Source organism: Pseudomonas sp. Irchel 3E19 (assembly GCF_900187585.1).
GTDB classification, from domain to species: Bacteria; Pseudomonadota; Gammaproteobacteria; order Pseudomonadales; family Pseudomonadaceae; genus Aquipseudomonas; species Aquipseudomonas baetica.
In genome coordinates, this window is record NZ_FYDT01000010.1 from 1 (window position 1) to 115,343 (window position 115,343).

108 protein-coding genes and 2 pseudogenes (1 of these 110 running past the window's edge) are annotated in these 115,343 nt (G+C 59.7%); 50 read left to right on the plus strand and 60 right to left on the minus strand.

Translation table 11 applies throughout. The features are described 5' to 3' along the window. Positions 1–158: 158 nt before the first annotated feature. Together CKW18_RS08585 and CKW18_RS08590 are read right to left on the minus strand one after the other, a co-directional pair. Positions 159–938, minus strand: a complete 780-nt coding sequence (locus CKW18_RS08585) for a YdcF family protein (RefSeq protein ID WP_095188436.1) — start codon at positions 936–938, stop codon at positions 159–161. A gap of 105 nt (positions 939–1,043) precedes the next feature. Further along, a complete protein-coding gene (locus CKW18_RS08590) occupies positions 1,044–1,367 on the minus strand; it encodes a hypothetical protein (protein WP_095188437.1) in 324 nt (107 codons plus the stop codon). A 255-nt stretch (positions 1,368–1,622) separates the two neighbouring features. Here CKW18_RS08590 and leuS point away from each other — a divergent pair, with 255 nt between their 5' ends. From leuS to CKW18_RS08615, 5 genes are all read left to right on the plus strand, one after another. Next, positions 1,623–4,229, plus strand: a complete 2,607-nt coding sequence (gene leuS, locus CKW18_RS08595) for a leucine--tRNA ligase (protein ID WP_095188438.1) — start codon at positions 1,623–1,625, stop codon at positions 4,227–4,229. An 87-nt stretch (positions 4,230–4,316) separates the two neighbouring features. Then, positions 4,317–4,922, plus strand: a complete 606-nt coding sequence (gene lptE / locus CKW18_RS08600) for an LPS assembly lipoprotein LptE (RefSeq protein ID WP_095188439.1) — start codon at positions 4,317–4,319, stop codon at positions 4,920–4,922. Positions 4,923–4,961: 39 nt separating this feature from the next. Continuing rightward, positions 4,962–5,999: a DNA polymerase III subunit delta gene (gene holA, locus CKW18_RS08605; RefSeq protein WP_095188440.1), complete on the plus strand. Its 1,038-nt coding sequence runs from the start codon at positions 4,962–4,964 to the stop codon at positions 5,997–5,999. Positions 6,000–6,181: 182 nt separating this feature from the next. Then, positions 6,182–6,346, plus strand: a complete 165-nt coding sequence (arfA, locus tag CKW18_RS08610) for an alternative ribosome rescue factor ArfA (protein ID WP_095188441.1) — start codon at positions 6,182–6,184, stop codon at positions 6,344–6,346. Positions 6,347–6,407: 61 nt separating this feature from the next. Next, entirely contained in the window at positions 6,408–7,730 is a 1,323-nt protein-coding gene (locus CKW18_RS08615; protein ID WP_095188442.1) for a lytic murein transglycosylase, read from the plus strand. A gap of 132 nt (positions 7,731–7,862) precedes the next feature. Here the strand turns inward: CKW18_RS08615 and CKW18_RS08620 are convergent, their stop codons facing one another. The 13 genes from CKW18_RS08620 to CKW18_RS08680 all read right to left on the minus strand — a co-directional run bounded on the left by CKW18_RS08620 (position 7,863) and on the right by CKW18_RS08680 (position 20,441). After that, on the minus strand, positions 7,863–8,813 hold the full coding sequence (locus CKW18_RS08620; RefSeq protein ID WP_095188443.1) for an LD-carboxypeptidase: 951 nt from the start codon (positions 8,811–8,813) through the stop codon (positions 7,863–7,865). 175 nt (positions 8,814–8,988) lie between these two features. Next, entirely contained in the window at positions 8,989–9,987 is a 999-nt protein-coding gene (gene lipA / locus CKW18_RS08625; protein WP_167394918.1) for a lipoyl synthase, read from the minus strand. A 25-nt stretch (positions 9,988–10,012) separates the two neighbouring features. After that, positions 10,013–10,660, minus strand: a complete 648-nt coding sequence (gene lipB, locus CKW18_RS08630) for a lipoyl(octanoyl) transferase LipB (protein ID WP_095188444.1) — start codon at positions 10,658–10,660, stop codon at positions 10,013–10,015. Continuing rightward, positions 10,660–10,935, minus strand: a complete 276-nt coding sequence (locus CKW18_RS08635) for a DUF493 domain-containing protein (RefSeq protein WP_095188445.1) — start codon at positions 10,933–10,935, stop codon at positions 10,660–10,662. The genes lipB and CKW18_RS08635 overlap by 1 nt, the downstream gene beginning before the upstream one ends. 79 nt (positions 10,936–11,014) lie before the next feature. Beyond that, positions 11,015–12,172: a D-alanyl-D-alanine carboxypeptidase family protein gene (locus tag CKW18_RS08640; RefSeq protein ID WP_095188446.1), complete on the minus strand. Its 1,158-nt coding sequence runs from the start codon at positions 12,170–12,172 to the stop codon at positions 11,015–11,017. 183 nt (positions 12,173–12,355) lie between these two features. Next, the gene (locus tag CKW18_RS08645) at positions 12,356–13,366 is read right to left on the minus strand and encodes a septal ring lytic transglycosylase RlpA family protein (protein ID WP_095188447.1); all 1,011 of its coding nucleotides are present in this window, start codon (positions 13,364–13,366) and stop codon (positions 12,356–12,358) included. Continuing rightward, entirely contained in the window at positions 13,366–14,376 is a 1,011-nt protein-coding gene (gene mltB, locus CKW18_RS08650) for a lytic murein transglycosylase B (RefSeq protein ID WP_095188448.1), read from the minus strand. The genes CKW18_RS08645 and mltB overlap by 1 nt, the downstream gene beginning before the upstream one ends. A gap of 17 nt (positions 14,377–14,393) precedes the next feature. Continuing rightward, entirely contained in the window at positions 14,394–15,497 is a 1,104-nt protein-coding gene (rodA, locus tag CKW18_RS08655) for a rod shape-determining protein RodA (protein WP_170947232.1), read from the minus strand. A 31-nt stretch (positions 15,498–15,528) separates the two neighbouring features. Then, positions 15,529–17,424: a penicillin-binding protein 2 gene (gene mrdA, locus CKW18_RS08660; RefSeq protein ID WP_095188450.1), complete on the minus strand. Its 1,896-nt coding sequence runs from the start codon at positions 17,422–17,424 to the stop codon at positions 15,529–15,531. 10 nt (positions 17,425–17,434) lie between these two features. Next, positions 17,435–17,902 (minus strand): 23S rRNA (pseudouridine(1915)-N(3))-methyltransferase RlmH, encoded by a 468-nt coding sequence (gene rlmH / locus CKW18_RS08665; RefSeq protein ID WP_009051038.1) that lies wholly within the window; start codon positions 17,900–17,902, stop codon positions 17,435–17,437. Positions 17,903–17,911: 9 nt separating this feature from the next. Then, a complete protein-coding gene (gene rsfS / locus CKW18_RS08670) occupies positions 17,912–18,406 on the minus strand; it encodes a ribosome silencing factor (RefSeq protein ID WP_042561254.1) in 495 nt (164 codons plus the stop codon). A 72-nt stretch (positions 18,407–18,478) separates the two neighbouring features. After that, positions 18,479–19,201, minus strand: a complete 723-nt coding sequence (nadD, locus tag CKW18_RS08675; protein WP_095188451.1) for a nicotinate-nucleotide adenylyltransferase — start codon at positions 19,199–19,201, stop codon at positions 18,479–18,481. Beyond that, a complete protein-coding gene (locus tag CKW18_RS08680) occupies positions 19,170–20,441 on the minus strand; it encodes a glutamate-5-semialdehyde dehydrogenase (protein WP_095188452.1) in 1,272 nt (423 codons plus the stop codon). The genes nadD and CKW18_RS08680 overlap by 32 nt, the downstream gene beginning before the upstream one ends. 177 nt (positions 20,442–20,618) lie before the next feature. On the opposite strand from CKW18_RS08680, the gene CKW18_RS08685 reads away from it, so the two are divergent. From CKW18_RS08685 to CKW18_RS08695, 3 genes are all read left to right on the plus strand, one after another. Further along, positions 20,619–21,338 carry a DNA-3-methyladenine glycosylase gene (locus CKW18_RS08685; protein WP_095188453.1) on the plus strand — a complete coding sequence of 240 codons (720 nt, stop codon included), beginning with the start codon at positions 20,619–20,621 and terminating at the stop codon, positions 21,336–21,338. 133 nt (positions 21,339–21,471) lie between these two features. Then, positions 21,472–22,788, plus strand: coding sequence for a bifunctional DedA family/phosphatase PAP2 family protein (locus CKW18_RS08690; RefSeq protein WP_095188454.1), 1,317 nt, complete (start codon positions 21,472–21,474; stop codon positions 22,786–22,788). A gap of 274 nt (positions 22,789–23,062) precedes the next feature. After that, entirely contained in the window at positions 23,063–26,548 is a 3,486-nt protein-coding gene (locus CKW18_RS08695) for a calcium-binding protein (protein WP_218274343.1), read from the plus strand. Between the two features lie 109 nt (positions 26,549–26,657). On the opposite strand, the gene CKW18_RS08700 is transcribed toward CKW18_RS08695, so the two are convergent. From CKW18_RS08700 to CKW18_RS08710, 3 genes are read right to left on the minus strand one after another with little or no spacing between them, the layout of a single operon-like run. Next, entirely contained in the window at positions 26,658–27,248 is a 591-nt protein-coding gene (locus CKW18_RS08700; protein ID WP_095188456.1) for an LON peptidase substrate-binding domain-containing protein, read from the minus strand. A gap of 10 nt (positions 27,249–27,258) precedes the next feature. Continuing rightward, positions 27,259–27,975: an LrgB family protein gene (locus CKW18_RS08705; RefSeq protein WP_095188457.1), complete on the minus strand. Its 717-nt coding sequence runs from the start codon at positions 27,973–27,975 to the stop codon at positions 27,259–27,261. Then, positions 27,975–28,337, minus strand: coding sequence for a CidA/LrgA family protein (locus CKW18_RS08710; RefSeq protein ID WP_095188458.1), 363 nt, complete (start codon positions 28,335–28,337; stop codon positions 27,975–27,977). The genes CKW18_RS08705 and CKW18_RS08710 overlap by 1 nt, the downstream gene beginning before the upstream one ends. Before the next feature lie 193 nt (positions 28,338–28,530). On the opposite strand from CKW18_RS08710, the gene CKW18_RS08715 reads away from it, so the two are divergent. The 3 genes from CKW18_RS08715 (at position 28,531) to CKW18_RS08725 (ending at position 31,493) form a co-directional block, all read left to right on the plus strand. After that, positions 28,531–28,986, plus strand: coding sequence for a MaoC family dehydratase (locus tag CKW18_RS08715; RefSeq protein ID WP_095188459.1), 456 nt, complete (start codon positions 28,531–28,533; stop codon positions 28,984–28,986). A 110-nt stretch (positions 28,987–29,096) separates the two neighbouring features. Further along, positions 29,097–30,824: a C13 family peptidase gene (locus CKW18_RS08720; protein ID WP_095188460.1), complete on the plus strand. Its 1,728-nt coding sequence runs from the start codon at positions 29,097–29,099 to the stop codon at positions 30,822–30,824. Between the two features lie 27 nt (positions 30,825–30,851). Next, a complete protein-coding gene (locus CKW18_RS08725; protein WP_095188461.1) occupies positions 30,852–31,493 on the plus strand; it encodes an oxidoreductase in 642 nt (213 codons plus the stop codon). Positions 31,494–31,600: 107 nt separating this feature from the next. Here the strand turns inward: CKW18_RS08725 and CKW18_RS08730 are convergent, their stop codons facing one another. From CKW18_RS08730 to CKW18_RS08745, 4 genes are all read right to left on the minus strand, one after another. Beyond that, a complete protein-coding gene (locus CKW18_RS08730; RefSeq protein ID WP_095188462.1) occupies positions 31,601–31,885 on the minus strand; it encodes a YceK/YidQ family lipoprotein in 285 nt (94 codons plus the stop codon). Continuing rightward, entirely contained in the window at positions 31,878–32,525 is a 648-nt protein-coding gene (gene ubiX / locus CKW18_RS08735) for a flavin prenyltransferase UbiX (protein WP_095188463.1), read from the minus strand. The genes CKW18_RS08730 and ubiX overlap by 8 nt, the downstream gene beginning before the upstream one ends. Continuing rightward, a complete protein-coding gene (gene mpl, locus CKW18_RS08740) occupies positions 32,522–33,871 on the minus strand; it encodes a UDP-N-acetylmuramate:L-alanyl-gamma-D-glutamyl-meso-diaminopimelate ligase (RefSeq protein ID WP_095188464.1) in 1,350 nt (449 codons plus the stop codon). Before mpl ends, ubiX begins: the two co-directional genes overlap by 4 nt. 157 nt (positions 33,872–34,028) lie before the next feature. Next, positions 34,029–35,933, minus strand: coding sequence for a sigma-54-dependent Fis family transcriptional regulator (locus CKW18_RS08745; protein WP_095188465.1), 1,905 nt, complete (start codon positions 35,931–35,933; stop codon positions 34,029–34,031). A 302-nt stretch (positions 35,934–36,235) separates the two neighbouring features. Here CKW18_RS08745 and CKW18_RS08750 point away from each other — a divergent pair, with 302 nt between their 5' ends. The 10 genes from CKW18_RS08750 (at position 36,236) to CKW18_RS30535 (ending at position 47,339) form a co-directional block, all read left to right on the plus strand. After that, positions 36,236–37,756 carry an aldehyde dehydrogenase family protein gene (locus CKW18_RS08750; protein ID WP_095188466.1) on the plus strand — a complete coding sequence of 507 codons (1,521 nt, stop codon included), beginning with the start codon at positions 36,236–36,238 and terminating at the stop codon, positions 37,754–37,756. A 214-nt stretch (positions 37,757–37,970) separates the two neighbouring features. Then, on the plus strand, positions 37,971–39,422 hold the full coding sequence (gene eat / locus CKW18_RS08755) for an ethanolamine permease (RefSeq protein WP_095188467.1): 1,452 nt from the start codon (positions 37,971–37,973) through the stop codon (positions 39,420–39,422). 52 nt (positions 39,423–39,474) lie between these two features. Further along, the gene (locus tag CKW18_RS08760) at positions 39,475–40,869 is read left to right on the plus strand and encodes an ethanolamine ammonia-lyase subunit EutB (protein WP_095188468.1); all 1,395 of its coding nucleotides are present in this window, start codon (positions 39,475–39,477) and stop codon (positions 40,867–40,869) included. 5 nt (positions 40,870–40,874) lie between these two features. Continuing rightward, a complete protein-coding gene (gene eutC / locus CKW18_RS08765; RefSeq protein WP_095188469.1) occupies positions 40,875–41,699 on the plus strand; it encodes an ethanolamine ammonia-lyase subunit EutC in 825 nt (274 codons plus the stop codon). A 115-nt stretch (positions 41,700–41,814) separates the two neighbouring features. Then, positions 41,815–42,276, plus strand: coding sequence for an N-acetyltransferase (locus tag CKW18_RS08770; RefSeq protein WP_007910890.1), 462 nt, complete (start codon positions 41,815–41,817; stop codon positions 42,274–42,276). Positions 42,277–42,549: 273 nt separating this feature from the next. Continuing rightward, positions 42,550–43,200: a DedA family protein gene (locus CKW18_RS08775; protein WP_095188470.1), complete on the plus strand. Its 651-nt coding sequence runs from the start codon at positions 42,550–42,552 to the stop codon at positions 43,198–43,200. A 4-nt stretch (positions 43,201–43,204) separates the two neighbouring features. Further along, positions 43,205–44,017, plus strand: coding sequence for a zinc-dependent peptidase (locus CKW18_RS08780; RefSeq protein ID WP_095188471.1), 813 nt, complete (start codon positions 43,205–43,207; stop codon positions 44,015–44,017). A 112-nt stretch (positions 44,018–44,129) separates the two neighbouring features. Beyond that, entirely contained in the window at positions 44,130–44,657 is a 528-nt protein-coding gene (gene ppa, locus CKW18_RS08785; RefSeq protein ID WP_095188472.1) for an inorganic diphosphatase, read from the plus strand. A gap of 219 nt (positions 44,658–44,876) precedes the next feature. Beyond that, entirely contained in the window at positions 44,877–45,623 is a 747-nt protein-coding gene (locus CKW18_RS08790; RefSeq protein ID WP_095188473.1) for a S24 family peptidase, read from the plus strand. A 1,092-nt stretch (positions 45,624–46,715) separates the two neighbouring features. Continuing rightward, positions 46,716–47,339: a hypothetical protein gene (locus tag CKW18_RS30535; RefSeq protein WP_170947231.1), complete on the plus strand. Its 624-nt coding sequence runs from the start codon at positions 46,716–46,718 to the stop codon at positions 47,337–47,339. 343 nt (positions 47,340–47,682) lie between these two features. Here CKW18_RS30535 and CKW18_RS08805 read toward each other — a convergent pair whose 3' ends face one another. The 11 genes and pseudogenes from CKW18_RS08805 to CKW18_RS30985 all read right to left on the minus strand — a co-directional run. Beyond that, the gene (locus CKW18_RS08805; protein ID WP_095188474.1) at positions 47,683–48,357 is read right to left on the minus strand and encodes a M48 family metallopeptidase; all 675 of its coding nucleotides are present in this window, start codon (positions 48,355–48,357) and stop codon (positions 47,683–47,685) included. A gap of 1 nt (position 48,358) precedes the next feature. After that, complete coding sequence (locus CKW18_RS08810; RefSeq protein ID WP_218274344.1) at positions 48,359–51,511, minus strand: type I restriction endonuclease subunit R; 3,153 nt, start codon at positions 51,509–51,511, stop codon at positions 48,359–48,361. 15 nt (positions 51,512–51,526) lie between these two features. Next, complete coding sequence (locus CKW18_RS08815; RefSeq protein WP_095188475.1) at positions 51,527–52,717, minus strand: restriction endonuclease subunit S; 1,191 nt, start codon at positions 52,715–52,717, stop codon at positions 51,527–51,529. Further along, on the minus strand, positions 52,714–55,407 hold the full coding sequence (locus CKW18_RS08820) for a type I restriction-modification system subunit M (protein ID WP_095188476.1): 2,694 nt from the start codon (positions 55,405–55,407) through the stop codon (positions 52,714–52,716). Before CKW18_RS08820 ends, CKW18_RS08815 begins: the two co-directional genes overlap by 4 nt. 7 nt (positions 55,408–55,414) lie before the next feature. Further along, positions 55,415–55,564, minus strand: coding sequence for a helix-turn-helix domain-containing protein (locus CKW18_RS08825; RefSeq protein WP_371857620.1), 150 nt, complete (start codon positions 55,562–55,564; stop codon positions 55,415–55,417). A gap of 281 nt (positions 55,565–55,845) precedes the next feature. Continuing rightward, positions 55,846–57,372, minus strand: a complete 1,527-nt coding sequence (locus tag CKW18_RS08830) for an IS66 family transposase (RefSeq protein ID WP_095188477.1) — start codon at positions 57,370–57,372, stop codon at positions 55,846–55,848. A gap of 49 nt (positions 57,373–57,421) precedes the next feature. Further along, the gene (tnpB, locus tag CKW18_RS30970; RefSeq protein ID WP_157815118.1) at positions 57,422–57,757 is read right to left on the minus strand and encodes an IS66 family insertion sequence element accessory protein TnpB; all 336 of its coding nucleotides are present in this window, start codon (positions 57,755–57,757) and stop codon (positions 57,422–57,424) included. Further along, entirely contained in the window at positions 57,754–58,071 is a 318-nt protein-coding gene (locus tag CKW18_RS08840; protein ID WP_095188479.1) for a transposase, read from the minus strand. The genes tnpB and CKW18_RS08840 overlap by 4 nt, the downstream gene beginning before the upstream one ends. Before the next feature lie 300 nt (positions 58,072–58,371). Beyond that, on the minus strand, positions 58,372–58,974 hold the full coding sequence (locus tag CKW18_RS30975) for a hypothetical protein (protein ID WP_256586911.1): 603 nt from the start codon (positions 58,972–58,974) through the stop codon (positions 58,372–58,374). Beyond that, the gene (locus tag CKW18_RS30980; protein ID WP_256586912.1) at positions 58,971–59,342 is read right to left on the minus strand and encodes a hypothetical protein; all 372 of its coding nucleotides are present in this window, start codon (positions 59,340–59,342) and stop codon (positions 58,971–58,973) included. The genes CKW18_RS30975 and CKW18_RS30980 overlap by 4 nt, the downstream gene beginning before the upstream one ends. A gap of 43 nt (positions 59,343–59,385) precedes the next feature. Continuing rightward, a pseudogene (locus CKW18_RS30985) lies at positions 59,386–59,562 on the minus strand (AlpA family phage regulatory protein); the annotation flags it as partial. 249 nt (positions 59,563–59,811) lie between these two features. Between CKW18_RS30985 and CKW18_RS08860 the strand changes: the two are divergent. From CKW18_RS08860 to CKW18_RS08880, 5 genes and pseudogenes are all read left to right on the plus strand, one after another. After that, positions 59,812–60,342 (plus strand): annotated as a pseudogene (locus CKW18_RS08860) (DUF4433 domain-containing protein); the annotation flags it as partial. Beyond that, positions 60,339–61,424 (plus strand): macro domain-containing protein, encoded by a 1,086-nt coding sequence (locus CKW18_RS08865; protein ID WP_095188482.1) that lies wholly within the window; start codon positions 60,339–60,341, stop codon positions 61,422–61,424. The pseudogene CKW18_RS08860 and the gene CKW18_RS08865, both read left to right, overlap by 4 nt. A 206-nt stretch (positions 61,425–61,630) precedes the next feature. Further along, positions 61,631–62,806: a GGDEF domain-containing protein gene (locus tag CKW18_RS08870; RefSeq protein WP_095188483.1), complete on the plus strand. Its 1,176-nt coding sequence runs from the start codon at positions 61,631–61,633 to the stop codon at positions 62,804–62,806. Positions 62,807–62,897: 91 nt separating this feature from the next. Further along, a complete protein-coding gene (locus tag CKW18_RS08875; RefSeq protein ID WP_256586913.1) occupies positions 62,898–63,491 on the plus strand; it encodes a hypothetical protein in 594 nt (197 codons plus the stop codon). 62 nt (positions 63,492–63,553) lie between these two features. Next, on the plus strand, positions 63,554–63,988 hold the full coding sequence (locus tag CKW18_RS08880) for a hypothetical protein (protein ID WP_095188485.1): 435 nt from the start codon (positions 63,554–63,556) through the stop codon (positions 63,986–63,988). A gap of 24 nt (positions 63,989–64,012) precedes the next feature. Here the strand turns inward: CKW18_RS08880 and CKW18_RS08885 are convergent, their stop codons facing one another. Genes CKW18_RS08885 through CKW18_RS08910 form a run of 6 tightly spaced genes read right to left on the minus strand, consistent with a single transcriptional unit; the run spans position 64,013 to position 74,198 of the window. Beyond that, the gene (locus CKW18_RS08885; protein ID WP_095188486.1) at positions 64,013–64,825 is read right to left on the minus strand and encodes a YfaP family protein; all 813 of its coding nucleotides are present in this window, start codon (positions 64,823–64,825) and stop codon (positions 64,013–64,015) included. A 3-nt stretch (positions 64,826–64,828) separates the two neighbouring features. Further along, positions 64,829–66,448, minus strand: a complete 1,620-nt coding sequence (locus tag CKW18_RS08890; RefSeq protein ID WP_095188487.1) for a DUF2300 domain-containing protein — start codon at positions 66,446–66,448, stop codon at positions 64,829–64,831. A 1-nt stretch (position 66,449) separates the two neighbouring features. Beyond that, complete coding sequence (locus CKW18_RS08895) at positions 66,450–71,024, minus strand: alpha-2-macroglobulin (RefSeq protein ID WP_095188488.1); 4,575 nt, start codon at positions 71,022–71,024, stop codon at positions 66,450–66,452. Next, a complete protein-coding gene (locus tag CKW18_RS08900) occupies positions 71,021–71,671 on the minus strand; it encodes a DUF1175 domain-containing protein (RefSeq protein ID WP_095188489.1) in 651 nt (216 codons plus the stop codon). Before CKW18_RS08900 ends, CKW18_RS08895 begins: the two co-directional genes overlap by 4 nt. Beyond that, on the minus strand, positions 71,656–73,368 hold the full coding sequence (locus CKW18_RS08905; RefSeq protein ID WP_095188490.1) for a DUF2138 domain-containing protein: 1,713 nt from the start codon (positions 73,366–73,368) through the stop codon (positions 71,656–71,658). The genes CKW18_RS08900 and CKW18_RS08905 overlap by 16 nt, the downstream gene beginning before the upstream one ends. 38 nt (positions 73,369–73,406) lie before the next feature. Further along, entirely contained in the window at positions 73,407–74,198 is a 792-nt protein-coding gene (locus CKW18_RS08910; protein WP_095188491.1) for a YfaP family protein, read from the minus strand. Positions 74,199–74,475: 277 nt separating this feature from the next. On the opposite strand from CKW18_RS08910, the gene CKW18_RS08915 reads away from it, so the two are divergent. The 5 genes from CKW18_RS08915 to CKW18_RS08935 all read left to right on the plus strand — a co-directional run bounded on the left by CKW18_RS08915 (position 74,476) and on the right by CKW18_RS08935 (position 80,847). After that, positions 74,476–75,621, plus strand: coding sequence for a Fic family protein (locus tag CKW18_RS08915; protein ID WP_095188492.1), 1,146 nt, complete (start codon positions 74,476–74,478; stop codon positions 75,619–75,621). A gap of 86 nt (positions 75,622–75,707) precedes the next feature. Then, positions 75,708–75,950, plus strand: a complete 243-nt coding sequence (locus CKW18_RS08920; protein WP_003228627.1) for an exodeoxyribonuclease VII small subunit — start codon at positions 75,708–75,710, stop codon at positions 75,948–75,950. Further along, positions 75,947–76,834, plus strand: coding sequence for a (2E,6E)-farnesyl diphosphate synthase (ispA, locus tag CKW18_RS08925; protein ID WP_095188493.1), 888 nt, complete (start codon positions 75,947–75,949; stop codon positions 76,832–76,834). The genes CKW18_RS08920 and ispA overlap by 4 nt, the downstream gene beginning before the upstream one ends. Positions 76,835–76,925: 91 nt before the next feature. Next, positions 76,926–78,824 (plus strand): 1-deoxy-D-xylulose-5-phosphate synthase, encoded by a 1,899-nt coding sequence (gene dxs, locus CKW18_RS08930; RefSeq protein ID WP_095188494.1) that lies wholly within the window; start codon positions 76,926–76,928, stop codon positions 78,822–78,824. Between the two features lie 139 nt (positions 78,825–78,963). Then, positions 78,964–80,847, plus strand: coding sequence for a TonB-dependent receptor domain-containing protein (locus CKW18_RS08935; protein WP_095188495.1), 1,884 nt, complete (start codon positions 78,964–78,966; stop codon positions 80,845–80,847). Between the two features lie 111 nt (positions 80,848–80,958). On the opposite strand, the gene CKW18_RS08940 is transcribed toward CKW18_RS08935, so the two are convergent. From CKW18_RS08940 to nrdR, 12 genes are all read right to left on the minus strand, one after another. After that, complete coding sequence (locus CKW18_RS08940; protein ID WP_095188496.1) at positions 80,959–81,759, minus strand: cobalamin-binding protein; 801 nt, start codon at positions 81,757–81,759, stop codon at positions 80,959–80,961. Continuing rightward, complete coding sequence (locus tag CKW18_RS08945) at positions 81,759–82,178, minus strand: MFS transporter (RefSeq protein WP_095188497.1); 420 nt, start codon at positions 82,176–82,178, stop codon at positions 81,759–81,761. Before CKW18_RS08945 ends, CKW18_RS08940 begins: the two co-directional genes overlap by 1 nt. Further along, positions 82,175–82,792, minus strand: coding sequence for a GTP cyclohydrolase II (gene ribA, locus CKW18_RS08950; RefSeq protein ID WP_095188498.1), 618 nt, complete (start codon positions 82,790–82,792; stop codon positions 82,175–82,177). Before ribA ends, CKW18_RS08945 begins: the two co-directional genes overlap by 4 nt. Before the next feature lie 239 nt (positions 82,793–83,031). Further along, entirely contained in the window at positions 83,032–83,769 is a 738-nt protein-coding gene (locus CKW18_RS08955) for an ABC transporter substrate-binding protein (RefSeq protein ID WP_095188499.1), read from the minus strand. A 37-nt stretch (positions 83,770–83,806) separates the two neighbouring features. After that, positions 83,807–84,310 carry a phosphatidylglycerophosphatase A gene (locus CKW18_RS08960; RefSeq protein WP_011336134.1) on the minus strand — a complete coding sequence of 168 codons (504 nt, stop codon included), beginning with the start codon at positions 84,308–84,310 and terminating at the stop codon, positions 83,807–83,809. Further along, on the minus strand, positions 84,307–85,272 hold the full coding sequence (gene thiL, locus CKW18_RS08965; protein WP_095188500.1) for a thiamine-phosphate kinase: 966 nt from the start codon (positions 85,270–85,272) through the stop codon (positions 84,307–84,309). The genes CKW18_RS08960 and thiL overlap by 4 nt, the downstream gene beginning before the upstream one ends. Positions 85,273–85,290: 18 nt before the next feature. Beyond that, entirely contained in the window at positions 85,291–85,791 is a 501-nt protein-coding gene (nusB, locus tag CKW18_RS08970) for a transcription antitermination factor NusB (RefSeq protein ID WP_095188501.1), read from the minus strand. Next, entirely contained in the window at positions 85,788–86,264 is a 477-nt protein-coding gene (gene ribE / locus CKW18_RS08975; RefSeq protein ID WP_003228649.1) for a 6,7-dimethyl-8-ribityllumazine synthase, read from the minus strand. Before ribE ends, nusB begins: the two co-directional genes overlap by 4 nt. Before the next feature lie 91 nt (positions 86,265–86,355). After that, a complete protein-coding gene (ribBA, locus tag CKW18_RS08980; protein WP_095188502.1) occupies positions 86,356–87,447 on the minus strand; it encodes a bifunctional 3,4-dihydroxy-2-butanone-4-phosphate synthase/GTP cyclohydrolase II in 1,092 nt (363 codons plus the stop codon). Between the two features lie 16 nt (positions 87,448–87,463). Next, positions 87,464–88,129, minus strand: a complete 666-nt coding sequence (locus CKW18_RS08985) for a riboflavin synthase (RefSeq protein WP_095188503.1) — start codon at positions 88,127–88,129, stop codon at positions 87,464–87,466. A gap of 47 nt (positions 88,130–88,176) precedes the next feature. Further along, the gene (gene ribD, locus CKW18_RS08990) at positions 88,177–89,310 is read right to left on the minus strand and encodes a bifunctional diaminohydroxyphosphoribosylaminopyrimidine deaminase/5-amino-6-(5-phosphoribosylamino)uracil reductase RibD (RefSeq protein ID WP_095188504.1); all 1,134 of its coding nucleotides are present in this window, start codon (positions 89,308–89,310) and stop codon (positions 88,177–88,179) included. Further along, on the minus strand, positions 89,307–89,771 hold the full coding sequence (nrdR, locus tag CKW18_RS08995) for a transcriptional regulator NrdR (protein ID WP_007910946.1): 465 nt from the start codon (positions 89,769–89,771) through the stop codon (positions 89,307–89,309). The genes ribD and nrdR overlap by 4 nt, the downstream gene beginning before the upstream one ends. Before the next feature lie 128 nt (positions 89,772–89,899). On the opposite strand from nrdR, the gene CKW18_RS09000 reads away from it, so the two are divergent. The 3 genes from CKW18_RS09000 to trxA all read left to right on the plus strand — a co-directional run bounded on the left by CKW18_RS09000 (position 89,900) and on the right by trxA (position 92,069). Further along, positions 89,900–90,364: a YbaY family lipoprotein gene (locus CKW18_RS09000; RefSeq protein WP_095188545.1), complete on the plus strand. Its 465-nt coding sequence runs from the start codon at positions 89,900–89,902 to the stop codon at positions 90,362–90,364. Further along, complete coding sequence (locus tag CKW18_RS09005) at positions 90,361–91,014, plus strand: methyltransferase (protein WP_095188505.1); 654 nt, start codon at positions 90,361–90,363, stop codon at positions 91,012–91,014. The genes CKW18_RS09000 and CKW18_RS09005 overlap by 4 nt, the downstream gene beginning before the upstream one ends. A 182-nt stretch (positions 91,015–91,196) precedes the next feature. Beyond that, positions 91,197–92,069, plus strand: a complete 873-nt coding sequence (trxA, locus tag CKW18_RS09010) for a thioredoxin (RefSeq protein WP_095188506.1) — start codon at positions 91,197–91,199, stop codon at positions 92,067–92,069. A gap of 95 nt (positions 92,070–92,164) precedes the next feature. Here the strand turns inward: trxA and CKW18_RS09015 are convergent, their stop codons facing one another. Further along, the gene (locus tag CKW18_RS09015) at positions 92,165–92,521 is read right to left on the minus strand and encodes a hypothetical protein (protein WP_095188507.1); all 357 of its coding nucleotides are present in this window, start codon (positions 92,519–92,521) and stop codon (positions 92,165–92,167) included. Positions 92,522–92,656: 135 nt separating this feature from the next. On the opposite strand from CKW18_RS09015, the gene CKW18_RS09020 reads away from it, so the two are divergent. The 5 genes from CKW18_RS09020 to CKW18_RS09040 all read left to right on the plus strand — a co-directional run bounded on the left by CKW18_RS09020 (position 92,657) and on the right by CKW18_RS09040 (position 96,820). Then, positions 92,657–93,250, plus strand: a complete 594-nt coding sequence (locus CKW18_RS09020) for a DUF2796 domain-containing protein (protein WP_095188508.1) — start codon at positions 92,657–92,659, stop codon at positions 93,248–93,250. Between the two features lie 141 nt (positions 93,251–93,391). Further along, on the plus strand, positions 93,392–94,102 hold the full coding sequence (locus tag CKW18_RS09025) for an ABC transporter ATP-binding protein (RefSeq protein WP_095188509.1): 711 nt from the start codon (positions 93,392–93,394) through the stop codon (positions 94,100–94,102). A 1-nt stretch (position 94,103) separates the two neighbouring features. After that, positions 94,104–95,369: an ABC transporter permease gene (locus CKW18_RS09030; protein WP_095188510.1), complete on the plus strand. Its 1,266-nt coding sequence runs from the start codon at positions 94,104–94,106 to the stop codon at positions 95,367–95,369. An 11-nt stretch (positions 95,370–95,380) separates the two neighbouring features. After that, on the plus strand, positions 95,381–95,899 hold the full coding sequence (locus tag CKW18_RS09035; RefSeq protein ID WP_095188511.1) for a DUF3299 domain-containing protein: 519 nt from the start codon (positions 95,381–95,383) through the stop codon (positions 95,897–95,899). Between the two features lie 222 nt (positions 95,900–96,121). After that, entirely contained in the window at positions 96,122–96,820 is a 699-nt protein-coding gene (locus tag CKW18_RS09040) for an OmpW family protein (protein ID WP_095188512.1), read from the plus strand. A 178-nt stretch (positions 96,821–96,998) separates the two neighbouring features. On the opposite strand, the gene CKW18_RS09045 is transcribed toward CKW18_RS09040, so the two are convergent. The 3 genes from CKW18_RS09045 to CKW18_RS09055 form a co-directional block, all read right to left on the minus strand. Then, positions 96,999–97,928 (minus strand): NAD-dependent epimerase/dehydratase family protein, encoded by a 930-nt coding sequence (locus CKW18_RS09045; protein WP_095188513.1) that lies wholly within the window; start codon positions 97,926–97,928, stop codon positions 96,999–97,001. Next, complete coding sequence (locus CKW18_RS09050; RefSeq protein WP_095188514.1) at positions 97,921–98,805, minus strand: sugar nucleotide-binding protein; 885 nt, start codon at positions 98,803–98,805, stop codon at positions 97,921–97,923. Before CKW18_RS09050 ends, CKW18_RS09045 begins: the two co-directional genes overlap by 8 nt. Before the next feature lie 197 nt (positions 98,806–99,002). Next, a complete protein-coding gene (locus CKW18_RS09055; protein ID WP_095188515.1) occupies positions 99,003–101,111 on the minus strand; it encodes a mechanosensitive ion channel family protein in 2,109 nt (702 codons plus the stop codon). A gap of 361 nt (positions 101,112–101,472) precedes the next feature. Between CKW18_RS09055 and CKW18_RS09060 the strand changes: the two genes are divergently transcribed. The 4 genes from CKW18_RS09060 to CKW18_RS09075 are packed head-to-tail and all read left to right on the plus strand — an operon-like array spanning position 101,473 to position 105,447. Beyond that, a complete protein-coding gene (locus CKW18_RS09060) occupies positions 101,473–102,399 on the plus strand; it encodes a DUF72 domain-containing protein (protein ID WP_095188516.1) in 927 nt (308 codons plus the stop codon). Next, complete coding sequence (locus CKW18_RS09065) at positions 102,396–103,193, plus strand: endonuclease/exonuclease/phosphatase family protein (RefSeq protein WP_095188517.1); 798 nt, start codon at positions 102,396–102,398, stop codon at positions 103,191–103,193. Before CKW18_RS09060 ends, CKW18_RS09065 begins: the two co-directional genes overlap by 4 nt. Next, on the plus strand, positions 103,190–104,464 hold the full coding sequence (clsB, locus tag CKW18_RS09070; protein WP_095188518.1) for a cardiolipin synthase ClsB: 1,275 nt from the start codon (positions 103,190–103,192) through the stop codon (positions 104,462–104,464). Before CKW18_RS09065 ends, clsB begins: the two co-directional genes overlap by 4 nt. Continuing rightward, positions 104,461–105,447 (plus strand): lysylphosphatidylglycerol synthase domain-containing protein, encoded by a 987-nt coding sequence (locus CKW18_RS09075; RefSeq protein WP_095188519.1) that lies wholly within the window; start codon positions 104,461–104,463, stop codon positions 105,445–105,447. Before clsB ends, CKW18_RS09075 begins: the two co-directional genes overlap by 4 nt. 111 nt (positions 105,448–105,558) lie before the next feature. Here the strand turns inward: CKW18_RS09075 and CKW18_RS09080 are convergent, their stop codons facing one another. The 3 genes from CKW18_RS09080 to CKW18_RS09090 all read right to left on the minus strand — a co-directional run bounded on the left by CKW18_RS09080 (position 105,559) and on the right by CKW18_RS09090 (position 108,701). Further along, complete coding sequence (locus CKW18_RS09080; RefSeq protein WP_095188520.1) at positions 105,559–106,317, minus strand: S9 family peptidase; 759 nt, start codon at positions 106,315–106,317, stop codon at positions 105,559–105,561. Beyond that, a complete protein-coding gene (locus CKW18_RS09085) occupies positions 106,307–107,416 on the minus strand; it encodes a DUF3182 family protein (protein WP_095188521.1) in 1,110 nt (369 codons plus the stop codon). The genes CKW18_RS09080 and CKW18_RS09085 overlap by 11 nt, the downstream gene beginning before the upstream one ends. A gap of 283 nt (positions 107,417–107,699) precedes the next feature. Further along, entirely contained in the window at positions 107,700–108,701 is a 1,002-nt protein-coding gene (locus CKW18_RS09090; protein ID WP_095188522.1) for a GlxA family transcriptional regulator, read from the minus strand. Between the two features lie 101 nt (positions 108,702–108,802). Here CKW18_RS09090 and CKW18_RS09095 point away from each other — a divergent pair, with 101 nt between their 5' ends. From CKW18_RS09095 to CKW18_RS09125, 7 genes are all read left to right on the plus strand, one after another. Continuing rightward, positions 108,803–109,351, plus strand: coding sequence for a cysteine hydrolase family protein (locus tag CKW18_RS09095; RefSeq protein ID WP_095188523.1), 549 nt, complete (start codon positions 108,803–108,805; stop codon positions 109,349–109,351). Between the two features lie 238 nt (positions 109,352–109,589). Then, entirely contained in the window at positions 109,590–110,171 is a 582-nt protein-coding gene (locus CKW18_RS09100) for a YjfI family protein (protein WP_256214494.1), read from the plus strand. Between the two features lie 17 nt (positions 110,172–110,188). Continuing rightward, the gene (locus CKW18_RS09105) at positions 110,189–110,887 is read left to right on the plus strand and encodes a PspA/IM30 family protein (protein ID WP_095188525.1); all 699 of its coding nucleotides are present in this window, start codon (positions 110,189–110,191) and stop codon (positions 110,885–110,887) included. A gap of 210 nt (positions 110,888–111,097) precedes the next feature. Next, entirely contained in the window at positions 111,098–111,748 is a 651-nt protein-coding gene (locus CKW18_RS09110) for a DUF2491 family protein (protein ID WP_095188526.1), read from the plus strand. Between the two features lie 15 nt (positions 111,749–111,763). Then, positions 111,764–112,189 (plus strand): DUF350 domain-containing protein, encoded by a 426-nt coding sequence (locus tag CKW18_RS09115; protein WP_095188527.1) that lies wholly within the window; start codon positions 111,764–111,766, stop codon positions 112,187–112,189. Between the two features lie 17 nt (positions 112,190–112,206). Next, the gene (locus CKW18_RS09120; protein WP_095188528.1) at positions 112,207–112,896 is read left to right on the plus strand and encodes a DUF1190 domain-containing protein; all 690 of its coding nucleotides are present in this window, start codon (positions 112,207–112,209) and stop codon (positions 112,894–112,896) included. Positions 112,897–112,898: 2 nt separating this feature from the next. Beyond that, complete coding sequence (locus tag CKW18_RS09125; RefSeq protein WP_095188529.1) at positions 112,899–114,056, plus strand: glutathionylspermidine synthase family protein; 1,158 nt, start codon at positions 112,899–112,901, stop codon at positions 114,054–114,056. A 184-nt stretch (positions 114,057–114,240) separates the two neighbouring features. Here CKW18_RS09125 and CKW18_RS09130 read toward each other — a convergent pair whose 3' ends face one another. Both CKW18_RS09130 and CKW18_RS09135 read right to left on the minus strand, forming a co-directional pair. After that, on the minus strand, positions 114,241–114,765 hold the full coding sequence (locus tag CKW18_RS09130; protein ID WP_008081898.1) for a single-stranded DNA-binding protein: 525 nt from the start codon (positions 114,763–114,765) through the stop codon (positions 114,241–114,243). A 9-nt stretch (positions 114,766–114,774) separates the two neighbouring features. Continuing rightward, positions 114,775–115,343, minus strand: partial view of an MFS transporter gene (locus CKW18_RS09135; RefSeq protein WP_095188530.1) — the 3' end only. The gene runs 829 nt beyond the window's last position; the window shows 569 of its 1,398 coding nt (coding positions 830–1,398); its start codon lies off the right edge, out of view; the stop codon is at positions 114,775–114,777.

Here is a 115,343-nt window from a genome sequence, read left to right on the forward strand (position 1 = left end):
TGGAAAAACGCTATGAATCAGTTTGCGATTTTGTACGGAGATCGATTCATCAGGTCAAACTGGTGAAATGAAGGCCTGCCTAACGGCAGGCCATTACCAGCCCGCACACAAAAAATCTGACACTCTCTGCTCGCGAAGAGGCCATTGGCAACACTCAATCAATCGGCGACCGCTTCACTCCGGTAAAACAGTGAATACCCCACCTGCCCCACCGCCTCATTCAGCAACTGCCCGCTCTGCCAGATCGACTTGAATTCCGGCATCCAGCCACCCAGCGGCCTCGCGTTATCCGTACCCAAAAACCCGACCGGTGCCGGCACTACTTCAAATCCCGCCTTCTCGAAACTCCAGACCGATCTCGGCATGTGCCAGGCCTGAGTCACCACAACTACACGCTTGATCCCCTGCGGCAACAACATGTCGGCACTGAACTTGGCGTTCTCCCACGTGGTACGACTCTCGCCCTCTTGCCAACGCACCGTCACGCCAAAGTCATCCAGCAACGAGTCAGCCATCAATTTCGCCTCAGTCGGCGGCGTGCCGTAATGCAAGCCACCACTGGTCAGAATCGGCAGCCCCGACGCCTTGGCCAGGCGTGCCGCATAACGCTGACGTTCAAGCCCCACGCCGGTCGGCTGATCCTCGCCCCAGGCCAGATCACCGCGCTCACGACCGGAACCGAGCACCACAATCGCATCAGCACGTTGCGCCAAGGTCGCCCACTCTTCCCGGGCCAAGGGCGGCTCGCGCTCGAGGGCTTTGGCGCCCCATTGCACGACCACCGGCAAGCTCATCAGCCAGAACCCGCCAAAACCGATGGCAAAACACAACCCTGCGAGGCGCGGACGAGAGCGGCGTAGCCACCAGGCAGCCAGCAACAGCAGTAAAAGAATGCCGGGCGGCAATAGAAGTTGTTTGACGAAATAACGAAAAGGCATCGGGCATCTCCAAAGATGCCCGAAGCCTAAGTGGGTTGATCCAACGCGACAACCGATAGGGTCGGATCCTGTTGAAAAAGATCCGCTTCCTGACCTGCCATGCGCTTACTTGGCCTGCAAAGCCCGCACCTTGACGGTGTCTTTGCGGGGCGCCTTGTCTTTGAGCCAGATGACCTTGGCCGAATGTCCTGCATCGAGCTGCTTCACTGCTTGCGACAAGCATCCGTGCGCTTCACGTTCACTGCGATCCAGATAGGCCTTGACCAGTTTGAACTCGGCGGGGCTCAAGCCACGCAATTCCAATTCCAAGGGGCGCTCGTCGCGCAGCCGATCAGCGGTTTTTGCAGCGTCCAGGGCCATGCCCAGACGGTCCATCAACCGTTCGTACAACTCAGGTTTCGTGACGTTTCTTTGCTGTTGCTCCACCATCCCTCACCTCATTGATGATAAGACTCACTCCCCAGTTAGAGCTTAGCTTCGCTGCACAAACCGACTGCACGCCGCGACCAACGGCCCTCGCCACCGATTTACCCGGCCAAACAGCTGTAATCAGGGTTTCCCTAGGCCAAGCGCGGTCATGTATGCTACGGCGCTTCCTGTCATTCCACTTCCAGCTCGTCCGGGTCAACCCCGGAACCTGCGTTGAAGAGGATTAGGCCACCCATATCCAGTACAAAAGTAGCCATGCACGAACAATATCAGCCCCGTGAAATCGAAGCCGCCGCCCAGTCGTTCTGGGACGAGCAAAAGTCCTTTGAAGTCAGTGAACAGCCAGGCAAGGAGACTTTCTACTGCCTGTCGATGTTCCCTTACCCCAGCGGCAAGCTACACATGGGGCACGTGCGCAACTACACCATCGGCGACGTGATCTCCCGCTACCAGCGCATGCAAGGCAAGAACGTTCTGCAACCGATGGGTTGGGACGCCTTCGGCATGCCGGCAGAAAACGCCGCGATGAAAAACAACGTCGCGCCGGCCAAGTGGACCTACGAAAACATCGCCTACATGAAAACCCAGCTGCGTAGCCTGGGCCTGGCGGTGGACTGGTCGCGCGAAGTGACCACCTGCAAGCCGGATTACTACCGCTGGGAACAATGGCTGTTCACTCGCCTGTTCGAAAAAGGTGTGATCTACCGTAAAAACGGCACCGTGAACTGGGACCCGATCGATCAGACCGTTCTGGCCAACGAACAGGTGATCGACGGTCGCGGCTGGCGTTCCGGCGCGCTGATCGAAAAGCGCGAAATCCCGATGTACTACTTCAAGATCACCGCCTACGCGGATGAGCTGCTGGAGAGCCTCGACGAACTGACTGGCTGGCCGGAACAGGTCAAGACCATGCAGCGCAACTGGATCGGCAAATCCCGCGGCATGGAAGTGCAGTTTCCGTACAACGTCGACTCCATCGGCGCAGCCGGCACTCTGAAAGTCTTCACTACCCGTCCGGACACCCTGATGGGCGCGACCTACGTCGCCGTGGCCGCCGAACACCCGCTGGCCACTCAGGCGGCGCAGAACAACCCTGAGCTGCAAGCGTTCATCGCTGAATGCAAAGGCGGCAGCGTCGCTGAAGCCGACGTCGCCACCCAAGAGAAAAAAGGCCTGCCGACCGGCCTGTTCGTCGAACACCCGCTGAGCGGTGAAAAACTGCCAGTCTGGGTCGCCAACTATGTGTTGATGCACTACGGCGATGGCGCAGTAATGGCTGTGCCGGCGCACGACGAGCGCGATTTCGAATTCGCTCACAAGTACAACCTGCCGGTGAAATCGGTCGTGCGTACCAGCTCCGGCGACAGCAACCCGACCCCGTGGCAAGACGCCTACGGCGAGCACGGCACGCTGATCAACTCCGGCGAGTTCGACGGCCTCGACTTCGCCGGCGCGTTCGACGCCATCGAAGTCGCCCTGATCAAGAAACAACTGGGCGCCTCGCGCACCCAGTTCCGTCTGCGCGACTGGGGCATCAGCCGTCAGCGCTACTGGGGCTGTCCGATCCCGATCATCCACTGCGATGCCTGCGGTGACGTGCCGGTGCCGGAAGATCAACTGCCTGTCGTGCTGCCAGAAGACGTGGTGCCGGATGGCGCCGGTTCGCCGCTGGCGCGCATGCCCGAGTTCTACGAGTGCACCTGCCCTAAATGCGGCCAGCCTGCCAAACGTGAAACCGACACCATGGACACCTTCGTCGAGTCGTCGTGGTATTACGCACGTTACGCCTCGCCGCACTTTGAAGGCGGCCTGGTGGAAAAATCCGCGGCCGATCACTGGCTGCCGGTCGACCAATACATCGGCGGTATCGAACACGCGATCCTGCACCTGCTCTACGCGCGCTTCTTCCACAAGCTGATGCGTGACGAAGGCCTGGTGAGCTCCAACGAGCCGTTCAAGAACCTGCTGACTCAAGGCATGGTGATCGCCGAGACTTACTATCGTCGCGAAGCCAACGGTGCCTACACCTGGTTCAACCCGGCGGACGTCGAACTTGAACGTGACAGCAAAGCCAAAGTCATCAGCGCCAAGCTGATTGCCGACGGTCTGCCGGTGGAAATCGGCGGCACCGAGAAGATGGCCAAGTCGAAGAACAACGGCGTTGACCCACAGTCGATGATCGACCAGTTCGGTGCCGACACTTGCCGTCTGTTCATGATGTTCGCCTCGCCACCTGACATGAGCGCGGAATGGTCCGACTCCGGCGTTGAGGGTTCGCACCGTTTCCTCAAACGTGTCTGGCGTCTGGCTCAGGCCCACGTTACTCAGGGTCTGCCGGGCAAACTTGACGTTGCTGGCCTGAACGACGAGCAGAAAGCCGTGCGTCGCTCGATCCATCTGGCGATCAAGCAGGCAAGCCACGACGTTGGCCAGAACCACAAATTCAACACCGCCATCGCTCAGGTGATGACGCTGATGAACGTGCTGGAAAAAGCTGCGCAAGGCACCGAACAGGATCGCGCGTTGATTCAGGAAGGTCTGGAAGCCGTGACCTTGCTGCTGGCTCCGATCACTCCGCACATCAGCCATGAGTTGTGGAACCAACTGGGCCACGCCGATCCGGTGATCGACGCCGGTTGGCCAGCAGTGGACGAAACTGCGCTGGTGCAGGACAGCCTGACCCTGGTCATCCAGGTCAACGGCAAACTGCGTGGCCAGATCGAAATGCCGGCCAGCGCAACGCGTGAAGAAGTTGAAGCGGCAGCGCGCGCCAACGAAAACGTACTGCGTTTCGTCGACGGCCTGACTATTCGTAAAGTGATCGTAGTGCCCGGGAAACTGGTCAATATCGTCGCCAGCTAATTGGATCGGGCGCCGGGTTTGCCTGGCGCCAAGTAAAACCTTTCGGGCCGCACGAACGGCCCACATGGTTTCAAGGGGAGCAACACAATGATCAAACGCAATCTGCTGGTGATGGGCCTCGCCGTCCTGTTGAGCGCCTGCGGTTTCCAGCTGCGCGGCACTGGTACCACCGAACTGACCATCAAGGAACTCGACCTGAGTGCGCGTAACGCCTACGGCGAGACCGTCACCCAACTGCGTCAGGTGCTGGAGTCGAGCGGCGTCAAGATTTACAGCGGTGCGCCGTACAAGCTGTTCCTGGCTGACGAACAGGAAAGCCAGCGCATCCTCAGCTACGCCGGTGCCGGTCGTACAGGTGAGTATCAGGTTACTACCGTCCTCAACTACGACATCCGGGGCGACAAGAACCTTCCCCTGCTGAGCGACAAGCTTGAAGTGCAGAAAGTGTTTATCCACGACGGCAACAACCTCGTCGGCTCCGATCAGGAAGCCAACGATGCCCGTCGCGATATCCGTCGCGAGCTGGTTCAGCGCATGATGCTGCGCCTGCAACAGCTGACCCCGGGTCAACTGGAGCAACTGCAGCAAGCCGCCAACAACCGCGCCAAGGCTGAAGCCGACGCGCTCGAAGCGGCGCAAAAGGCTGAAGCGGAAACTCCGCGTCAGTCGCCGCTCGAAATCCCGCAGCAGTAAGACGTTCGGGGCGCTCAGGCGCCCCGTTCGATTGCTCTTATGAAGCTCGCTCCCGCCCAACTCGGCAAACACCTGCAAGGCGCCCTTGCGCCGGTCTACATCATCAGTGGCGATGACCCGCTACTGTGTCAGGAAGCCGCCGACGCCATTCGCAGTGCCGCCCGCCAGCAAGGATTCGACGAACGTCAGGTCTTCGCCGCCGATGCCAATTTCGATTGGGGCACGTTGTTGCAGGCCGGCGCCAGCATGTCGCTATTCGCTGAAAAGCGTCTGTTGGAGCTGCGTCTGCCTTCAGGCAAACCCGGCGACAAGGGCGCTGCCGCCTTCATCGAATACTGCTCTCGCCCCGCCGAAGACACCGTGCTGCTGATCAGCCTGCCTAAGCTCGATGGCAGTGCGCAGAAAACCAAGTGGGGCAAGGCGCTGGTTGAAGGCCAGCAGACCCAGTTCATCCAGATCTGGCCGGTGGATGCCAATCAGCTGCCGAGCTGGATTCGTCAGCGCTTGTCGCAAGCCGGATTGTCGGCCAGCCAGGACGCCGTCGAACTGATTGCCGCACGCGTCGAGGGCAACCTGCTCGCCGCGGCGCAAGAAATCGAAAAGCTCAAGCTGATGGCCGAAGGCGGCCAGATCACCGTCGAAACCGTGCAAGCCGCTGTCGCGGACAGTGCGCGCTTCGATGTGTTTGGCCTGACCGATGCCGTGCTCAACGGCGAACCGGCTCACGCGTTGCGCATGCTCGAAGGGCTGCGCGGTGAAGGTGTCGAACCGCCAGTGATTCTCTGGGCACTGGCGCGGGAGTTGCGCCTGCTGGCCAATATCTCGCTGCAATATAGCCAGGGCACACCGCTGGACAAATGCTTCAGCCAAGCCAAACCGCCCGTCTGGGACAAGCGCAAACCGTTGATGAGCAAAGCCCTGCAACGTTACTCGGCGCAACGCTGGGCGCAGTTGTTGCTCGAAGCTCAGCGCATCGATGCGCAGATCAAGGGCCAGGCGGCAGGGTCGCCGTGGATGAGTCTGAGCCGCTTGGCACTATTGATGGCTGGCCAACGTTTGACACTCCCCGCCGAATAACCTGTTTTACCGCATAACGGCCATTCGCGAACAGGCTCGCTCCCACATTGAAATGCATTCCAAATGTGGGAGCGAGCCTGCTCGCGAAAGCGTCAGAACATTCCTACACAACAGGCACTGGACAGACGCCCGACATCGGCAGATTATTTCCCCCGCAAAACCACTCACTCGAGAAAATCCCCATGCGCAAAAAGCCATCGAAACATGGCCCGAACAAGGCCAAATCCATCGTCGCCCAACCCCTGTTCCGCAGTCGCCAGGAACGACCAACCAAGGGTAAAGGCAGCTACCGCCGCGAAGCCTTCCAGTCTGACAGCTGGGAGGCTTCTTACTTTCTGGCTGCCTGAAGCGCAGTACCCCCCGGTCATGTTAAGGTCTGCACCTGATTCGTATCCTCTGGACCTGTGCATGCCCTTTTGTCTTTCCCATCGTTGGCCTGTTCGCCAATTGGTTGCTGCCACAAGTTTCATCCTGCTTGTTGCCTGTGCGGAAAAACCTACCGCCGCCGACGCGCAACCTCTTCAAGCAGCCCCTGTCGCCACAGCCCCAGCGATCATTCCGCCGGTAGTGCCGTCCGCCGACCCGCTCGATCTACAGCCGACCCAGACCTTCGCCGAATGGCAGGCAGGCTTTCGCAAGGACGCACTCGCCGCCGGGATTCGCGCCGATTTGTTTGATCGTGCATTTGCCAATGTCAGCTTCGATGCCAGCGTGATCCGCGCCGACCGCAGTCAGCCGGAATTCTCCCGCCCGGTGTGGGAATACCTCGATGGTGCGCTCTCGCCGCTGCGGGTGCGCAAAGGCCAGGCGCTGATCAACCAGTACGCCGACATTCTGCAAAGCATCGAACAGCGTTATGGCGTTGATCGTCAGGCACTGGTGTCGGTGTGGGGCATGGAAAGCAACTTCGGCCAGTTCCAGGGCAGCAAGTCGGTGATCAATTCGCTGGCGACCCTCGCCTATGAAGGACGGCGCCCGGGCTTTGCCCACGCACAATTGATCGCTGCCCTGCAAATTCTGCAACAGGGTGATATTACCCCGGAGAAAATGCTCGGTTCCTGGGCTGGCGCCATGGGGCAGACCCAGTTCATTCCAACCACCTACAACACCCACGCCGTGGATTTCGACGGTGACGGCCGCCGCGACATCTGGGGCAGCCCGGCCGACGCCCTGGCGTCGACTGCGCACTACCTGCAAAGCTCCGGCTGGCAGCGCGGCCAGCCGTGGGGTTTTGAAGTGCAACTGCCGAGCAGCTTCAACTACACGCTGGCAGATGGCGCGATTCGTAAAAGCGTTGCCGAATGGCGTCAGTTGGGTGTGACCCTGCCCAATGGCGGTCAAGTGCCCGCGGGCTCCGAACAGCTGTCTGCCGCCCTGCTGCTGCCGGCCGGTTATCGTGGCCCGGCGTTCCTGATCCTCGATAACTTCCGGGCGATCCTCAAGTACAACAACTCGTCGTCATATGCATTGGCTGTGAGCCTGCTGTCCGAGCGGTTCAACGGCGGCGGCTTGATCAACGGCACTTGGCCGAAGGATGACCTGCCGCTGAGTCGCACCGAACGTATCGAACTGCAAACCCTTCTGAGCGCGCGCAACTACGATGCGGGCACGGCTGACGGGATCATCGGCGCCAACACGCGCAAGGCGATTCGCAGCGCGCAGCAGTCGTTTGGCTGGCCGGCGGATGGCTATCCGACGCACAAGCTGCTTGAGAGCCTGCGTAGCCAATAGCAGTTTGTCGTATGGCTAATGCCGCTTTCGGGAGCAAGCCCCCTCCCACAGTTGACCGAGTTCCACCATGGGAATGCGATCAACTGTGGGAGGGGGCTTGCTCTCGAAGACTCAATCTCTGGCGATAAACCTCTACGGTCTGATCACCACATCCTGCTCCAGCATCAACTCCTTCTTCCCCGCATCCAGCCGTACCAGCGCACCCAGTGGCAACGTCAGGTTCGGATCACAATGCCCACTGCGCCAACCGGACAGCACCGGAATCCGCAACGGCGCAAAAGTCTGTTTGAGCAAGCGGTTCAGCGCCTCGACATCCACCCCCGCGACATCCCCGACCAACACGCCACGCAGCTTCGCCAACTTGCCGGCCAGACGCATCTGAGTCAGTAATCGGTCGATGCGATACAGCGGCTCGTTGATGTCCTCGATGAGCAGAATCACGCCTTCGACATCGATCTCGTATGGCGTGCCCAGGGTCGAAGCGATCATCGCCAGATTACCGCCGAGCAAGCGCCCATGGGCGACGCCGGGCTCGACCGTGGTCAACGGATAAGCCACCGGATGGCTCAGCACGCTGCCCGTTTTCAGTTGACCGCGCAGCATGGCGAAGAATGAGGTGACGGTCGGCGGCTCCTTGTCGCCCAGCAGGTCAGCATTGAGCAGCGGCCCGTGGAAGGTCACGAAGCCTGCGTAGCGACTGATGGCCAAGTGCAAAGCAGTGATATCGCTGTAGCCGATGAACGGCTTGGCGTGGCGGCTCAGCAGATCGAAGTCGATCCGGTCCAGCAGTCGCGGCGTACCGTAGCCACCGCGCAGACAGATGATCGCGTCCACCTCAGGGTCAGCGAACGCTGCATGCAGATCGTTGAGCCGCACGTCGTCGCTGCCGGCCAGATAGCCTTCCTTAGCGTAGACGCCGGGAAACACCTTCAGTGCATAGCCCCGGGCGCGCATCCATTGCACTGCCTTATCGGTGTCCAGTGCCCCGGGGCCGGCCGGCGCAATAACGCCGATCGTACCCTCCGAGGGTAACGCCGGTACGGCTCTGTGTGGACACAGTGTGTGAGTGGGTCGAACAGTCATCCATGGATCTCCGTGCGTAAAATCATGCTCACACAGTAGTCAGGAACGGGGACAAACAGAAGAGACTTCGTTGCCCCACAGGTTGCGGGAAAAGTAAGCGCTTGTCGTAGGACAGGCAAAAAAATGCCCGCGCAGACATAAAGCCTCGCGGGCATTTTTATGGCGCTGCGCGGGATCAGGAACCCAGCAGCTCAGCCTTGACCAGCTTGGCCTGTTCGTCAGCGTGGTACGAAGAACGCACCAACGGGCCCGACGCGACGTTCTTGAAGCCCATCTTGTAACCTTCCTCGGCGAACCAGGCGAAGGTGTCCGGGTGCACGAAACGCTGCACCGGCAAGTGGCTGCGCGACGGTTGCAGGTACTGACCCAGGGTCAGCATGTCGATGTCGTGTTCGCGCATGCGCTTCATGACTTCGATGACTTCTTCGTCGGTCTCGCCCAAGCCGAGCATGAGGCCGGACTTGGTCGGAATGTGCGGCATCATCTGCTTGAAGCGTTGCAGCAGGGTCAGCGACCACTGGTAGTCCGAACCCGGACGCGCAGCCTTGTACAGCCGCGGCACGGTTTCCAGGTTGTGGTTGAACACATCCGGCGGCTCGGCCGCAGTGATTTCCAGGGCGACGTCCATGCGGCCACGGTAGTCCGGAACCAGGGTTTCCAGCTGCACGTTCGGCGACAGTTTGCGGATCTCGCGAATGCAGTCGGCAAAGTGCTGGGCACCGCCGTCACGCAGGTCGTCACGGTCAACCGAAGTGATCACCACGTACTTGAGCTTGAGGTCGGCGATGGCGATGGCCAGGCTTTGCGGCTCGTTGACGTCCAGTGGCTTCGGACGACCGTGGCCAACGTCGCAGAACGGGCAGCGACGGGTGCAGATGTCACCCATGATCATGAACGTCGCGGTACCGCCAGAGAAGCACTCGCCCAGGTTCGGGCAGGACGCTTCTTCGCAAACGCTGTGCAGCTTGTGTTTGCGCAGCAGGCTCTTGATGCGGTCGACTTCCGGCGAAACCGGGATGCGTACACGAATCCAGTCAGGTTTCTTCGGCAGCTCGGTGGTCGGAATGATCTTTACCGGGATGCGTGCAACCTTCTCGGCGCCGCGCAGCTTGACGCCGGCTTCAACCTTGGGACGCGGGGCCGGGCGCTCGGTCACGTCGAGCGTCGGGATCATGGTTTGCACTGCATCAGTAGTCATATCAGTCGATTCCGCCCGTCAGGGTCGTCTGCTCAGCATAGTCGAGGTGTTTGACGAGCTGCGCACGCAGCCGGGCACTTACCTCGGCAAATTCAATCGATCCTGCGTGATCGCTCAGCTGGGTCATCGCCAGCCCGGCATAGCCGCAGGGATTAATCCGTCGAAACGGTTCCAGGTTCATATCCACGTTCAGGGCCAGGCCATGAAAGGAACAACCGTGGCGAATCCGCAAACCCAGAGAAGCGATTTTCGCTCCATCGACGTACACGCCGGGAGCATCTGGCTTGGCTGCGGCGGTCACGCCGTAGCTGGCCAGCAGTTCGATCAGGCAACGCTCCATGCGGCTGACCAGATCACGCACGCCAAAACCCAGTTTGCGTACATCCAGCAACAGGTAAGCCACCAGTTGGCCAGGGCCATGGTAGGTCACCTGCCCGCCGCGATCGACCTGCACCACCGGGATATCTCCCGGCAGCAACAAGTGTTCGGCCTTGCCGGCCTGGCCCTGAGTGAACACCGGCGGGTGCTCGACGAGCCAGATTTCGTCGGCGGCATCGCTGCCGCGTTCGTTGGTAAAACGTTGCATGGCATGCCAGACCGGCTCGTAAGCCATCTGGCCGAGCTCACGAAAGCCCAGCGTGCCTGGCATCACAACACCATGTGCACGAAGCCGGTCGCCCGCAGTTCGCTGTTGATGTTGTACAGCTGATCCTGGTCGGTCGCGACGATGTGCAACTGAATAGTGGTGTATTTGCCGTTGCTGCTCGAACGCTCATCGACCCGCTCATCGTTGATTTTCGCGAATTTCTTCACGATTTCGATGATCTTGTCTTTGTGGCCGACGCCCGTGTCGCTGATCACCTTAATCGGATAATCAGTCTGGGGAAATTCGATCTTTGGCGCCTTTACTTCGGTATCGGTCATGGCGTAACGGCCTCTTAAGCCGTGGTAACGCGCATGGCCCCGCTCCGAATCGGGGCGGGGCCATGCAGGTCAACACAAATCAGTTGAACAAGCCGTAGAAGAATAGACGGATGCTATCCCACATGCGGCGGAAGATACCACCCTCCTCGACAGCGTCCAGAGCGATCAGGTCGGCGCTGTGCACCACCTTGTCTTCCAGTTTCACTTCGACTTTACCGATCACGTCGCCCTTGGCGATTGGCGCGGTCAGTTGCGGGTTCATGGTCATGCTGGCAGCGAGCTTCTTCAGCTGGCCTTTTGGCAGGGTCATGGTCAGGTCTTGAGCCAGGCCGGCCTTGACTTGACTGGTGGTGCCTTTCCACACCGGGGCCTGAGCCAGTTCGGTGCCCTTCTGATAGAAGGTCTGGGTTTCGAAGAAGCGGAAGCCGTAAGTCAGCAGCTTCTGGGTTTCAGCGGCGCGAGCCACTTCGCTGTTGGTGCCGAACACCACGGCGATCAGGCGCTGGCCATCACGTACAGCCGAGGACACCATGCAGTAGCCGGCTTCATCGGTGTGACCGGTTTTCAGACCGTCAACGGTCTTGTCGCGCCACAGCAGCAGGTTGCGGTTAGGCTGTTTGATGCCGTTCCAGAAGAACTCTTTCTGCGAGTAGATCGCGTAGTGAGCCGGGTCTTCGTGGATGATCGCGCGGGCCAGGATCGCCATATCGTGCGCCGACGAGTAATGCTCAGGGTTCGGCAGACCGGTCGGGTTCATGAAGTGGGAATTGGTCATGCCCAGATCGGTAACCGTCTTGTTCATCAGGTCGGCGAAAGCGTCTTCGCTGCCGGCGATGTGCTCGGACAGCGCCACGCTGGCGTCGTTGCCGGACTGGATGATGATGCCGTGCAGCAGGTCGCTGACAGTCACCTGCGAACCGACTTTGATGAACATCCGCGAACCGCCGGTGCGCCAGGCGTTTTCGCTGACGGTCACCGGATCGTTTTCACCGATCTGGCCACGACGGATTTCCAGCGTAGCAATGTACGCGGTCATCAGTTTGGTCAGGCTGGCCGGTGGCAGACGCTGGTCACCGTTGTTCTCCACCAGCACGTTGCCGCTGCTGGCATCCATGAGTACGTAGGCCTTGGCGGCCAGTTGTGGTGGCGATGGCATCATCTCGGCCGCGAAGGCGGCTGGCGAGAGGAGCAGCGGGACTAGCAGACACAGGCGTTTGGCAAAGGTGGTGATGTTCATCCGTCTCTCGAAATCGCTAATGGAAACTGCCCTAAGGCAAAATTTAATCAGATGGCTTTCTGACGAGCCATCGCGTGTTCAGTTGCTCACTCCAGTCACCCTTGCCGGGCTTTTGTTCTTCGACGAGCCAACAACCTGATTCACCCCCCAATCGCTGGTGAATCGTCAATCAAGTCCTACGTATTACTCGGTGACCACACTTGGCGAACCAAGGTTGGCCAGGCGCACGCTGTTCTGCACCTGGGCAATTTCACCCGGCGAACCGATCGGCCCCAGACGTACCCGGTGCAGGGTCTGCTGATTGCGCACGATCGAGCTGATGAACACCGGAGCGCTCACCATCCCGCTGAGCTTGGACCTCAGCAGTTCTGCAGCGTCCGGGTTGGCGAAGGCGCCCACCTGCAGATACTGGCCAGACGCTGTTGCAGAAGCGTTTTTTTTTGCGTCGAGCTGAACCGGCACGACGGCCGCGGCGTGCTGCTGCGGCGGCGGGGTCCATTGCTCGACGGTGCCGGCCGAAGCCGTGATCACCGGCGCGCTATTCTGCGCGACTTGCGGCTCGTTGAGCATCAAAGGCGCCGGACGGCCCTTGGCGGCCCACCACTGCTGCGGATCGATGCCTTCGACCTTGACCCGCGCGGTGCCGCTCTCGGCGTAACCGAGCTTCTTGGCCGCCGCGTAAGACAAGTCGATGATGCGGTCGGAATAGAACGGGCCGCGGTCATTTACGCGCAGAATCACTGTGCGGTTGTTGTCCAGGTTGGTCACCCGAACGTAACTTGGCAGTGGCAATGTCTTGTGCGCCGCGCTCATGCCGTACAGGTCATAAACTTCGCCGTTGGCGGTGTTCTGGCCATGGAACTTGGTGCCGTACCAGGACGCCGTGCCTGAGGCGACGTAAGTCTTGGACTCCTGCAACGGGAAGTAGGTTTTGCCCAGCACCGTGTACGGGTTGGCCTTGTAGGGACCGGTGTGCAGGGTCGGTGTGGCATCGGGGATGCGCGACACATCGACATCCCACCACGGCGCGCCATCTTTATGCGCACGGTTGATGTCCAGACCCGGCTGCGCTCGCACAGCAGTAGAGGATGTCTTCTGAGTCGGGGAACGGCTGGTCGAACAACTGGCGACCAGTACCGCCAACGCAGCGAATGCCACCAGCTTCAGGGGTTTATTGATAGGCAATGCCCGCATTACTTGACGCCCCGTGCTTGTACCAGCTGTTCAGACAGTTGATGTACGGCCATGGCGTACATCACGCTGCGGTTATAACGCGTGATCGCGTAGAAATCCTTCAGGCCCATCCAGTATTCAGGGCCGTTGTCGCCTTCGAGGCGAAATGCGGTGACCGGCATGTCATCGCGCAGCGCATCATGACTCGACCAGCCCAGCGCTCGCAACTCCCCGACGGTTTTCGTCGGCTCGATGCCGGTGGTCAGGCCTTCATCGACCTGCTCGCCGCGCACATCGGCGCGGCTGACCACGGGTTCACCGGCAACCCAGCCGTGACGCTTGAAATAGCTCGCGACGCTGCCGATCGCATCATCCGGGTTGTTCCAGATATTGATATGGCCGTCACCGTCGAAATCCACCGCATAGGCGCGAAAGCTGCTCGGCATGAACTGTGGCAGCCCCATCGCCCCGGCGTAGGAGCCTTTGAGGGTCAGTGGATCGACCTGCTCTTCGCGCGCTAGCAGCAGGAACTCACGCAGTTCCTTGCGGAAAAATTCGGCACGGGGAGGATAGTCGAAACCCAGCGTCGACAAGGCATCGATTACGCGGAAATTGCCGGTATTACGTCCGAAAAAGGTTTCAACACCGATGATCGACACGATCACTTGTGCCGGTACGCCGTATTCCTGCTCGGCACGGGCCAGCGTGGCCTCGTGCTGGCGCCAGAAGTCCACACCTCGCGCAATACGCGCGTCAGTGAGGAACATCGGCCGGTATTCTTTCCACTGCTTGACCCGTTCGGCGGGTTTGGAGATGGCGTCAAGAATCGACTGCTTGCGCTGCGCCTCGCGAAACACACCCATCAGTTGTTCACCGGCGAAACCGTAGTCGCGGGTCATTTCACCGACGAATTCGGCCACCTGCGGCGAGCCTTCGTATTCGCCGGCCAGCGCTTGCTGCACGCTCCCGAGGAGGCCCATCAGGCCAACCAGCGGCGCGCATCGAGTCGCCCAGCCACGCATTACTTGCATTGAACTCTTCACCTTATTCAAACCTGTGCGATCCACTTGCGATGGGTATGGATCGACATCAAAACCCCAAACGCTGACAGCAGTGTCACCAGCGAAGTTCCTCCGTAGCTAATGAACGGCAACGGTACCCCTACGACCGGCAACAGGCCACTGACCATACCGATGTTGACGAAAACGTAAACAAAAAACGTCATGGTCAATGCTCCGGCGAGCAATTTTCCGAACAGCGTTTGCGCCTGAGCGGTAATCACCAGCCCCCGACCAATCAACAAAAGATAGATAAGCAACAACGCGCAAATGCCCACCAGCCCGAACTCTTCGCCCAGTACGGCAATGATGAAGTCGGTGTGGCTTTCTGGCAGGAAGTCCAGGTGCGACTGGGTACCGAGCAGCCAGCCTTTGCCGAATACGCCGCCGGAACCGATCGCCGCTTTCGACTGAATGATGTTCCAGCCAGTGCCCAACGGATCGCTTTCCGGGTCGAGGAAGGTCAGGATCCGTTGCTTCTGGTAGTCGTGCATGATGAAAAACCACATGGCGATCGCCACGGGTACAGCGGCGGCAAGCACGCTGAGGATCCAGCGCCAGCGCAAGCCGCCCATGAACAGCACGAACGCACCGCCAGCGAGAATCAGCAACGAAGTACCAAGGTCAGGCTGGCGCACGATCAGGATGAACGGCACACCGATCAGCATCAGGCTGATGCCGACATGCTTGAGCTGCGGGGGCAAAGTACGCTTGGACAGATACCAGGCAATGGTCGCCGGCATCAGGATCTTCATGAATTCCGAGGGCTGGAAGCGGATCACTCCGGGAATGTTGATCCAGCGCGTGGCGCCCATGGCGTTGTGGCCCATGATGTCCACCACCAACAGCAGCAGAACGCCGACCACATAACCGAGCGGTACCCAACGCGCCATAAATCTCGGTTCGAACTGGGCGATGACGATCATCGACACCAGGCCGATGCCGAACGACGTGGCTTGTTTGGCCAACAGATCCCAGCTCTTGCCACTGGCCGAATACAGCACGAACAGGCTGCCGGCGGCGAGGATCAGCAGCAGAATCAACAACGGGCCATCGATATGCAGCCTTTGCAGCAGCGTCGCGCGGCGACGCATCACATCCTCGCTGGAGAGCATGCGATCAAAATTATTCATCACGGGCCGTAGCCTCCGCACTGATTGGGCTGGCGTATTCGGCCTTCAAACGTCCGTTCTGATCGAGCAGCCAGGCATCCATGACCTGACGCACCACCGGCGCGGCGACGCCGGAGCCGGACTCACCGTTCTCGACCATTACCGAGACGACGATGCGCGGATCGTCAGCCGGGGCAAAACCGACGAACAAGGCATGGTCGCGATGGCGTTCCTGAACCTTGGAACGGTCGTATTTCTCGCCTTGCTTGATCGCGACGACCTGGGCCGTACCCGACTTGCCGGCAATCCGGTATTGCGCGCCGATGGCGGCTTTGCGCGCGGTGCCTCGGGCACCGTGCATCACCTGCTGCATGCCATGGTTGACCTTGGCCCAGTCCGACGGATCACGCAGGACAATGTCCGGTATCGGGTTTTCGTCCACCGGCTTCACCCCTTCGAGGGATCTGGCCAGGTGCGGGCGGTTCCACACGCCTTTGTTCGCCACCAGCGCCGTAGCCTGAGCCAACTGCAGCGGAGTCGATTGCATGTAGCCCTGGCCGATCCCGAGAATCAGCGTTTCGCCCGGGTACCACGCCTGTTTACGGGTCGCGCGCTTCCACTCGCGGGACGGCATCAGGCCGGGAGATTCTTCGAACATGTCCAGCGAGACCTTCTGGCCGATACCGAACTTGTTCATGTAGGCCGACAAGCGGTCAATGCCAAGCTTGTGGGCCAGGTCATAGAAGTAGGTGTCGTTGGACCGCATGATCGCCGTGTCGAGGTCGACAAAGCCGTCGCCCGTACGGTTCCAGTTACGGTATTTGTGATCGTAGTTGGGCAGCATGTAATAACCCGGGTCGAACACCCGGGTCGACGCTGTCACCACACCCGAATCGAGGCCGGCGATTGCCACTGCTGGCTTGATCGTCGAGCCCGGAGGATACAGGCCGCGCAGCACGCGGTTGAACAGTGGCCGGTCGATGGAATCGCGCAACTCGGCGTACGCCTTGAAGCCGATGCCGGTGACGAACAGGTTCGGGTCGAAGCTCGGCTGGCTGACCATCGCCAGCACTTCGCCGGTCTTCGGGTCGAGCGCAACCACCGCGCCACGACGACCGCCCAGCGCAAGTTCGGCGGCTTCCTGCAATTTGATGTCCAGGCTCAGGACGATGTCCTTGCCGGGAATCGGATCGGTACGCTTGAGCACGCGCAGAACGCGGCCCCGAGCGTTGGTCTCGACTTCTTCGTAACCCACCTGCCCGTGCAGTTCCGGCTCGTAGAAACGCTCGATGCCGGTCTTGCCGATGTGGTGGGTACCGCTGTAGTTGACTGGGTCGAGGGTTTTCAGCTCTTTCTCGTTGATTCGCCCCATGTAACCGACCGAGTGCGCAAAATGCGCGCCCTGCGGATAGTGACGAACCAGTTGCGCAACCACTTCAACGCCCGGCAGACGGAACTGGTTCACTGCAATCCGGGCGATCTGTTCTTCGGTCAGCTCGAACAGGATCGGCACCGGCTCGAACGGCCGACGGCCCTGACGCATGCGTTTTTCGAAGATCACCCGGTCTTCGGGCGTCATTTCCAGCACTTCGACGATGACGTCGAGCACTTGCTGCCAGTCGCCGGAACGCTCGCGGGTCATGCTCAGGCTGAAGCTGGGACGGTTGTCCGCCACCACCACGCCGTTGCGGTCGAAAATCAGCCCGCGAGTCGGCGGAATCGGCTGCACGTGGACGCGGTTGTTTTCCGACAGCGTCGAGTGGTACTCGTACTGGATCACCTGCAAGTAATACAGCCGCGCGATCAACACGCCGATCAACAGCATGATCGCAACGGCCCCGAACACGACGCGGCTGCGCACCAGACGTGCGTCCTTTTCGTGGTCCTTGATGCGGATCGGCTGAGACATGAGGGCAGGCTTACTTGTGGTAAGGGTGACCGGACAGCACGGTCCAGGCACGGTACAACTGTTCGCCGATCAGGATCCGCACCAACGGGTGCGGCAGCGTCAGCGGCGACAACGACCAGCGCTGATCCGCGCGGGCACAGACTTCCGGCGCCAGCCCTTCGGGACCACCGACCATGAAGTTGACCGTGCGCGAATCCAGCCGCCAGCGGTCGAGTTCGACCGCCAGTTGCTCGGTGCTCCAGGGTTTGCCGTGGACTTCCAGCGTGACAATCCGCTCGTTCTGCCCAACCTTGGCCAGCATGGCTTCGCCTTCCTGGCGGATGAAACGGGCCACGTCGGCATTCTTGCCACGGGTATTGAGCGGTATTTCCACCAGTTCCAGCGCCAGCTCGGACGGAAGACGCTTGGCATATTCGTGCCAGCCTTCTTCCACCCACTTGGGCATGCGTGAACCGACGGCGATCAGTCGCAGTCGCACAGCAATCCCTTACAGCTGGTCTTTGTTGAGCTTGGTGAAATGCTCGTGGGTGTTTTCCGGGCTGTGGTGCTTGGCGTCGGCCGCACGGCTTTGCTCGGCCCCCGCCCACAGGCGCTCCAGGTCGTAGAACTGACGTGCCGAGGCCGTCATCATGTGCACGATCACCAGGTCCAGGTCGAGCAGCACCCAGTCACTGTCGCCCTTGCCTTCTTCGCCCAGCGGCTTGGCGCCCTGCTTTTTAACTTCTTCGCGAACCTTGTCCAGCATCGCGTTGATCTGGCGATTGGAAGTACCGGTGGCGATGATCATGTAGTCAGTGATGCTCTGCTTGTCGCGAACATCGATGATCTGGATGTCTTGCGCCTTGACGTCTTCAAGAGCGGCAACAGCAAGCTTGACCAGTTCGTCGCCTTTGAGCGGCTCGTTGGTGTTGGCCACTTCCGGCAACGGCGCGCTTTTGAATGTGCCTTTACGTTTTACTTTAGGTAGGTCTTTGTCAGTCATATAAAACTCGTTTTGCTCATGTATTCGGCGGCTTGGCGACACGTGGATTCGTATCAGCGAAGCACGCCTTGTTCAGTTCGACGCACGGTACAGACCGTGCGCATCGATGTAGGCCAGGACCGCGTCGGGCACCAGGAAACGTACCGACTTACCGCTGGCCAGCAGTTGACGGATCTGGGTGGCGGAGACCGCGAGCGGTGTCTGCCAGACGAATGCAATCTGTCCGCTCGGCCCTTTCAGGGCCAGCGGGTCGCTCACCGAACGCGCTGCCAGCAGGTTGCGCAAGGCATCCGGCGGTTCGCTGTCGGCGTCCGGGCGCTGTAGCACCAGGATGTGGCAATGCTGGAGCAACTCTTCCCAGCGGTGCCAAGTGGGCAGGCCGCAAAATGCGTCCCAGCCCAAAAGCAGAAAAACCTGGGTTTCTGCGGGCATTTCAGCACGCATCAACTCCAGGGTATCAATGGTGTAAGACGGTTTGTCCCGCTGCAATTCGCGGGCGTCTACCACCAGCGGCGGCACTCCGGCCACCGCGCACTCAACCATCGCCAGCCGATCCTGCGCCGACACCTGCGGCGTATCACGGTGTGGCGGTCGCGCGCTGGGCGTCAGGCGCAGCTCATCCAGTGCCAACGCCTCGGCGACCTCCAGCCCACCGCGCAAATGGCCGATGTGCACCGGGTCGAACGTGCCGCCCAGGATGCCGATGCGCCGAGGTCGGGATTCGCTGCCGGTTTGCGGCGCTGTCAGGTCGAGGTCGGTCAACTCAGACCGTCGCCTGGCCGCGCAACTGGCCATCACCGACCACGACGTACTTCTCGCAGGTCAGTCCTTCGAGGCCCACCGGGCCGCGGGCGTGCAGCTTATCAGTAGAAATGCCGATCTCGGCACCCAATCCGTATTCAAATCCATCGGCGAAGCAGGTCGGGGTGTTGATCATCACCGACGCCGAGTCGACTTCGGCCACGAACCGCCGGGTGTCGGCGAGGTTTTCGCTGACGATCGAGTCGGTGTGGTGCGAGCCGTAATGATTGATGTGTTCGATCGCCTGGTCCAGCCCATCGACCACACGGATCGACAAGATGGGCGCCAGATACTCGGTGTTCCAGTCGTCTTCGCTGGCCGCCACGGCCTCGATGATCGCCAGGGTGCGCTCGCAACCACGCAGTTCGACGCCTTTTTCGCGGAACTGGGCAGCCATCGACGGCAGGAAATCCTTCGCTACGGTTTGATCGACCAGCAAGGTCTCCATCGCGCCACAGATGCCATAACGATAGGTCTTGGCGTTGAAGGCGATGCGCTGGGCTTTCGCCAGGTCGGCGTGCTCGCTGACATAGACGTGGCAGATGCCATCCAGATGCTTGATCACCGGCACCCGGGCATCGCGACTGATACGTTCGATCAGGCCCCGGCCACCGCGCGGCACAATCACGTCGACGTATTCGGGCATGGTGATCATCGCGCCAACGGCGGCGCGGTCGGTGGTCTCCACCACTTGCACCACCGCAGCTGGCAGTTCGGCCTCGGCCAGACCGCGCTGAATGCAGGCAGCAATGGCACGGTTGGAGTGAATCGCCTCGGAACCACCGCGCAAGATGGTTGCGTTGCCGGACTTCAGGCACAGACTGGCGGCATCGATAGTCACGTTGGGACGGGATTCGTAGATGATCCCGATCACACCGAGCGGCACGCGCATCTTGCCGACCTGAATGCCCGACGGGCGGAAGCTCATGTCACGGATGGCGCCGACCGGGTCCGGCAGCGCTGCGACCTGACGCAGGCCGACGATCATGCCGTCGATGCGTGCCGGGGTCAGTTCCAGACGTTCCAGCAGCGCAGGCTCCAGACCGTTGGCGCGACCGGCGGCCAGATCCTGTTCATTGGCTGCGGCCAGCTCCGCGCGAGCGGCGTCCAGAGCATTGGCAGCAGCCTGCAAGGCGCGGTTTTTCTGCGCGGTGCTGGCACGGCCGATGACCCGGGAGGCTTCGCGGGCGGCGCGACCCAATCGGGTCATGTAGTCAAGAACGGACTCAGTCATGGTCTGCTGGGGTCTTGGCAAAGAGGAAAGCGGCAGATTATAGCTGTCGCGTCCCGGGACTAACAGCGGTGACGGGCGGATGGTCGAAATGGACTACAAATTGCCAATCTTCAGCCGTAATTAAGCCTCGGATTGTTATCATTCCGACCTCTTCTGCCTGGATAAGCCTTGCCCGCCATGCCCAACCTGACCGTTCGCAACAGCGCCGAGCGCCTGCCACGGGGACTTGCGGACGCTTTTTTCGACCGCGACGCCCAAGTCCTCGCACAGGATCTGCTCGGCAAAGTCATCCGCCATCGGGTCGGCGATCTGTGGCTCAGCGCGCGGATCATCGAAACCGAAGCGTATTACTGCGCGGAAAAAGGCAGCCACGCCTCGCTTGGCTACACAGAAAAGCGTAAGGCTTTGTTTCTGGATGGCGGCCACATCTATATGTATTACGCCCGTGGCGGTGATTCGCTGAACTTCAGTGCGCAGGGCCCGGGCAATGCGGTACTGATCAAATCCGCCTATCCGTGGGTCGACGAGATCAGCGGACCGGCGAGTCTGGCGCAGATGTTGCTGAACAATCCTGATGCACAGGGTCGCCCGCGCCCGTCGCAAAAGCTCTGCGCCGGCCAGACGTTATTGTGCAAGGCACTGGGCTTGAAGGTGCCGGTGTGGGACGCCAAGCGTTTCGACCATGAAGTGTTGCTGGTGGAAGACACCGGGCCTGCGCCTGCGCACATTATTCAAACCACGCGCCTGGGCATTCCCCACGGCCGCGATGAACACCTGATGTACCGATTCGTTGACGCGACTTACGCCCAATGGTGTACGCGGAACCCGCTGCGCCGGGGTCAGGTCGAAGGCCAGGATTATTTTGTATTGCCCAGGCTAGAAACAGATTTGAAGTAGAAGAAATTCCCTGGGGGAGCGAGCCTGCTCGCGATAGCGCTGGGTCAGCCATCGTTGTTTCGCCTGACACACCCTCTTCGCGAGCAGGCTCGCTCCCACACGGGCCAATTGAAGATTTGATGGAGTTGTCTGTATGGGCCCATGGCTCGATAGTGTGACCGGGTGGCTGGCGACCAATCCACAGTGGCTGGCAATCGCGGTATTCATCGTGGCTTGCGTTGAATGCCTGGCGATTGCCGGGTTGATCGTGCCCGGCACGGTGCTCTTGTTCGCCATCGCGGTGCTGGCCGGCAGCGGTGCATTGTCGTTGAGTGAAACCCTGTTGCTGGGCTTTCTCGGCGGGATTCTCGGCGACGTGATCTCGTATTTCCTCGGGCGGCATTTCCACCAGAACATCCGGCGCCTGCCGGGCCTGCGCCATCACCCGGAATGGATGGCCGGCGCCGAAACCTACTTCCAGCGCTATGGGATCGCCAGCCTGTTGGTCGGACGCTTTATCGGCCCGCTGCGCCCTATGCTGCCGATGGTTGCCGGCATGTGCGACATGCCTTTCCCGCGCTTCGCCGCCGTCAGCCTGTTGGCCGCTGCAGGCTGGAGCCTGGCCTATCTGTTGCCGGGCTGGGCCACCGGCGCGGCCTTCCGGCTGCCTTTGCCAGAAGGTTTCTGGCTTGAAGCCGGTATCGTCGCCGGCAGTATCGCCGCCATGGTCGGCCTTAGCGTCAACAGCAGTTTGCGCCGCCACCGCCGTGCGACGATATGGATCAGCAGCATGAGCCTGTTGATTCTGATTGGCCTGTTCATCGGTTATCCCTACCTGACCGCCCTCGATCAGGGCGTGATGACGCTGGTGCAGGAACATCGGCAACCGATGCTGGATGAAATCGCCGTCACGTTTACCCTGATCGGCGAATTTCGCAACATGCTGCTGTTCAGCGCCCTGCTTACCGGTTTGTTGCTGCTCTGTCGGCAATGGCGCCAGGCAATCTTCACCGGCGGCACGCTGCTGGTCACGGCGCTGGCCAACACCGGAACCAAACTGTTCTTCGCCCGGGTCCGTCCGGAAGTACTGGCCGACCCGCTGACCAGCTACAGCATGCCCAGTGGCCACGCTTCCGGCTCGTTCGCCCTGTTTCTGACCCTCGCCGTTCTCGCCGGGCGCGGACAGCCGCCGCGCATGCGCCTGACCTGGCTGTTGCTCGCCTGCATTCCGGCGCTGGCGATCGCCTTGTCGCGGGTCTATCTGGGCGCTCACTGGCCGACCGATGTGCTGGCCGGTGCGATGTTGGCGACGTGCGTCTGCGCGGCCAGTCTGTGGCTCAGCCAGCGCCAGGCGCCGCTGGGTGCGATGCCGCAAAAGGTCTGGTGGCTGGTGCTGCCAGCGCTGGTCGCGCTGTTCGGATTTTTTGCCTTACGCCACCTGCCGAACGCCATGCTGCGTTACGCCTACTGACGAGGACTGTCGTCGTGCCCTTGCCTGAACCGCAACGGGCACGACAACCATAAAGCCTTGTTCTCGCAACAACCATGAAATCCATTTCAAATAACTCCAGGTTTTACACCTGAAAAAACTTGCGAACACAATAAACATTCAACAGCAACTTCCATACAAGACACGACAAAACAAACAGCAAAACAATAGCCACTGATTGCGCAGTCGCGCCGTGCCACATTGAACGCATCTCACCGTGTTCAAAACACAATGACTGCAATCAGGAAACCCACTTTTGAGCGATTCAATAAAAACCACCGGGCACCCCAACAAACAACGTCCCCATTACACCATTACCGATATCGCCCCCTCTTCCAGCGCACTACCAGACCGTACAAGTGTTGATACTTCACAAGTTTCAGCCAACGTTCCGGACCTCAAGGCTGTAGACCACCTGTTCGGGCCATTGAGGTTGGGGGCAGTGGCCGTCACCCGCCAGGAACTTATGCGGTTGGGGGCAACTATCGACGGGCAGACCATCACGCCCACCAACCTGTATTTCGCGCAAGCCGATCAAGCCATTATCGATGGCCTGCAACTCGATCCCGCCAAGGTCACTGCGCGCATGCTCTCGGCCACTGAACAGGATGGCCACATGGTTTCAACACTGATGTTCGAGATCGCAACGTTGCGTTCGAACAATGCTGTCCCGCTGATGCAAAAGATGTCGGCGGGCGAGCACGCCCAGGCAATGAACAAAGTGTGCAATGTACTGAACGCCGTGCAGCGTGTGGAAATACAAGACGCCTCACAACTTGATCAAATGCCCGGCTGGATCGATAAAACCAAAAGCCGTGCGATGACCACGATGGGCGCAGGCATGCAGATGTACGGTTTGTACAGTGCCTATCGAGGAACGATAGAAGCATTGAAAAACAGTGACTGGAATGAAGCGGCGATCAATGGCGGCGGCGCGGCGGCCGAGATCGCTTCACTCGGACTGGAATATGCCCTGACAAAAACCGGCGAAAGCATGATCCGCAATGGCGCCCTGACGTTCGAGCAGTTCGGCAAAACCACGGCAGGCAGCCGACTGGTTCGCGGCTCGGGACTGATCGCCAGCGCGCTCACCCTGCCCTTTGACGTGTACACGGCCGTCAAATCGTTCAGCGACGCTGCCAGTGCCGAAGGCAAAAAAGCTCAGGATCTTTACGTCACCGGCGGGCTCAGTGTGTTCAGCGCCGGGCTGTCGCTGGCACTCGGCGCAGCAACGCTGATGGGATTTCAGTTTGCCGGGCCGGTCGGCCTTACCGCCGCCGCGATCATGATTGTCGGCGCGCAGATCTACGCCGCTGCACGCATCGTGGATGACATCGACGACTACATCGAACTGACTGTGCACGAACGTTTACGCTCGGGCTGGTTCGCGTTCACCGGTCAGGATCTGGATCAGGAGGTCATGGATCGATTCAAGCTGCAGAAAACCTATGACGACCATCTCGTGGCCTTGAAAAGCCGCAGCGTGGCGTGGCTCGAAAATGAGCTGAAGGACACCATGGAGGCGATCGTCAACGGTCGCGTTTCCACGTCTCTGCAACCGACCCAAGTCTACAAGTACACGTGGGATGAGACCGCCGGGGAGTCACCGTATACCACGGTCAACGTCGCCGCCTTGAAAGATAGCGATGACACCTTCGACGCCCGCAACGGACTGCCCGAGAACAATGGCCAGGTCACGTTCGGGCGCAACGATCCAGGTAAAAACAAAGGGATACTCTGGCACCTGGGGGGCGGTGACGACACGATCCAGGGCGTCACCGCCAAATCCAACGCCTTCGTCTATGGCTGGGGCAAGAAACATCTCGAGGGCGGCGATCTGGACGACACCTTCGCCTTCCAGTCCGCCAGCGAGGCGCTCAGTGTCCGGGCTCCGGTGGCCAGCGAAATCGGCCATTTGCAAGGTGGCGCCGGCACCGATCTCTTATGGCTGCAGGGCAAACACAGCAAGGGCCACGGCATGCAAGAACCGTTGTTCGCCGGCTACGATATTGATCTGGAGAACGGCGCACTCGGCCTGCGCTCCACCGATCCCGCAGTGGCGTCAGTGCTGCACTCCCACATCGATTCGTTCGAGAAGATTGAAACACTCAAGGGTGCATCCAACCGGGTGCGCGGCACTGCCGAAGCAGAAGTGATCGGCGCCAATGGCCGTGATCAGATCAATGCCGGTGGCGGTGATGACCAGATCACCATTAGAGGCAGTCATGCCACCGTCGACGGCGGCGCCGGCAGCGATACCTACCTGGTCCACCGCGACAGTCTGGCCGTCAGCCTGATCGAAGACGGTCAGGCGCACAGCACGGTTTCTCTGGGCGTTGCACTGGAGTCCATCCAGAGCTGGCGCATCCGTGACCATGCCCTGGTGATCGAGTCAGTGCGCGGCGAGGAGCCCTACCTTCCGCGCCGGGAGTTGAGCCTTGAAGCGGTCTACCAGACCATCGATGGCCAGCGAGTGTTGCGCAACGATAAATGGACATTCATCACCACCGATGGTTATTACCTGCAGCCCGACTGTCCAGCCGCGCTCACCGGCCTGGATGAGCAGCCGATCAACGTGATCATTCTGAGCCCGGGCACAGCCAGACAATCGCCCCGGGCACTCAATGACTACCAGACCGTGCCGGCCAATATCGATTCGTTTTATTACGTTTCCAGCGACACCGCGCATGCAACGCTGAATGTGCCCAAACACGACAAAATCAATAAGAGCACCGTCTATATTGACCATGACAGCCAGGACATTACCGAAGTCAGAGCGCACTATGATGTGACGTCGACGACACTGGGTGGTTTTGAACTGCTGAGTTATCCGAACTTCTACTACACCCTGCTGATGCGTGACGGCGTTACCTTGCTATCGCTGCATGGCGGGATGGTTGAAGACCCTTACAGTAGAACCAGCGTGACCGCTGGACACCTGGCAAATACCTGGAAGATCAATCACGAATTCATCCTGGTGATGCGCGACGGTGTTTCGTACCGAGTAGACCTTCCGCAAATTCCTTACCTTGATGACTCGAAAGATCCCGGCCATAAAGTCGCGCAAAGTCGTGCTTCTCTGCGCGAGCGTGCCGGCAAATACATGTTCATCAAACCGCGCATTGAAAAACTCACGCTGAAAAGCTCGCCACAACGCATCGACTTTCAATCGATAGCGCATGCCAGGAGTTATCATCTGGAAGGTCGTTCATCACACTACGATATTTATCCGAGCGACAATATGTCCCTTCGGCTGTCCACTGCCGACGAGGATATAAGAGCGTCCGGCTCATCGACCTGGACGTTATATACAGCGCAACTGAAAACACCGGTCTTGCGCAGTCATCTGTCGATCAATGGCAACTTGCTGAAAGTCGGCAGCCTTCATATTCACTTGCCGGACAGCAATAATCCGGACCTGCCTATTGAAACAATTGACGTCGCCCTCGTGTCAGGCAACTGCTACAGAGTCAACAACCTGTTTGAGATCATCAGCCTGTTCACCGTCGACGCCATGGCTCACTCCTCAATTGCAGCGCTAACACTGGAAATCAACAACCATAAAGACCGGGAAGAGTTGTCCGACGATGAAATACCGGTGAAGAACATCTATCTGCAAGGCAGGGAAGCGCAAGACATTCATTACAACGCACAAACCGCTAGCTGGCACATCAGCGCTGATCGCGCGCGCAAAGTAAGGGTCGAGGATTTGAGGATCGGCGTTGCACCTGCGACACGCTGATTACGACTACACACAAGGCACTTGACCAGATCTGGAAGCTCACCTTGGCGTCTCGCCGACTCAGGGGATCGACAGCGACCGTACTCAACCCTGCGCAAACGCCTCGGGATTAAGCGAACAACTCACCCTGCAACTCGTCAAGCAGTGCCTGGATCGCATCCAGTCGCTGCTGAGGGTCGTCGAGTTGCAACAGATCGATCTTGTCTTCCTCGGCAAAGGGCAACAGATAGGCCAACTGATTGGCCAACGACTGTTGTCCGGCCGCATCGGTGCCCATGTTCAGCGCCTCGACCATCGGGTGCTCGGCCAGCGCCTTGAGCAGCGCCACCAGATCGGCGTCTTCGTCCTGCAGCGGTTGCTCGGGCTCATCGTCGAGCCATTCGACGTCAGCGAGGATCAACTGGTCGCGCTGCACTTCGGTGCGCAACACATGAAAACGTCGCCCCCCCTGAACGCGAATGCCCAGCAAGCCGTTGTCCTGCTGCTGGAAATCGGTGATCCGCGCCTCGCAGCCGACCAGCGCAAAACCCTCTGGCGCGACACCGACCTCATGGCCGTCGAGGATGCACACTACGCCAAAGCCGCCGCCCTGTTTCATGCAGCGGCCGATCATGTCCAGATAGCGCGCCTCAAAGATCTGCAAGTCGAGGTTGCAGCCGGGAAACAGCACTGTGTTCAGCGGGAAAAGCGGCAGACTCATAGACATTTCCTTACACCACCATCGACACCGCCAACGGCAGGAACACCGCCGTGGCCACGCCCATCAGACTCATCGCCAGCGCCGCGAAGGCACCGCACTCATCACTTTCCTGCATCGCCACCGCCGTGCCAACCGCATGGGCGGTCATGCCCAGCGCCATGCCGCGCGCTTCAGGGCTGTGCACACCGAGGCGGTTCAACAGCGTCGGGCCGAAGATCGCGCCGATCACCCCGGTGATCAGCACAAACACCGCCGCCAACGCCGCCACACCACCGATCTGCTCGGCGACCAGCATGGCGATCGGCGAGGTCACCGACTTTGGCGCCATGGTCATCAGAATCATGTGATCGGCACCGAACCACCAGCCCAGCGCCACGCCCATACCCGTGGCAACCACCCCGCCTATCACCAGCGTAGTAAAAATCGGCCAGAACAATTGCCGGATACGCCGCAGGTTCAAATACAGCGGCACCGCCAGTGCCACGGTCGCGGGCCCGAGCAGGATACTGAGAATCTCGGTGCTCTTGCGGTACTCGACGTACGTCAGGCCACAGCCGACCAATACTCCGATCACCAACAGCATGGAAACCAGCACCGGTTGCAGAAAGATCCAGCGGGTTTTCTCGAACGCCGCCAGCACCAATTGATAAGCGCCAAGGGTGATGCCGATGCCGAACAGTGGATGGTGAATCACCGACGCCCAGGCGCCGTGCCAATCGAAGAGCATCAGGATTCCTCCGCCGGTGGCGCGTGACGTTTGACCATGCGCTGCATCAGCACGCCGGCGAAGGCCATCGACAGGATCAACGACACCACCAGAGCGCCGACAATCGCCCAGAAATCGGCGGCAATGGCCGTGGCATAAACCATCACGCCCACTGCCGGCGGCACCAGCAGCAATGGCAGATAACGCAGCAGGCTACTGGCCGCCAGGTTCAGTGGCTCGCCGACTTCACCGCGAATGATCAGGAATACCAGCAACAGCAGCAGGCCGATGATCGGCCCCGGCAGCACCGGTAACAGCAAATGATTGAGCGCCGTGCCGAGCAATTGAAACAGCACCAGCATGGTCAGGCCACGTAGCAACATCCGACATCTCCGTCTTACTTTTCACCCTGCAAGTCGTCGGCATTATAAGCACGCCTGCGCTATGGATCGGCATTCGCCAAAAGCATGGTCGGTTGACCGGAGCAAATCGCCATGATGATCTACAGTGGTTCGCAGGGCGGTCAAATCCCCCACCTGAAAAACTATAAAACCGATGAACCCAAGGAGAGTCTCAATGCCCTATGTTCCAGTTGCAGAGCTCAAAGATTATGTCGGCAAGGAACTTGGACGTTCCGAATGGCTCACCATCGATCAGGAACGCATCAACCTGTTCGCCGAAGCCACCGGTGATTATCAGTTCATTCACATCGACCCGGTCAAAGCCGCGCAAACGCCATTTGGCAGCACCATTGCCCACGGTTTCCTGTCGTTGTCGCTGATCCCCAAATTGATGGAAGACATCCTGATCTTGCCGCAAGGCGTGAAGATGGTGGTCAACTACGGCCTCGACAGCGTGCGTTTCATCCAGCCGGTGAAGGTCAATTCCAAAGTCCGCCTGAAGGTCGATCTGGGCGAAGTGACCGAGAAAAAACCAGGCCAATGGCTGCTCAAGGCCACCGCGACACTTGAGATAGAAGGCTCGGACAAACCGGCCTACATCGCTGAACCGCTGTCGCTCTGCTTCGTTTAAGCGCCGGGATGCGAACCGGCGCACGCTGTTTCGCATCCGCTCCCCTTCAGCGGCTGTATAAGGTCACATAGCTGCGGCATACTCGGTCGCCTAATTGCCCGGATCCCGCTATGCGCTCACTCGCGACTCTTGCTCCCCTTGCCTTGACCCTGTTGCTTGCCGCTTGCGGCGACGGCGAATCGCTGTTGCCTCCCGATGCGCGCCTGCCGGACGGCGGACGCTATCGTGGTGAATTGGTCGATGGCTTGCTGCAAGGTCAGGGGCGCGTCGACTACCCCAACGGCAGCTGGTACGCCGGGCAGTTCGACAAGGGGCAATGGCACGGTCAGGGCGAATGGCACGGCAGCAACGGCGAGGTTTATCGTGGCCAGTTCCAGCAGGGGCTGTTCGACGGTCAGGGCAGCCTGACCACCAATGCGAGCAGTTACACCGGCGGCTTCAAACAAGGCCGGCGTGATGGCGAAGGTACTCTGAAAGAAAACGCCATGACCTACCGTGGCGAATTCAAGGCGGATCAATATTCCGGGCTCGGCCGTCTGGAAATGGATGACGGCAGCTCCTATCAGGGCCAGTTCGCCCACGGCAAACCGAATGGCGAAGGCCAGCGCGGCGACTCCAGCGGCAACTCGTTCACCGGCCATTTCGTCAACGGTCAACTGGAAGGCAACGGCACCTTCAACAGCGCCGATGGCGACATCTATGTCGGCGGTTTCAAGAACAATCAATTGCACGGCAAGGGCCGCTACGAAAACGCTGACGGCGACGTCTGGCTCGGCCAGTTCAAAGAAGGCGCACTGACCGGCAAAGGCGAATTGATCGGCGCGGATGGCAGCCACTACGTCGGTTCTTTCAGCGACTGGCGCTTCAGCGGTCAGGGCCGCTTGAACCTGGCTGACGGCAGCTTCTACATCGGTGGTTTCGACAACGACAGTTACGCCGGACGCGGCACCCTGGTGCTGACCGATGGCACGGTAATGAGTGGCACCTGGATCAACGGCCAGCGCGTGCGCGATGCCGACGGCAAGTTGCTGCCCGACACCCTCGAACTCGGCTTGCTCGCGCAGGGCCGCTTGCTCGACGATGCGCTGGCCGCGATCCCGGCTTCGACCCCGGCCATTGAGCTGTACACCCTGACCCTCGGCGGCGACGGCAAGCAGAGCGTGTTCCTGCGCGAGTCGGACTATGTCGCCAACATGCTCAACACGCGCTTCGGCGCCTATGGCCAGATCCGTCTGGTCAACCACCGCGACCACCTCGGCGACCGGCCGATGGCCACCCGCGAAAACCTGCGCCGCGCCGCGCAAACCCTCGCCGAACGCAGCGGCCCGGAAGACTTGCTGTTCATCTACCTGACCAGCCACGGCACCGCCGAACATGAACTGGTACTCGACCAACCGCGCATGGAGTTGGCCGACCTGCCCGCCGACGAACTCGCCGCCGTGCTGGCACCGCTGAAGAATCGCGACAAAATCATCGTGATTTCGTCGTGTTATTCCGGCGGTTTCATTCCGGCACTGAAAGACGAACGCACCCTGATCATGACGGCTTCACGCGCTGATCGCGTATCGTTCGGCTGCTCGGAAGAAGCCAACTTCACCTACTTCGGCGATGCGCTGTTCGCCCAGGCGCTGAACCAGACCGACGATCTGGAGCAAGCTTTCAAACGGGCCAGGGCCACCGTTGCCGAGCGCGAACTGGCGGATAACTTCGAAGCTTCGGAACCGCAGATCTGGGCGCCGAAAACCGTGCTGTCGCACTGGCAACTGCTGCGTAAACAGCAAGCGCGAAAAGCTTTGCAAAGCGCTGCGTTGAACGACGGAGCGATAAAGAGCAACTAAGCTGAACAGTATCAAGGGAGAGACACTATGTACTTGACGCCTCAGCACGTATTGCTTGCCGGAGCCACCGGTTTGACCGGTGAACATCTACTCGACCGCTTGCTCAACGAGCCAACGATTACCCGCGTGCTCGCCCCTTCACGTCGGCCATTGGCCGAGCATCCGCATCTGGAAAATCCGGTCGGCGATCCACAGGCGTTTCTGCCGCAGCTCAGCGGTCGCGTCGACATCGCCTATTGCTGCCTCGGCACGACGATCAAACAGGCCGGCTCGGAAGCGGCGTTTCGCGCGGTGGATCTGGACATGGTGGTGGCGTTTGCCAAACGCGCGCGGGAGATGGGCGCGCGGCATCTGATTGTGATCAGTGCGCTGGGCGCCGATCCGAAGTCGTCGATTTTCTACAACCGGGTCAAAGGAGAAATGGAACAGGCATTGCGCGCGCAAGACTGGCCGCAACTGACCATTTGCCGGCCGTCGCTGTTGCTTGGGGAACGGACCGAGCCACGTCTGGGCGAGCAACTGGCCGCGCCGTTTTCAAAATTGATTCCCGGTAAGTATCGCGGGATCGAGGCCTGCCAACTGGCCCGGGCGATGTGGCGGCTGGCGCTGGAAGAACAGGATGGGGTGCGGGTGATCGAGTCGGATGAGCTGAGGAAGCTCGGTAAATAATCTATCGCGTCAGGAAGAAAGCTTTCGCGAGCAGGCTCGCTCCCACCATTGCACCGCGTCCCCCTGTGGGAGCGAGCCTGCTCGCGAATGGAGTGCGCAGCACTCCCCTACAATCCGCCGGTCGCCTGAAAACCTACGCCAAGCACCGTCAGCAAAGACAACGGCAACAGCAGCGTATCCAACAACGCACTCGCCGGCAGATCCACACCCGGATAGCTCGGCGCCTCAGCGCCAAACCGATCCATCGCGCAGCACCCGCCATTCAATGCATACAAATCCAGCCGCGTCCCCGAATACACCACTGGCGCCCCCGGCTTGGCGGCATCGAGCGTGCTCACGGTGGCGCAGCCGCTCAGTTGCAGCGCCAGGCAAATCACCAGCAGCTTATTCATCGCTGCTCAGATGATGCTCGCCCCAACGCGGCAGCATGTCCTGAGGAATCCCCAGCAGATTAAGAATCCGCGCCACGACGAAATCGATCAGATCATCGATGGTCTGTGGCTGGTGATAGAAACCCGGTGAAGCCGGAAGAATGGTCACGCCCATGTTCGACAGCTTGAGCATGTGCTCCAGATGAATGCTCGAATACGGCGCCTCGCGCGGCACCAGAATCAACTGGCGACGCTCCTTCAATGTCACGTCGGCGGCACGTTCGATCAGGTTGTTGCAGGCACCGGTGGCAATCGCCGACAGCGTGCCGGTCGAGCACGGCACCACCACCATCGCCGCCGGAGCACCGGAGCCGGAAGCCACCGGCGACATCCAGTCTTCCTTGCCGTACACGCGGATCTGCCCGGCGGCGGCCCCGGTGTATTCGGTGAAGAACGCCTGCATCGTCTGCGGCTTGGGCGGCAGCGTCACGTCGGTTTCGGTGGCCATCACCAGTTGCGCCGACTTGGAGATCAGGAAGTGTACTTCGCGATCTTCACGCACCAGACAATCGAGCAGGCGCAAACCGTACTGCGCGCCGGACGCACCGGTCATCGCCAGCGTGATGCGTTCCGGGCCGCCGTTCTGCGAAAAAGCGTTCATTGCAGCGCCTCGGCGAGTTTGCCGTGCAGGCCGCCGAAGCCGCCGTTGCTCATGATCACCACGTGGGTGCCGGGCTGCGCCTGGCTCTTCACGCGCTCGATGATGCCTTCCAGCGAATCACTGACAATCGACGGCACTTTGCACAGCGCTGCGGTGGCGGCCAGATCCCAGCCGAGGTTGGCCGGGGCGTACCAGATCACCTGATCGGCATCGCCCACGCTGTCCGGCAAACCGTCGCGATGCGCGCCGAGCTTCATCGAATTGGAGCGCGGTTCGATGATCGCGATCAGCGGAGCGTCGCCGATGCGTTTGCGCAGACCGTCGAGGGTGGTGGCAATTGCGGTCGGATGGTGGGCGAAGTCGTCGTAAATGGTGATGCCACGCACTTCGGCGACCTTCTCCATGCGACGTTTGACGTTCTTGAACGCGCTCAACCCGGCAATGCCCATCGACGGCACCACACCGACGTGACGCGCTGCCGCCAGCGCGGCCAGGGCGTTGGCGACGTTGTGCTGACCGGTCAGCTCCCACTCGACCGTGCCCTGGGACACGCCTTCGAACATCACTTCGAAGGCCGAGCCGTCTTCGCTGAGCAACTTGACTTGCCACTGACCGCCGGCACCGGTGGTCTGCACCGGAGTCCAGCAACCCATGTCGATCACTCGCTGCAACGCAGGCTCAGTGGTCGGATGGATCACCAGGCCTTCACTCGGGATCGTGCGCACCAAGTGGTGGAATTGCCGCTCGATCGCCGGCAGGTCGGGGAAAATATCCGCGTGATCGAACTCAAGGTTGTTGAGGATCGCAGTGCGTGGACGGTAGTGAACGAACTTCGAACGTTTGTCGAAGAACGCGCTGTCGTATTCGTCCGCCTCGATCACGAAGAACGGCGTGCCGCCCAGACGTGCCGACACCGAGAAGTTCTGCGGCACACCGCCGATCAGGAACCCCGGGCTCATGCCGGCATGTTCCAGTACCCAGGCGAGCATGCTGCTGGTGGTGGTTTTGCCGTGAGTACCGGCAACCGCCAAGACCCAACGACCTTGCAACACGTGATCAGCCAGCCACTGCGGGCCGGAAACGTATGGCAGACCTTTATTCAGCACATATTCCACCGCCGGGTTGCCGCGGGACATGGCGTTGCCGATCACCACCAGATCCGGCGCCGGATCGAGTTGGGCCGGGTCGTAGCCTTGAGTCAGTTGAATGCCCTGGGCTTCAAGCTGCGTGCTCATCGGCGGATAGACGTTGGCGTCGGAACCGGTGACCTGATGGCCCAGCTCTTTGGCCAGCACCGCCATCGAGCCCATGAAAGTCCCGCAGATACCCAGAATATGAATGTGCATAGTCGACCTCGTAAAACATGGCCGCAGGTTAGCGTAGGGAGGGGGAATTCGCACCTTGTGTTTCGCCTTTGCCGACACCTTCGCGAGCAGGCTCGCTCCCACAAGGTTGGCGCTAACCCTGTGGGAGCGAGCCTGCTCGCGAACGGTGCGGCGCGGTTTAGCGGGCAATCCCGTGTTTACGCAGCTTTCTATAGAGGGTATTGCGACTGACCCCAAGCTGCTGCGCCGTCTGCGTCATATGCCAGCGTTGCTGTTCCAGGGCATTCAGCAACGCCAACCGCTCGGCATCCTCCAGCGGATGTTCGGATGAGCAAACCTCCAACACCTGTGGCCGCGCCTGGCGAATCATTACCGGCAAATCCTCCAGCCCGATCCTTCCCTCATCACACAACGCCGCCAACGTACGCAGCACATTACGCAACTGCCGCACATTGCCCGGCCAGTTGAACGCCAGCAACGCCTGCCGCGCCGGTTCTTCAATCAGGATCGTTTCCCCGCTCGCCTCCTCGGCCAGCAGGAAGTCCAACAGTTGCGATTTGTCACTGCGCTCGCGCAACGCCGGCAACGCCACCTCCAGCCCGTTGAGTCGGTAATACAGATCCTCACGGAAGCTGCCGTCCGCAACCCGTTCCAGCAGATTGCGGTGGGTCGCGCTGATGATCCGCACGTTGACCGCTTCCGGCTCGCCGCCGATCGGCACCACTTGCCGATCTTCCAGCACCCGCAGCAAACGTGTCTGCAAGGCCAGCGGCATGTCGCCGATTTCATCGAGGAACAACGTACCGCCATCGGCCTGCTGCAACTTGCCGCGCATGCCGTCCTTGCGCGCGCCGGTGAAGCTACCGCCGCGATAGCCGAACAGCTCGCTCTCGATCAGACTCTCGGGAATCGCCGCACAGTTGAGCGCGACAAACGCCTTGCGCGAGCGCTGACTGGCCTGATGCACTGCTTTGGCGAAGGCCTCTTTGCCAGAGCCGGTTTCGCCATTGATCAACAACGGCACATCACGCTCGAAGACGCGCAGGGCTTTGCGGAAGTCTGCTTGCAACGCCGCATCGCCGAGGCAGATACCCGACAAGCGCGGAGTCTGGGCCACAACCGGCGTCGGCATGATCGGCGTCGGCTTGCGCGATTCGCCGCGCAACACGGCAAACAGATGCCGGCCATCGCGGGTGCGCAACGGCCAACTGGCGCTGGCATTGGCGCTCGCCCGGCCAAGCAATTCATCGAGGGAGCAATCGAAAAACGCCTCCACCGGTTTGCCGAGCAAGCCACCGCGAATATGCCCGAGCAGGTTCAGCGCACTCTGGTTGACCGCACTGATCCGCCCTTCCCCGTCGAACGCCAGCAGCCCTTCGCTGAACAGGCCGACGGACTCGGCCTGCAAGTGGAAACGCAGCAGCCATTGGTTATCGAAACAGCGCAGGAAGTAGCAGCTCTCGATCATCTTCGCCGACAGATTGACCAGCGCCATGGTGTGGAACTGGCTCTGGCGCGAGACGTCGTGGCGCGCCGAGGACACATCGAGCACGGCCAGCAGTTCGCCATGGGGGTCAAACACCGGGCTCGCCGAACACGTCAGGCCGGTGTGGCGTCCGCGAAAGTGTTCGTCCTGGTGAATAGTCAGTGCCTGACGCTCGACCAGACAGGTGCCGATGCCATTGGTGCCTTCACAGGCTTCGCTCCAGTCGGCGCCGAGCCAGAGGCCGGCGCGTTCGAAAATCTTGCGTTCGGCAGGCGCGGTGACGCAGTTGAGGATCACCCCGCGCGCGTCGGTCAGCAGCACCGCATGACCAGCGCCGGAGAGTTGTTGATGCAGGCTGCTCATCTCATTGCCGGCGATCTGCAACACCTGCTGCAGACGTTCGCGGCTTTCGAGCACGCGCCCGTGTTCGAGCACGGTAGGCGCCATGCTCAGCGCGGGGTCGAGGTGATAGTCCTCAAGGCAGCGCAGCCACGAGCGGGCAATCGACGGATCGGCTCCGGGCCCGTGCAGGTGCGGTTTGCCTTGGGTGGCGGTGAGGACCTGCTGGGCATGGCGATTCAAATGGTTGTCGTGCATTTCTTATTGTTCTCCCCGAGGCTCGACGGCCCAATGCTTGAGGTGACGCCCAGCATCCTCCAGCCACCGGCGCATTGCAATGCTGGCCAGACTGCCCGGTCACAGGCTGTGCCAAAAACGGTACAAACTGTCACCCGATCTGTACCGAAACCGTCACAGTGGTAATCCGTCCGTCCGACAAAAACTGCGCAAGGCCTTGATTTACTTGACCTGCACGGCAGTGGCCCGACCCTTGCTCTACGCTTATAGCAAGCGCACTTGCGCGTTTCTCTAATAAGTACAAAGCCAAGGAGAACATCATCATGCGTTACGCTCACCCCGGTACTGAAGGCGCCAAAGTCTCGTTCAAGAGCAAGTACGGTAACTACATCGGCGGCGAGTTCGTCGCGCCTGTCAAAGGTCAGTACTTCACCAATACTTCGCCAGTGATTGGCCAGCCAATTGCCGAATTCCCACGCTCCACTGCCGAAGACATCGACAAGGCACTGGACGCCGCCCACGCCGCCGCTGACGCCTGGGGTGCGACCTCGGTGCAGGCGCGCTCGCTGATCCTGTTGAAAATCGCCGACCGCATCGAAGCCAACCTCGAACTGCTGGCGATCACCGAAACCTGGGACAACGGCAAAGCCATCCGCGAAACCCTCAACGCCGACATCCCGCTCGCCGCCGACCATTTCCGCTACTACGCCGGTTGCATCCGTGCCCAGGAAGGCAGCGCTGCCGAAATCGACGGCAACACCGTGGCTTATCACATTCACGAACCACTGGGCGTGGTCGGTCAGATCATCCCGTGGAACTTCCCGATCCTGATGGCCGCGTGGAAACTGGCGCCAGCCCTGGCCGCGGGTAACTGCGTGGTGCTCAAGCCTGCCGAGCAGACTCCGCTGGGTATTTCCGTGCTGGTCGAGCTGATCGGCGACCTGCTGCCGCCGGGCGTGCTGAACGTTGTTCAGGGCTTTGGCAAAGAGGCCGGCGAAGCGTTGGCCACCAGCAAACGCATCGCCAAGATTGCCTTTACCGGCTCGACCCCGGTTGGCTCGCACATCATGAAATGCGCCGCCGAGAACATCATTCCGTCCACCGTGGAACTGGGCGGCAAATCGCCGAACATCTTCTTCGAAGACATCATGCAGGCCGAGCCGACCTTCATTGAGAAAGCCGCCGAAGGCCTGGTGCTGGCGTTCTTCAACCAGGGCGAAGTCTGCACCTGCCCTTCCCGCGCGCTGGTACAGGAATCGATCTACGACGAGTTCATGGCCGTGGTCATGAAGAAAGTCCTGCAGATCAAACGGGGCGACCCGCTGGACACTGACACCATGGTCGGCGCGCAGGCGTCCGAGCAGCAATTCGACAAGATTCTTTCGTACCTGGAAATCGCCAAGGGCGAAGGCGCCGAACTGCTGACTGGCGGCAAGGTGGAAAAACTCGAGGGCAATCTGTCGACTGGCTATTACATCCAGCCGACCCTGCTCAAGGGCACCAACAAAATGCGTGTGTTCCAAGAAGAAATCTTTGGCCCGGTGGTCAGCATCACCACCTTCAAGGACGAAGCCGAAGCGCTGGCCATCGCCAACGACACCGAGTTCGGCCTCGGCGCCGGCTTGTGGACCCGCGACATCAACCGCGCCTACCGCATGGGCCGGGCGATCAAGGCCGGTCGCGTGTGGACCAACTGCTACCACCTGTACCCGGCGCACGCCGCGTTCGGTGGGTACAAGAAGTCCGGCGTCGGCCGTGAAACCCACAAGATGATGCTCGATCACTATCAGCAGACCAAAAACCTGCTGGTGAGCTACGACATCAATCCGTTGGGCTTCTTCTAAGCGGATGGGGGGCGAGGCAGTCATTTCTGCATCGCCCCTCAGATAGCTTTCGCGAGCAGGCTCGCTCCCACAGGGAATTGCGTGCACCTGCAATGTTCGACTCGACACAACTCCAATGTGGGAGCGAGCCTGCTCGCGAAAGCGGTGTGCCTTTCAACCCCATGGTTTCTGACGGAACAATCGGGCCAATAAAACAATAAGAATGGTGAACCCTATGCCTAGCGAATCTCCTGCTGGTGCTCCGGCGTCCGGCTCTTCCGTCGACTTCGAAAAAGTCGGCTCGGACTACTTCCAACAACGCGAATTGAAAAAAGGTGCCGCGGGCTGGGTTCTGCTGGTCGGGCTCGGTGTCGCATATGTGATCTCAGGCGATTATGCCGGCTGGAACTTCGGCCTGGCGCAAGGCGGTTGGGGCGGCATGTTCCTCGCGACACTGCTGATGGCCACCATGTACTTGTGCATGTGTTTTTCCCTGGCCGAACTGTCCTCGATGATTCCCACGGCCGGTGGCGGTTATGGATTTGCACGGAGTGCCTTCGGCCCTTGGGGCGGCTTCCTGACGGGTACTGCCATCCTCATCGAATACGCCATCGCCCCGGCCGCGATTGCCGTGTTCATCGGCGCTTATTGCGAATCGTTGTTTGGCGTCGGCGGCTGGATGATTTATCTGGCGTTCTACATCATTTTTATCGCCATCCATATCTTCGGGGTTGGCGAAGCGTTGAAGCTGATGTTCGTCATCACGGCCATCGCCGCTCTGGCGCTCGGTGTATTTCTGGTGGCCATGGTGCCGCACTTTGACGTCGCCAATTTGCTCGACATCCCTGTGACCAGCGCTACCGGCGCCAGCCCTTTCCTGCCGTTCGGCTACGTTGGCGTGTGGGCGGCTATTCCTTACGCGATCTGGTTCTTCCTCGCTGTGGAAGGTGTGCCGCTGGCCGCCGAAGAAACCAAAAACCCCAAGCGCGACCTGCCACGCGGGCTCATCGGCGCCATGCTGGTACTGCTGGCGTTTGCCCTGCTGATTTTGATCGTCGGGCCGGGCGGCGCCGGTGCCAACTCGCTGCTGACGTCGGGCAACCCACTGGTTGAAGCATTGAGCAAAGCCTACGGCGGCTCGACCTGGATGAGCGGTTTCGTCAATCTCGTGGGTCTGGCCGGGCTGATCGCCAGTTTCTTCTCGATCATCTACGCCTATTCGCGGCAGATTTTCGCCTTGTCCCGCGCAGGCTACCTGCCGCGCAAATTGTCCGAGACCAACAAAAGCAAGGCACCGGTGCTCGCGCTGGTGATTCCGGGGATCATCGGTTTCGGGCTGTCACTGACTGGCCAGGGCGATTTGCTGATTCTGGTGGCGGTGTTTGGCGCGACCATTTCCTACGTGCTGATGATGGCCGCGCACATCACCCTGCGCATTCGTCGCCCCAAAATGGATCGTCCGTACCGTACGCCCGGCGGCATCTTCACTTCGGGTGTTGCGCTGGTATTGGCCTGCATCGCCGTGATTGCGGGATTCCTGGTCGATCCGCGGGTCGTGATCGGCGCCGCTATCATCTATGGAGTGTTAATTGCTTACTTTGCTTTCTACAGTCGACATCACTTGGTAGCAGGTACGCCGGAAGAAGAATTTGCGGCGATTCAGAAAGCTGAAGAAGCCCTGCACTGACGGTCGAAAACCACGGCGCGGGCCTGGCCTGCGCCGTCACGGAGAATTCTGTATGGCGAGTTTCGCTCACACGGTCGGCGCCCAGACCTATCGCTTCGACAGCCTCAAGGACGTCATGGCCAAGGCCAGCCCGGCGCGCTCCGGGGATTTCCTCGCCGGGGTGGCCGCGCTCAATGACGGCGAGCGCGTAGCGGCGCAAATGGCGCTGGCCGACATCCCGCTCACGCATTTCCTGCAAGAAGCGCTGATTCCTTACGAGTCCGATGAAGTCACCCGGCTGATCATCGACACTCACGACAAACAAGCCTTCGCCGTGGTCAGCCATCTCACGATCGGCGGTTTCCGCGACTGGCTGCTCAGCGACGCCGCCGATGAAACCAGCCTGCGCGCCCTCGCCCCCGGCCTGACCCCGGAAATGGTCGCCGCCGTGTCGAAGATCATGCGCGTACAGGATCTGGTGCTGGTCGCACAGAAAATCCGCGTTGTGACGAAGTTCCGCGGCACCCTCGGCCTGCGCGGACGTCTGTCGACGCGGTTGCAACCCAATCACCCGACCGACGAGCCCTCCGGCATCGCCGCGAGCATTCTCGACGGTCTGTTGTACGGCAACGGCGACGCGATGATCGGCATCAACCCGGCCACTGACAGCATCGCCTCGATCTGCGCCATGCTGGAAATGCTCGACGCAATCATCCAGCGTTACGACATTCCGACCCAGGCCTGCGTGCTGACCCACGTCACCACCTCGATCGAGGCGATCAACCGCGGCGTGCCGCTGGACCTGGTGTTCCAGTCGATTGCTGGCACCGAAGCGGCCAACGCCAGTTTCGGCATCAACCTGAATGTGTTGCAGGAAGGCTATGACGCCGGGTTGAGCCTGAATCGCGGCACCCTCGGGCAAAATCTGATGTATTTCGAAACCGGTCAGGGCAGCGCCTTGTCAGCCAACGCCCACCACGGTGTCGATCAGCAGACTTGCGAGACAAGGGCCTACGCCGTGGCACGACATTTCAAGCCATTCCTGGTGAACACCGTCGTAGGATTTATCGGCCCGGAATACCTCTATAACGGCAAACAGATCATTCGCGCCGGCCTCGAAGACCACTTCTGCGGCAAGTTGCTCGGTGTGCCGATGGGCTGCGACATCTGCTACACCAACCACGCCGAAGCCGACCAGGACGATATGGACACCCTGCTGACCCTCCTGGGTGTGGCCGGGATCAACTTCATCATGGGCATCCCCGGCTCCGACGACATCATGCTCAACTACCAGACCACCTCGTTCCATGACGCGCTCTACGCCCGGCAGACCCTGGGCCTGAAACCGGCCCCGGAATTCGAACAGTGGCTGGCCCGTATGGGCATCTTCACTCAGGCCGACGGCAAGGTGCTTTTCGGCAACAACCTGCCGCCGGCCTTCCGCCAGGCGCTGGCACAACTGGGATGAGTCTTATGGAAAAACCGCCTGTCGACCCACAAAACCCATGGCTGGAACTGCGTCGCCTGACCCCGGCACGAATTGCTCTTGGCCGTACCGGCACCAGCCTGCCAACCCGCGCGCAACTGGATTTCCAGTTCGCCCACGCGCAGGCGCGGGATGCCGTGCATTTGCCGTTCGACCATGCCGGGCTCGGTGCGCAACTCGCTGAACGTGGGCGCGAAAGCCTGCTTCTGCACAGCGCGGCAGCGGATCGCAACAGTTATCTGCAACGTCCCGACCTGGGGCGCAAGTTGAGTGAAGATTCGGCACAGAGCCTGCGTGACTACGCGGCGGCGCATCCAGGTGGTGTCGATCTGGCGATTGTCGTGGCAGATGGTTTATCGGCACTGGCGGTCCATCGCCACACATTGCCGTTTCTCACTCGGCTGCAAGAGCAGATGAGCGCTGACGGCTGGTCCATTGCGCCTGTCGTTCTGGTGGAACAGGGCCGGGTCGCCGTCGGCGATGAAGTCGGCCAACTGCTCGGCGCAAAGATGGTCGTGATGCTGATCGGTGAGCGCCCGGGCCTCAGCTCGCCGGACAGCCTGGGTTTGTATTTCACCTACAATCCAAAAGTCGGACTGACCGATGCCTACCGCAATTGCATTTCCAACGTGCGGCTTGAGGGCTTGAGCTACGGCATGGCGGCGCATCGCTTGCTGTATCTGATGCGCGAAGCCTGCCGGCGGCAGCTGTCGGGGGTCAATCTGAAGGACGAAGCACAGGTTCAGACGCTGGAGTCGGACGCAGAGGCGGACATGAAGGGAAACTTCCTACTCGCTCCGCCCCCAGCCTGAACCGATTCCGCATTGCGTTTCTGCGCTGGTTTCAGGCAGGATCGATGCACGGCCGCCAGGGTTTCCCATCGCCGTCAGAGCAGTTGAAGACAGCCACTTGAAGACGAGACCTATCATGCGGATTATTCAAGCGACCCTCGAACATCTGGATTTGTTGACCCCGTTGTTCGTCAAATATCGCGAGTTCTACGGCTCCCTGCCTTACCCGGACTCCTCCCGCGCGTTCCTCGAAAAACGCCTGCGCCGCAAGGAATCGGTGATCTATCTGGCCCTGGCCGATGATGACGACAAGAAACTGATGGGTTTCTGCCAGCTGTATCCAAGCTTCTCCTCGCTGTCACTCAAACGCGTGTGGATCCTCAACGACATCTACGTCGCCGAAGACGCCCGCCGCCAACTGGTTGCCGACAACCTGATCCGCACCGCGAAGAAAATGGCCAAGGAAACCCAGGCCGTACGTATGCGCGTGTCCACCAGCAGCAACAACGAAGTCGCGCAAAAAACCTATGAATCCATCGGATTCAAGGAAGACACCGAATTCAAGAACTACGTGCTGCCGATCAGCGAAGAGCTTTGAATCGAAAAGATCGCAGCCTCCGGCAGCGCCTACAGGGGAACGTATTCCAAGTGTAGGCGCTGCCGAAGGCTGCGATCTTTTATCCCCCTCCCGGTATACCTGACAATTGTTCACACCCCGACATCCCCCGCTACAAAACCAACGCGCTTTTCATCATTCAGACCGTATAATCCCGAGCTTTCCGGCTTGTAAGAAAAACTACACCTGCTTGTAGGCTTACACGAAGTCATCCGCACAGGCCTGCCGAGTCGGGCCGCCACTACAGGTGCCCCCATGGATTTCAACCCGCTCGACCTTATCCTGCATCTCGATGTCTACCTCGATTTGCTGGTGAACAACTACGGGCCGTGGATCTACGCCATCCTGTTTCTGGTGATCTTCTGCGAGACCGGTCTCGTAGTGATGCCGTTCCTGCCGGGTGATTCGCTGCTGTTCATTGCCGGCGCCGTTGCGGCTGGCGGCGGCATGGACCCGGTGCTGCTGGGCGGTCTGCTGATGCTCGCGGCAATCCTGGGCGACAGCACCAACTACGTGATCGGACGAACGGCCGGGGAAAAACTGTTCAGCAATCCGAACTCGAAAATCTTCCGTCGCGATTACCTGCAAAAAACCCACGATTTCTATGACAAGCACGGCGGCAAGACCGTGACGCTGGCGCGTTTCCTGCCAATCATCCGTACCTTCGCGCCGTTCGTCGCTGGCGTGGCGAAAATGCCGTATCCGCGCTTCTTCGGTTTCAGCGTATTGGGCACCATCCTCTGGGTTGGCGGCCTGGTGACACTGGGTTATTTCTTCGGCAACGTGCCGTTCATCAAGAAGAACCTGTCGTTGCTGGTAGTAGCGATCATTCTACTGTCGCTGGTGCCAATGATCCTCGGCGTGGTTCGCAGCCGTTTCGGCGGCGCCAAAGCGCAATCGCGCTAAGCCGATGTGGTCGCTGAGCGCCTGGCGACGCCGGCGCATTCTGGCAAAGCACCCGATTGCCGACGACCTTTGGCAACGGGTGCGCCATCACCTGAGCTTCCTCGACGGCATCACGGTCGCCGAAGACCAATGGTTGCGCGAAGCCTGCGTTCTATTTCTGGAAGACAAACACCTGACCGCCCTGCCCGGCGTCGAACTGCACCAGGAGCAACGCCTGCTGCTCGCCGCCCAGGCGCAATTGCCGCTTCTGCATTTGGGCGACTTGAACTGGTATCAGGGTTTTCACGAGATCGTTCTCTACCCCGACGACTTCCTCAGCCCGCAGCGCCATCGCGACGCCAGCGGTGTCGAACACGAGTGGGACGGTGAACACAGTGGCGAAGCCTGGCAACAAGGGCCGGTCATCCTCGCCTGGCCGGGGGTGATGGCCAGTGGTGGCTGGGAAGGCTACAACCTGGTGATCCACGAACTGGCGCACAAACTCGACATGCTCAACGGCGACGCCAATGGCCTGCCGCCGCTGCACGCCGATATGCGCGTCAGCGACTGGGCCGAAGTGATGCAGAAGGCCTACGACCATCTCAATCAGCAACTCGACCGCGACCCAGACGCTGAAACCGCCATCGACCCCTACGCCGCCGAAAACCCGGCGGAGTTCTTCGCCGTCACCAGCGAGTACTTCTTCAGCGCCCCGGATCTGCTGCACGAGGCTTATCCACAGGTCTACTTGCAACTCAAGCGTTTCTACCGGCAGGATCCATTGGGCAGGTTGCGGCAACTTCAGGCCACAGACCCGGTCTATCAGGCTCACGACTAAGCGCAGCACGACGCTCAGTACATGGCGTACGCGGCAGAATATGCCTATAATCGCCGCCACTTTTTGGTCAATCCGGCCAAGTGTTTTTGGTCAACTACGGGGGCAACGCCCAATGAGCTACAGCAAGATTCCGGCTGGCAAAGACCTGCCGAACGACATCTACGTCGCGATCGAGATCCCGGCCAACCACGCGCCGATCAAATACGAAATCGACAAAGACAGCGATTGCCTGTTCGTTGACCGTTTCATGGCCACCCCAATGTTCTACCCGGCCAACTACGGTTTCATCCCGAACACCCTGGCTGACGACGGTGACCCCCTCGACGTGCTGGTTGTGACCCCTTACCCGGTTGCACCAGGCTCGGTGATCCGCGCGCGTCCAGTCGGCGTCCTGAACATGACCGACGACGGCGGCGGCGATGCCAAAGTCATCGCAGTCCCGCACGACAAGCTGTCCCAGCTGTACGTCGATGTGAAGGAATACACCGACCTGCCGCCACTGCTGATCCAGCAGATCGAGCACTTCTTCGCGAACTACAAAGATCTCGAAAAAGGCAAATGGGTCAAGATCGAAGGCTGGGCCGGTGCAGACGCCGCTCGCGATGCGATCACCAAGTCGGTTGCTGCCTACAAAGGCTAAGCCTGCGACTTGCGTAACGCTTGAAAAAAACCCGGTTTTTCCGGGTTTTTTTTCGACTTCTCCGCGCGCATTAAACAATGCGTTTATGGCGGATTACAGAAAAGTTTTAAGGCGTGTAATTTCCCACAAGTGCGTCTTACATCCCGTCGCAAAATTCAGGCTTTTTTTGAACGCCCGGTTTATTCAAACCGCTCTAGCGCGGCCGTAGACTCCGTGTTTATGAGAAAGAACACTAGCGGTCCACGATTCAAGGCACTCCTGGAAGCAGCGAACATCACCACCACCGGTTTCGCAAAGTTCTGGGGCACGGAAGCCCAAAATATCCACAACTGGTACACCCGTGGCGTCCCGGCGTATCGCATGGAAGAAGTCTCACGGCTGTTGTCCGTCAACAGCGAATGGTTGAAAACCGGCGAAGGCACGAAAGAGTCCCCGCGCCTGCAAATGCCTGCCAGCAACGGCGATACATTTGATGCCCAATCCATCCGCGGCGTCTACACCGTCATTGACCCAAACGACATCAACCTGGCGTTCTTCAAGGAAACGCCACTGACCAACGGCTCTGACAAAACCCACGTCATCCAGGACCCGGACCTGTCCATTCGCCTGTTGCGCGCACACCTCGATCAACTGGAAATCCGCCCCAGCGACGCCATTTGCGCGCACATGATCGGCAACAGCATGGCCGACCGCATCGACGACGGCTCGATCGTCGCTATCGACCGCAGCCTGACCCAGGTCGTCGACGGCGAAATCTACGCCATCGAACACGACGGCATGCTGCGCATCAAATACCTGCACCGTATGCCGGGCAACGGCCTGCGCCTGCGCAGCCACAACAGCGCCGAGTATCCGGACGAAGTCTTCCGCCCCGCGCAGATAGAAGAGCAGAGGATTCATATATTGGGCTGGGTGTTCTGGTGGTCGACGCTGAGCAAGAGACGGCCGGTGGTGCCGTTTCTTTGACCTGATGCGTTTTTTTCGAGTCTGCACTGAACCCTGTGGGAGCGAGCCTGCTCGCGAAGAGGCCCGGACAAACGGTACAAATTCCGGATTTTTGGCGCAGAAATCGCTCTAGCCCGCACTTCAGGCTGGGAATCCAAAGCAAAACTCAGTATCCTGCGCCCCACATTCGCGCATCGACCCGCTCCCGCGGCTCAGATGACGCCCGACGCGGCAGACCAACGTCTACCAAGTCCCACAGCCGGACGCAGATCCGGGTGTACCTTTTGAAGGCTGACGCGGTTTACCAAAAATAAACCAAGCCAGTCCCCGAGAAGCCGGCCACAAGCCGGCTTTTTAATGCCTGAAAGCCGCTTAGAATGCGGACCTCATACAAAAATGAATCTTTGACCCACACTTTGACCCACACCAAGACGCTGGGTTACCCGCTGCTCCATCGACTCGATTTTTTGACAGCGCTCGGCTGGGCTCGCTCTGTAACTGTCTAGAGCGACAGGCACAAAACTACCCATATCGGTCCGTCATAGCCGCTTTTTATCCAGCGAACAGCTTAGAAGTTTCGGGTGCGCAGGCGCTCAGTGCGGCGAGTGATGACCTCGTCCAACTTGTGCTCGGCAATCAGTTTGATCTCTTTGTATTGCCCGCCTTGGTCTGCAGCCTCTTCAAGGCGGCAATGTCCAAGCCTTCAAATTGAGTTTTGAAGACGCCCAGCTCAGTTTTAGTGATCGGAGCGAGCCAAGCAGATCGGTGTTTTGTTCTTAAGTCCCAGAGCCGCTGCTCCCACCGCGGCCGCGATCTCGGTTTTCACTGCTGGATCTTCAAGATCAATCTGGTTTCCGTCTGCCTCGGTGCCCCCCTTGGGTTTGGTCAGCCCGCTTTGCGGTCGTAAAAAAACTCGGCATGGCCGAAGTCTGAATTTTTTTGGTAAAAAAAGGCCTGCACGAAGGCAGGCCGATAGAGGAGAAATCATAGTAGAAAAAGCTTGATATTTACTCACTGAGTGACGATCACCCACTCACTGAGCGATCATAACTCGCTCAGTGAGCATTATCGAAAGCAATTTCGCTTTTGATAAATTCCCTCAGGTAAATAAACATGAACTCAAAAGCACAATTCATTTACGACGACGCACAGCAACCGCTGTACGCGATTCTCCCCTTTGCCGAGTATAAGCGGCTCCTGGGTGAAGACCAACTCGCTCCCCAAAAACCATCTCTGTTGAGCGAAGATGGGCTTTCAATCCGTCTTCCCAACGGCGGTCCAGGTGCCGCCATTGACCTGCCTCGTTTCGTCGACTACTGGGCTCGCTCCGGCTTGCTCAGCATGCCGATTAATCAGCGCGCGAAACGTTTTGACCAGTTTGAACGGACTGAGCTTTTTTCGCTCGAACCATTCATTCGCGGCTGCTTCCTTTCCAAAGACTCCTCTTACAAAAACACTATGCAAGTGACGACCGAGGTCATTGGAGCTCTCGTCGAAACCGGCATGTTTAAAGAGGTTCGTTACGATCAGGCACAGTTGAACGAAGGTCAGCGGTTTGATCGTGACAAGGCGCTGGTCAAAGAAGAGGATCTGCACAAGTACAGTCGTACGGTGAAATGCTTGGAAATCGTTGAAAGTGAGGTACTCAAATTTCTGAAAGCTCACCCGCACAAAGGGCAATGCATCAATCGTTACTGGTTCCTCGATGAATACTACAAACCAACCTTTCTGAAGTAAGAAGCCGTCGCCCGATGCCACAAGTATCGGGCGACTTTTTACACGACGTACAGTCCTCGCATTAATAGAAGTCGGCAACTGCGTCCTACACGCCGCGTATGGCGGAGGTCGCATGCGAAAGCTTGGGGTTTCGCGGTTAAGCCCCGTGCGCCGGCCGTTCGGTTGGGTACATTGCGTCGGCTCTTCGATTTGGAACCCTTGCTTGGCGACGTACAGCTCAAACGCCAGCCGAAGCTGGTCCCATTCAAGCTCAAACGGCAGAAGCGTCTCGGATAAAAAGGGTCTAAATAACCGGGGGTGATTTAGATCGTTCAGTAATGCCAACTTCCCCGTGGCGGCACTTTTAAATATCGTCCTCCAGCAGTGCGCCATGTTTCTGTAGCCACGCCTTGGCTTTCTCCATTGTTGGCGCCTGGGCGTTTACGATGTTCCAAAAACGGGGCGTGTGGTTAGGTTCGATAAGGTGGGTCAGCTCGTGCACGACGATATAGTCGATCACGAACATAGGCGCTTTGATCAAACGCCAGTTGAAGATCACGTTGTCGTTCGGTGTGCATGATCCCCAACGGTATTTGCCACCCCCGATTTTGGCTTCCTTGTAAGTGACCCCGAGGTTGTTAGCGTACATCTTCACGCGCGGCAGTATTTTCTCCTCGGCGCGCGCAACGAACCAGTTGCGAAATGCCGCTGACTTGCCTGTCAGCGTCTGTGGCACCAGAAACTTCTGCTCAAAGCGGATGCCGCCGTCCCCTGCCACCAGCTCAATGCGGTAATGCCGCCCCAGGAAAGGCAGGGATTCTCCGGCAACCAGCTCCTTTCCCGGCGGATGCGGCAGCGGGCTGTATTTCTGCGCATGGCGAGTCTTTTCGTAGAGCCACAGCTTGCGCGACTCCACGATCCGATGAATCTTCTCTGGTGCTGTACCTTCCGGCGCTTTTACTACAATAGAGCGGTCACGCTCGACCGAGATGGTTAGACTCTTGCGCTTCGAGTAGACAACTTTGTAGGTCAATTCCATATCAACTCGCGTACAGAATCCGGTCGTTGTTCTTCTCGGCGATTTCCATCACTCGCGAAATGATCTGGTTACGAAGGGGGGCTACACTTGGCAACGAAGCAAAGGACTCCGAGAGAAGAATATAAAGAATCTCCGCCTTCAGCTTGTTACGCGCCGGCACACTTTCCCAGAAGCTTGCCAGTTTCAATTCACGCTCAACCACCAAGTAGATCTGTTGGGTTAGGTCGATCAGTACGGCGATGCGCTCATCCGGTTTTCCTGCATAGCTGGGGTGTTGATCCATGGCATGACCCAGCTCGGCCTGAAGCATACGAAAGAATGGCATCTGCTTTTTTTTGTGCAAACCGTAGGTCGGCTCGTTGGAAGCTTCGATGATACGTTTGCGCAGTTTCTCCAGTTCTTCATAGATCGTCTGCCAATTGTTGGCGAATTCTTGCAGTATCTCCGCAAGAGCGATGGAAAAAGAAGCCTGTAGCTCTGGGTCGTCGTCGAGTTCTATGTCCAGATGGTGACGGATGGCATGCTCCACCTCCGCGGCCTTGGTTTTGGCGCGCTTACGTTTACCAACCTGGCTCTCGAAGCCCTCGTCGAGGATCGAAATCGGTTTTACCTTCTGATCAATGCCTTTCGAAGCCAGATATTCATCAGTGATAGCCCGCAACTTGGGCGGAATGCCTTTCATACTCAGGCGCTGGTCGTTCAGGTGGCGGCCAGCCAGCACATTGATCTCGGTAAGCGCGTTGTAGGTTTTCAGGTATCCCAACGCCTCTTTGGCAGGGAAAACTAAGTCGAGGCTACGGGTCAGCTTCTTGTAGGCCAGCATGAACTCAAAGCGCACATCCTCGTCGTAGAACAGGTCAAAGAAGGCATCAAGGTCGTTAAAATCGGTCAGGCCATACTTTTCCAGTAGCTCCATGATGGCTTTGTAGTCGGCCTGCAGAGCGCGCACTTCGTCCTCGGGAAAGCTCAAGCAGTCGAGCACCTCCTTCTGCTCACGTTCCTCATAGTTGTCGATAGCCTTCTTGAGGTGGTGGCCGATGCCTACGTAATCTACGATAAACCCCTTCTCCTTGGCCGCTCCGCTTACCCGGTTCACGCGGGCGATGGCTTGTAGCAGGTTGTGCGCGACAATCACTTTATCCAGATACATCACCTGCTCGATTGGCGCATCGAAGCCCGTCAGCAGCATGTTGTTGACGATTACGATACCAATCTCGCCGGTCACGCCTTCGTCGGTGCCATCAAAGGGTAACTTGAAGCTCTTGATGGTGCGCTGATGGCGGGCGCTGTCGGTGTAGGCCTTGATGTGGGGCAGATCATTATGGTTACCTGAGATCACCACGTCGGTCTGGAGCTTTTTCAACCGTCCTAGGTCGAGATTGAGAGGATTGGTCTGCTCTAACTTCTTAATGGCTGCCGCCAAAGCCGCATCCAACGCATCCTTATAGCGCACCGCCGCCTCACGCGAAGTGGCCACCACCTGGGCCTTGAAACCGTTAGGTAACACGTGCTCCAGAAAGTGCGTCACCATATCCGTGGCCTTGGCTGCGATAGTGGACTTAGCTTCCAAATAGGCGTCGCGGGAGCCGTAACCAAGGATCTTCACCCGCTGCTCCAAGTTGTACTCACTGAACACGTCGGCGAATACGCTATCCATGCCTGCTTGGTCCCCCAACTCAGCGTTGTGGGTGCGGCCTTCGTAGACGATCTCCAGCGTCACGCCGTCCTCAATGGCCTGGCGCATGGTGTACTTGTCAATATAGTCGCCGAACACCGTTTCGGTCTTATCGATAGGGGTGCCGGTGTAACCAATGCGCGCTGAGTTGGGGATAGCCCTGTCCAGATTCGCACCGAGCAAAGAGTATTGCGAGCGGTGCGCCTCATCGGTCATCACCAGGATGCTCGTGCTGCTGTTCAACTCCGGAAAGGTTTCCGACAAGTCCGTCTCGCGGAACTTGTGGATCATCGCCATCACCAAGTCAGAGGAATCGCTGCGCAGCAGCTCCTTCAGTTTAGCGATGCTGTCTGCCACCTTTACGGTAAAGCCGATACTGCCACCAGTCTCTCCGAGTTGCTGCTCAAGTTGTGTGCGATCAGTAACGAACACTACCTTCCATTTTGAGAGCTGTGAGTGTCGGTACATCTCGCGCACCATAAACATCATGGTCAGCGATTTGCCGGAACCCTGGGTGTGCCAGACAATGCCGCTTCGCGCCCTTGGAGTCTTGCCACTCAACAGGCGCTGTACCGCCAGCTTCACGGCACGGAACTGCTGGTAACGCCCAACAACCTTGATCAGCTCCCCCTTTTCCGATTCCGAGAAAATGGTGAAGGTGCGGATGATGTCCAGCAAGTTCTGCCGATCTAGCATCCCCGCCACTAGGCGCTGCTGATCGTTAGGACTGCTACCGCTGTGGGCGAGATCTTCCACTGTGCGCGGCCACGGGTCGGACCAACGGTAGAAGTGCTTTTCATTGTGGGTGGTAATGGTGCCGAACTTGGCCTGGTTGCGGCATGTGGCCACAACGAACTGATTGAAGTAGAACAGTGGTGCGCTGCCCTCCCCCTTTGCGCCGCGCTGCTCGCTATACCGCAGCATCTGGTCAATGGCTTCAGGAATCGGCTCCTTCGTCTTGGGAGACTTGCACTCGATCAGCACCACTGGCAGGCCATTCAGGAACAATATGATATCCGGCACGATGTGGTGCTCGGTGCCAAGAATGCGCACCTTGAACTGGCAGATGGCGATAAAGCGGTTATTGTTCCGCGTCGCGAAGTCAACATAGCGTACCGTGGGGCTTTTCTCGCCGGTCTGCCGGTTCTCAGCCACACTGGTGTTTTCCAGCAGCAAGTTCAGTACATGGCGGTTGTTTTCAAGCAGGTTGCTGCCGGGAAAGCTGGCGGTAAGTCTTCTCGCCGCCTCCTCCACCTGGTCCTCCTCCAGCCAAGGGTTGATTACCCTCAACTGCTCTCGCAGCACCGACCCAAGCACCACCTCGGTAAAGCTTTCGCGGAAGCTCTGCTTCGGTTCCTGCTTCATTTCCAGGTCTATGACTTCCCAACCCAGTCCAACCAACTGGTGGAGCAGTGGCTCTTCGACGTGGTTGCGCTCGTCGATACGAATATGTGAGGGGGTCTTATCCAGGTAGGCCACGCGGAGATCCTTCTATTATTTGGCGGCTTGCGCAAGAAATGGTACGACACGCCGTGTACCGGTCAACAGATCATGCATTAGCCCACTCTTGAGAGATTTTGTCTTGCTCAATTGCTTTTTGTAGACACTAAGCACGTCCTCTTCCTTCTCCATCGTTTCTACAATTTTAGTCAGTTCCGCATTACCCGGCTGAGGAATGACGATGGACTGGATCTTGCCTTTTGTTAGATGAAGCTGCCCTGCGCCCCCTTCAATTTCGGTCCTGAGTTTAGGAAGGTAACTTTGAAGCGAGTAATACACAAACGCCCTTAACGCCTCATCGGGAATAACCAAGTTATATATATGTTGGTTAAGGAGAGCACTAGGACCAATATAACGGACGCAGTCAATCGATGAGGCGACTCCGGCCCAGCTAAATAGAATATCGCCCTCATGCACAAACCAACTTTCCTTAGCCAAACCATCGTAGTGCCAATATGGAAAATTCTCCTTATGAAGATTCGATATTCGGACAACTCGCAAACCGGTTTCAGTGAGCTCTTGGTTTTTAAAAGCATACCCTGATTGAAACCTAGCTAAAGCGCCCAACGAGCTTACAGACCACTCCACCGGAATCCGTCCAAGCGGAGAATCCTTGAAAGCATGGGTGGTTTCGGAACGAACGTTACCGTGCTCATCAATACCTTTGGTAAACAGGTCCTGCATCAGACCAACCTTGATGCGGTGTTGCTTGGCGATCAGCGCCTCGGTTTGCTCGATGGCGAGGTCGAGCGTTGCAAGAATCTCAGCAATTTTTTCTTGCTCTTGAGGACAAGGCGCTGGAATCACGAGCTTGTAGAGACGCTCACGCGACAAACTTGGAACGCCTGTAGCCTCATTTAACGAACGAAGGTCTACAGTCTGCAAGAAGTAATATAGCCACCTTACTCTCGCCCCCTCTTGGAAGGCATTTAAAAAATACGCCGTATCAATGGGCCAAAACCTACCATCGATATACGACACTTTATCGATAGTCCCCTTTCGACCGAGAATAATAGATGCGCCATCATACAGATAGTTATTGCCATATCTTTCAACTCCACCAGTACCGACAACAGGTATCTCTCCTTCATCCGAAAGAATGGCACTCGCTGATCTCCCGTAATTGATCGTTGCCACCTCGCGCAACGACTTCCATTGCCACGAGTCAGGAAGATTGCCGGTCATGCCAGATACCCCAAGCTAGTGAGGAAGCCATTGAGCGTCTTCAACGTACTCTTCTGCTCCTTCTCCAGAGTCTCACTCGACACCGCGTACTTGTCCCACAGGTTCTCGACGATGGCGATCAGCTCCCGCTTCTCAGCGTTTAAATATCGAAGCAATTCCGTGTCGGCGAGGTCGTGTAATTTTTTCAATATCAGGCGCTTGGCGTCAGTCTCGCTCAACGGGCCGCCGATGGCCGCGAGCAGATCGTCAATGCGGGCGAGTCGCTTCTCAAGCGCTGCTATGTCCTTTTGTAGGGCAGCGATTTTTTTATTATGGTCCTTTATTTCCGGGTTCAGGCCCTGCATGGCGGCCTTGGCATGGGCGATTATTGTCCTAGTTTCAGCCTTTGGTTCTTCTCCACCGATTCGCTTTAGCTGCAGCTTCTGATTCAGCTCACTCTGCTTGATCTTGAGCCGATCCTTGTGGTCCTTGATTCGCTTTTCGGTGGCACTGATACCATCACGCAGGTCGGCGTAATGCTTGCGCTCCTTTCTGGCGGAGTCGGTACTGGCATCGGCGAAGTCATCAATAAGAGACTTCAGGTATTTTTTGATGACTGTAGCGGTAATTTTTGCGTCACCTTCTTCGCCTTCGGCCTCTTCCGGCTCATAGCTGACAGCTTCAGCGGCGACTTCTACGGCTTCGGCTAATTCATTTTGGGCTTCGTTGATTTTGCCCTCCAGCGCCTTGATCTCGTCGGCTTCTCTCTGAAGGTATTCCGCGATGAGGTAGCTATCCGGGATCAATGTGTGGTGCCAGCCGGTGGATACGACAGTCTTCAAGTCGTAGCGGATGGACTGCCACCAGTTGACGAATACGCCGGCGCTCTTGAATTCATCCAGCACACCTAGGGGCTGTAGTTTGTACTTGAGCGTGGTGAGCAACTCGTAACGCACGTCGGGAAGTTTGCGTCCTTCCCTCAGTTGGGCGAAGTCATCCCGTGCCACCTGCCACCATTGCTCTAGTGCGGTTTGATGCTCGGCTAGCCTGGCTTGAAGGTTCTCGTCTGCCTCGAGGGTCGTTTTGATGGCGGACCTGGTGCCTAGCGAAGGACGGAAGGACAAATAGCTCGAGCGCAGAGGTTCTAGGAGGATATCGGGCTGCACGCCGAACTTTTCAAACTTGGACTTTTTAGCGGCAACCTCGCCCTTGGGGATGCCGCCAATAAGGTGAGCCTGCACGTCTTCCGGCTCGGGGGCCGGAGTGTTATCCACGTAGCGGCGGATGTTGAGGTTGTAGTCGTGCTGATTAACGATCTCCACCTTATCCACCATTCGGCTGTATTTATCGATGCTCAGCTTGTGGGTGAAGACGTGGTCAATCTTCTCGATGTCTTCGGGGCGTAACTTGTTCTGGTTCTTGCCCTCTGCGTATTCGCGATCAGCATTGATAAATAGCACCTGATTACGCAGCGCATCGGGTTTGCTTTTGTTAATTACCAGCACACAGGCGGGGATGCCGGTGCCGTAAAACAGGCCGGGGGGCAGGCTGATGATGGCTTCAAGATGATCATCTTCGATCAGTAACTCGCGAATGAGCTTTTCCTTGCCCCCCCGGAATAGCACACCGTGAGGCATGACGGTGGCCATGTGGCCGTCGGGCTTAAGGCTAGCGGTCATGTGCTGAACGAACATGAGGTCGGCCTTCTTGCCGGTTTCCGGGCAGAACTCACGGAAGCGGCTGGTGAAGGTCATGCTGGCGCGGCTGTAGTTCTGCGAGAACGGCGGATTTGCGAGCACGCGGTCGAACTTGCGCGGCTGGCCCTTTTCAAGAATCTGCGGATCTTCCAGCGTATCCCCGTTTTCGATGGTGAAACGGGTGATATTGTGGAGGATCATGTTCATGTTGCAGATGGACCAGACAGTGCCGTTGGAGTCCTGCCCGTAGAGGGCGAGATCATTCGGGTCTTGGCCCTGCTCTTCCACATACTGGTGCGCCTGAATGAGAAAGCCGCCGGAGCCCGCAGTGGGATCGTAGACGGTATTACCGGCCTCCGGCTTGGTGAGCTGCACCAGCAGGCGCACTACTTCTGCGGGCGTATAGAACTCTCCACCTTTCTTACCAGCGCTGTCGGCGAAATACTTGATCAAGTATTCGTAGGCAGCACCAAGTAGGTCAGGGAACTCGAAGTTTTCGTTGACCAATACGAACTGGGGCTGGTTGAAGTGATCGAGGAGGTCTTTCCACTTCTGATCAGATATCTTTGTCTTGCCTTTTACAGCGTTGAAGTCGATGTTATTTTTCAGCACCCCGGCTAGCGCGTCGTTCTCATCTTCAACGGCCGCAATGGCCTTGTTGAGCATGTTGCCGATGTCGTGCTTGAGATGTTTGAGCGGCGGCACCTCGTTGCCTTCTTCATCTACCCAGCCCTCTTGCCAGCGGGCGCGGAGCGGCACAAAGAAGGTATCGCCGTAGGAGGTTTTGTCATTGAGTAGTTCCTCCAGCAGCTCGGGCTGCCCCTTCAGGTGGGCGTAGGTGGTATTGCGTAGCGTCGTGCGCTTGCGGTCGAACTCGTCGGATAGGCGCTTGATAAAAAGCATGCCAAAGATGAATTCCTTAAACTCGCTGGCGTCCATCTTGCCGCGCAGGATGTCGGCAGCTTTGAAGAGAAAACCTTCGAGCTGGGAGAGGGTTATTTTTTCGTGCTTCATGAACAATTCACTTTTCTGGATTCTTGGTGATGTCGTCTGTCAGGCGAGCGCTCAACCCTTTCATCGATTGCTGTTTGATCCACATGTCGATGTCAGCGCGCGAGAAGCGCCATGTCCCTCCGACCTTAAAAGCCGGGATATTCTTTGCTGCAGACAAGCGATAACCGCTCGCTTACCTCTCAAGGTAGGCAGCCACTTCGTCTAGGGTGATTATTTTGCTGAACCGTTCTTCCATCGTGCTCGAACCCGCTGCGACACTGTGCCCAGCGGTACATGGAAGTTTTGGCAAGGATACGGCAAGCTTGAGTAAGATTGAACAAATGCTAGGCTGGCAGCGAGCAGTTCACACTCGTCGTTGTACATTGGTGTCACCCAGACGTTCCACGTACTTGCCAAGGGAAATCAGTGTAAGCGTATGGGGAATACGCCTTGCGTAGATCAGCCAGGCATCCATTGATGCGGCAGTAGATGCTCGATCTCACTGGCTTTCTGCGTCGGCAATCGCGTCAGTACATCCTTGAGATACGCGTACGGATCATGCCCGTTCATGCGTGCCGACTGGATCAAACTCATGATCGCTGCCGCTCGTTTGCCACTGCGCAGAGACCCGGCGAACAACCAATTGGAGCGCCCAAGCGCCCATGGCCTGATCGTGTTCTCCACCGGGTTGTTGTCGATGGGCACGGCACCATCATCCAGGTAGCGCGTCAGCGCTACCCAGCGTTTCAAGCTGTAATCCAGAGCCTTGGTCGTGGCCGAGCCCTCGGGCACGAGGTCGCGCTGAGCCAGCATCCACTCATGTAATTTCTGTGCAATGGGCACCGCTATTTCTTGGCGTAATCGCCATCGTTCTTCATCACTTATGTCTTTGGCCTGCCGTTCAACTTCGTACAGCCCGCCGATTGAGTGCAGCGCTTGCTCGGCCAACTGGCTTTTGTTCGTCACATGCAGGTCGAAGAACTTACGGCGGGCATGCGCCATGCAGCCGATTTCGGTGATGCCCAGCTCGAAGCTGGCCTTGTAACCCGCGAAGTCATCACAGACCAGCTTGCCGTTCCACGTGCCAAGGAAGTTCCGTGCATGTTCGCCAGCACGGCTGGGGCTGAAGTCGTAGACAACGGCCTTCAGTGCCGAGAACGGCGTGGTGCAATAAGCCCAGACATAAGCTCGGTGCGTTTTCTTCTCGCCGGGCGCCAGCATCTGCACCGGCGTTTCATCGGCATGCACGACTCGCTGAGCCAGCACCGCTTCGCGCAGTGCATCCACCAGCGGTTGTAGCTGTACGCCAGTTTGGCCCACCCACTGAGCCAGCGTTGAACGCGGGATCGCCAGGCCTGCACGGCCAAAGATCTTTTCTTGCCGGTACAGCGGCAGATGATCAGCGAATTTGGCCACCATCACATGCGCCAGCAGGCCTGCGGTCGGGATGCCCTTGTCGATCACCTGGGCCGGCACCGGTGCTTGGATCAGTGTTTCGCACTGGCGGCAGGCCCACTTTCCACGTACATGCTGCTCAACGGTAAACACGCCCGGCGTGTAATCCAGCTTCTCGCTGACGTCTTCGCCGATGCGCTGAAGCTGACACCCGCAGACACACTGGGTGTTCTCTGGCTCGTGACGAATGACGGTACGTGGGAACTGCGGCGGCAGCGGCGCGCGCTTGGGTTTTTGGCGGGTTTCGTCCGACGTTGGGGCGGGACGAAGCGCGTTCAGTTCTGCCTCGATAGCCTCAAGGTCAGTGGTGAGCAGGTCATCGAGCAAGTTGCCTTGCGCCAGGCTGATCTGTTCGCTGCGCTTGGCGAACTTGTGCCGCTTGAGGATGGCAATCTCGTGAGAGAGCTGCTCGATGATCGTCTCGTCACGATGGATTTTTCGGCCCATGGTGTCGACCTTCGACAGCAACTGCGCAGCGAGTGCGCGCAGTTGTTCGGGTGTCATTTGGTCGAGATTGGGAGAGGAAGTCATGCCGTGGATTTTACCAAAGCGATCCACCTGCCACAGCTGAAAAGCAAGGCTAAATCATTGTGATTGCGCCGTTAGCGCCAACTCGCTGCCATGGCAAACCGAGCACCAGCGCTTGAAGTTGTTCAGCGTCGAGCCCGACTTCCAAACCGCGATGAGTGCCAGGCCAGTGAAACTTGCCTTGGTTCAAACGCCGTGCGGCAAGCCAGATGCCCACGCCATCGTGCACCAGCACCTTCATCCGGTTGGCCCGGCGGTTGGCGAACAGATAAGCGCAGTGCGGCTTCGCCGCACCGAACACGGCGACCACGCGGGCCAACGCAGTTTCGGTGCCGGCGCGCATGTCCATGGGCTCAGTGGCGAGCCAGATGGCGTCGATGCGTATCATTGCGAGAGGCTGCGGATAAAACGTGCGCAGCCGTCCGGGTCGGTGATGGGCCATTTGACCGTGATGGCTTTGTCGCCCAGCGGCAGTGCGATCACCACCGCTTCATCAGCGTGCCGTTTAGGCATTGGTTGCAGCGGTACAAACGCGGGAAGTGGCGCGACAGGTTTATCACGGTAAATCGGCAGCCACTTGCGAATCACGTTGGCATTGATGCCGTGGCTGATGGCGACGCTGGAAACTGAGGCACCGGGTTTCAGGCATTCCTGCACAACCTGGGCCTTGAAGGGTTTGGGATAGGAGCTTCGTTGGCGCATGGAAATCCTGGCGATAAGGGTGATCGCGTCCGCTTAAAAATAGGCGGACACCATCGCCCTTAATTCCGGATTTCTGAAGGTGTGTTCGCTGGCCGCTTACAAATCAGTATCGAGTTTATCCCGCCCTGCATCCGCCGCATGAACACATTGTCCTTGGCGGCCCGTATTAAGTGCAATTCGTGGCCTTTCACTCAGTCCAGAATCTCGCGACGAATCTTGTCCTGCTCTCGCAGCTCTTCGGCCAGCTCTCGCAGCAGCGGCCTCATCCCGCCCGTCCAGGCATTGCGCGATGAAGCCGCCTTACCCTCGGCGCTGCGTGGTCCGGTGCTTCGCTCCCAAGGTCGCCATTGCCGGATCAACTCCGCCTGCCGTGCCCGTCGCTCGGGTGTCCAGCCGTTCGCCATGCTCAACCTCCAATAATTCGTTCTGCACGTTTTTAGTTTTCCGCGTGCGAGCGGGCTTCTCTTGAGTGCCGTTGTTAACCTGGACCTGATTGCCAATATTGGCCTGCTTCACAAAGACAATCTGCTTCGGCGCTTTGAGTTCGGCCAGGGTCTGCAAGGTCGCGCGGCTTTGGCTCTGTGCCTTGAGCGCCATCCGCAAAAGCTTATCCATTCGGTCCAAATGATTTGCCACCATTGCTTTACTCGCCAGATTGGCAAACAGCCCATCGAGAGTATGTGCTTGAGCCAAGAGCATGTTCTCCGCACGCGTCATATCGCCGCTGTTCATTGCGGCGGTTTGGCGCTTAAGCTCCTCTACGACCTCTGTAACCGGCTCATCAAAGTGCTTACACGTGACCAGCACGGCGGCGCTCAGGCATTCCGGAGTGATCGCTATGCGGGCCTGAAATTGAGACTGCGTTTCATCGTCGAGCTTAGGAATACTGAGCGATTCGCTCATGAGGTCGCCTCCATCGAGGTGTTGTCATAACGCTGGCGCAGCGCTGCCCCTGTTGCACAGTAGCGAACCGTCGGTGCGTGACAGGAACGGCAGCTCATCAGATGGCCGATGTACAGGTTGCGGGACTGGTGCCATTCAGGTGAGGCCGTGGCAGCAGTGCGGATGACATGTTGCGTCTGCTCCTGCTGCGGTACTGACGCGATCTGCGGATCGTTGGCGACTTCCAATTCGGCCAGAAGCGCAACGCGGTGATTGTTCAGATACTGGCGGTGCTCGTCGGTGATACGCGACGCCGGGCTCACTCGCAGTCGCGTGCCCTCCAGCTCGACGACCAGGCCAGCCTGGCGCAAATAGTCCAGGGCGGCCATGGCTAGAAGTACTCCGCTGTGTTGTCTTCGTGCTGTCCCAGCCAACAACATGCGCGCCAGCGATGCGGCGGGCCTTCGGAAACCGGCCCTCTTTCATCAAATCATAGATTTTGGTGCGCCCCAAACCCGTTGCAGACTTCACAGCAGGGAGCCGCAAGATGCGGCGCTGCTGGTGCTGGGAGGCTTTCTGTTGGGCGTATTCTTGGTTAGTTGCTGCCATCGTCACTTCCTCTAAGGATTGGCCCGATTCAGGGCGGACGATGGCATTTCATCTGGAGGTGACGCAGGCTCTAAGCGGTCATAAAGCGCTTTATGACCGCAGTGTCGGCGAACGGCCCAAGTATTTCTAAAAGGGAGTCGTCAGAATAGTGCCGAAGCTCATCTCGATACTGCGAGTAAGCAGCGTCGACCGCCCTGTCTCCTGTGCCTTCAGGAAACAAAAGATTTGCTGTATGACCTTTTGCCTCCAGCCAATCAGTACGTGAACATCGGCAACGTCGACTTGATCGACAAACGCCGTTCCCGCCATGTGCCTATCGCACCCGAAGGCGTACTGGCCGACTACGTGCCCTTCTACTTCACGCCCTTCTCGGTGATGATGCAGAACATTCATTCTGGCTGGAGCGTTCAGCAGCGCACCAACGACGAGATCATCATTCTCGTTTCCAGCCTTTATCGCGTTGCAGAACTGGGCCTACCGTTTGTCTTCACAAACGCACATGCCTACCCGGATTGGACAAACTACTACAGCGATCTGGCGAATCTTGACCAGATCGATTGGTCTATCCTTCAACGGCGCGACTTCAAGCGCGATCCTGATGATCCTCGCAAAATGGAGCGTTATCAGGCTGAGGCGCTGATCCACAACCGTTTACCGATTACGGGACTACTGGGCATCATGTGCCACACCGATGCAATGAAAGTACGCATAGAAGCAGACGTTGAAGCTAGAGGCCTAACGTTGCCAGTCCATGCGCGCCCCAAATGGTATTTCCAATGATCAGATTCACCCAAGGCAACCTGCTGGAAGCCAAGACCGAAGCCCTCGTCAACACGGTGAACACCGTCGGCGTGATGGGTAAAGGCATCGCATTGATGTTCAAAGAACGCTTTGCGCAGAATTACCGACTGTATGCGGCAGCGTGCAAGGCCGGTGAAGTAGAAACCGGCAAGATGCACGTGACGGCCACCAATGAACTCGATGGCCCACGCTGGATCGTGAACTTCCCTACCAAACGCCACTGGCGCTCTCCCTCGCAAATGGCCTGGATAACCGAAGGTCTGCATGACTTGCGTCGTTTCTTGATAGAAAACGACGTGAAGTCCGTCGCCGTCCCACCGCTAGGTGCTGGTAATGGTGGACTGAAGTGGCCCGAGGTTCGCGAGCAAATAGTTGAGGTACTGAGTGATCTGGATGTGGATGTATTGGTGTTCGAACCCTCCAATCAGTATCTGAATGTCGCTAAACGCAACGGAGTTGAGCAACTCACTCCGGCACGGGCGCTGATTGCAGAACTGGTGCGACGTTATTGGGTTCTGGGCATGGAATGCAGCCTGCTCGAGATTCAAAAACTGGCGTGGTTTCTTGAGCGTGCAATCGAGAAACTTCCGGGGACTGAGAACCCGCTGAATCTCAAATTCGTCGCTCATAAATTCGGACCCTATGCCAATCGATTGGAGCATCTGCTCAACAATCTGGATGGCAGCTATTTGCATTGCGCCAAGCGCATCAGTGATGCGGAGAACACTGATGTGATTTGGTTTGATCAAGATCGCAGAGCCTTTTTGCAGACCTACCTCAAGACTGAAGCCAAGGAATACTCCCAGGCTTTGGAGCGCACGGCCGAATTGATCGATGGTTTTGAATCTCCTTTTGGCATGGAGTTGCTCGCGACTGTCGACTGGTTGCTGATTCAGGACGGCGTTGCGCCAACCGTTCCAGCTTTACGCGAAGCGCTGCTGAAGTGGGATGGTGGTTCCAGCGCTGCAGTGCGAAAAAACAAGCTATTTGACGATCAAGCTCTGGGGATCGCAATTGAGCGCCTTACTTCCAGCAGTTTCAGTCCAAACATAGCGGCCTGACGCCGGAGCGAAACAGGGCAATTGCTGCAGCACAATTGCCCCGCTGCCTGTCGCAATGGCTTAGGCAATCCTCAGGTCAATGCGCCAACACTTGCCAAACCCAACCCCCACAGTGCTAAATCCCGCCTTATAAGCACCCCTCTGTTTTTACCCGCATCCCCGACCCCGGCCGGATTCCGGTATTGAGCCTCACGGGAATCCATGGAATGGCCCTGCATATCCCGACCTTGCTGGTCGTTTCGGTCTTCGTCTTCTTTTTGATGGGGCTGTTGACGCTGCACGCCTGGTATCGCGAAACCCGCGAGCCGCCACTGGCGTACCTCGGCAGCATGATGCTGCTGGGCGCCATGGGCGTGGTATTGGTCAGTTGGCGTGATCGAGACGTCGACTTCGTTCCGATTGTGTTCGGCAATGTTGTTCTATTGCTCAGTGCAGCGATGAACTGGACGGCCATGCGCACGCTGGTCGGGCGCAAGCCTTCTGTGTCCGGCACTCTGGCGGGGGCGTTCGCCTGGCTGACCTTGTGCCTGATTCCCGCCTTCTACGAGTCGATGCCAAATCGGGTTTTAATCTACTCCTTGCTGGCATTCAGTTACGGCGTGCTGACAACGCTGGAGCTCTGGCGCAGCCGCCACACTCTGGACGTCGCGTTTATGCCGGCACTGGTGCTGACCGTTTTGCACACTGTGTTCTACGCCGTTCGCAGTGCGACCGATGAAGGGCTGCCGGTGACAAAAGCGCTGCTGGGCAGTGGCGAGGGCGTGCCGTTTTTCTCGTTCATGCTGTTCGAGTCGATGCTGTATGTCATCGGCATCGCCTACATCACGCTGGCGATGGTCAAGGAGCGTGCAGAGCTCAAGCTCAAAACGGCGGCGTTCAGCGATCCGCTGACGGGCATTGGCAATCGTCGCGCGTTCATGATGAACGCCGGGCAGTTGCTTGCCGAAAGTCAGCAATACGGGGAACCTGCAGCGTTGTTGCTGTGCGATCTGGATAACTTCAAGCGCCTGAATGACACCTACGGCCATCCCGTTGGGGATCAGGCGTTGATTGCATTTGGCCGGATCATGGTCGAGAGCCTGCGCAAGGAAGATGTTTGCGGGCGGGTCGGCGGTGAGGAGTTTGCTTGTTTGCTCAACGATTGCGATGAACAGACTGCACTGGAAATTGCCGAACGGATCCGTCGTTCGTTCTCGCAATTGCCGATTCTTGAGCCTGGATTACTTAGTGTCAGTATCGGCGTGGTGACCACCCGCGAATCCGGTCATGACCTGTCACGCCTGCTCTCGGAAGCCGACCAGGCGCTGTACGGTGCCAAGAATCAGGGACGCAACCGCGTACAGACGCTACGTTCGTTGTACTTGAGCCTTACCGATAATTAATGCCCAACAAACGGCCATTCCAATAAGCCATTAGCACATCCGCCCTAATTGCCCCAGCCGGCACCCGCCACTAAATTTCCATTCTGTTTTTGTGCATTACAAAAGCGCCAAGGAATGGAGCAGCACCATGTCATCGCTTTTAAAACTGAGTAAATCCCTCGCTTTACTGACCGCACTATCGTCAGCCACTTCAGCGTTAGCGGAAGAACCGAACCCTATCGGCGACTGGTGGATCATTTATGGCAACGGCGTCCCGCACAAAAACATCATGTATGTCGCCGACAAAACTTCTGTGGTGCCGTCGACACTTACCAAGGGCGCGCAGATGTTGGCGGTGACGCTGGTGTATGAAGAGCCGGGCAAGCCGATGATTGATGCCTATAACCTGGAAGTTCAGTGCAAGACAAACAAGCTGCGGTTTGTTAATGGCCAGTCGGTGGATCGAATTGCCTACCTGCTGCGGCACCTGAAAGTGAACCAGCAATGGCAGCAGCCGAAGGAGTTCTGGGTGCAACGTGCCCTTGCTTTCGTTTGCTCCCCAGAGAAAAAAGACATGATCGCGCTGGGCGCGATGGAGCACTTGCAGATGATTCAGGGCATGCAGCAAATATTCTTCAAACTGGCGCTTGTTCAGGAAAAAGGCCAGATGATGGACAACCTCGACTCGATACTGGGCAACAAGTAACAGCCTGATTTCTTAACGCTGCAGCGCGCTATTTCGTATTGCACATGACATCGGGAGTCATGATGAATCAATGGACTAAAACGTTACTGGTGCTGCTGATGACAGCCTCAACTTTGTTGGTGAATGGCTGCCACCTTGTTGCGCAGTCGCGCTGGGAAGGCCGGGATGTTCAGGAGGCACTCGATCTGTTCGGCAAACCCGACTCAATGAAAAAACAAACCGGTGCCAGCGGGGAGAATCTGGCCGTTCTCACGTGGTACAAGTCCTCCAGTTGGACCACCACTGAAGCGGCCGGTACTTCTATGAATCACACCGGCAACGGCATGGTGTACACCGAGTACTACGAGACCGTCGGGCATAGCTCTGACTGCAAACTGGAAGCCACCGTCAATAAAGCCAAAAAGATCGTGCTGTTCAGGATCGAGGACGGAAAAATCATTCATGGCAAATGCATCAACGTTCCGTTCGTACCCGGTTACATTCCGCCCGGTTTCTAGTGCTGTCCCTGAGCCAGAACCTACTCACGGATAACTGAACGACTTCACCAACGTCAACTCCCCCACCGCCCGCATCGGGATCAGAAACGTCTCCATCTTCTCGCCAGGCGTCCCTTCTTCAGTAATCACCGTCACCTGCGCCGTCGTCAGCGCCTGCACCGCATCGGCTTCGCCATCTTCATCACTGCGATAACCCCCACCAAAGTAATTCACATACACCAGATACTGCCCCTTGATCGGCGCCGGCATGGCGAAAATTTCCGGGCCGTAGCCGGTGGTGACGTCGACGTCGAGCGCGCCGCCGTTGGCGGCGCTGCGGTTGCCGTACCAGATGTGTGCGCCGTCGGGGGTGACGAGGTGCAGGTCGAGGTCGGTGCCGTCGCTGTCCCAGGCCAGCAGGACGCGCAGTTTGGCCGGGGTGGCGCCGCCGCTGGTGTTGAGAAATTGCGTACGGTGGCGTTGCTTGCCGTCGGGGCTGCGGACTTCGACGCTGTTGCTGCCGTTGGGGAAGGAGAACGGGCGATCGAAGCGGCCGCTGTCGTCGATTTTCAGCGGCATGCTGACGCCGTTGACGATGAGGCGGCCGGGCTCATTGCTTTTGGGTGTGGCTTTGATTTCGCCGCTGATGCGTGCGGTGTTGGCCTGGCCGACCGGGGTGTTCACCGACGAGGCCGGGTAGTTGACGGTCTGGCGGAAGCTTTCGCCCTCGCCTTCGGGCGCGCCGCTGCGCCAGCCGCCGACCGGGGTGTCGAGTTTGACACTGTCAGCGGCGATGGCCGGCGACAGCGCGGTCAACGTGCAGAGCAACAGCAAGACCTGTGGATAACGGAGTGTCATGGTCTATTCCAGCAAGAGGTGACGGGCGAGCCCTTCGATGTAGGTTTCATCCTGGCCGTTGGGATGTGCTTCAAAGGCCAGGTGCAGATATTCGTGGGTCAGGTCGAGGCGATCCTGCAAGGTCAGCACGCCGCGCACGTAGATGCGCTGGCGTTCGCGGTCGACGAAGGGTCGGCCGAAAGCGAGCTTGCACACCGCGAACGTGCTGACCTCGTTGTAGCCGGTTTCGCTTTCCAGCTTCGGACGCCAGCCGCGTCGCTGTTTCTGCAGCCAGTCTTGCGCAGCGGGCAGCGCTTCGCAGGAAGCGACCGGGTTGTCCCAGCGGCTGAGGCTGGCGCGCGGATAGGCGTGCAGCAGGATTGCGTCGTAGCGCTGGCCAGCGTTGGCTTGTTCGACGGCTTGCTGCCAGGCGAGTTTGTCCGGGCCGGGTTGGTCGGAGTGATAGGTGACGGTGCTGCCGGCCAACACCAGATCCGCCGTCCATGCGGCGATATTGCGCGACTCGGCGGAGGCCGGACGTGGAGCGACGCGCTGGCGGTTGCTGCTGTCGTCGATGCTCAGGCAGTCGCCATTACGCGTGGCGTTTTGCAGCAGATACGTGCGGATCGCCACGGCCAGCGCTTTGGCGGCTTCGGCGGGTTCGGGTCTGGCTTCGCGCTCCAAAACCCGGGCGACATATTCTTCGCGATCCAGCCGTGCCACGAGTTTGTCGTTGAGCAGAAACAGTTCGCCGTCGCTGTGGATATCCAGCGCATTGCCGTTGGCGAAGTCGACGCGGTAATCGCCTTGCAACGGGCCAGACGTCACCGCGCCCTCACCAGTCGAAACCCGCACGACCGGATAGCGTGAGAACAGTCCGACCTCGACACAACGCCCCGCCTCCGCAGGCGACGCCGCTGGCAGCACCGTCGCCAGTGCAGCTCCGTAATGCCGAAAAACCATCTGACTGGTGCCGCGCCCACCCGCCCATACAGGCGAACCGTCCGCCGTCCAACCGGCAAACCCGCCCTGCCGCGATTGCGGGTCCTGATCGCCGAGCCAGCTCCAGGTTTTCACCCGCAGGCGACCGCCCAGTTCACCGACGACATTACCGTCGGCGGCGTTCAGCACCACGTCGAGCAGCACACGGCGCATCTGTTCTTGAGCTGGCAGCGAAGACAAAACCTTGAGCAAGTCAGCCACAGAAACCCGCGTGGCCGGTTGCACCGACGGCAAATCCAGCAACCACGTCGGCGCTTGCCGCGTCTGCCAATAAGTTCTCCAATCGGCAGCGGTTATGCCCAATCGTGCAGGTTCAAAATACAACCCGCAGGATTTCACCAACGCCTGATCGCGCTCGATCTTGCCGCCCGCCGAGCAGCAATAAACTTCTTCCTTCGACTGCCCGCGACACTCATACGCCGGCTCCCGCGCGCCGGTATCCACCAGCCACGCGTAAACAAACAGCTTCCAAAGACTGCCCAGCGGCGCATCCAGCGTCGACGGCAACGGCTCGCGAGCAATCAATTGTGTCTGACTCAATGACAGCAACTCGCCCTTGTACGCTACGCGCAACGGTTCATCCTGCGCCGTCGCCAGCGCAGGAATCACCCATAACAGCAGCCACAGCAGCGGCCAGGGCATGTCAGTTGACCGTGACCTGACCGAGGGCGGCTTTCGCTTCCTGAGCCTGATGCTGCGGCGCGTACACCTGAGTGAAACGCACCGGCGGCAGGCTGAACTGGCCCTTCTGCGAGAAACGCACCAGATGGCGCAGACGCAGCTCGCCGCTCAGCGCATCCACCGGCACGGCATAAGCCAACTGCCCCGGCTCGAAGCGTGCCTTCTCCAGCGCGGTCGGCTCGGTGCCGTCCTTGCCCTGCAACTTGATGCCCCACGTGGTGCGCTCGACATCGGCGCCCGGTGGCAGCGGCACTTCGAGCATGCCGTAGCGCAGCGGTTTCGGCGCTTTGCTGGTGAGGATCACTTCGTCCAGATACAGGCTGTCGCTGGACAACGGTTTAGTACCGACCGGTTCCAGTTTGAAGGTGAATGCTTCATCGACCGGCACCAGTCGCGACAGGCGACGGGTGACGGTCACAGCCATTGGATCGACCGCCGGTTGCTGGGTCTGGAAGCTCAGCGCCGCACGCAGCGGACGCTCTTGTGTGCCGGACACCGTCAACATGCTCGGCACCGGCGTCGCACCCTGCCACGTCCAGTACATCTCACCGGTCGCACCGTAATTTTTCTTCCAGCCTTCACCCGGTGTCAGCGCGATGGTCGGCGACGCCTGGGCGATGCTGCGTTGCAGCCAGGTCAGCGCCAGCGCACGTTCAAGCGTCGATTGTTGTGGCAACAGACGTTGCAACAACGCCGTCGCGCGGGTCTGATCAAACGCTTGCAGCGACAGGTTCAGCGCTTCGGCGAACGGCTGCGAACTGACCGCCAGACGCTGTTGCGCCGCGCCGACTTGACGATTGAAGGCATCAGGCAACGCGACTTTCGACTGGGTCGCCAGCGCTGCGGTCAACACTCGCGCTGCGGCCAGACCGAGCGCCGAATCCGGATCGCTCATCACCAGACTGTCTTCGCCAGCGTCCATCATCGTTTCAGCATTGCCTTCCCCGGCCTTCGCCAGGTCGTCCATCAAACCGCTGAGCAATGTGTTGACCGGCAAGTGCATCTGCTTGGCGAACGACAGAATCAGCGCCCGCTGCAACAGCGGTGTGTTCGGCGCTTGCTTGGCATAAACCTCCAACACGCGCTGCCAGTGCTCCGGCGGCAGAGTCAGTTCCAGCACCTGGCTGGCGTTCCAGTCGGCGTAATAGGCGTAAGCAGTGAGAAACGCATCCGGCTCACCGTCGTAACCCCACCAGGTGAAGCTCGCCGATGGCCCGGCCATTTGCACCAGGCGCAGACGGCTGTTTTGCATGATCAGGCGCAAGCGATCGCGGATCTGCGGGCTCGATGCCAGTGATGGATAGGCGATACTCAGCGGCAGCAAACGGCTGGCCGTCTGCTCGACGCCGCCGTACGGATAGCTGAGCAGATCATCGAGCGCCGAGCGGAACAACGCTTGCGGGCTGTCATCCAGACGCAGGCGAATGTCGGTGGCATCCGCCGGCAGACTCAGCGCAGTGTCGCCGCTGGCGACATCAAGGCTTTGCGTTTGCGTCACCTGCCAGCCATCGCCGGTCGCGCTCAATCGCACGGCCAGGGCATCGGCAGTTTTGCCGTCCTGCACCAGTTCCGCCGTCCACTCGCCGGAGGCCAACGTGAATGCCGGCAGCGGCAGGTAGTTGATGCCGTTGTTCAGGGTCACCGGCAGGCGTTGTTCGGCGCCCGCGTAATGGGTGACCAGTTCAGCCTTGACCGGTTTCTCGGCCTGACTGAAAGCGAACACACCGAGTTGCGGCTGATCGCCCTTGCGGAATTTGCTCGGGCCGCTCCACTTCAGGTACAGCGGTTTTTCCGAACGGACGAATTGTTTCTTCTGCCCGACCTGACCGTCATCGGCAATCGCTCGCGCGGTGATGCGCCAGCGGGTCAGCGAGTCCGGCATCTTGAAGGTGAAACGGGTTTTGCCGTCGGCGCCGGTCAGCAACTCCGGCTGCCATGCGGCGGTGTCGACGTCTTCACGACGCGGACGCTCCAGTACTTTCACCCCACGCTCGCTGCGGTTGGCCTTGCCCGGTGCACCGGGGCTGCCCGGCAACGCTACGTCGTAACTGATGAACGACAAACTGGCGCTGGTGCGCACATTGTTACGGCGCGGGTGGTAGAAGAACTGGTCGATGGTCGGCGCAACTTCCGGTTGCAGCGCGTAGACCATTTCGTCGACGACGCTAACGGTCACGTGTGCCGGCACGGCTTTGCCGGCGAACTGCGTGGTCAGGTCAACCGTCACGGTATCGCCCGGCAGATACACCGCTTTATCGGTGCTGATGGCCACGTCGATTTGCGGCGCGACGACCTTGATCCCGGCGTTCTGGAAGCTGTACTGCCCGCCCTTGGTGTAGAGCACGGAGAAGGTCAGGTTCGGTGCGAAGTTGTCCTTCACCGGGATGCGCGCGCGGTATTGGGTGTCGCTGAGTTTTTCCAGTTTCAGCCAGTCGCCGCCCTTGGCCAGCAGCGCGGTGGCTTCGACCTTGTCACGCTCCAGCGACAGCAAGGCATCGCTGACCGGCTCAGGGAACGTGATCAGCGCCAGCGCTTCATCGCCAGCCTTGTATTCAGGTTTGTCGAGGACGATTTCCACGGTGCCCGGCACCGCTTTGACGCCGTCACCAGTGACCGAATGGCCCGTGGCGCCGAGGACGCGACCGTGCTGATCCTTCAAGGTCAGGTTGTAAGTGCCCGGACGTTCGAACGCCAGGCTGAAGCCTTTATCCGTCGCGGCGAGTTTGCCCTCGCCCGTGCTCTGATCTTCCAGACGCACCCAGCCGTAACGACTCGGCGTGACCGCTTTGCTTTGCTCGGTGCCACCCTCGTTGGCATAGCTGAACGTCACCTTGTCGTTGGCCGCACTGAAGCGTTGCGGCGCGCTCAGGCGGAAGCTCGCGGCGCCACGGTCGATGAGGATTTCCTTGGTGGTCTTGACCCGATACGCCGCGCCATCGCTGGCGAACACGGTGAGCATGTAGCGGCTCGGTTTGTCGGCGGCCGGCAGGTCGAGGGTCGCGTTGCCTTTGCTGTCAGTGGTCAATTCGGTGCTGGTCAATTCCACCGGGAATTGCCCGAGGTATTGCAGCTCGTTGTCGACCATCGACAGTTGCTGGGCGCGCAGGCTCAGGGTCAGTTTCGCGTTGGCTACCGGTTTGCCGTCCGGATACAGCAGCACCAGACTGCCTTTTACCGGTTCGCCGGTGCGGTAGTCCTGTTTGGCCAGGTTCAGCGAAATCTCGAAGTGCGGCTTGATGTATTCGGCCACACGGAAGGCGCTGCTGTAGGCCTGATCCTTGTAGTTGAAACGGATTTCATAACCACCGGCCACGGCGTTGTCCGGCAACTGGAAACGGCCCTGAGTACCGGCCTTCGAATCAAGTTTCAGATCGAGGTGTTGCAGCTCGGTGCCGGTGGCATCGAGCACGCTGACGCTGACGTCCGCCGCGCCCGGCAGCACCGAGTCCCGCGCGTTCTTGAACTCGCGACCGACGATTTTCAGCGACACCCAATCCCCCGGGCGATACAGCGGCCGGTCGGTAAAGGCATAGAGTTTGGTGTCGTAGATTTCGCTGTCGTAATAGAAGTTCTCGGAGACGAATACACCGCCTTCCTCGTCCTCGCCGATCACGAACGAACGCTCAGGGCTGACGTGCTTCAGACGCAGCAAACCATCGGCATCGGTAGCACCGCTGCTCATCACGCCGAGGCCGTCAGTCCACAGCACGTTAACCTTCGGCACCGAACTGCCTTCGTGTTTGCGCGCGGCCCAGACCAGCAATTCGTCACCGGCAATCTTGCTGACTGCAACGGTGTTGGAGACGAAAACCATGGTGGTTGCTCGGTACTTGCCGATCAGCGCTTCGACCAGGTACAGACCCGGTTTCAGGTTACCCAACGGGATGTAGACGTTGCCCGGTGCGACGCTGACGAAGTCACTGGAAGACCCGGCCAGATTGACCCCGGCCGGCGGCTGGATCGGCTTGGCCTGCCACAGCGGATAACGGAACTGGCTGACCACCGGCAGACCCGGAATCAGCGCGAACTGCGGCTGTGCGTCATACGGAGTCGGTGCGGCGATGGCGTTGCCCATCTTCAGCTCCGGCACTTCCTCGGTGACCTGTTTGCGCGATTCATAGGAGAACGCACGCTGCATCACCCGACGGGATTTGCGGTACCAGTTGTCCCACAGATACGCGAGGGTGTTGGACAGGCCTTCGCCCTTGAACTGGCCGTCGCTGACCACGCGGTGCAGATTCTTCTGGCGCTTGAGGAAGTCCAGCGGCTTGTCGATGCGGTACACACGAATGTCGGCGCCGCCGTAAGGTTCCATGCGGAAACGACGGTAGTCGCGGCCCGGCGCTTCGAGACGGACCATCGCCTGCTCGTCGGCGGCAAAACTGCTGTCGGCCAGCAGGAAGAAGCTTTCGCCGGACACTGGCGTGTAGCCGCTGGGCTCCACCGAATCTTCGGCATTAACAGTCGCCAGAGGCAGCAGCAGTGCCAGCAACAGAGGAATTTTTGCGCAGAGTCGCAACATGCTGGCACCGGTCATTGGGAGAGAAAGTTCAGTCGATAGACGCCGATGAAGTTGGGGTTGGCTGCGTCGGGTATCCATCGGGTGTCCTTCCATGTCATGAGTTGCTGCAGGCTTGCCGAACGCATGCCGTTGTCAGTGGGGGTGGTGGTGCCGGTGTGATAGGCGATGTAGCGGCCCATCCAGATCATCAGGTGCTGGTCGTCGCCCTGATCGAAAAACATCAGGTCACCGGGGCGCGCCTGCGATACATCGCGGCTGACCAGATGGCTGTTGAACTGAATCAGTTTGATCGCGTTGACGTACGGCCCGACCTTGCCGCCGCCCTGCTGCCATTGCTGGGCGAGCTTGCGCTGATCGTCGCTCAGCGACAGCTCCGGCGGCAGGTAGCGATTGGACAGGCCATTGCTGCGCAGCCATTTGTCGTCGTGGACTTTCAGCGCCTCGTTGGCGGCGAAACGCACCAGCCCGGCGCAGTCCTGCTGGTACCAGCGCGGGCTCGGGCCCTGGCTCAGTTGCTCCTGGGCGATACGCACGAACCAGGCGCGGAACACCTGGGACTGCGCCGGATCAAGTGCCGGAGCCTCAATCGCACGGGCGCCGGCGCTGAGCAACAGCGCGAGCAGGCCGAGGCTGCGGATCAGTGCCGTCACAGCGCTTTCCATTCCAGTGGCAGCCATTGCCAGTGGCCGTCGGGTTCGCTGCCTTCAGGCAAGGTCAGGGCATATTTGCCGTAGCCGCCGAGGGTGCGCAATTTCGGGATCAGGTAGGTTTGCGCGGCGTTGTAAAACACCGGTTCCATGTCCTGCGGCAGGCTGTCGAGGGTTTCCTGCTGCATCAGTTGCGCCATGGAGTCCGGGCCGAAATAGATTGGCATCAGCACGTCTTTGGGCAGTACGTCGGCCATCGGCGGGAAGCGCTTGTCGAGGGTGCCGAGGGCTTTATCGACCAGTTTGTCGTCGAGGGAGAACAGCAGTGTCGAACCATGGCGCGCGAGGCTGACTTTCATGAAAGCCTTGCCGCTGATTGCGTCCGGATTCTCGGCAGTTTTCGCGGCGTACGGGCCGAAGTTCGAGCTGACCTGACGCTGCCAGACGTGGCTCTTGCCTTCCTGCTTCTCGACCACCGGGAATACTTTTTCTTCAACGTTGGACTCGAAGGCGCCGACCATCGAACCGAAGAGTTTGCCGAGATCGCCGTCGAGTTTGCTGCTGTCCTCGTCCTTCAGACTGGCGACCAGTAACGGCGTGTAAAGCCGCGAATCGGCGTACCAGCACAGGCCCGCCGCGCCGGCCACGTGTTCGGTGAGTGTCTGCGCCATGGCTTCTTCCGCACCGAGTTTTACCAGCAACGGTTTCTGCTGTTCGGCGGCTACTGGCAAGGTCACGCAGGCACTGGCGCCCAGCGGCATGGCTTGCCAGACCGGTTTGAAGTCAAAGTCCGGCTGGTTTTCCAGCTCATCCATGGCGAGGTAGCTGTGCCAGCCCTTGTCGTCCATGTCGAAACGCAGCCCGGCGAAGTTCGGGATGAAGCGCTGGTAGCCCATGGCGAGGACGCTGGAGTTGACCGACAGACGTTGTTTGGTTTCGGGGGGTTTGACTGGAAGGCCGAAAGCCTCGGGGAACAGTTTTTCGCCGTTGAGCAGCGCTGCCAGTGCTTGCGGTGAGACATGGCCCGACTCTTCGGACATGCCGCTTTCGGGATCGTAATACTTGGCCGGATTGGACAGCATCACCAGTTTGTCGCCGCGCGAAGCGAACAGCAGCGATTTGCTGGCGTTGTAGCTGAGCTGGTACAGCGGCACCTCGTCGCTGCCGACTTTGAGATTGCCCAACACGCTGAGCTGCGAATCATCCAGCGCGACCTTCGCCAACGGCTCCAGTAGCTTGGCCAGCCCGCCGCGATCCATCACCAGCAGGAAATCCTTGAGCCGGCCATCGGCGCCACGCCACAGCGCGACGTCCGCCGGCTGATCGAAAAGCTGTTCGATCAGGCTGTCCTGCAACTTCAGGTCATGCTCGTAGATGATCCGGCGCAGGCTGCCGATCAGCCCGAGGCGGTCGGCGTGGGTTTCGTAATAGAAGACAAAATCTTCGGTGAGCGTGGCCTTGAGGAACGGCACCGTCAGCAAGTCTTTGGGCAACTGGCTCAGGGAGTGCGTTTCGAGCAAGGCGTCGGGGCGGCTCAGACCGAGTTTGTCACTGGCAAGCTCTGCCGGCGGCGCCTTGGGTTTGAGCAGCAGCCAGCCAAAACCTCCCGCTACGCCGGCCACCAGGACCAATCCGATCAGCAGTGCCGGCCAGCGCCGGGAAGGTTTGCCGGCAGGTGTCGGGACGGCCGGAGAAGCAGCGTTATCACTCATGTTCACAAAACCCGAAGTTCATCCGTGGAGCGGGATGCTTAATAGTTGAAAGTCTTGACCAGCAGCAGATCACCGATCGCCCGCAGGGGCACGATGAACGTCTCGCGTTTTTCGTCGACGGTGTTTTCGTTGAGCACCAGCGTGATTTGCGAGGTGATCACCTCGTTCTGGTTGCTGGTCTCCTCGAAGTTATAGCCGCCGTTGCCGAAGTTGCCCCAATAGTTGACGTAAACCAGATAAGTGCCATGCAGCGGCGCGGTCATGGTGAACATTTCCGGGCCGGGGCCATCGACACCATCCGGGTCCAGACCACCGCCATTGCTCAGCGCCGGCCGCGCCCAAAAGGCATGTTGGCCATCAGGCGTGACAATGTGCAGATCGAGCTCGGCTTTCGGATCGTCCCACCCCAAGACAAGACGAATTCTCGCCGGCGTGCGCAGATTATTTGCTTCATAAAATTGCACGCGCTTGAGCGACTGCCCCTCGGCGCTGATCACTTCGACACTGTTGGAACCGGCGCCGAACGCATAGGGCCGGGCGAAACGGCCTTGGTCGTCGGTGTACAGATTCAGGGGATTGCCGTTGACCGCGAGACTGTGCGGCGGGCGCATATGCCCGAGAGCCTTGAGCTGGCCCTGGATCATCGTACGATTGCGCTGGATGCCGCGATCGATCGGCGGCGTGGGATAAGCGACTTGCGGGTTTTCGGTGCGGTCGAGCAAGCCGTGGTAGCGCCAGCCGCCTACCGGTTCAGACATCTCTGCCGTCGGCGCGGCCAGCAGCGCAGGCGCGCAGGCCAGGCCGATCAGCAGCATAAGAAATGAACGCATGTGATGCCTCCTGCCATGCCTGAACGAAACCTTGCACCCGATCCTCGGTACTTCACAGCGGTGGAAACTGCGTTTCGTCTGAAAGACCCGTGACTATTGGGTCGTAGAAGGCGCGAAGATTAGCCATTCGGCAGTTTTTTAACAATCGGATACATCTGCTTTTGCGGTAGCAATCACGGCGTCGGGTGGACGATGAGCCGAATAGGCGTCATATTCGGCTCACAAAATGAGCCGAATAGCGTTTCTATTCGGCTCACGCACTCAGGAATGGCATCCAATGGCTACGAACTGGATCTGGCAACAACCCGACTGGCCCGATTTCAACTGGCAGGCAGAACGTCTGACGCCGTTGCTGCGTGAGTGCGTGCAGGCACAAGGTCAATTGATGGGCATGGCCGGATCAGTGGGTAACTCTTTGAGTGCTCAGACTGAACTCGACGCATTGCTGCAAAACATCGTGACTTCCTCGGCCATCGAGGGCGAGCAGTTGAATGTCGGTTCAGTTCGTTCGTCACTGGCGCGGCGTCTGGGCCTGGAACGGGTCGATGACGAAAAAGTCAGTCAGCGCAGTGAAGGTCTGGCGCAATTGATGCTCGATGCAACACGGCACTTCAATGAGCCGTTGACGCTGGAGCGGTTACTGGAATGGCATGAATGGCTGTTCCCTGATCCGGAAACAGGCTTTTCTTCGCGCGCAATCAATGTCGGTGCGCTACGTGGCGAGGAGCCGATGCAAGTGGTTTCCGGGCGGATTGATCGTCCGATCGTGCACTTCGAAGCCCCGCCCAGACAAGGCCTTGAGCGGCAACTCGACAGCTTTCTCGAGTGGTTCGAAGCCAGCCAGCGTCAGGCTGGCCTCGATCCTTTGCTGCGAGCAGGCATCGCGCATTTCTGGTTCGTCACGCTGCACCCGTTCGACGATGGCAACGGTCGCCTGACCCGCACCATCACCGATCTGGCGCTGGCTCAGGGCGAAGCACGGGCGATCCGTTTTTATGCCATGTCGGCCAGCATCCTCGATGATCGCGGCGGCTATTACCGAGTTCTGGAATCCAGCCAGAAAGCCACGCTGGACATCACGCAATGGCTGACATGGTTCCTGCAAACCTTGCTGCGCAGCCTGCAACAAGCCATCGCGCGGATCGAGGGCGTGCTGGGCAAGTCGCGTTTCTGGCAGGCGCACCGCGAATCTGAACTGTCGGTGGAGCAGATCAAAGTGCTCAATCGTTTGCTCGACGGCGGGGAGCGCGGTTTCGAACACGGCATCAGTGCGGCGCAATATCAAAGTGTGGCGAAAGTCTCAAAGGCTACGGCTACCCGGCATCTGGCGGAGTTGCTGGACAAAGGCTGCCTGCAACGACTTCCGGGCGGCGGGCGGAGCACTCGCTACCAGATCCGCTATCCAGGCGAATCCACCCATTGATCCATCTGCGCCCCCCGCTCATTTGCCCATAAACCCCCTATCTGCTAGTGTCGCGCCGGTTTAACGTCAACCGGAAAATCGCCGCCATGGCCCGCAAAAAAGCTGCACTGGATTTCGAACAGTCCCTCGCCGACCTGCAAACACTGGTCGAGCGTCTGGAGAACGGTGAATTGTCGCTGGAAGACTCGCTGACCGCTTTCGAGCAGGGCATCGGGCTGACCCGTGATTGCCAGGCAGCGCTGGCACAGGCCGAGCAGAAGGTGCAAGTGCTGCTGGAGCGCGATGGCGAACTCGCCGAGGAACCCTTCGACGCGGAACAGCCAGAATGATTGCAGCGTATTCGGCGACCAGCCAGGCCCGGGTCAACGCGGCACTGGAAAGTCTGTTCAACGCGCCGCTGCCAGAACTGGCGCGCCTTTATGAAGCCATGCGCTACAGCGTGATGAACGGCGGCAAACGCGTGCGTCCGCTGCTGGCTTACGCCGCGTGTGAAGCGCTCGGCGGCGAGGCTGAGCAGGCCAACGGCGCAGCGTGTGCGGTTGAGCTGATCCACGCTTACTCGCTGGTGCACGACGATTTGCCGGCAATGGACGACGACGATCTGCGTCGCGGCCAGCCCACCACCCACAAAAAATTCGATGAAGCCTGCGCGATTCTTGCCGGTGATGGTTTGCAAAGCCTGGCGTTCAGCGCCTTGCTTGACCCACGTTTGAGCAATCTCGACGCCGACATCCGTCTGCAAATGGTCACCGCGCTGGCTCAGGCCGCAGGCCCGGCGGGCATGGTCGGTGGCCAAGCCATCGACCTCGGTTCGGTCGGTCTGAAGCTCGATCAGAAAGCCCTCGAACAGATGCACCGGCACAAGACCGGCGCGTTGATCGAAGTCAGCGTCAAACTCGGCGCCCTGGCCAGCGGCCGTGCCGAGCCGGATGACCTCAAGGCCCTGCAGACTTATGCACAGGCCATCGGTCTGGCCTTTCAGGTGCAGGACGACATTCTTGACGTCGAAAGTGATACCGCAACCCTCGGCAAACGCCAAGGCGCCGATATCGCTCGCGATAAACCGACCTACCCGGCCCTGCTGGGCCTGGACGCTGCCAAGGCCTACGCGATAGAACTGCGCGATCAGGCCCTCGACGCCCTGCGACCGTTTGACGCGGCGGCCGAGCCTTTGCGCGAGTTGGCCCGATATATCGTCGAGCGCCGCAACTGACGGCGAATCAGCCAAAAAAGACCAACGCGTGGGCAGGGGGCGATGCATCAGGTAAACTGCCGCATCTTTTATACCTATAACGATTCGCCTGATGCCCACGACGTTTCATGAGATTCCCCGCAAGCGCCCGACCACGCCCCTGCTCGACCGCGCGAATACGCCGGACGGCCTGCGCCGGTTAGGCGAAGCCGAGCTGGAAACCCTGGCCGATGAGTTGCGCCTGGAATTGCTCTACACGGTCGGCCAGACCGGTGGGCATTTCGGTGCCGGCCTGGGCGTCATCGAGCTGACCATCGCGTTGCATTACGTCTTCGACACCCCGGACGACCGGCTGGTGTGGGACGTGGGTCATCAGGCGTATCCGCACAAGATCCTCACCGGCCGACGCGAGCGCATGGAATCCCTGCGCCAGAAGGACGGCATCGCGGCCTTCCCGCGTCGCGCCGAGAGCGAGTACGACACCTTTGGCGTCGGCCACTCCAGCACCTCGATCAGCGCAGCGCTGGGCATGGCGATTGCCGCCCGCCTGCAAAACAGAGATCGCAAGGCGATTGCCGTGATCGGCGATGGCGCGTTGACCGCTGGCATGGCTTTCGAGGCGCTGAACCACGCGCCGGAAGTCAACGCCAACATGCTGGTGATCCTCAACGACAACGACATGTCGATCTCGCGCAACGTTGGCGGTCTGTCGAATTATCTGGCGAAGATCCTGTCCAGCCGCACTTACGCGAGCATGCGTGAAGGCAGCAAGAAAGTCCTGTCGCGCCTGCCCGGCGCTTGGGAAATCGCCCGCCGCACCGAAGAATACGCAAAAGGCATGCTGGTCCCCGGCACGCTGTTCGAAGAGCTGGGCTGGAACTACATCGGTCCGATCGACGGCCACGACTTGCCGACCCTGATCGCCACCCTGCGCAACATGCGCGATCTGAAAGGCCCGCAGTTCCTGCACATCGTCACCAAAAAAGGCAAAGGCTTCGCCCCGGCGGAAGTCGACCCGATCGGCTACCACGCGATCACCAAACTCGAACCTGTCGACGCTCCGGCCGCTGCCCCGAAAAAGGCTGGCGGGCCGAAGTATTCGGCGGTGTTCGGCGAATGGCTGTGCGACATGGCCGCAGCGGACCCACGCCTGGTCGGGATTACCCCGGCGATGAAGGAAGGCTCGGATCTGGTGGCGTTCAGTGAACGTTTCCCGCTGCGCTACTTCGACGTGGCAATTGCCGAGCAACACGCGGTGACGTTCGCTGCCGGCATGGCCTGCGAAGGCGCCAAACCGGTGGTGGCGATCTATTCGACGTTCCTGCAGCGTGGTTACGACCAGCTCGTGCATGATGTGGCGGTGCAGAACCTCGACGTGCTGTTCGCCATCGACCGCGCAGGCCTGGTGGGCGAAGACGGCCCGACCCACGCTGGCAGTTTCGACCTGTCGTACCTGCGTTGCATCCCGGGCATGGTCATCATGACCCCGAGCGATGAAAACGAACTGCGCAAAATGCTCACCACCGGTCACCGCTACAACGGCCCGGCGGCAGTGCGTTACCCGCGCGGTACCGGCCCGAACGCAACCATCGAGAAAGACCTCGAACCGATCGAAATCGGCAAGGGCATCGTCCGTCGTCAGGACAACAAAGTCGCCCTGCTGGTGTTCGGCGTGCAACTGGCCGAGGCGCTGAAAGTCGCCGAGAAGCTGGATGCCACCGTGGTCGACATGCGTTTCGTCAAACCGCTGGATGAAGAGTTGGTGCGCGAGATTGCCGGCAGCCATGAGTTGCTGGTGACGATCGAAGAGAACGCGATCATGGGCGGTGCCGGTGGCGCGGTCAGCGAGTTTCTCGCCCGCGAGAACATCCTCAAATCGATGCTGCATCTGGGCTTGCCGGACGTCTACGTCGAGCACGCCAAGCCTGCGCAAATGCTGGCCGAGTGTGGTCTGGATGAGGCAGGGATCGAGGCTTCGATTCGCGAGCGTCTGACCTTACTCGACAAATAAACGCATTACCCTTGTGGGAGCGAGCCTGCTCGCGAAAGCGGAATGTCAGTCAATTCATTGCTGACTGATACACCGCATTCGCGAGCAGGCTCGCTCCCACATTTGATTTGTGTACACCTGAAACACCAGTGGACTGTCCATGAAACTCTCACGCCTCGCCCTGCCCTTCCTTCTGCTGCCAACCACCAGCGCCCTCGCCGACACCTTCGAACGCGATCAAGCGCTGAAACTGCCGGACACGCTGATCAGCGCCAACCGCCAGGTCGAAGCACGCAACGACAGCAGTGCCGCCAACACCGTGTTCACCCGCGAAGACATCGACCGCCTGCAACCGAGCGACGTGCCGGACCTGCTGCGTCGTGTTCCGGGCGTACAAGTGGCGCAGGCCGGTGGGCGCGGCAGTCTGCCGGGGATCTACATTCGCGGCACGCAGTCGGCGCAAAGCCTGGTACTGGTCGACGGCCAGCGCATCGGCAGCTCGACTTCCGGCGACAGTAATCTGCAGCACCTCAACATCGAGCAGATCGAGCGCGTAGAAGTGCTGCGCGGCTCGCGCTCGGTGATTTACGGCAGCGATGCGATTGGCGGGGTGATTCAGATCTTCACCCGTCGGGGCAGTGGACAAGGATTACAGCCGCGCCTGCACGTCGGCTTCGGCAGCCATCAGACCTGGGCACGCAGCCTTGGCCTGTCCGGCGGGGACGAGAAAACCCGCTTCAACCTTGGCGCCAGCCTTGATGAAACCGCCGGCCTCGACCGCACCCACGAGTCGTATCCGAGCGATGGCGATCACGATGCCTACCGCAACAAGTCGGTCAGCCTAAGCCTCAGCCATGCGCTGACCGATGACATCGAAGTCGGCGCCAACCTGCTGGATAACCGCGGCAAGAGCGAATTCGACAATCCGTTCGGCCGCTTCGACATGAACACTTTCGAATCGGTGCAGCAGCAGCCCTACAGCGATTTCAACGTCAGCAGTGTCAGCAGCTACGTCGATGCCCGAGTCAACGAGACCTGGAAAACCCGCGTCGAATTCGGCCACAGCGAGAACCGCGAGAAGACCCTCGACAAGCTCAGCGATGAACGCACGGTGTTCAACACCTATCGCGACTCGGTCAACTGGCAGAACGACCTGACCCTGGACGCGCGCAACAGCCTGATCCTCGGCGGTGACTGGTACGAAGACCGGGTCAACAGCAGCACCGCGTTCGATGAAGACAGTCGCTGGAACCGCGCCGCGTTCATCCAGCATCGTTATCAGGCTGACAGTTTCTCCACGGAGCTGGGCCTGCGCCACGACGACAACCAGCAGTTCGGCAGCCAGAACACCTGGAGCGGTACGTTCACCCTGCCGCTGAACCGGGACAATGACTTGCTGCTGAGCTACAGCGAAGGTTTCCGCGCGCCGACCTTCAACGACCTCTACTACCCGGATTTCAGTAACCCGAATCTCAAACCAGAAACCACGAAAAGCTATGAACTGCAATGGCGCAGCCAGTTGAGTGACAGCACTCGCCTGGAAGCTTCGCTGTATCGGACGAATCTGCAAGACGCGATCATCTTCGGCAGCAACTCCCGGCCGGAAAATGTGGCATCGGCGCGGATCAATGGTTTTGAAGCGGCATTGAAGCAGGAACTGTTTGGCTGGCAGAGCAATCTTGGCGTGGCGATCATCGATCCGCGTGATCGCGATACCGGGCACACCCTGGCACGTCGCGCACGACGTACGCTGAGCTGGGACCTGGATCGCCAGTTTGATCGAGTAAGCCTCGGCGCCAGTTGGCAGGCGGTCAGCAGCAGTTATGACGACCTGAAAAATGAGCAGTCGCTGGGTGGTTATGCACTGTTCGGCTTGCGCAGCAGTTGGGCGTTGAACCGCGAGATCAAGCTGGATCTGAAGGTCGACAACCTCTTGGACAAGGGTTACAGCCGCGCGAATTACAGCTACGACGGCAGCCAGTACGGCTATCGCGAGGAAGGTCGGGCGTGGATGTTTGGTGTCACCTGGACTCCCCAGCTTTGATCTGAGCTTTGCAGTGCTTTGGCTGCCCTCTTCGCGAGCAGGCTCGCTCCCACATTTGGAATGCGATCCCCCTGTGGGAGCGAGCCTGCTCGCGAAGAAGTCACCCCGATTTCAGCGGTCAGGCGCGATCAATTGGCAGAGTGTGGCGGTGGCGCTGATCATTTGGCCACTTGGGCGTTCAAGGCCTTTGTCGGTGACCAACAGTAATTTTTCCTGCTTCACCGCCGCCACCTGCGGCCACGCTTTCCACGCATCAAGCTGCGCCTGATCACCCGCGAGAATCACCTCGGGATCACGCTGCAGCACCGCTTCGATGCTCACCTGCGGCGCGGGCAGACTCAGGCCGTCAAACACATTGCGCGCACCGCACACTTGCAGCGCATCGCTGATGATTTGCCCGCCACCGACGGTGTACAGCGGCTTGTCCCAGACCTGATAGAACACTTTCAGCGGCACGTCCCGGCGATAGCGCTGGCGTAGCTCGTCGAGCCTCTTGCGCAGATCCGCTGCCAATTTCACCCCTCGCTCGGGGCGTCCCAATTGACTTGCAATGGATTCGATCTGCGCAGAAAGCTGTTCCAGACTGTGCGGTTCGGCGACATACGTCGGGATGTTCAAGCGCTTGAGCTGATCACGCTGCGCCGGCCCGACACTGCCGGGCCAAAGCAACAACAGATCAGGCTTGAGGCTGAGCAAACGCTCCATGTCGAGCTGGCCATAGCGACCGACTGAGGGAACATGCGCGATCGCAGCGGGCCGCTCGCCGGCATCCAGCACACCAACCAGCAGGTCGGCCGAATCCAGCTCAACGACGATTTCAGAAAGAGAGGGCGCTAGGCTGACCACGCGCAGAGCGGCCAGCGTCGACCCGCTGATGGCCAGCAACAGAACCGCCAGCCAGAGACGGCGCATCAGCCGAGTTGACGCGGGATACGGTAGAGGTAGAACAGCACAGCGGTGGACAGCGCCAGCAGGATCAGCGGCACGGCTTCCAGGCCAACGAACACCGCCAATGCGCCGATCCATGCTGGCAACGCCGCTGCGAGAAATGCCGTGCGGCGGCGAGCAGCGAGGGCAATCCAGGCTGCCGATTCATCCGCGGTATCGAGGGCTTTTTGTGTGGCGATCAGCGCATGTTTGTAGCGGCCGAAAAACTTCAGGCTGACAAACATCGACGCCACACCGGCGATAAAGAAAGGCATGGCCAATACCGGCAGGATTGCCTCGCTCTGGCCGAACACGGCGTTGAGCACGTACAGCGGCACCAGCGCCAGCGCCAGGTATTTCCACCAGTCGACGCTGAGGCGACGGCGCACCTGACCGCGCGTCACGCCCGATCTACCTCGCCCTGATGCTCATTGCCCATCATGTGGTCGAGCTTGCTGGCCTTGGTCGCCAGGTAGAGTTTGTTGTGCGGATTGTGGCCGGTGTGCAACGGCACGCGCTCGGCGACGACGATGCCCATGTCGGTCAAGGCTTTGACCTTGCGCGGGTTGTTGGTCATCAGACGCAGGGATTTCACGCCCAGATGTTCAAGCATCGGCAGGCACATGGCGTAGTCGCGCTGGTCGGCGGCAAAGCCCAGACGTTCGTTGGCTTCAACGGTGTCGGCGCCGCCGTCCTGCAATTCGTAGGCACGGATCTTGTTCAGCAGACCGATGCCGCGACCTTCCTGACGCAGGTAAAGCAACACGCCGCGACCTTCGCGAGCGATGGCTTTGAGCGCGCCTTCAAGTTGCGAACCGCAGTCGCAACGCTGGCTGAACAAGGCGTCACCCGTGAGGCATTCGGAGTGCAACCGGCCGAGTACCGGGGCTCCGTCGGCAAAATCACCCAGACTCAGCACAACGTGCTCGCGGCCGGTGGCTTCATCGAGAAAACCGTGCATGGTGAATTGCGCAAAAGGCGTTGGCAGCTTGGAAGCGGCGACAAAAACGACAGGCACCGGTGTGCTCCTGATCTAAAAAAGTCTGAAGATTCGCTGGGCGGCATTGTAACAGCAGGTTCCTGCAGACGCTTAGGCTGAATTATCGGGCATAACGATCAAAAAGTTTGATGACTCCCGGACAACATGGACCGCTGTAGGAGCTGTCGAGTGAAACGAGGCTGCGATCTTTTGATCCTGATTTTTAAGATCAAGAACAAAAGATCGCAGCGTGCCGCAGCTCCTACAGGGGTTTCGCGTCAGGGCGAACTAAATGGATACGGCTGCTTCCACTTCTCGAATATCGGCTTCAGCTCGCCGCTCTTCACCAACTGCTCCATGCGTTGGTCAAACAGCGCCATCAACGTGCGCGCTTGTGGCGTGTTGGCGAAACACAGGTACAGCGGCAATTCAGCGATATGCGTGGTGCGGAACTGCAAAGGATCTCTGGCCCGGCTGAGCACATAGTCGATCTCAGTCAGCGCGTCGATGTAATAGTCGGCGCGATTGTGGGTCAGCATCGACAAAATCCCGGTACGCCGGATGACTTTGTTATAGCTGCGCACATTGGGCAGATAATTCTGATAGTCGTAGCCACGTACCCACGCCAGTCGATAGCTGCCCAGGGTTTGCGGGGTCGGCGCCGGGGTGCTGGCGAGGCCCAGCGCGTAGACGTGGTCAGTGTCGAAATTCCAGCGCGGATAAAGCAGGTCGCTGAATTCTTGATGATAAGAGCCGACACAGGCATCGACCTCACCGCGCAGGGCCAGCCCCACTGAACGGGTGTAAGGCTCGGTGCGAATATCCAGTTTCACCCCGGCCGGCTCAAACACCTTGCGCAAGACGTCCCAACCCAGGCCATGACCGTCGGCGGCGGTGTAATCTTCCCAGACTTCGCTGGCCAAGTGGATGACCGAGGGCGCCGGCACTGATTCCTGCGCACTGGCCACAGTGCCGAGCAGGGTAAAAACCAACAGCGCCAGCCAGCGTCGTGCCATCCCTAGTCTCCTCCTTTGACGCCTGTATCCCGCAAGGTCAGGCGAAAACCCACACCAGCCCCTGCATCGCCAGCCAGGCGAACACACCGGCCAGCACATCGTCGAGCATGATGCCGACGCCGCCGTGGACGTGCCGGTCGATCCAGCGAATCGGCCACGGTTTGAGAATGTCGAAGAAGCGGAATACCAGAAAACCCGCGAGCAACCAGTACCAGCCTTCAGGCACCAGCCACAGGGTGATCCACATCCCGACCATTTCGTCCCAGACGATGCCTTCGTGGTCGTGCACACGCAGATCGTCGGCGACCTTGCCGCACAGCCAGAAGCCGAACAGCATGGTGATCCCGAGCATCAGCCAGTAACCCCAGTCGGGCAGCATCTGCCACAACGGGATAAAGGGTAGCGCAACTAACGAGCCCCACGTGCCCGGCGCCTTGGGCAAGGTGCCCGAACCGAAGCCGAACGCGAGGAAATGCCAGGGATTGCGCCAGACCGACGGCGGAACGAATTCGGCCGGAACCTGTTTCGGGTGATCTGTCACGGTGACTCCTGAAAATGTTGATAGCCCCGGATTTGCGGGGTGATGTCGTGACCTTCGCGATCCAGCAGGACCACGCCCTGCCCCTCTGCCACGCGTCCGATCACATGGACCGGCCAACCGGCAGCCAGCAGCGCCGGCAACTCGACGGACGGTAGCGTGAAGGCCAGCACGTAGTCATCGCCACCGCTCAACGCCGCACGTTCGGCGCCACGCTGGCCGAGAAACGCCACTAGAGCATCCGACAACGGTACGCGCTCGCGTTCAATCTCAAGCCGCACCTTCGACGCCAGGGCGATGTGGCCACAATCGGCAAGCAAACCGTCGGAGATATCCAGCGCTGACGTGGCCTTGCCGCGCAACGCCTGACCGAGGGCCAGTTGCGGCTGTGGCGACCAGTAATGATCAAGCAGCAGCTGGGCAATGTCCGGCGGCGCATCGCGCTGACCCAATACCAGCGGCAACGCGCCGGCGGCACTGCCCAGTTCGCCGCCGACACACAGCAAGTCGCCCGGCTGCGCGCCGCTACGGGTAAGGGCCTGGCCGGCCGGAACACGACCGAATACGGTGACGGTCAGGCTCAACGGCCCACGCGTGGTGTCACCGCCCACCAACGCCACGCCGCAGCTCTGCGCCATGCGATTCAAACCACGGGCATAGGCTTGCAGCCAATCGGCGGTCACCGTCGGCACAGTCAGGGCAAGGGTAAAGGCAACGGGTGTGGCGCCCATGGCGGCCAGATCGCTGACCGCGACGGCCAGCGAGCGCTGACCGAGCAGAAACGGATCGCAGGGGTCGGCGAAATGCACACCGGCCACCAGCGTATCGGTGGAAATCGCCAACTGCTCCCCGGGGGGAACCGCCAGCAAGGCGCAGTCGTCGCCGATCCCCAGTGCAACGCCCTCGCCGCCCTGCGCACAAGGCGCGGCGGCGAAGAAATTGCGGATCAGCTCAAACTCGCCCATTGGGAACTCAAGCGCAGATCAGCGCTTGTGTTCCTTCACTTCGGCTTCACGCAGGCGCGGGGCCAGCTTGTCGAGCACGCCGTTGACGAACTTGTGGCCGTCGGTCGAACCGTAGACTTTCGCCAGTTCGATCCCTTCGTTGATTACCACACGGTATGGCACGTCGACACGTTTGAGCAGCTCCCATGCGGACAGGCGCAGCACGCACAGTTCAACCGGGTCGAGCTCTTCGATGGTCAGATCCAGGCACGGCGCCAACGCGGCGTCGATCTCGGTCAGGCTGGCTGGAACACCGTGCAGGATGTCGTGGAAGTAGCTGGCATCGGCAAAGGTAAAATCGTTATCGACGCGGAACTGCGCTTCGATTTCGTTCAGCGAGGTACTGGCCATATGACGCTGATACAGTGCTTGAGTCGCCAACTGACGGGCAGCCCGGCGCTTCTCGCTTTTCGAAGGCTTGCCGGCGTCCGCTGGACGTGGCTCGCGCGGGTTGAAACGATCGCTTTCGTCGCTAATCACTTGGCCTCCAACTGCGCCAGCAGGCTGACCATTTCCAGAGCGGACAGGGCAGCTTCGGCACCTTTGTTACCGGCCTTGGTGCCGGAACGTTCGATGGCTTGCTCGATGGAATCAACGGTCAGCACGCCGAAAGCGACCGGCACGCCGAACTCCATGGACACCTGGGCCAGGCCTTTGGTGCACTCGCCCGCCACGTATTCGAAGTGCGGAGTGCCGCCACGAATGACCGCGCCGAGGGCGATGATGGCTGCGAACTCGCCTTTCTGGGCGACTTTCTGCGCAACCAGCGGGATTTCGAAGGCGCCAGGTGCGCGGATGATGGTGATGTCGCTTTCGCTCACGCCGTGGCGAACCAGGGCATCAACTGCACCGCTGACCAGGCTTTCAACAACGAAGCTGTTGAAACGGCCTACTACCAAAGCGTAGCGGCCTTTAGGGGCGATGAAGGTACCTTCGATGGTCTTCAGGGTCATTCGTCAGATCTCTTAAAGAGCCGGGACGCGTCTGCTACGCATCCCTCAGTGATTTATTTGCCGCGAAATCAGGGCCGGAAACAACCGGTCATTATTCGGAGGGCACGTATTCTACAACTTCCAGATCGAAACCGGATATCGCATTAAATTTCATTGGCGCCGACATCAAGCGCATTTTGCGCACACCGAGGTCACGCAGGATCTGCGAACCGGCACCGACGATGCTGTAAGTGGTCGGTTTTTTCACCACAGCCTGATCGGCGGTTTCGCGGATGTGCGCCAGCAACACGTCGCCATCGAGCGGGTGACCGAGCAACAGCACTACACCGCTGCCAGCCTCGGCAACCGCGGCCATGGCGGCGCGCAGGCTCCAGCGGCCCGGTTGTTTGACCATCAACAGGTCGCGCAACGGGTCCATGTTGTGCACGCGAACCAGGGTTGGCTCTTCGGCGCAAACGGTGCCCAGCGTCAGGGCCATGTGCACGTCGCCTTCCACGGAATCACGATAGGTCACCAGGTTGAATTGGCCCAGTTCGCTGTCCAGTGGCTGTTCGGCAATCCGCTGAACGGTACGTTCGTGGATCATCCGGTAGTGAATCAGGTCGGCAATGGTGCCGATCTTGATGTTGTGTTCGGCAGCGAACGCTTCCAGTTCGGTGCGACGGGACATGGTGCCGTCGTCGTTCATCACTTCGCAGATCACGCCGCTCGGCTCGAAACCGGCCATGCGCGCCAGGTCGCAAGCAGCTTCGGTGTGGCCGGCGCGCGCCAGGGTGCCGCCGGCCTGCGCCATCAGCGGAAAGATGTGGCCCGGGCTGACGATGTCTTCAGCCTTGGCGTCTTTGGCGGCAGCCGCTTGTACGGTACGGGCACGGTCGGCTGCGGAGATACCGGTGGTGACGCCTTCGGCGGCTTCGATCGACACGGTGAACTTGGTGCCGAAACCGGAACCGTTGCGTGGCGCCATCAGTGGCAGCTTCAGCAGCTCGCAGCGCTCGCGGCTCATCGGCATGCAGATCAGGCCACGGGCGTGCTTGGCCATGAAGTTGATGTGTTCGGCCTTGCAGCACTCGGCGGCCATGATCAGGTCGCCTTCGTTCTCACGGTCTTCGTCATCCATGAGGATGACCATCTTGCCTTGGCGGATGTCTTCAACCAGTTCTTCGATGCTATTGAGCGCCACAAGGCACCCCCTTCAGTCAGGATTTGAGGTAGCCGTTTTGGGCCAGAAAGCTTTCGGTAATGGTGCTGCCGGCAGTCGGCTCTGCGGCCTTGTCGCCCAACAGCAGACGCTCCAGATAACGCGCCAGCAAGTCGACTTCCAGGTTCACCCGGCGACCAGGCTTATAAGAAGCCATGATGGTTTCGCTCAGGGTGTGCGGAATGATGGTCAGCATGAATTCGGCGCCATCGACCGCGTTCACGGTCAGGCTGGTGCCGTCGACGGTGACCGAGCCTTTATGGGCGATGTACTTGGCCAGTTCTTTCGGCGCGCGGATGCGAAATTCCACGGCGCGGGCATTGTCGCTGCGCGAAACCACTTCACCGACACCGTCGACGTGACCGCTGACCAGATGCCCGCCGAGACGGGTGGTCGGGGTCAGGGCTTTTTCCAGATTGACCGGGCTGCCGCTTTTCAGGTCGTTCATGGCTGTGCAGTCGAGGGTTTCGCGGCTGACGTCGGCAGCAAAACCGTCGCCCGGCAGCTCAACGGCCGTCAGGCAGACGCCATTGACTGCGATGCTGTCGCCGAGTTTGACGTCGCTCAGGTCGAGCTTGCCGGTTGCAACATGCACCCGTACATCGCCGCCCTTTGGGGTCAGTGCACGGATGCTGCCGATGGATTCGATGATGCCGGTAAACATGGGGTTCTCCTTGAGAACGAAGCCAGCGCTAACGCGATGGCCGGGAATTATACGCTCGCCGAAAGGACAGGGATGGCAGTGACTCGCCAGTCATCGCCAACTGCACGGATATCAGTGATTTTCAGCTCAGGGGCGTCCTTCATAGAGGCCAGCGGCCAGTCGAGCAGCGGACGCGCCGTGGAGCCGAGGAACTTGCCGGCGATGAAAATCACGAACTCATCGACCAGACCGAGCTGGGCAAAAGCACCGGCCAGACGCGGGCCGGCCTCGACCAGCACTTCGTTGACGCCACGGTTGGCCAGTTCGATCAGCAACTGATGCAGATCGACCTGGCCGTCATCACCCGGCACGATCAGGCATTCGGGGCCGTTGGCGTATTGCTCTTCGACCGCTACACACGTGGCGACCAACGCCGGGCCGGCCTTGAAAAACGGCGCATCCAGCGGCACCCGCAGGCGCCCGTCGACCAGTACGCGCAGCGGCGGACGGCTCATGGCCAATGCGCTTTGCCCGGCATCCAGCCCCAGCTCTTCAGCACGCACGGTCAGGCGCGCGCCATCGGCCAGCACTGTGTCGGCACCGGTCAGCACCACCGCCGCCTGAGCGCGCAAACGCTGTACCGCCGAACGTGCGGCCGGGCCGGTGATCCACTGGCTCTCACCGCTCTCCATCGCCGTACGGCCGTCGAGACTCATGGCCAACTTGACCCGCACGAACGGCAAGCCGTGTTCCATGCGTTTCAGAAAACCTTGATTGAGCTTGCGCGCTTCAGCTTCCAGCACGCCGCTTTCGGTCGCGATGCCGGCATCGGCCAGACGCTGCAAGCCACGGCCCGCCACTTGCGGATTCGGATCACGCATCGCCGCGACCACCCGGCCGACGCCGGCATTCACCAGCGCCTCGGCGCACGGCGGCGTACGGCCATGGTGGCTGCAAGGTTCGAGAGTCACGTAAGCAGTGGCGCCCCGGGCCAGTTCACCGGCAGCGCGCAAGGCATGGACTTCGGCGTGGGGTTCACCAGCGCGTTCGTGCCAGCCTTCGCCGACAATCTGGCCGTCGCGCACCACCACGCAGCCAACCCGAGGATTGGGGTGCGTGGTGTAGTGACCTTTGCGCGCCAGTTCCAGCGCGCGGGCCATGAAACGGGCGTCGAGGATGGCCTGCTCGGCGGCGCTGGTCATTCTTTCACCGGTTCACGGGCGAGGCGATCGATCTCTTCGCGGAATTCGTTGAGGTCCTGGAAGCGTTTGTACACCGAAGCGAACCGGATGTAGGCGACTTCATCAAGCTTTTGCAGCTCGGCCATCACCAGTTCGCCGACCACGAGGGATTTGACCTCGCGCTCGCCGGTGGCGCGCAGCTTGTGCTTGATGTGAACCAGAGAGGATTCGAGGCGCTCGACGCTTACCGGACGTTTCTCCAGGGCGCGTTGCATGCCCGCGCGGAGCTTTTCTTCGTCGAACGGCTGGCGGCTGCCATCGGTTTTGATCAGGCGCGGCAACACCAGTTCGGCCGTCTCGAACGTCGTGAAACGTTCGCCGCAGGCCAGGCATTCACGCCGGCGGCGCACCTGTTCGCCCTCGGCGACCAGACGCGAGTCGATGACCTTGGTGTCGTTGGCACCGCAGAAGGGACAGTGCATGGTGGCTGGCAACAAAAAAAGGGAGGGCCATGGTAGCGCATCCCGGTGGCAAGACAAGCCATAGGGTTTGCGGTATACAGACTGGCATGATCGTTTGATCCATGGATTTCATTTTGCCGGAGCTGCCAATGCCGATACGTCCGCTCGTTTTGCTCAGTCTTTTCAGCCTGCTGGTGGCCTGTGGCAGCGATGCACCCAAGCCTCAGCCGCCGACCCCAGGCCCCGCACCACAACAGGCGCAGAAAAAAGCCAGAGAGGCCGCCGATCTCGGCCCGCTGCCAGCCTATCAACGTGAACTGAGCGGCACCCTGCAAGGCGTGCCGGCCGGCGCCGAAGTCGAACTGGCACTGCTGGTGATCGATGCAAAGGATCGCCCGCAGCAATTGCTCGCCAGTTCCAGCCTGATCGGCAACAACCAGATTCTGCCGTTCCACGTGCGCTTCAACCCCGAGGCCTTCCCGGCCGGGGCGCGGGTTGAATTGCGCGGGCGCGCCAGTCAGTCCGGCCAGTTGATCCTGCATCTGCCGTCACAAACCATTACCCAGCCGACCACTCAGGCATTGGGCCAACTGCAATTCGTCAAAGCACCATGAATGCACCGCTCGACCTGCAACAGGCGTTGGGTGAACTGCTCGGCGACGCCAGACTGAAAGCCTGTGCGTTGCCGGACACCGATTTGCAGTTGTGGCTGATCGACGGCGACAACATGGCGCGCGAATTCAGCCAGGAAGAAACCCAACGGATTCTGCACGAGCCGCCGTACTGGAGTTTTTGCTGGGCAAGCGGCTTGGCGGTGGCGCGCTATCTGGCGGAGTTTCCCGAATGGGTACGCGGCAAGCGCGTGCTGGACTTCGGCGCCGGCTCCGGCATCGCCGCGATTGCGGCGGTGAAGGCCGGGGCGCTGGAAGTGGTGGCCTGCGATCTCGATCCGTTGGCGATTGCCGCGTGCCGGGCGAATGCCGAACTCAATGATGTGCAGATGAGTTATTCGACGGATTTCTTCGCCGAAGCGGATCGTTTTGATCTGATTCTGGTGGCGGATGTGTTGTATGACCGGGCGAATCTGCCGTTGCTTGATGCGTTTCTCAGCCGGGGCCGTGAAGCGCTGGTGGCCGATTCGCGGGTCAGGGATTTTCGCCATCCGTTGTATGAGCGCATTGAAATGCTGGAGGCGATGACCTTGCCGGATCTGGCAGAGCCGGAAGAGTTCAGACATGTCAGCCTTTACCATGCGCGGCGCTAGCTAAAAGCTTCGCGAGCAGGCTCGCTCCCACAGGGGTTTTATGAACGACAGAGATCCAATGTGGGAGCGAGCCTGCTCGCGAAGGCGTCCTCCCCGGCGACACACCTCTAAAACCCGCCCCGCTTCCGGCCCCCCCCGCCAAGCCGTATAGTTGCCCCATCCACGCTTTGACGAGATCCCCCATGAGTGAGCCAACGCCGTACATCTTCGACACCACGACTGCCGATTTCGACCAGTCGGTGATCGAGGCTTCCTTTAACAAACCCGTGCTGGTGGATTTCTGGGCCGAATGGTGTGCGCCGTGCAAGGCGCTGATGCCGATGCTGCAAGGCATTGCCGAGAGCTATCAGGGCGAGTTGCTGCTGGCCAAGGTCAACTGCGACATCGAGCAGGACATCGTCGCCCGCTTCGGCATTCGTAGCCTGCCGACCGTGGTGCTGTTCAAGGATGGGCAACCGGTCGACGGTTTTGCCGGCGCGCAACCGGAATCCGCCGTACGTGCCTTGCTCGAACCGCATGTGCAGATGCCACCGCCAGCTGCTGCCGATCCGTTCGAACAGGCTCAGGCCTTGTTCGATGACGGTCGTTACGCCGATGCCGAAGCCGCGCTGGTGGTCATGCTCAATGAAGACAACACCAACGCTAAAGCCTTGATCCTTTACGCCCGTTGCCTGACCGAACGCGGCGAACTGGACGAAGCGCAAACCGTGCTCGACGCGGTCAAGAGCGATGAGCACAAAGCCGCGCTCGCCGGAGCCAAGGCGCAGATCAAGTTTCTCGGACTGGCGCGGGACCTGCCGGACGCTGCTGATCTGAAAGCACGCTTGGCGAAAGATCCGCAGGACGATGAAGCGGTGTATCAACTGGCGATCCAGCAACTGGCGCGCCAGCAATACGACGCGGCATTGGAGGCACTGCTCAAGCTGTTCATCCGCAACCGCAGTTATGGCGAAGGTCTGCCGCACAAGACTTTGCTGCAGGTGTTTGAGCTGTTGGGCAACGATCACCCTTTGGTGGGTGTTTACCGTCGCAAGATGTTCGCTGCGCTTTATTAAGATCAAAAGATCGCAGCCTGCGGCAGCTCCTACATGGGGTTCATGCGTTAACCCTGTAGGAGCTGCCGCAGGCTGCGATCTCTTGCTTTGGCGCTCTATTCGATCCAGCTGTAAAGCGGCGTATCCCCGCCGCTCACTACTTTCACATCTGAACTATGGCGCAGTCGCACCAGCAGGCGCTTGCCTGACACCGCGCTACCGGTCAGGCCTTCCAGTTGCTCGAGCAGATCCGGCCCGCTGAGTTGCCCGGCCTTGCGCAGCAAATCCCTGGCAACCTGCCACAACGCATCGTCCTGATTCTGCGGTTTCGCCGCCGGAGCCGCAGCGGTCGCCGCTGGCACAATCGCTGGCTGCCCACCAAGGGCCGAGCCCAGCTTCGCCCAATCGCTGTCATCCAGCTCCACCGTCAAATCCACCGGCACGTCACCGACGGTTCCGCGTATCCGCAACATTGAGTTCACTCCTGCACCTATCTGACCTGCATGCTCCCATGGGACTTGTGCAACGCCAAGCAGCCGGGCAAACTCTGCACACTTTCGTTATAAGATTACATAACAAACTATTCACTTTACTTCCCGGAGACCGCCATGCGTCGTCTGTTGCTCGCTTTGCCGTTTGCCCTGTTGCCGCTGGCCATCGCCCATGCTGCCGATGAGCATGACCACGATCATGAACACGGCAGCCTCGGCGCGCATGAACATGGCGTCGGTCGTTTGAACGCCGCGCTGGATGGCCAGACTCTGGAACTGGAGCTGGAAAGCCCGGCGATGAACCTCGTCGGCTTCGAACACGCGGCCACCAGCGATGCCGATAAAGCCAAGGTCGCAGCAGCCCGCACAAAACTGGAAAACCCTCTGGCCCTGTTCAACCTGCCAGCCGCCGCCGGTTGCAAAGTGGTCAGTCAGGAGCTGGAGAGCCCGTTGTTCGGTGACAAGCCGGATGCCGATGATCACGACGACGATGAAGCGGACAAGGACGGCCACGCGCATCACCACGATCACAGCGAAATCCACGCGCACTATCAGTTCAAGTGCGCCGCTCCGGGCGCATTGAAGACGCTGGATCTGGCGAACATTTTCAACACCTTTCCGGCGACCCAGAAAATTCAGGTACAACTGATCAGCGCCAGCGGCCAGCAAGGCACCGAAGTGACGGCCAAGGCTGCTGCGCTGAAGTTCTGATCACACCGAAAAATCCCCTGTGGGAGCGGGCTTGCTCGCGAATACGGTGAATCAGACAAATCTATGTTGACTGACACACCGTATTCGCGAGCAAGCCCGCTCCCACAGGGGTTAAGTGTTCATTTCCATGAAATCGGCGCCATGACCCAAGCACTCATCGAACTGTCCGACCTGGGCTTCAGTTGGCCCGGCCACCCGCCGCTGCTGGACATCCCGGGGTTTCGCCTGGAAGCGGGTGAAACCCTGTTCCTCAAAGGCCCCAGCGGCAGCGGCAAGACCACCCTTCTGGGCCTGCTCGGCGGTGTGCAGAAACCTGATCGCGGCAGCATCCGCCTGCTCGGCCAGGAACTGACTGCCCTGTCTGCTGGCGCCCGCGATACCTTCCGCGTCGATCACACTGGCTACATCTTCCAGCAGTTCAACCTGCTGCCGTTTCTCTCGGTACGCGAGAACGTCGAACTGCCCTGCCACTTCTCCAAATTGCGCGCCGAACGGGCGAAGCAGCGTCACGGCAGCGTCGACCAAGCCGCCGCCACCCTGCTCGCCCACCTGGGTTTGAAGGACGAAAGCCTCCTCAGTCGCCGCGCCGATTCGCTGTCGATCGGCCAGCAACAACGGGTTGCCGCCGCCCGTGCCTTGATCGGCCAACCGGAGCTGGTGATCGCTGACGAGCCAACTTCTGCGTTGGATTACGACGCCCGGGAAAATTTCATCCGCCTCTTGTTCGCCGAATGCCGCGAGGCCGGTTCAAGCCTGCTGTTCGTCAGCCACGACCAGAGCCTGGCGCCGCTGTTCGACCGTCACCTGTCCCTGGCCGAACTTAATCGCGCCGCCACGTCTGCCGAGGTCTGAGATGTATCTGTTTCGTCTGGCCATGGCCAGTCTGGCCAACCGCCGCTTCACCGCGTTGCTTACCGCATTCGCCATCGCCCTGTCGGTCTGCTTGCTGCTCGCCGTCGAACGGGTGCGCACCGAGGCTAAAGCCAGTTTCGCCAGCACCATCAGCGGCACCGACCTGATTGTCGGCGCCCGTTCCGGTTCGGTGAACCTCTTGCTGTACTCGGTATTCCGTATCGGCAACGCCACCAACAATATCCGTTGGGACAGCTTCGAACACTTCGCCAATAACCCGAAAGTGAAGTGGGCGATCCCGATGTCCCTCGGCGATTCCCATCGCGGTTATCGGGTGATGGGCACCACCGAAGCCTACTTCGAGCATTACCAGTATGGTCGTCAGCAACACTTGGCCTTGGCCGACGGTCGTGCCTTTGCCACCGATCCATTCGAAGTGGTGCTCGGCGCCGAAGTCGCCGAAGCGCTGCATTACAAGCTCGGCGACAGACTGGTGCTGGCTCACGGTGTGGCGGCAATCAGTCTGGTCAAGCACGACGACAAACCGTTCACCGTGGTCGGCATTCTCAAGCGCACCGGCACCCCGGTGGATCGCACGTTGCACATCAGCCTCGGCGGTATGGAGGCAATTCACATCGATTGGCACAACGGCGTTCCGGCGCGGGGCAACGGCCGCATCACGGCGGATCAGGCGCGCAACATGGACCTGACGCCGCAAGCCATCACCGCGTTCATGCTTGGGCTCAACAGCAAGATTTCCACTTTCGCGCTGCAACGCGAGATCAACGAATTCCGTGACGAACCGATGCTGGCGATCCTGCCGGGCGTGGCGTTGCAGGAATTGTGGAGCCTGATGAGCACCGCTGAAAAAGCGCTGTTCGTGGTCTCGCTGTTCGTGGTGTTGACCGGGTTGATCGGCATGCTCACAGCGATTCTCACCAGCCTCAATGAACGTCGCCGCGAGATGGCGATTCTGCGTTCGGTCGGTGCGCGGCCATGGCACATCGCAAGCCTGTTGGTGCTGGAAGCCTTTGCGCTGGCACTGACCGGGGTGATCGCCGGCCTGGCGCTGTTGTACATCGGCATCGCCGCTGCCCAAGGTTATGTGCAGGCCAATTACGGTTTGTTCCTGCCGCTGGCGTGGCCGAGCGAGTATGAATGGACGCTGCTCGGTGGCATTCTGGCGGCCGCGCTGCTGATGGGCAGCGTGCCGGCCTGGCGCGCGTATCGCCAATCCTTGGCCGATGGCCTGTCGATCCGTTTATGAGGATGTTCCCCATGCCCCGCGCCTTGCTTGCGCTGCTGTTGCTGGTTGCCCTGCCCGTGTGGGCGGCAGCGCCGAAAGATTTGACCTGGTCGGAAATGATCCCGCCGGACGCCGCGCCGGAAGTGCCGAACATGACCCCGCTGCACGATCTGTCGAAGATGAGCGATGCGCTGTCGGCCGAATCCGCGCCAGCCGCGAAACAGGACATGCCGAACGCACCGGTGGTCAAGGGCCTCGACGGTCAGAACATCCGTCTGCCGGGTTACATCGTGCCGCTGGAAGTGAATGAAGAAGGACGCACCACGGACTTTTTGCTGGTGCCGTATTTCGGCGCCTGCATCCACGTACCGCCACCGCCGTCGAATCAGATCGTGCATGTGAAAAGCGAGTTGGGCGTGAAGCTTGATGAGCTGTATCAGCCGTATTGGGTCGAGGGGCCGTTGCAGGTCAAAGCGTCGAGCAGCGAACTGGCGGATGCCGGGTATCAAATGGATGCCGACAAGATTTATGTGTATGAGCTGCCGGAGTGAATCCGGCAGTTTTGTGTTGATTGATCCATCGTCTTCGCGAGCAGGCTCGCTCCCACAGGTGATCACCTTCCAGGGTGGGAGCGAGCCTGCTCGCGAAGAGGCCGGCAAAGGCTCCACAAAAACCCGCTCCTTCACTGTTTCATTGAGCTGAGTCAAAAGACCGTATCAGTTGGCTTCGTACCATAGGACATCAGAAACTTTTAACGTCCTTTCGGAGCCCCCATGAACAAGTCCTTGCTCAGCGCCTCGCTGGTTGCCCTCGCGCTCGCAGCCCCGCTCGCCCACGCTCACGATGCCGGTGACATCCTGATCCGTGCCGGTGCAATCACCGTCAACCCGAAGGCTGACAGCTCCAACGTCAAGGTCGATCAGGGCCCGTTGAGCGGCACCAATCTGGGCGGCAAGGCGACCATGAGCAGCGACACTCAACTGGGCCTGAACTTCGCCTACATGCTCACTGACCACGTCGGCATCGAGTTGCTGGCCGCCACCCCGTTTGAACATGACGTGAAGATCAAAGGCACTGCCCTGCCAGCGGCCAATGGCAAGCTCGGTACGCTGAAACACCTGCCACCGACCCTCAGCGTCGTCTACTACCCGCTGGATTCGAAGTCGCCGTTCCAACCGTATGTCGGTGGCGGTATCAACTACACTTGGATCTACGACGAACACGTCGGCAGTGAGGCGCAGTCCAACGGCTTCAGCAACTTCAAGGCGAAAAACTCTTGGGGTCTGGCCTGGCAGGTCGGTGCGGATTACATGCTGACCGACAACATCATGCTCAACGCCCAGGTGCGCTACATCGACATCGATACTCGCGCGACTGTGGAGAACAACGCCGTGGCGCCGGGTACTCGGGCACGGGTGAACGTGGATGTTGATCCGTTCATCTACATGGTGGGTTTGGGCTATAAGTTCTAAGCCGATTTAACGAACGTTCACGTGGTGGTGAATGAGGCTTTGTGGTGAGCAGCTTGAACTGACGGCAACTGCTTTGCGGTTGACCGGGGCAAACGCCCCTCGCCACAGGAACAGCGACATATTCCGGCCGTGAAAAAGGCGCCTGTCAAAAGGCGCCTTTTTCATGTCTGCGGTAATGCTATTTTCCGAGCAACCGAGCCAGCCCAACGCTCATCGGCGTCTGCTCTGGCAGCGTGAAACGCTCCAGCAAACGAGCGTTGTTCGCCCGCGAGTGGCGGATGTCGCCGGAGCGTGCCGAACCGTAGCTGACGGGAGGCAACTCGCCAACGACCTTTTGCAGTTCCGCAAGCATCTGCTTGAGGCTCATCGCCTGATTCCAGCCGACGTTCACCGGGCCGACTTCCACTTCAGGCTTTTCGATCGCCTGCACCAACAAGTCAACCAGATCTTCGACATAGAGGAAGTCGCGCGTCTGCTCGCCATCGCCGAACACGGTGATCGGCAGGCCTTTCTGCGCGCGTTCGCTGAAGATGCTGATCACCCCGGAATACGGTGAGGACGGATCCTGACGCGGGCCGAAGATGTTGAAGAAGCGGAAAATCGCCGGTTCCAGACCATGCTGGCGGCGGTAGAAGTCGAAGTAATGCTCGCCGGCCAGTTTGTCCGAAGCATAAGGCGTCAGCGGAGCCTTTGGCGTGTCTTCGTCAATCGACTCGCCCTCGCCGTTGTTGCCGTACACCGCCGCACTGGAGGCGTACAACACACGTTTAACCCCCCACAGACGCATGGCTTCGCAGACATTTAGCGTACCGATGAAGTTGCTCTGGTGAGTCTTCACCGGATCATCCACTGACGCCTGTACCGAGGCCACGGCCGCCAGATGCGCGACAGCGCTGCAACCTTGCATCGCCTTGGAGACCAGCGTCGCGTCGGCGACATCGCCGACAATCAGTTCAACCCGAGGATTGTCCAGCGGCAGGTTGCTGCGCTTGCCGGTCGACAGATCATCCAGAATGCGTACCGAGTGGCCCTTGGCGAGCAAGGCATCGGTGAGGTGCGAGCCAATGAAACCGGCGCCACCGGTGATTAATACAGGGCCTTCAGCCATGACGATAAAACCTATCCAGTAAGCCCGGGAGTGCGGCACGCCAGGCGCGTGGCTTGATCCCGAAAGTGTGCAGAATTTTCTTGCAGGCGAGCACCGCGTGTTGCGGTTCCTGGGCAGCGTCCGGCCGCGCGGCGTGAGCCTGGGCGGTCGGTGCTTCGATGGCCAGTGCGTGCAGGCTGCGGGCCTCGGTCAGAATCGCCTGGCCCAGCGCCAGCGGTGTGGTCGCTTCGTGGCCGGCGTAGTGATAAGTACCCCACAGCGGCGCCGCGCAGTCGAGTTGCTTGAGCACCGAAATAATCACCCGTGCGGCGTCGTCGACCGGGGTCGGATTGCCCCGTCGATCATCGGCCATGAGCAATTCTTCCGGTTGTTCGGCGCGGGCGAGGAAACGTCCCAGGGTGCCATCGGGGCTGTCGTCGAGCAGCCAGCCGAAACGCAGCAATACGTGCTGCGGGCAGGTGGCGCGAACACTTTGTTCGATCCGCCACAGTGCCTGACCGCGCAGACCCAAGGGCACCGGTTCGTCTTTTTCGCTGTAGGCGGTGGCACGCGAGCCGTCGAACACCCGATAACTGGATGGCTGCACGAGGACGATGTTGTGGTGTTGGCACAGTTCGGCCAGACGCTCAATGGCGCGCTCTTGCCCGGCCATGCGGCTTTCGCTGACAGTCTCGGCCTGGAACCAGTCGAAATAGTAGGCGAGATTGATCAACGCATCGGGACGGGTGTCGTCGAGCAGTTGCGTCAGGCTCGCGGCATCCCAGCCGTCTTCGGGCGGGCGGGGGGCGAGGAAACCGATGTCTTCTTCCGCACCGAGGCGAATCAGCGCCTGCCCAAGGGCATTTCCGCCGCCCAGTAACATAAGGCGCATTCGCATAGAGTCAGCAGGCCCAGTCTGATAGGAACGATGGCTTTGGCGACGGGACTTGTGGTGCCGTCGTCGATCATTGCCGGAATCGTTGCATTTTGCGGGTTTAGTGCGCAACCGTCACCCGTAAAGTGTCGATGGCCGGGATTTGTAGTGTTGCAACGGGCCTGTTCGCGAAGTGGCCGGCGGCGCCACCCGATAAATCGCTATTGAATCGGCGATTGCTGCGGCAACACCACTGAGGGCTGCTCCGGCGTCACATCATCTGCCGGCTGACGCTTGGGCAACAAAACCTGCTGTGGATAAGTCTGCGCAAAATGCACCCACGGACAGTTATCCACAAGCTTCTTCAAACGCTGGTTGAACGCCCGGCTCACCGCATATTGCCCACCTGACACCGTGCGGAACTGCGCCGTCAGCACCACGCCGTTAAGATCCATCCTGTCCACCCCAAACACATCCAGCGGCCCTTGCAGGTTGTACTTGAGGAACGGGTCTTCACGGATCGAATCGCCGGTCTCGCGGATCAACTCGATGGCCTTTTCCACATCGGTGTCATAAGTGAACTGCACCGAGAAGAACGCAAAGGCAAATTGCCGTGATTGATTGGTCACCGCCTTGATCTGGCCGAACGGCACCGAGTGCACAAAACCCTTGCCGTCACGCAGGCGCAGGGTGCGGATGGTCAGCCCTTCCACCGTGCCGGCATGCCCGGAATCGAGGACGACCCAATCGCCAATCGACAGGGTGTCTTCGATGATGATGAACAAACCGGTGATCACGTCTTGAACCAACTGCTGCGAACCGAAACCGATGGCCAGACCGACCACGCCGGCACCGGCCAGTAACGGCGCCACGTTGATCCCCAGATTGGCCATGGTGGTGATCGCGCAGATCACCACCAAGATGATTTTGATCGCGTTGCGCAGCAGCGGCAGGATGGTTTTCACCCGGGTGCTGGGCTGGCGCGCCGCACGTTTGCTGACCGGAGGTTTCAGCGCTTCCTGAATCGCCGTGTCGAGCACCACCCACAGCAGCCACGTCACCAGGAAGATCAGACCGATGCTGCTCAGGGCATTGCTGATCGCCCGGCCAACCGTGCTGCTCTGGGCGAAATCGAGCAGCGACACGCCCCAGATCCGACCGAGGATATCGATGAAAGCAATCGCGATGACGATCCGCAGCAAGGCGTGCAACAGGCTGAGAAACCGCTCTTTGTAGGCGCTGCTGCGCTGAAGCGCTGCGGCTTTACGCGACTTGAACAAGTGCTGGAGGATGGTGCTGAGAAACACCGTGCCAATCAGCAGAACCGTAGTGAACAGCGCGCAACGCAGGGCTTTTTGATTGTCTTCGCCAATGCCGATCAGACTCACCGCCGACACCAGCACCATCAGCACGATAGGCCAGTACCACAACCCGGAAAAAATCCGCAGTGACTCCTGCAATGACGGCTGTTTCAGGCGCTGGGCCAGCGGTCGATTACGGATCAGATGCGCCACCGGGCGGCGCAGACGAATCACCAGCAAGCCAAAGATGACCGAGGCAATCAGCCCGGTGAACACCGCGACACTGCTGGTGATATTGCCGCCCAGTTGCCGGGCGATCTGCGGGCTGGTCAGTGCATCGCTGAGGGCGGCGAGAAAGCCGATCAGAAACAGCGGACGCGGGCAGTAATCGCGAATGATCCGCGCGGCCGGGCGTTTGTGGCCGACGTTGAACATCACCACCACGCACAGCAGCATCGACGTGGAAAAGATGCCGCTGCTGGTCGCGTAGGCAAAACACAGCGCCAGCGCGCGACCGACGGAGGCCTGCAAGAAGTGGCTGACGTACAACGTCAGCGGTAGACAGATCAGTGCCGGTACGGTGTAGGGCAGCAGGTAGCCGAGCAGATCCTGACTGCGCTGGCGCGTGCGAAACCAGCGACTTTCGCGCAGACGTTTGGCCGACAGGCTGCCGAGCACGGTCAGCAATGCAAAGGTGCCAAGCCACACACCTGACAGCATCAGGAAGTCTCCACCGACGCTCCAGCCTGAGCGGTTCGACGGCTGGTTGACCAGTTTGTCGACTTCGTCGGCCGCGCGGTCGGCACGCAGGCGCCAGGCGTCGACCAGGTGTTCGTTGAGGTCGAGCTTGTCTTGAACGTCGTCAATGCTCGAACTGATGGCGCCGAGCAATCCGCCCTGGACAATCGGTTCGGGTTTGGCCGCCTCCTCTGTGGCGGCAGGAAGACCCGGCAGCGCGGCGGCGTCGATTTCACTGGCACCGAGAAACAACAATGCTCCTAGCAGAATAGCGATCCTGAACCTGGACAAAACTCCGATCTCCCGTGGCTGAACCTGTAAGGAACTGATCGATATTTGGGCGGCAAGTTCACGAGCCCCTCACCCTGGCCCTCTCCCTGACGAATAGGAACTTCGCGGAGACGGGCCAGAGCCAGCGCAAATCTCATGGTGGATTACAAATCCCTGCGGGAGCGGGCTTGCTCGCGAAGGCGTGGTGTCATTCAGCATATCCTTGGGCTGACCCACCGCCTTCGCGAGCCAGCCCGCCCCCACATTGGGATTCACGCTGCTCTCGAAAATGTACCGTCGGTAATACCGTCGAAACTTTCCCGAACCGCCCGCAGTCATCAACAGACAGAGGCTGTACGAGGACTTTCGACGGGAGGGCGGCATGGCGACGATTCACATCGGTATTTCCGGCTGGCGCTACGAGCCGTGGCGCGGGGATTTCTACCCAAAGGGACTGGCCCAGAAACGCGAATTGCAGTTCGCATCACGGGCGGTCAACAGCATCGAGATCAATGGATCGTTCTACGCCCTGCAACGGCCGGAGCGCTACGCCCAGTGGTACGCCGAAACACCCGACGACTTCGTCTTCAGCGTCAAGGCACCACGGTTCATCACCCATATCCGTCGCCTGCGCGAGATCGAAAAACCGCTGGCGAACTTCTTCGCCTCCGGCATTCTTGAACTGAAGGAAAAGCTCGGGCCGATCCTTTGGCAGTTCCCGCCGAACTTCAAATTCGACGCCGAACGCTTCGAGCACTTCCTCGCCCTGCTACCCCACGACACTGAAGCCGCCGCCACCCTCGCCCACCAGCACGATGGCCACTTGCACGGCCACGCCAGCATGAAAGCCTGGCGCAAAAAACCGCTGCGTCACGCGGTGGAAATTCGCCATGAAAGCTTTATCGACGCCGACTTCGTGCGGATGTTGAAACGCTACAACACAGCACTGGTGATCGCCGACACCGCCGGTAAATGGCCATACCGCGAAGACCTCACCAGTGACTTCGTCTATCTGCGCCTGCACGGCGCCGAAGAGCTTTATGCCAGCGGCTATACCGCGCCAGCGCTCAAACGCTGGGCCGATCGCATCGATGCCTGGCATCACGGCCAGCAACCGCAAGATGCCCACCTGATCGCCCCGCGTCTGAAACCGCGCGCGCGCAAATCCCGCGAAGTGTTCTGCTATTTCGACAACGACATCAAAGTGCGTGCGCCCTACGACGCACGCAACTTGCTGCATCGATTCGACCTCGATGAAGACCTGACAACCACTCCCGGAGAACCCGCTGGCGAAGGAATGTTGGCATGAGTATTTCAGAGCCGGTTGGCTTCACCGACGAAGGTTCCGTCGTTGCGCCATCGGTACGCAGTTTCACCGTACTCACGGTCAATACCCACAAGGGCTTCACCGCACTCAACCGGCGTTTCATCCTGCCGGAGTTGCGCGAGGCCGTGCGCAGCGTGGCGGCGGACGTGGTGTTTTTGCAGGAAGTTCACGGCACCCACGAGCATCATCCCAAGCGCTACACCAATTGGCCGACGATGCCGCAGTACGAATTTCTTGCCGACAGCCTCTGGCCGCAATTCGCCTACGGGCGCAACGCGGTGTACCCCGAGGGCGATCACGGCAATGCGCTGCTGTCGAAATTCCAGATCATCCGCCACGACAACCTCGACGTATCGATCAGCGGCCACGAAAACCGTGGCTTGTTGCATTGCGTGCTGCGCCTGCCCGGCGACGGCACGGAAGTGCATGCGATTTGCGTGCATTTGGGCCTGCGCGAAAGCCATCGCAACGAACAGCTGAACTTGCTCATGCAACGCTTGGCCGAGCTGCCGGACGACGCTGCGGTGATTGTCGCCGGCGACTTCAACGACTGGCGCCAGCGCGCCGACGCGCTACTAAAGCCCTGCGGCCTGCGCGAAGTGTTCGCCGAGCACCAAGGCAAACCGGCGCGCAGCTTTCCGGCGCGATTACCGACGCTGCGGCTTGACCGCATCTACGTGCGCAACCTCAAGGCCAGCCAGCCGAAAGTCCTGGCCAATCGGCCTTGGTCCCACCTTTCCGACCACGCACCGTTATCGGTGGAGATCGAACTATGAACAGCGCACCGCTGGAGAAATCCGCCGTGGAACCGGTCAGCATCAACCCGCCGGTACGCCAACCCGGCCAGGTCGATGTCGAGTATGTCTGGCAGGGCAACAACCGTATCGAGTTGCTGGAAAACGGCGAGGAATATTTCCCCCGCGTGTTCGCAGCGATGCGTGCGGCCAAGAGTGAGATCCTGCTGGAGACCTTCATCGTTTTCGAAGACAAGGTCGGCAAGGAGTTGCAGGAGATTCTGATCGATGCCGCCCGCCGTGGCGTGCGCACCACCGTCAGCCTCGACGGCTTCGGCTGTGGCGAGCTGACCACCGGTTACCTCGCCGCATTGAGCGAGGCCGGAGTGCATCTGCAGATGTTTGATCCGGCCCCCAAACATTTGGGCATTCGGACCAACTGGTTCCGCCGTTTGCATCGCAAGATTGTGGTGGTAGACGGCCTGATCGCGTTCATTGGGGGGATCAATTTCTCCGGCGACCATCTGGCCGATTTCGGCCCGGAAGCCAAGCAGGATTATTCGGTCGAAATCCAGGGCCCGGCGGTGGCGGACATTCATCATTTCGCCTTGCTGCAAAGCGGCCGCCCCGGACGCGCGAGGTTCTGGTGGCAACGCCGGCGCCAGCGTCGCGCCGAAATGGCGTTCAGCGATCACGACGGCCAGGTGCGCCTGGTGTTTCGTGACAACGACCAGCACAGGAGCGATATCGAAGACGTGTATTTGCAGGTGTTACGCCGCGCCAAGCGTCGCGTGGTGATTGCCAACGCCTACTTTTTTCCCGGCTATCGCTTGCTGCGCGAGATCCGCAACGCGGCACGGCGCGGCGTAGAGGTGCGGCTGATCCTGCAAGGCCAGCCGGACATGCTGGTGGCCAAACTCGCGGCGCGCATGACTTATGACTATTTACTCAAGGCCGGCGTGCAGATTCACGAATATTGCCAACGTCCGCTGCACGGCAAAGTCGCGTTGGTGGATGACGAATGGAGCACCGTCGGCTCGAGCAATCTCGACCCGCTGAGCCTGTCGCTCAACCTGGAAGCCAACGTGCTGATCCGCGATCGCGCGTTCAATCAGGAACTGTTCCGCCGCCTCGAAGACCTCAGCCAGAACCACTGCAAAGCCATGGACGCTGGCAAGTCGCCGCGTGGACGCATCTGGCACATGACCGTGGGTTTTCTGGTGTTCCACTTTCTGCGGCATTTTCCGGCGATGGCCGGTTGGCTGCCGGCGCACAAACCCAGGCTCAAGCCGTTTCGAGGTGATCACTCATGAGCCGCTCCGAAGCCACTGCGTCTGCGCATTCGGCGCCAGCGACTCACTCACGCTGGAGCAAATGGAAGCGTCCGCTGACCGTACTGTTTTTCCTGGCGCTGATCGTGCTGCTGACGATGTTCGCCCGGCGTATCGAATGGGCCGAAGTGCTGCAAACCCTTGCCGATTTCAAGGTGCGTACGCTGATCATCGCCGCCAGCCTGACCCTGCTGAGCTTTCTCACCTATGCCAGTTTCGACCTGATCGGCCGTACCTACATCCGTCAGGACCTGACCTGGAAGCAGATCTTGCCGGTAGGCATCATCAGCTACGCGTTCAACCTCAACCTCAGCGCATGGGTCGGCGGGATCGCCATGCGTTATCGGCTGTACTCACGACTGGGCGTGAGCAAAAGCAACATCGCCAAGATTCTCGGCCTGAGCCTGGCGACCAACTGGTTCGGCTACATGACCATCGCCGGCGTCGTTTTCAGCAGCGGGTTGGTGAGCATGCCGCCGGGCTGGAAAGTCAGCACCACGGCGCTGCAAGGCATCGGTGTGGTGCTGCTGCTGATCAGCGCCGGCTATCTCGCGGCGTGTCAGTTTTCCAAACGTCGCGAATGGTCGATCCGTGGTGTGGAGATCAATCTGCCGTCGCTGCGCATGGCGGTGTTGCAACTGCTGCTGGGCGCGTTGAACTGGTCGTTGATGGCGGCAGTGATCTTCACCCTGCTGCCGGGCAAACTCGACTATCCGTTGGTGCTCGGCGTGTTGCTGATCAGTGCGATTGCCGGAGTCATCACGCATATCCCGGCAGGGCTTGGGGTGCTGGAAGCGGTGTTCGTTGCGCTGCTGCAACATGAGGCGTCGCGGGGCAGTCTGGTGGCGGGGTTGCTGGCATATCGGGCGATTTATTTTCTGCTGCCGTTGCTGATTACGCTGGTGATGTATTTATTGGTGGAGGCGAAGGCCAAGTCGTTGCGGATCCAGAAAACACCGTCCTGATTCTGTTTTGCAGTTGCCGGCCTCTTCGCGAGCAGGCTCGCTCCCACATTTGAAATGCGCCCCCTGTGGGAGCGAGCCTGCTCGCGAAGGCGTCCGAGAGAACACCACTGCCTATGAAGACTGGATAATGCTCAACCGCTCGCCAACGACCATTTCGGTAATCCAGTCGACCAGAATAGACGTGTAAGCCTGCTGCGAAACCGGCTCACTCAACGCATGATCCGCACCATCAATGATCCGATGGGTCAGCGAGTGTGTCTGCTGGCACGCCGCGCGATAGCTCATGATCGTCGCGTGCGGCACGTAGTCATCGGTTTCCGATTCCACCAGCAAAACGTCTCCGGTGAATTGCGAGCAGGCATGCAGCGCCCGATTGCTGTCGGCGCGCACCAGCGAGCCGCGATAATCACGCAGGTCAGCCTTGTCCAGGTCGCGCTTGGGCGTGTGCCATTGCTCATCGCGATACAGCGCCGGCACCCGCAGCGCCAGCCAGCGCACAGGGCGTAAAGATGTGAGGATTGCGGCCAGATAACCGCCATAACTGGTGCCGACCACGGCGATCGCCGACGTGTCGAGCGCCGGGTGTGAAAGCAAGCGGTCATAGGCCGCCAGCAAATCGCGCAGATTGTCTTCGCGGCTGACTCGAGTCAGCGCAATCCCGGTGCCGCCCGTGTGGCCACGCAAGTCAAAGGTCAGACACACACAGCCGAGGCCGGCGATGCCTTTGGCCCGTTCCAGATCGCGCTCCTGGCTACCGCCCCAACCGTGGACAAACAACACCCCCGGCACTTTCGATTTGGGACTGAGAAATGTCCCGCTCATCTGTTCATCATCAATGTCGATTTGAATGCTTTCGCTTCTAGCCGTCATAAGATTTGACCGTTACGTATTTGAGGAGAAATTCGCTGTTCTCGGCCGGGCCGCGATACACCTCGATGGCGTCCGCCGGCAACGGCTGGTCGATATAGGTTTCCATCGAAGACACACGGATCGCGCGCATCGTCGGGTCGTTGACGAAACTTTGCAGCGCCGCCACTTCCGCGCTGCTGGCGCCGCCCATGCGCCAGGATTGTTCGAGGACGCCGCTGCGGCTTTTGCCGTTGCTGTCCAGCCCCTGGGCGATGTCGTAATTTCGCCGTGAGGCGTAGAACCGAGGGTAGGCTTCATCGGCAGCGCTGTCGAAAACCTGCGCCTGCTCGATGGCCAGACGCACGTCATCCGGCAGATCCAGCGCCAGCAAATCCTCGTAGCCGCCCTGTACGACCAAAAGATTCGAGCCACCGTAGACGTCTTCGCCATCAGCATCCTTGGTCAAGTATTGATCACCGCAGTAGCTCAGCACCTTGTCGCCGATGAATGACTGGCCGACGCTATGGGTGATGACGTCGCTCAAATCCTGCTCCAGCACCACGCCTTCGCTGAACAGTGCTTCGGCTTCAGGCCGGGCAAGGATTTCGTCGAAGGCGTCGAGGCTCTTGATCACTTCCTGACCGCGACCGGCGCAGGCGTGAACCGGCTTCAAACGAATCGGCCCGCTGTACAACAAATGCTCGGCGGCGGGCCGCGCATCGTCGAGGGCAAATACGCTGAGGCCATCGAGCACCACGTTGCGCACGCGCTCGGAAAACAGCGGCGACCAACCTTGTGGCGCGTGGGCCTGGTGGCTGCGCAGGCCGTGGCTGATGGCTTTGGTACAGATGAAATCATGCTCGACGTAGCCGCCCCACAAATCAGCCGGGCCTTTGATGCCCAATTCGTGAGCATGAGCAGCACCGACAATGGTTTGCGTCGGTAACAGATAGAGGTCACGGTCGCGATGTTTCTCGGGGTCATAACTGCCGCCGAATTTGCACCCGAGAATCTGCGCCAACCATCGGGCCAGGGCCTTGTTTGTCTGTACTTCATGCTGTGGCGCGGCGGCACGCACCGAAAGGGCTACGACCTGTTTTTTGCTCGTTATCGGGGTCATGCGTTTCCCCTTTCAGCGGCGCGGTGAATGTAGTGCAGAGGGGTGCAGAGATCAGGCCAACGGGTTGCCTGTGTAAAACGCCTACGAATCAACTGCTTGCCGAAAGAGTGATGGCACCGCGCCCGTTTCAATCTGCACGACGAGCCGCAAATCTCCGGCAAATTGCACGATTCCCGGCATCATGCAGATCCTTTTGTGGGAGGGGGCTTGCTCCCGAAAGCTGTGTATCAGCCGACATCAATGCTGACTGCCACGCCCTATTCGGGAGCAAGCCCCCTCCCACTCAGGTAATGGGTGGTTTCACTGGAGGGGTCACACCAAACCGCCCTCGATAATCACTCGGCGCCAGCCCGGTGATCTTCTTGAAGATCGCCCGAAACGCCCCCGGATCCTGATAGCCCACCGTCCAGGCAATGTGATCAATCGTGCCGTTGGTGAACTCGAGCATCTCCCGCGCCTTGCCCACCCGCAGATGCTGACAATATTCGGTCGGCTTCAACCCGGTTGCCGCACGGAAACGGCGCAGGAAGGTACGCTCCTCAAGCCCCGCACGCTCGGCCATAACGCTCAGCGAAACATCCGTCGCACCGGTGCTTTGCAACCAATGCTGAACCTTGAGAATGGCGGCGTCGCCATGACTGAGCAGGGGTGCAAAATTGCTGCCGCACTCGCTGGCGCTGTCGCTGTGTTCGATGACCAGAAAGCGCGCGGTACCGGTGGCGATGCTCGGCCCGAGCAAACGATCGACCAGTCGCAAACCCAGCTCCGACCAGGCCATCAGTCCTGCCGTGGTGATCAGATCGCCGTCATCGACAATCGGCGTATCCGCCTTGAGTTTGATGTTCGGATAACGCTCGGCGAAGGCGTTGGCCGACGTCCAGTGCGTGGTGGCGCTGCGGCCGTCGAGCAGACCACTTTCGGCCAGCATCAATGACCCCACGCAAACGCCGCCGAGAGTCGCGCCGCTGGCGTGCTGATCACGCAGCCAGCGCAGCAGCCCGGTGGGCACTTGCGCTGCGCAGAAGCCACCAATGGACGGCGGAATCAGTACCGCATGCAACCCGCTTTCGAAGCCAGGTTGAGTGTCGAAAACCCGTTGCGGCGCCCGATCACCTTCGACCTGCCAATGGCTGACCCGCAGTAACGGCAACTGCGCAGCCTGATGCTCGGCAGCGATCCGGTTGGCCACTGCGAACAGGTCGGTAAGGCCATGCACTGCCGCCATCTGCGCGCCGGGATAAATCAGCACAGCCAGTTCGGCGATGGCGGCCTTTTCTGCGCCCATTGTCAGTTTTCCCCTGTCTATTGTCGGTGCGGCCAATCCTCGAATCGTCCGGCAGGGCCAATACTGAAGCCACTTCCAGCCAATCCATCGAGGACACACCCATGGCCAAGCAAGCGCTCATCGTAGTCGATATCCAGAACGACTACTTCCCCCAAGGCAAGTGGCCGCTGGCCGGTGCCGACGCCGCCGCCGACAATGCCGCGCGACTGATCGCGGCCTTCCGTGAAGCGGGGGATTCGGTGGTGCACATCCGCCACGAATTCACCTCGTCGGACGCACCGTTTTTCACCCCGGGATCGGACGGCGCCAAGCTGCATCCGAAAGTGCTCAACCGCGACGGCGAACCGGTGGTGCTCAAGCATTTCGTCAACTCGTTCCGCGAAACCGAACTGCAAGCCATCCTTGATGAACGAGGCATCAAGGAACTGGTGGTGGTCGGCAGCATGAGCCACATGTGTGTTGACGGCATCACCCGCGCGGCGGCGGATTTGGGCTATGCCGTCACGGTAATTCACGACGCCTGCGCCAGCCGTGACCTGGAGTTCAACGGCCTGACGGTGCCGGCGGCGCATGTCCACGCGGCGTTTATGTCGGCACTCGGTTTTGCCTACGCCAGCGTGGTTTCGACCGACGAGTTCCTCCATCGCTAAGCCACGGGAAACACTTTGCAAAAACCTGCGCCCGCCTCGCTGCGGGCGTTTTTGCGTGCGCCGAAAAAATCTCACGCGTGAGCCATTGATGGCACTTTGAATTGGTTGTAGTGTGGCTCACGCGTGAGATGTTCATAACGGAGTCACAGCCATGAAAAGCCCCTCCCCCGCAGCAAAGTCAGAGAATCCAAAGGGAGAGCGCTCGAAACCGTCCGCGAAGAAACCGTCGAGCTTTTATATGAAGCAGATGCGCGCGGGCCTGGCGGCTGCCGGTTATGTGAAACACGAAACTTGGGTGCTTCCGGAAAACCGAAGCTTGCTCAAGCAAATGGAGCAACAGCTACGCCAACCGATTCTGGCTGGCTCATTCATGTCGGAGAATTACATGAGCGCAGGCAACAACTGGAACATCGATAGCCTCTTCAACGCCCTCAAGGCACTGGACGAGGTGGCTTCGCAAGAGATCACGCTGTCTCTGATCCAGAGCTCCGAACCCAGCATCAAGCTGGAAATGAACGAATTCGGCGGTCTGCCAATTCACATCGCCCTGGCCGGTCAGCAGATCATCGTCGACACCGTGCTGGTGGACATCGATTCGATCACCGACGTGCGCGCCTTCAACGACGCCGTGCTGCGCAGCCGGGAAATGTTCCCGCTGTCGTCGATCGGTATCGAGTCGATGCCGAACGGGCAGACCGTTTACAACATGTTTGGCGCCCTCAGCGCCGACTCGAGCCTGACCAACGTCGTCACCGAGGTGAAAACCCTGGTCGACAACGTGCAGCGCGCGAGCGAAGCCTTCGAACACTTCTTCAAGTAATCAACAGGGAATATCCAATGACTCAGTCCATCTGGAGCAAGTTGTTCACCGCACTGCGCGGCGGCGCCAATGAAGTCGGCGAAGCAATCGTCGATCAACAGGCCCTGCGCATTCTCGACCAGGAAATCCGCGACGCCGACACCGCGCTGTCGAACGCCCGTCGTGAGTTGGTGACCATCATGGCCAAGCACAAGCTGGCCGCCGACCGCGTCAGCGAGTACGACGCCAAGATCAAGGATCTGGAAGCCAAGGCTGTTTCGGCCCTGAACGCCGGCCGTGAAGACCTGGCGATGGAAGTGGCCGAAGCGATTTCGACCCTGACCAACGACCTGACCGCCGAGAAGAAGCTGAGCGACGAATTCGGCACCTACGCCGAAAACATGCGCAAGGACATCAACAAGGCCGAAGCCCGGATCAAGAGCCTGCGCCAGCAAGTGGACATGGCCAAGGCCCGTGACAGCGTACAAAAAGCCCAGGTCAGCGCGTCCATCGCCAGCGGCGGCGCCAACGGCAAACTGGAAACCGCCGTCGGTACCCTGAACCGTCTGCAAGCCAAACAGCAGCAACGTGCTGCCGAGCTGAGTGCGGCGGACGAGCTGGCCGATGCTTCGACCGGCAACGACCTGGATCGCAAGCTGCGCGACGCCGGCATCACGCCGAACGAGGGCAGCGCCAATGCCATCCTCGAGCGCCTGAAGCAAAAATCCGCTCAGTAAGCACCGACGCAAAAACCTGTGGGAGCGAGCCTGCTCGCGAAAGCGGAATATCAGACGACATTAATGTTGGCTGACACGCCCTCTTCGCGAGCAGGCTCGCTCCCACGTGGTTTACAGCTTGAAATCATACTTCTCGTTCACGCTCAGCCCGGTACACTAGCGACGCTTTTTTGCTGACGAACACCTCCACCCGCTTCAAGGAACGTACCCATGGGATGGTTTAAAGACTTGCTGGGCACCAGCAACTGGCAGGCTGCTGCGCCAACGCCAACCGCAGCCGGCGGCCCACTCGGGATGGCCCAGGGCAAGGGCGTCAGGTTCGACACCACCCTGGCGCTGCTGCTCGACGGCTCGACCTCAGTGCGTGTGCCTTTCGACCAGGCGATCTGGAGCGCCGGCTGGGTCGACCTCGGCCAGTCCAACAAACTGCACCGCTATTACATGAACGACGAGGATTTCTGGGTGCAAATCCACGTCACCGGTGACGACCAGGTCGAGTCGGTCACACTGTTCAACTACCTCAGCTACGTGACGGTCAACAGTGACGCCGAGCTGCAGCGCCTGGCCGGCCCCAACAGTCTGATCGGTCTGCCGACCTACACCCACGAAGGCATTGAATACACCCGTGAGTGGGGCACCGAACAAGGCCAGACCGAACTGGTTCCGATGACCGAACAGGTGGTCAATCCGGATGAGAGTTACACCATTAATCATCACTCGATGCTTTACGCCCGCGAAACCGGCCTGACCGATCGCCGCGAGCTGCTGCTGTTCTCCGTCGAGCAAGACGAAGAAGGCACCGTCAGCCTGAGCTCTTCGCTGGGTATTTCGCTGTACACGACTGACCTGAGCCCCATTTAAATAAGGAAGTTTTCCATGCTGGAAGTGCTGGCCGTTTCCCTGAACAAGACCGCGCTGACGGGTTTCGTCGTTTACCTGATCGGCGCCGTTTTGCTGTTCATGCTGTTCCAATTTGTCTACACCCGCATCACCCCGCACAGGGAGTTCGAGCTGATCCGCAACGGCAACACCGCCGCTGCTGTTGCACTGGCCGGTGCGATCATCGGCTTCGCGATTCCGGCCAGCAATGTGATTGCCTACTCGGTCAACGTCCTCGACTTCGTGCTCTGGGCGGTGATTGCTGCGGTTGTGCAGCTGTTGGCGTTCCTCGCCACGACCCTGGTACTCAAAGGCACTTCCCAGCGCATCGTCAACGGAGAAATCGCCTCCGGCATCTACGTGGCTGCGGTGGCAATCAGCGTCGGTATGCTCAACGCAGCGTGCATGACACCGTCCAACTGATCGGCAGGAAGCCTGAGATGAAACGAAGCAAATACGTTCAGTTGTCTCTCGCGGCGTCGGTGGCCATGGCCATTTCCGGCGAAGCGGCGGCGGTGGATCAGCCACGCAATTTCCAGAGCGTCGAACAGTGCGTCGATGCCGAGGTGGCGGCCGATGTCTGCTCCAACGCCTACGTGGCGGCATTGACCGAACACCGGCGCATTGCCCCGGCGTACGACGACAAGGCCAAGTGCGACGCGGACTTTGCCGCCGATTGGTGCCAGAAAAATTCCGACGGCCGTTTCGTGCCGAAACTCGGCGGTTTCAAAGTGCCGCAAACCGGTGAAGCCGCGCAGAATCTCGACGCCATCGCCAATGCGCAGATGCCGGCGGGTGACACCAGCGCTGCGCAGAATGTGCAAAGCACCTCGCACACCTCCAGTGGCGGCGGCAATGGCTGGCTGAGCGGATGGTTGATCGGCAATGCGATGAGCAACAACAGCAACCGCACGGTTTACCGCGACCGCGACACGCGCCAGACCTACGACACCTCGAAGCAGTACCGCAAAATCGAATCGGCGCCGCGCAGCCAGCCTGACTACGAGAGCAGCAAAAGCAAACCGGTCAACGTCGCTTCCTCGACGTCCCGTGGTGGCTTCGGCAGTCAATCCAGCGCCCGCAGCGGTTGGGGTGGCTGGGGCAGCAGTTCCGGTCGCTCGAGCAGCTGACCATGAAAAAGATCCACTGCGCCGAGCGCCCCGACTGGAAACATACGGCCGAGAGCCTCGGCTTCATGTTCCACACCATCGACGACGAGCCGTACTGGGACGAAAGCGCCTACTACCAGTTCAGCCTTGCGCAGATCGAAAACGATCTGGAGGACCCGACCGCCGAACTGCACGAGATGTGCATGGACCTGGTCGACCGCGTGGTGCACAGCGAAGAACTGCTGGATCGCCTGAGCATTCCGTCAGCGTACTACGACATGATCCGCACGTCCTGGCTGGAAGGTCATCCGCATCTGTACGGGCGCATGGACTTTTCCTACAACGGCAACGGCCCGGCGAAACTGCTGGAACTCAACTACGACACGCCGACCAGCCTCTACGAAGCCGCGGCGTTTCAGTGGGGCTGGTTGGAGCAATGCATTGAGCGCGGCACACTGCCGAGCCATGCCGACCAGTTCAACAGCATCGACACCAAGCTGCATCAGGCCTTCGCCGAATTACAGCTCAAGCGGCCGTTCTACTTCGCCTCGATGAAAGACTCGGTCGAAGACAAGGGCACCACGGATTACCTGCGCTTGATCGCCGAGAAGGTCGGCATCGAATCACGCCACATCGATATCGAAGACATCGGCTTGACGGCTGAAGGGCGTTTCGTCGACCTGGAAGATCGCTGGATCCCGCACCTGTTCAAGCTGCACGCCTGGGAGTTCATTTTCCACGAGCCGTTCGGGGCGGCGATCGCCGAGTGCGATACGCAGTTTTTCGAACCTGCATGGAAGGCGATCCTGTCGAACAAAGGCGCGTTGCCGCTGCTGTGGGAATGGCACAAGGGTCATCCGAATCTGCTCGCGGCGCATCTCGATCCGGATCCGGCCAGCGCCGTGCCCAAGGGCTGGGTGCGCAAACCGTTTTTCTCCCGGGAAGGCGCCAACATTGAGCTGCAAACCACTGACGGCTTGATTGTCAAAGAAGACGGGCCCTACACCGATGCGCCGTTCATTCTGCAAGAGTTTGCGCCGCTGCCGAAGTTCGGTGACAGCTACACGCTGATCGGTTCCTGGGTGATTGGCGATCAAGCGGCGGGGATTGGTGTGCGTGAGGACAACAGTCTGATCACCAAGGATTCGAGCCGGTTTCTGCCGCACCTGATCCTCGACTGAAACACAAATCTTCTGTAGGAGCTGCGGCACGCTGCGATCTTTTGATCTTGTTTTTTAAGATCAAAAGATCGCAGCGTGCCGCAGCTCCTACAGTCGATCGGCGTTATCTCTGATTCTTCAACACAAAAAAGGCCCGTCGCTTCAAGCGACGGGCCTTTTTATTTGCAGCGGTTACAGCAGCAAATCAGAACGGAATATCGTCATCAAAGCTGTCGAAATCCGGAGCCGGTTGCGGTGCGGCCTGCTGTGGAGCCGGAGCCGAACGCTGCTGTGGAGCCGACTGCTGCGGGCGCGGAGCCTGCTGACGTGGCGCTGGAGCGGACTGCTGGTAGTTGTTGCCACCGCCTTGTTGGTCGCCCTGTTGTGGGCGGCCGCCGAGCAGTTGCATGGTGCCTTGCATGTCGACCACGATTTCAGTGGTGTAACGCTTGATACCGTCTTTTTCCCACTCGCGGGTCTGCAGCTTGCCTTCGATGTACACCTGCGAACCCTTGCGCAGGTATTCGCCGGCGATTTCGGCAACCTTGCCGAACATCGACACACGGTGCCACTCGGTCTTCTCGACCTTCTGACCGGTTTGCTTGTCGGTCCACTGTTCGCTGGTTGCCAGACTCAGGTTGGTCACGGCGTTACCGTTAGGCAGGTAGCGAACTTCGGGATCCTGGCCGCAAGTGCCGACCAATATGACTTTGTTAACCCCACGGGCCATAACGTTCTCCTAGGCGTCGCAAGCAGCCCCGGCCGGGTTGTTCACCAGGCGTTCGAGGGTGTCGCGATCCACTAATTCTTTGTCCAGTTTGATGTAAACAGCCGCCTCATCAGCGACTATCACTGCATCTGTTACCCCTACGAGGGCCTTGAGGCGCTCGACCAGACCCGCTTCGCGGATCGCCTCGGGCGACAACGGCAAGCGCAGGCTCGTCACGTAGGGAGGTTCGCGCATGGTAACAGCAAAGGCCAGCCAGATGGCAGCCAGACCCGCGCATCCGAGGAACACAACCGACAGACCGCCATGCTGAAACAGCCAGCCGCCGAGTATCCCGCCGAGTGCCGAACCGAGGAATTGGCTGGTGGAGTACACGCCCATGGCCGTGCCTTTGCCACCTGCCGGTGAAACCTTGCTGATCAGCGACGGCAATGAAGCCTCCAGCAGATTGAACGCGGTGAAGAACACCACCGTGCCGATCACCAGAGCCCGCAAGCTGTCACCGAACTGCCAGAAGAATAGCTCAGTGAGCATCAACGTCATGACGGCGCCGAGCAAAATTCGTTTCATTTTGCGTTTCT

Bases quoted from the DNA above. Each gene is read 5' to 3' on its own strand.
- CKW18_RS08585 (WP_095188436.1), bottom strand. From the start codon at position 938: ATGCCTTTTCGTTATTTCGTCAAACAACTTCTATTGCCGCCCGGCATT.
- CKW18_RS08590 (WP_095188437.1), bottom strand. From the start codon at position 1,367: ATGGTGGAGCAACAGCAAAGAAACGTCACGAAACCTGAGTTGTACGAA.
- leuS (WP_095188438.1), top strand. From the start codon at position 1,623: ATGCACGAACAATATCAGCCCCGTGAAATCGAAGCCGCCGCCCAGTCG.
- lptE (WP_095188439.1), top strand. From the start codon at position 4,317: ATGATCAAACGCAATCTGCTGGTGATGGGCCTCGCCGTCCTGTTGAGC.
- holA (WP_095188440.1), top strand. From the start codon at position 4,962: ATGAAGCTCGCTCCCGCCCAACTCGGCAAACACCTGCAAGGCGCCCTT.
- arfA (WP_095188441.1), top strand. From the start codon at position 6,182: ATGCGCAAAAAGCCATCGAAACATGGCCCGAACAAGGCCAAATCCATC.
- CKW18_RS08615 (WP_095188442.1), top strand. From the start codon at position 6,408: ATGCCCTTTTGTCTTTCCCATCGTTGGCCTGTTCGCCAATTGGTTGCT.
- CKW18_RS08620 (WP_095188443.1), bottom strand. From the start codon at position 8,813: ATGACTGTTCGACCCACTCACACACTGTGTCCACACAGAGCCGTACCG.
- lipA (WP_167394918.1), bottom strand. From the start codon at position 9,987: ATGATCCCGACGCTCGACGTGACCGAGCGCCCGGCCCCGCGTCCCAAG.
- lipB (WP_095188444.1), bottom strand. From the start codon at position 10,660: ATGCCAGGCACGCTGGGCTTTCGTGAGCTCGGCCAGATGGCTTACGAG.
- CKW18_RS08635 (WP_095188445.1), bottom strand. From the start codon at position 10,935: ATGACCGATACCGAAGTAAAGGCGCCAAAGATCGAATTTCCCCAGACT.
- CKW18_RS08640 (WP_095188446.1), bottom strand. From the start codon at position 12,172: ATGAACATCACCACCTTTGCCAAACGCCTGTGTCTGCTAGTCCCGCTG.
- CKW18_RS08645 (WP_095188447.1), bottom strand. From the start codon at position 13,366: ATGCGGGCATTGCCTATCAATAAACCCCTGAAGCTGGTGGCATTCGCT.
- mltB (WP_095188448.1), bottom strand. From the start codon at position 14,376: ATGCAAGTAATGCGTGGCTGGGCGACTCGATGCGCGCCGCTGGTTGGC.
- rodA (WP_170947232.1), bottom strand. From the start codon at position 15,497: ATGCGTCGCCGCGCGACGCTGCTGCAAAGGCTGCATATCGATGGCCCG.
- mrdA (WP_095188450.1), bottom strand. From the start codon at position 17,424: ATGTCTCAGCCGATCCGCATCAAGGACCACGAAAAGGACGCACGTCTG.
- rsfS (WP_042561254.1), bottom strand. From the start codon at position 18,406: ATGACTGACAAAGACCTACCTAAAGTAAAACGTAAAGGCACATTCAAA.
- nadD (WP_095188451.1), bottom strand. From the start codon at position 19,201: ATGGCCAGTTGCGCGGCCAGGCGACGGTCTGAGTTGACCGACCTCGAC.
- CKW18_RS08680 (WP_095188452.1), bottom strand. From the start codon at position 20,441: ATGACTGAGTCCGTTCTTGACTACATGACCCGATTGGGTCGCGCCGCC.
- CKW18_RS08685 (WP_095188453.1), top strand. From the start codon at position 20,619: ATGCCCAACCTGACCGTTCGCAACAGCGCCGAGCGCCTGCCACGGGGA.
- CKW18_RS08690 (WP_095188454.1), top strand. From the start codon at position 21,472: ATGGGCCCATGGCTCGATAGTGTGACCGGGTGGCTGGCGACCAATCCA.
- CKW18_RS08700 (WP_095188456.1), bottom strand. From the start codon at position 27,248: ATGAGTCTGCCGCTTTTCCCGCTGAACACAGTGCTGTTTCCCGGCTGC.
- CKW18_RS08705 (WP_095188457.1), bottom strand. From the start codon at position 27,975: ATGCTCTTCGATTGGCACGGCGCCTGGGCGTCGGTGATTCACCATCCA.
- CKW18_RS08710 (WP_095188458.1), bottom strand. From the start codon at position 28,337: ATGTTGCTACGTGGCCTGACCATGCTGGTGCTGTTTCAATTGCTCGGC.
- CKW18_RS08715 (WP_095188459.1), top strand. From the start codon at position 28,531: ATGCCCTATGTTCCAGTTGCAGAGCTCAAAGATTATGTCGGCAAGGAA.
- CKW18_RS08720 (WP_095188460.1), top strand. From the start codon at position 29,097: ATGCGCTCACTCGCGACTCTTGCTCCCCTTGCCTTGACCCTGTTGCTT.
- CKW18_RS08725 (WP_095188461.1), top strand. From the start codon at position 30,852: ATGTACTTGACGCCTCAGCACGTATTGCTTGCCGGAGCCACCGGTTTG.
- CKW18_RS08730 (WP_095188462.1), bottom strand. From the start codon at position 31,885: ATGAATAAGCTGCTGGTGATTTGCCTGGCGCTGCAACTGAGCGGCTGC.
- ubiX (WP_095188463.1), bottom strand. From the start codon at position 32,525: ATGAACGCTTTTTCGCAGAACGGCGGCCCGGAACGCATCACGCTGGCG.
- mpl (WP_095188464.1), bottom strand. From the start codon at position 33,871: ATGCACATTCATATTCTGGGTATCTGCGGGACTTTCATGGGCTCGATG.
- CKW18_RS08745 (WP_095188465.1), bottom strand. From the start codon at position 35,933: ATGCACGACAACCATTTGAATCGCCATGCCCAGCAGGTCCTCACCGCC.
- CKW18_RS08750 (WP_095188466.1), top strand. From the start codon at position 36,236: ATGCGTTACGCTCACCCCGGTACTGAAGGCGCCAAAGTCTCGTTCAAG.
- eat (WP_095188467.1), top strand. From the start codon at position 37,971: ATGCCTAGCGAATCTCCTGCTGGTGCTCCGGCGTCCGGCTCTTCCGTC.
- CKW18_RS08760 (WP_095188468.1), top strand. From the start codon at position 39,475: ATGGCGAGTTTCGCTCACACGGTCGGCGCCCAGACCTATCGCTTCGAC.
- eutC (WP_095188469.1), top strand. From the start codon at position 40,875: ATGGAAAAACCGCCTGTCGACCCACAAAACCCATGGCTGGAACTGCGT.
- CKW18_RS08770 (WP_007910890.1), top strand. From the start codon at position 41,815: ATGCGGATTATTCAAGCGACCCTCGAACATCTGGATTTGTTGACCCCG.
- CKW18_RS08775 (WP_095188470.1), top strand. From the start codon at position 42,550: ATGGATTTCAACCCGCTCGACCTTATCCTGCATCTCGATGTCTACCTC.
- CKW18_RS08780 (WP_095188471.1), top strand. From the start codon at position 43,205: ATGTGGTCGCTGAGCGCCTGGCGACGCCGGCGCATTCTGGCAAAGCAC.
- ppa (WP_095188472.1), top strand. From the start codon at position 44,130: ATGAGCTACAGCAAGATTCCGGCTGGCAAAGACCTGCCGAACGACATC.
- CKW18_RS08790 (WP_095188473.1), top strand. From the start codon at position 44,877: ATGAGAAAGAACACTAGCGGTCCACGATTCAAGGCACTCCTGGAAGCA.
- CKW18_RS30535 (WP_170947231.1), top strand. From the start codon at position 46,716: ATGAACTCAAAAGCACAATTCATTTACGACGACGCACAGCAACCGCTG.
- CKW18_RS08805 (WP_095188474.1), bottom strand. From the start codon at position 48,357: ATGGAATTGACCTACAAAGTTGTCTACTCGAAGCGCAAGAGTCTAACC.
- CKW18_RS08815 (WP_095188475.1), bottom strand. From the start codon at position 52,717: ATGACCGGCAATCTTCCTGACTCGTGGCAATGGAAGTCGTTGCGCGAG.
- CKW18_RS08820 (WP_095188476.1), bottom strand. From the start codon at position 55,407: ATGAAGCACGAAAAAATAACCCTCTCCCAGCTCGAAGGTTTTCTCTTC.
- CKW18_RS08830 (WP_095188477.1), bottom strand. From the start codon at position 57,372: ATGACTTCCTCTCCCAATCTCGACCAAATGACACCCGAACAACTGCGC.
- tnpB (WP_157815118.1), bottom strand. From the start codon at position 57,757: ATGATACGCATCGACGCCATCTGGCTCGCCACTGAGCCCATGGACATG.
- CKW18_RS08840 (WP_095188479.1), bottom strand. From the start codon at position 58,071: ATGCGCCAACGAAGCTCCTATCCCAAACCCTTCAAGGCCCAGGTTGTG.
- CKW18_RS30975 (WP_256586911.1), bottom strand. From the start codon at position 58,974: ATGAGCGAATCGCTCAGTATTCCTAAGCTCGACGATGAAACGCAGTCT.
- CKW18_RS30980 (WP_256586912.1), bottom strand. From the start codon at position 59,342: ATGGCCGCCCTGGACTATTTGCGCCAGGCTGGCCTGGTCGTCGAGCTG.
- CKW18_RS08865 (WP_095188482.1), top strand. From the start codon at position 60,339: ATGATCAGATTCACCCAAGGCAACCTGCTGGAAGCCAAGACCGAAGCC.
- CKW18_RS08870 (WP_095188483.1), top strand. From the start codon at position 61,631: ATGGCCCTGCATATCCCGACCTTGCTGGTCGTTTCGGTCTTCGTCTTC.
- CKW18_RS08880 (WP_095188485.1), top strand. From the start codon at position 63,554: ATGAATCAATGGACTAAAACGTTACTGGTGCTGCTGATGACAGCCTCA.
- CKW18_RS08885 (WP_095188486.1), bottom strand. From the start codon at position 64,825: ATGACACTCCGTTATCCACAGGTCTTGCTGTTGCTCTGCACGTTGACC.
- CKW18_RS08890 (WP_095188487.1), bottom strand. From the start codon at position 66,448: ATGCCCTGGCCGCTGCTGTGGCTGCTGTTATGGGTGATTCCTGCGCTG.
- CKW18_RS08895 (WP_095188488.1), bottom strand. From the start codon at position 71,024: ATGACCGGTGCCAGCATGTTGCGACTCTGCGCAAAAATTCCTCTGTTG.
- CKW18_RS08900 (WP_095188489.1), bottom strand. From the start codon at position 71,671: ATGGAAAGCGCTGTGACGGCACTGATCCGCAGCCTCGGCCTGCTCGCG.
- CKW18_RS08905 (WP_095188490.1), bottom strand. From the start codon at position 73,368: ATGAGTGATAACGCTGCTTCTCCGGCCGTCCCGACACCTGCCGGCAAA.
- CKW18_RS08910 (WP_095188491.1), bottom strand. From the start codon at position 74,198: ATGCGTTCATTTCTTATGCTGCTGATCGGCCTGGCCTGCGCGCCTGCG.
- CKW18_RS08915 (WP_095188492.1), top strand. From the start codon at position 74,476: ATGGCTACGAACTGGATCTGGCAACAACCCGACTGGCCCGATTTCAAC.
- CKW18_RS08920 (WP_003228627.1), top strand. From the start codon at position 75,708: ATGGCCCGCAAAAAAGCTGCACTGGATTTCGAACAGTCCCTCGCCGAC.
- ispA (WP_095188493.1), top strand. From the start codon at position 75,947: ATGATTGCAGCGTATTCGGCGACCAGCCAGGCCCGGGTCAACGCGGCA.
- dxs (WP_095188494.1), top strand. From the start codon at position 76,926: ATGCCCACGACGTTTCATGAGATTCCCCGCAAGCGCCCGACCACGCCC.
- CKW18_RS08935 (WP_095188495.1), top strand. From the start codon at position 78,964: ATGAAACTCTCACGCCTCGCCCTGCCCTTCCTTCTGCTGCCAACCACC.
- CKW18_RS08940 (WP_095188496.1), bottom strand. From the start codon at position 81,759: ATGCGCCGTCTCTGGCTGGCGGTTCTGTTGCTGGCCATCAGCGGGTCG.
- CKW18_RS08955 (WP_095188499.1), bottom strand. From the start codon at position 83,769: ATGGCACGACGCTGGCTGGCGCTGTTGGTTTTTACCCTGCTCGGCACT.
- thiL (WP_095188500.1), bottom strand. From the start codon at position 85,272: ATGGGCGAGTTTGAGCTGATCCGCAATTTCTTCGCCGCCGCGCCTTGT.
- ribE (WP_003228649.1), bottom strand. From the start codon at position 86,264: ATGACCCTGAAGACCATCGAAGGTACCTTCATCGCCCCTAAAGGCCGC.
- CKW18_RS08985 (WP_095188503.1), bottom strand. From the start codon at position 88,129: ATGTTTACCGGCATCATCGAATCCATCGGCAGCATCCGTGCACTGACC.
- ribD (WP_095188504.1), bottom strand. From the start codon at position 89,310: ATGACCAGCGCCGCCGAGCAGGCCATCCTCGACGCCCGTTTCATGGCC.
- nrdR (WP_007910946.1), bottom strand. From the start codon at position 89,771: ATGCACTGTCCCTTCTGCGGTGCCAACGACACCAAGGTCATCGACTCG.
- CKW18_RS09000 (WP_095188545.1), top strand. From the start codon at position 89,900: ATGCCGATACGTCCGCTCGTTTTGCTCAGTCTTTTCAGCCTGCTGGTG.
- CKW18_RS09005 (WP_095188505.1), top strand. From the start codon at position 90,361: ATGAATGCACCGCTCGACCTGCAACAGGCGTTGGGTGAACTGCTCGGC.
- trxA (WP_095188506.1), top strand. From the start codon at position 91,197: ATGAGTGAGCCAACGCCGTACATCTTCGACACCACGACTGCCGATTTC.
- CKW18_RS09015 (WP_095188507.1), bottom strand. From the start codon at position 92,521: ATGTTGCGGATACGCGGAACCGTCGGTGACGTGCCGGTGGATTTGACG.
- CKW18_RS09020 (WP_095188508.1), top strand. From the start codon at position 92,657: ATGCGTCGTCTGTTGCTCGCTTTGCCGTTTGCCCTGTTGCCGCTGGCC.
- CKW18_RS09025 (WP_095188509.1), top strand. From the start codon at position 93,392: ATGACCCAAGCACTCATCGAACTGTCCGACCTGGGCTTCAGTTGGCCC.
- CKW18_RS09030 (WP_095188510.1), top strand. From the start codon at position 94,104: ATGTATCTGTTTCGTCTGGCCATGGCCAGTCTGGCCAACCGCCGCTTC.
- CKW18_RS09035 (WP_095188511.1), top strand. From the start codon at position 95,381: ATGCCCCGCGCCTTGCTTGCGCTGCTGTTGCTGGTTGCCCTGCCCGTG.
- CKW18_RS09040 (WP_095188512.1), top strand. From the start codon at position 96,122: ATGAACAAGTCCTTGCTCAGCGCCTCGCTGGTTGCCCTCGCGCTCGCA.
- CKW18_RS09045 (WP_095188513.1), bottom strand. From the start codon at position 97,928: ATGGCTGAAGGCCCTGTATTAATCACCGGTGGCGCCGGTTTCATTGGC.
- CKW18_RS09050 (WP_095188514.1), bottom strand. From the start codon at position 98,805: ATGCGAATGCGCCTTATGTTACTGGGCGGCGGAAATGCCCTTGGGCAG.
- CKW18_RS09060 (WP_095188516.1), top strand. From the start codon at position 101,473: ATGGCGACGATTCACATCGGTATTTCCGGCTGGCGCTACGAGCCGTGG.
- CKW18_RS09065 (WP_095188517.1), top strand. From the start codon at position 102,396: ATGAGTATTTCAGAGCCGGTTGGCTTCACCGACGAAGGTTCCGTCGTT.
- clsB (WP_095188518.1), top strand. From the start codon at position 103,190: ATGAACAGCGCACCGCTGGAGAAATCCGCCGTGGAACCGGTCAGCATC.
- CKW18_RS09075 (WP_095188519.1), top strand. From the start codon at position 104,461: ATGAGCCGCTCCGAAGCCACTGCGTCTGCGCATTCGGCGCCAGCGACT.
- CKW18_RS09080 (WP_095188520.1), bottom strand. From the start codon at position 106,317: ATGACGGCTAGAAGCGAAAGCATTCAAATCGACATTGATGATGAACAG.
- CKW18_RS09085 (WP_095188521.1), bottom strand. From the start codon at position 107,416: ATGACCCCGATAACGAGCAAAAAACAGGTCGTAGCCCTTTCGGTGCGT.
- CKW18_RS09090 (WP_095188522.1), bottom strand. From the start codon at position 108,701: ATGGGCGCAGAAAAGGCCGCCATCGCCGAACTGGCTGTGCTGATTTAT.
- CKW18_RS09095 (WP_095188523.1), top strand. From the start codon at position 108,803: ATGGCCAAGCAAGCGCTCATCGTAGTCGATATCCAGAACGACTACTTC.
- CKW18_RS09100 (WP_256214494.1), top strand. From the start codon at position 109,590: ATGAAGCAGATGCGCGCGGGCCTGGCGGCTGCCGGTTATGTGAAACAC.
- CKW18_RS09105 (WP_095188525.1), top strand. From the start codon at position 110,189: ATGACTCAGTCCATCTGGAGCAAGTTGTTCACCGCACTGCGCGGCGGC.
- CKW18_RS09110 (WP_095188526.1), top strand. From the start codon at position 111,098: ATGGGATGGTTTAAAGACTTGCTGGGCACCAGCAACTGGCAGGCTGCT.
- CKW18_RS09115 (WP_095188527.1), top strand. From the start codon at position 111,764: ATGCTGGAAGTGCTGGCCGTTTCCCTGAACAAGACCGCGCTGACGGGT.
- CKW18_RS09120 (WP_095188528.1), top strand. From the start codon at position 112,207: ATGAAACGAAGCAAATACGTTCAGTTGTCTCTCGCGGCGTCGGTGGCC.
- CKW18_RS09125 (WP_095188529.1), top strand. From the start codon at position 112,899: ATGAAAAAGATCCACTGCGCCGAGCGCCCCGACTGGAAACATACGGCC.
- CKW18_RS09130 (WP_008081898.1), bottom strand. From the start codon at position 114,765: ATGGCCCGTGGGGTTAACAAAGTCATATTGGTCGGCACTTGCGGCCAG.